53 protein-coding genes and 3 pseudogenes (1 of these 56 cut by a window edge) are annotated in these 87,783 nt (G+C 71.7%); 36 read left to right on the forward strand and 20 right to left on the reverse strand.

Annotated elements, in window-relative coordinates; all coding sequences use genetic code 11:
• The 3 genes from AB0A94_RS23750 to AB0A94_RS23760 form a co-directional block, all read left to right on the forward strand.
• A protein-coding gene (locus AB0A94_RS23750; protein ID WP_361747314.1) for an amino acid adenylation domain-containing protein crosses the window boundary here: on the forward strand, positions 1–2,172 show its end. The gene continues 14,820 nt to the left of window position 1, outside the view; only the last 2,172 of its 16,992 coding nucleotides appear in the window; its start codon lies off the left edge, out of view; it ends in the stop codon at positions 2,170–2,172.
• The gene (locus AB0A94_RS23755; protein ID WP_361747316.1) at positions 2,169–24,590 is read left to right on the forward strand and encodes a non-ribosomal peptide synthase/polyketide synthase; all 22,422 of its coding nucleotides are present in this window, start codon (positions 2,169–2,171) and stop codon (positions 24,588–24,590) included. The genes AB0A94_RS23750 and AB0A94_RS23755 overlap by 4 nt, the downstream gene beginning before the upstream one ends.
• Before the next feature lie 156 nt (positions 24,591–24,746).
• Positions 24,747–26,012, forward strand: coding sequence for a cytochrome P450 (locus AB0A94_RS23760; protein ID WP_361747318.1), 1,266 nt, complete (start codon positions 24,747–24,749; stop codon positions 26,010–26,012).
• Positions 26,013–26,082: 70 nt separating this feature from the next.
• Here AB0A94_RS23760 and AB0A94_RS23765 read toward each other — a convergent pair whose 3' ends face one another.
• Entirely contained in the window at positions 26,083–27,120 is a 1,038-nt protein-coding gene (locus AB0A94_RS23765) for a hypothetical protein (protein WP_361747320.1), read from the reverse strand.
• 221 nt (positions 27,121–27,341) lie between these two features.
• On the opposite strand from AB0A94_RS23765, the gene AB0A94_RS23770 reads away from it, so the two are divergent.
• The 4 genes from AB0A94_RS23770 (at position 27,342) to AB0A94_RS23785 (ending at position 31,663) form a co-directional block, all read left to right on the forward strand.
• Complete coding sequence (locus tag AB0A94_RS23770; RefSeq protein WP_361747322.1) at positions 27,342–28,574, forward strand: cytochrome P450; 1,233 nt, start codon at positions 27,342–27,344, stop codon at positions 28,572–28,574.
• Positions 28,575–28,696: 122 nt separating this feature from the next.
• Positions 28,697–29,638, forward strand: a complete 942-nt coding sequence (locus AB0A94_RS23775) for a TauD/TfdA family dioxygenase (RefSeq protein ID WP_361747324.1) — start codon at positions 28,697–28,699, stop codon at positions 29,636–29,638.
• Positions 29,639–29,964: 326 nt separating this feature from the next.
• Positions 29,965–30,990 carry a hypothetical protein gene (locus AB0A94_RS23780; RefSeq protein ID WP_361747326.1) on the forward strand — a complete coding sequence of 342 codons (1,026 nt, stop codon included), beginning with the start codon at positions 29,965–29,967 and terminating at the stop codon, positions 30,988–30,990.
• 319 nt (positions 30,991–31,309) lie between these two features.
• Positions 31,310–31,663: an acyl-CoA carboxylase epsilon subunit gene (locus AB0A94_RS23785; RefSeq protein ID WP_361747328.1), complete on the forward strand. Its 354-nt coding sequence runs from the start codon at positions 31,310–31,312 to the stop codon at positions 31,661–31,663.
• Between the two features lie 123 nt (positions 31,664–31,786).
• Here AB0A94_RS23785 and AB0A94_RS23790 read toward each other — a convergent pair whose 3' ends face one another.
• The 5 genes from AB0A94_RS23790 to AB0A94_RS23810 form a co-directional block, all read right to left on the reverse strand.
• The gene (locus tag AB0A94_RS23790; protein WP_361747330.1) at positions 31,787–32,491 is read right to left on the reverse strand and encodes a hypothetical protein; all 705 of its coding nucleotides are present in this window, start codon (positions 32,489–32,491) and stop codon (positions 31,787–31,789) included.
• A gap of 496 nt (positions 32,492–32,987) precedes the next feature.
• On the reverse strand, positions 32,988–34,037 hold the full coding sequence (locus tag AB0A94_RS23795; protein ID WP_361747332.1) for a polyprenyl synthetase family protein: 1,050 nt from the start codon (positions 34,035–34,037) through the stop codon (positions 32,988–32,990).
• A 331-nt stretch (positions 34,038–34,368) separates the two neighbouring features.
• Positions 34,369–35,094 (reverse strand): LuxR family transcriptional regulator, encoded by a 726-nt coding sequence (locus AB0A94_RS23800; RefSeq protein WP_361747335.1) that lies wholly within the window; start codon positions 35,092–35,094, stop codon positions 34,369–34,371.
• A gap of 120 nt (positions 35,095–35,214) precedes the next feature.
• Positions 35,215–36,054 carry a DNA-binding response regulator gene (locus AB0A94_RS23805; protein WP_361747337.1) on the reverse strand — a complete coding sequence of 280 codons (840 nt, stop codon included), beginning with the start codon at positions 36,052–36,054 and terminating at the stop codon, positions 35,215–35,217.
• Positions 36,055–37,275: 1,221 nt separating this feature from the next.
• Complete coding sequence (locus AB0A94_RS23810; protein ID WP_361747339.1) at positions 37,276–37,662, reverse strand: 4'-phosphopantetheinyl transferase superfamily protein; 387 nt, start codon at positions 37,660–37,662, stop codon at positions 37,276–37,278.
• Between the two features lie 1,233 nt (positions 37,663–38,895).
• Here AB0A94_RS23810 and AB0A94_RS23815 point away from each other — a divergent pair.
• Entirely contained in the window at positions 38,896–39,630 is a 735-nt protein-coding gene (locus tag AB0A94_RS23815) for an IclR family transcriptional regulator C-terminal domain-containing protein (RefSeq protein ID WP_361747341.1), read from the forward strand.
• Positions 39,631–40,543: 913 nt separating this feature from the next.
• Positions 40,544–41,470 carry a HipA family kinase gene (locus tag AB0A94_RS23820; RefSeq protein WP_361747343.1) on the forward strand — a complete coding sequence of 309 codons (927 nt, stop codon included), beginning with the start codon at positions 40,544–40,546 and terminating at the stop codon, positions 41,468–41,470.
• Positions 41,471–41,474: 4 nt separating this feature from the next.
• Here the strand turns inward: AB0A94_RS23820 and aceB are convergent, their stop codons facing one another.
• Together aceB and AB0A94_RS23830 are read right to left on the reverse strand one after the other, a co-directional pair.
• Positions 41,475–43,100, reverse strand: coding sequence for a malate synthase A (gene aceB / locus AB0A94_RS23825; protein ID WP_361747345.1), 1,626 nt, complete (start codon positions 43,098–43,100; stop codon positions 41,475–41,477).
• Positions 43,101–43,311: 211 nt separating this feature from the next.
• Positions 43,312–43,929 carry a nucleotidyltransferase family protein gene (locus AB0A94_RS23830; protein WP_361747347.1) on the reverse strand — a complete coding sequence of 206 codons (618 nt, stop codon included), beginning with the start codon at positions 43,927–43,929 and terminating at the stop codon, positions 43,312–43,314.
• A 228-nt stretch (positions 43,930–44,157) separates the two neighbouring features.
• Here AB0A94_RS23830 and AB0A94_RS23835 point away from each other — a divergent pair, with 228 nt between their 5' ends.
• The gene (locus AB0A94_RS23835; protein ID WP_361747349.1) at positions 44,158–44,445 is read left to right on the forward strand and encodes a DUF5955 family protein; all 288 of its coding nucleotides are present in this window, start codon (positions 44,158–44,160) and stop codon (positions 44,443–44,445) included.
• Between the two features lie 12 nt (positions 44,446–44,457).
• Here AB0A94_RS23835 and allR read toward each other — a convergent pair whose 3' ends face one another.
• Positions 44,458–45,264: an allantoin degradation transcriptional regulator AllR gene (allR, locus tag AB0A94_RS23840; RefSeq protein WP_361747351.1), complete on the reverse strand. Its 807-nt coding sequence runs from the start codon at positions 45,262–45,264 to the stop codon at positions 44,458–44,460.
• A gap of 248 nt (positions 45,265–45,512) precedes the next feature.
• Here allR and allB point away from each other — a divergent pair, with 248 nt between their 5' ends.
• On the forward strand, positions 45,513–46,853 hold the full coding sequence (allB, locus tag AB0A94_RS23845; RefSeq protein ID WP_361747353.1) for an allantoinase AllB: 1,341 nt from the start codon (positions 45,513–45,515) through the stop codon (positions 46,851–46,853).
• A gap of 32 nt (positions 46,854–46,885) precedes the next feature.
• Positions 46,886–47,962, forward strand: coding sequence for an allantoicase (alc, locus tag AB0A94_RS23850; RefSeq protein ID WP_361747355.1), 1,077 nt, complete (start codon positions 46,886–46,888; stop codon positions 47,960–47,962).
• 225 nt (positions 47,963–48,187) lie between these two features.
• Here the strand turns inward: alc and AB0A94_RS23855 are convergent, their stop codons facing one another.
• Positions 48,188–48,952, reverse strand: a complete 765-nt coding sequence (locus tag AB0A94_RS23855; RefSeq protein WP_361747357.1) for an SDR family oxidoreductase — start codon at positions 48,950–48,952, stop codon at positions 48,188–48,190.
• A gap of 145 nt (positions 48,953–49,097) precedes the next feature.
• Here AB0A94_RS23855 and AB0A94_RS23860 point away from each other — a divergent pair, with 145 nt between their 5' ends.
• Positions 49,098–49,724, forward strand: a complete 627-nt coding sequence (locus tag AB0A94_RS23860) for a dihydrofolate reductase family protein (RefSeq protein WP_361747359.1) — start codon at positions 49,098–49,100, stop codon at positions 49,722–49,724.
• 41 nt (positions 49,725–49,765) lie between these two features.
• Here AB0A94_RS23860 and AB0A94_RS23865 read toward each other — a convergent pair whose 3' ends face one another.
• Positions 49,766–49,966 carry a hypothetical protein gene (locus AB0A94_RS23865; RefSeq protein WP_344566122.1) on the reverse strand — a complete coding sequence of 67 codons (201 nt, stop codon included), beginning with the start codon at positions 49,964–49,966 and terminating at the stop codon, positions 49,766–49,768.
• Positions 49,967–50,145: 179 nt separating this feature from the next.
• Between AB0A94_RS23865 and AB0A94_RS23870 the strand changes: the two genes are divergently transcribed.
• On the forward strand, positions 50,146–51,396 hold the full coding sequence (locus AB0A94_RS23870) for a histidine kinase (protein ID WP_361747361.1): 1,251 nt from the start codon (positions 50,146–50,148) through the stop codon (positions 51,394–51,396).
• Between the two features lie 58 nt (positions 51,397–51,454).
• Positions 51,455–52,129 (forward strand): response regulator transcription factor, encoded by a 675-nt coding sequence (locus AB0A94_RS23875; RefSeq protein ID WP_361747363.1) that lies wholly within the window; start codon positions 51,455–51,457, stop codon positions 52,127–52,129.
• Positions 52,130–52,140: 11 nt separating this feature from the next.
• On the opposite strand, the gene AB0A94_RS23880 is transcribed toward AB0A94_RS23875, so the two are convergent.
• Positions 52,141–53,163 (reverse strand): Gfo/Idh/MocA family oxidoreductase, encoded by a 1,023-nt coding sequence (locus tag AB0A94_RS23880; protein WP_361747365.1) that lies wholly within the window; start codon positions 53,161–53,163, stop codon positions 52,141–52,143.
• A 116-nt stretch (positions 53,164–53,279) separates the two neighbouring features.
• On the opposite strand from AB0A94_RS23880, the gene AB0A94_RS23885 reads away from it, so the two are divergent.
• From AB0A94_RS23885 to AB0A94_RS23930, 10 genes are all read left to right on the forward strand, one after another.
• Positions 53,280–54,029, forward strand: a complete 750-nt coding sequence (locus AB0A94_RS23885) for a GntR family transcriptional regulator (RefSeq protein ID WP_361747416.1) — start codon at positions 53,280–53,282, stop codon at positions 54,027–54,029.
• A gap of 171 nt (positions 54,030–54,200) precedes the next feature.
• On the forward strand, positions 54,201–55,205 hold the full coding sequence (locus AB0A94_RS23890; RefSeq protein ID WP_361747367.1) for a sugar ABC transporter substrate-binding protein: 1,005 nt from the start codon (positions 54,201–54,203) through the stop codon (positions 55,203–55,205).
• Positions 55,202–56,269, forward strand: coding sequence for an ABC transporter permease (locus AB0A94_RS23895; RefSeq protein WP_361747370.1), 1,068 nt, complete (start codon positions 55,202–55,204; stop codon positions 56,267–56,269). Before AB0A94_RS23890 ends, AB0A94_RS23895 begins: the two co-directional genes overlap by 4 nt.
• Positions 56,266–57,057, forward strand: a complete 792-nt coding sequence (locus tag AB0A94_RS23900; protein ID WP_361747372.1) for an ATP-binding cassette domain-containing protein — start codon at positions 56,266–56,268, stop codon at positions 57,055–57,057. Before AB0A94_RS23895 ends, AB0A94_RS23900 begins: the two co-directional genes overlap by 4 nt.
• Positions 57,058–57,196: 139 nt before the next feature.
• Positions 57,197–58,345, forward strand: coding sequence for an ROK family glucokinase (locus tag AB0A94_RS23905; protein WP_361747374.1), 1,149 nt, complete (start codon positions 57,197–57,199; stop codon positions 58,343–58,345).
• Entirely contained in the window at positions 58,342–58,920 is a 579-nt protein-coding gene (locus AB0A94_RS23910; protein ID WP_361747376.1) for a sugar kinase, read from the forward strand. The genes AB0A94_RS23905 and AB0A94_RS23910 overlap by 4 nt, the downstream gene beginning before the upstream one ends.
• A 155-nt stretch (positions 58,921–59,075) precedes the next feature.
• Positions 59,076–61,979, forward strand: coding sequence for a DEAD/DEAH box helicase (locus AB0A94_RS23915; RefSeq protein ID WP_361747378.1), 2,904 nt, complete (start codon positions 59,076–59,078; stop codon positions 61,977–61,979).
• The gene (locus AB0A94_RS23920) at positions 61,976–64,105 is read left to right on the forward strand and encodes an SWIM zinc finger family protein (protein WP_361747380.1); all 2,130 of its coding nucleotides are present in this window, start codon (positions 61,976–61,978) and stop codon (positions 64,103–64,105) included. The genes AB0A94_RS23915 and AB0A94_RS23920 overlap by 4 nt, the downstream gene beginning before the upstream one ends.
• A 231-nt stretch (positions 64,106–64,336) precedes the next feature.
• Positions 64,337–64,708 (forward strand): hypothetical protein, encoded by a 372-nt coding sequence (locus AB0A94_RS23925; protein WP_361747382.1) that lies wholly within the window; start codon positions 64,337–64,339, stop codon positions 64,706–64,708.
• 1 nt (position 64,709) lies between these two features.
• Positions 64,710–65,159 carry a hypothetical protein gene (locus AB0A94_RS23930; RefSeq protein WP_361747384.1) on the forward strand — a complete coding sequence of 150 codons (450 nt, stop codon included), beginning with the start codon at positions 64,710–64,712 and terminating at the stop codon, positions 65,157–65,159.
• Between the two features lie 99 nt (positions 65,160–65,258).
• On the opposite strand, the gene AB0A94_RS23935 is transcribed toward AB0A94_RS23930, so the two are convergent.
• The 3 genes from AB0A94_RS23935 to AB0A94_RS23945 all read right to left on the reverse strand — a co-directional run bounded on the left by AB0A94_RS23935 (position 65,259) and on the right by AB0A94_RS23945 (position 69,485).
• Positions 65,259–67,085: a glycoside hydrolase family 3 protein gene (locus tag AB0A94_RS23935; RefSeq protein WP_361747386.1), complete on the reverse strand. Its 1,827-nt coding sequence runs from the start codon at positions 67,083–67,085 to the stop codon at positions 65,259–65,261.
• 472 nt (positions 67,086–67,557) lie between these two features.
• Positions 67,558–68,220, reverse strand: a complete 663-nt coding sequence (locus AB0A94_RS23940) for a response regulator transcription factor (RefSeq protein WP_361747388.1) — start codon at positions 68,218–68,220, stop codon at positions 67,558–67,560.
• On the reverse strand, positions 68,217–69,485 hold the full coding sequence (locus AB0A94_RS23945) for a histidine kinase (protein WP_361747390.1): 1,269 nt from the start codon (positions 69,483–69,485) through the stop codon (positions 68,217–68,219). The genes AB0A94_RS23940 and AB0A94_RS23945 overlap by 4 nt, the downstream gene beginning before the upstream one ends.
• 359 nt (positions 69,486–69,844) lie before the next feature.
• On the opposite strand from AB0A94_RS23945, the gene AB0A94_RS23950 reads away from it, so the two are divergent.
• Positions 69,845–71,335 carry a hypothetical protein gene (locus tag AB0A94_RS23950; RefSeq protein ID WP_361747392.1) on the forward strand — a complete coding sequence of 497 codons (1,491 nt, stop codon included), beginning with the start codon at positions 69,845–69,847 and terminating at the stop codon, positions 71,333–71,335.
• Positions 71,336–71,494: 159 nt separating this feature from the next.
• On the opposite strand, the gene AB0A94_RS23955 is transcribed toward AB0A94_RS23950, so the two are convergent.
• Positions 71,495–73,042 (reverse strand): hypothetical protein, encoded by a 1,548-nt coding sequence (locus tag AB0A94_RS23955; protein ID WP_361747394.1) that lies wholly within the window; start codon positions 73,040–73,042, stop codon positions 71,495–71,497.
• Between the two features lie 631 nt (positions 73,043–73,673).
• Between AB0A94_RS23955 and AB0A94_RS23960 the strand changes: the two genes are divergently transcribed.
• Both AB0A94_RS23960 and AB0A94_RS23965 read left to right on the forward strand, forming a co-directional pair.
• Entirely contained in the window at positions 73,674–75,122 is a 1,449-nt protein-coding gene (locus tag AB0A94_RS23960) for a hypothetical protein (RefSeq protein ID WP_361747396.1), read from the forward strand.
• 471 nt (positions 75,123–75,593) lie between these two features.
• Positions 75,594–75,719, forward strand: a pseudogene (locus AB0A94_RS23965) (IS5/IS1182 family transposase); the annotation flags it as partial.
• 93 nt (positions 75,720–75,812) lie between these two features.
• Here AB0A94_RS23965 and AB0A94_RS23970 read toward each other — a convergent pair.
• A complete protein-coding gene (locus tag AB0A94_RS23970; protein ID WP_361747398.1) occupies positions 75,813–76,778 on the reverse strand; it encodes a glycoside hydrolase family 6 protein in 966 nt (321 codons plus the stop codon).
• Between the two features lie 208 nt (positions 76,779–76,986).
• Between AB0A94_RS23970 and AB0A94_RS23975 the strand changes: the two genes are divergently transcribed.
• Positions 76,987–78,000: a LacI family DNA-binding transcriptional regulator gene (locus AB0A94_RS23975; protein WP_361747400.1), complete on the forward strand. Its 1,014-nt coding sequence runs from the start codon at positions 76,987–76,989 to the stop codon at positions 77,998–78,000.
• A 113-nt stretch (positions 78,001–78,113) separates the two neighbouring features.
• On the opposite strand, the gene AB0A94_RS23980 is transcribed toward AB0A94_RS23975, so the two are convergent.
• Positions 78,114–79,718, reverse strand: coding sequence for a glycoside hydrolase 43 family protein (locus AB0A94_RS23980; RefSeq protein ID WP_361747418.1), 1,605 nt, complete (start codon positions 79,716–79,718; stop codon positions 78,114–78,116).
• A gap of 345 nt (positions 79,719–80,063) precedes the next feature.
• Here AB0A94_RS23980 and AB0A94_RS23985 point away from each other — a divergent pair, with 345 nt between their 5' ends.
• The 3 genes and pseudogenes from AB0A94_RS23985 to AB0A94_RS23995 form a co-directional block, all read left to right on the forward strand.
• On the forward strand, positions 80,064–81,734 hold the full coding sequence (locus AB0A94_RS23985) for a ricin-type beta-trefoil lectin domain protein (protein ID WP_361747402.1): 1,671 nt from the start codon (positions 80,064–80,066) through the stop codon (positions 81,732–81,734).
• Positions 81,731–81,952: a hypothetical protein gene (locus AB0A94_RS23990; protein ID WP_361747404.1), complete on the forward strand. Its 222-nt coding sequence runs from the start codon at positions 81,731–81,733 to the stop codon at positions 81,950–81,952. Before AB0A94_RS23985 ends, AB0A94_RS23990 begins: the two co-directional genes overlap by 4 nt.
• Positions 81,953–83,109: 1,157 nt before the next feature.
• Positions 83,110–83,238, forward strand: a pseudogene (locus AB0A94_RS23995) (transposase); the annotation flags it as partial.
• Here the strand turns inward: AB0A94_RS23995 and AB0A94_RS24000 are convergent.
• Positions 83,205–83,369: a hypothetical protein gene (locus AB0A94_RS24000; protein WP_159042893.1), complete on the reverse strand. Its 165-nt coding sequence runs from the start codon at positions 83,367–83,369 to the stop codon at positions 83,205–83,207. The pseudogene AB0A94_RS23995 and the gene AB0A94_RS24000 sit on opposite strands and share 34 nt — an antisense overlap.
• Before the next feature lie 531 nt (positions 83,370–83,900).
• Here AB0A94_RS24000 and AB0A94_RS24005 point away from each other — a divergent pair.
• Positions 83,901–84,869 carry a hypothetical protein gene (locus tag AB0A94_RS24005; protein ID WP_361747406.1) on the forward strand — a complete coding sequence of 323 codons (969 nt, stop codon included), beginning with the start codon at positions 83,901–83,903 and terminating at the stop codon, positions 84,867–84,869.
• A gap of 350 nt (positions 84,870–85,219) precedes the next feature.
• On the opposite strand, the gene AB0A94_RS24010 is transcribed toward AB0A94_RS24005, so the two are convergent.
• Positions 85,220–85,663 carry an Rrf2 family transcriptional regulator gene (locus AB0A94_RS24010; RefSeq protein WP_361747408.1) on the reverse strand — a complete coding sequence of 148 codons (444 nt, stop codon included), beginning with the start codon at positions 85,661–85,663 and terminating at the stop codon, positions 85,220–85,222.
• A 161-nt stretch (positions 85,664–85,824) separates the two neighbouring features.
• On the opposite strand from AB0A94_RS24010, the gene AB0A94_RS24015 reads away from it, so the two are divergent.
• The 3 genes and pseudogenes from AB0A94_RS24015 to AB0A94_RS24025 form a co-directional block, all read left to right on the forward strand.
• Positions 85,825–86,295 (forward strand): nuclear transport factor 2 family protein, encoded by a 471-nt coding sequence (locus tag AB0A94_RS24015; protein ID WP_361747410.1) that lies wholly within the window; start codon positions 85,825–85,827, stop codon positions 86,293–86,295.
• Positions 86,296–86,654: 359 nt separating this feature from the next.
• Entirely contained in the window at positions 86,655–87,599 is a 945-nt protein-coding gene (locus tag AB0A94_RS24020) for a recombinase family protein (RefSeq protein WP_361747412.1), read from the forward strand.
• A gap of 92 nt (positions 87,600–87,691) precedes the next feature.
• Positions 87,692–87,783, forward strand: a pseudogene (locus AB0A94_RS24025) (IS5/IS1182 family transposase); the annotation flags it as partial.

Genomic DNA, 87,783 nt, shown 5'->3' on the forward strand with positions numbered 1-87,783 from the left:
CTGCGGCCCGGTGTGGTCACGCTCGGCGGACCGGCGTGGAACACCCGGATGTACGTGCTCGACGCAGCCCTGCAGCCGGTCCCCGTTGGCGTACCTGGCGAGCTCTACATCGCAGGCGGGCTGCTGGCCCGTGGATACCTCAACCGTGCGCCCCTGACGGCGGAGCGTTTCGTCGCCGACCCGTTCGGCGGCCCGGGCGAGCGGATGTACCGCACGGGGGACCTGGTGCGCTGGCTCGCCGACGGCGACCAGGAGTTCGTCGGCCGCGTCGACGACCAGGTCAAGGTGCGCGGCTACCGCATCGAGACCGGCGAGATCGAGGCGGAGCTGCGCCTGCACCCCGACGTGGAGGAAGCCGTGGTGACGGTCCGTGAGGACCGTCCGGGCGATCCGCAGCTGGTGGCCTACGTGGTGCCCAACGCGGACCCCTCCACGCAGGAGACGGACACCGCCGAAGAGCAGATCGACCAGTGGCAGCAGGTCTACGAGCTGATGTACGGCGCTGAGCGCCCGGAGGAATTCGGCGAGGACTTCAGTGGCTGGGCCAGCAGTTACACCGGCGACGACATCCCGATCGACGAGATGCGGGAGTGGCGGGACGCGACCGTCGACCGCATCCGCGGTCTGCGCCCGCGCCGGGTGCTGGAGATCGGCGTCGGCAGTGGTCTGCTGCTGGCCAAGGTGGCGCCGGAGGTCGAGGCCTACTGGGGCGTCGACTTCTCCGCCGAGGCGATCGCCGTCCTGCGCAGACAGGTCGCGAGGCAGCCGGAGCTGGCGGACCGGGTGGAACTCAGGGTCAGTGCCGCGCACGAACTGGATGGCCTGCCCGCGAACTTCTTCGACACCGTGGTCATCAACTCGGTGGCGCAGTACTTCCCGCACGCCTCGTACCTCACGGACCTGCTGGAATCGCTGACGCGGCTGGTGACACCAGGAGGCGCGATCTTCCTCGGCGACCAGAGGAACCTGCGCACCCAGCGGTGGTTCCAGACCGCGATCCGGCTGCACCAGCGGACCCCTCAGCAGGGCGGGGCGGAGCTGTCCCGAGCGGTCGAGCAGGCGATCATGATGGAGAAGGAACTCCTGGTCGACCCCGAGTACTTCGCCGCGGTCGCCCGCCGGATCCCGGCGATCGACACCGTGGACGTACAGATCAAGCGTGGCACGGGCGCCAACGAGTTGGTGCGGCACCGCTACGACGTCGTGCTGCGGACCGCTCCCAGCGGCGTGCGGGACCTCTCCGACGTGCCGCGTCTGCGGTACGGCGTCGAGGTGACGAACCTCGACGACCTCCGGCGCAGGCTGGCCGTGCACGAGGACGGCCCCTTCCGGGTGACCGGCATCCCGGACGCGAGGGTGGCCGGTGAACAGGCGGCGACGCAGGCACTGGCGGAGGGCCGGGAGGTCGAGGAGGCCCTGGCGGCACTGAGCCGTCCGGACGAGCCCGGCATCGACCCCGAGACGCTCTTCGAACTGGCCGAGAGGCACGGACGACAGGTCCGCGTCTCGTACGCCCCGGGTGCGCCGGGAAGGCTGGACGCCGTCTTCGGGGCGGACGAGGAGGAAACGGCCGGGACCTATCTGGCCACCGCGGAGCTCGATCCGCAGGCGTACGTCAACAACCCCTTGGCATCACGCCAGTTGGGAGAGCTGGTCACCGCTCTGCGGACCTTCGCGGAGCAGCGGCTGCCCGAGTACATGGTGCCCGCCGCGTTCGTACCGCTCGACGCGCTGCCGATGACGGTGAACGGCAAGCTCGACCGCCGTGCGTTGCCCGCCCCCGACTTCTCCAGCGCGTCCACCGGCCGGGCGCCCAGGGACGAGCGGGAAGCGACCCTGTGCGCGGTCATGGCCGAGGTCCTGGCCCTGCAGACCGTCGGCATCGACGACAACTTCTTCGACCTGGGCGGAGACAGCATCATCTCCATTCAGCTCGTGAGCCGACTGCGCGCCGCGGGCCTGGTGCTCACGGCCCGCGATGTCTTCCGACACAAGACGGTGGTGGCCATGGCGGCCGTCGCCGAGACGGCCCAGGACGTCACACCGGCAGCCGAAGAGGCTTCCACCGCGTCGCCGGCGTCAGGCAGCGACACGGCGATGGACCTGTCGCTGGTGTCCCTGTCCGATGACGAATTGCACATGTTCGAATCCGAGTGGAGGTTGCCGGAGTGAGTACATCCGCAGTTGAAGCGATCCTGCCCCTGACGCCGTTGCAGGAAGGCCTGCTGTTCCACAGCCTCTACGACGACCGCAGTGTGGACCTGTACACCTCACAGCTGGGCGTGGATCTGGAGGGCCGGCTGGACGCCGAGGTCTTCCAGGCGGCCGCCGCCACCGTCCTGCGCCGCCACGCCAATCTCCGTACGTCCTTCCAGCACCGCACCTCCTCCCAGCCCGTGCAGCTGGTGCTCCGGGAGGTGGCGGTCCCCTGGGAGGAGCACGACCTCAGCGGACTCGACGAAGACCGCCGCGAGGCGGAGCTGGCGCGGCTCACCGAGGAGGACCGCACCCGCCGGTTCGATCTGGAGCGTCCACCGCTCCTGCGGTTCACGCTGATCCGCCTTGCCGACGACAAGTGCCGGCTGCTCTTCACCCACCACCACATCCTGCTGGACGGCTGGTCCATCCCGATCCTGCTGACGGAGCTGTTCACGCTCTACGCACGGGGCGGCGTCGATGACGGTGAGCTGCCTTCCGTACCGCCGTTCAAGGACTTCCTGAAGTGGCTGGCGGGCCGGGACAAGCCGGCCGCGGAAGCCGCTTGGAGCCGGGTGCTCGAGGGCCTCGAGCCGATGATCCTGCGCCCGCTCGAGCCGGGCCGCGCATCGGTGATGCCCGACCGGAGCACGCTCGACCTGAGCCGCTCGCTGACCAAGAGGCTGACGACGCTGGCGCGCCGGCACTCCCTCACACTGAACACGGTCGTCCAGGGCGTGTGGGGTCTGCTGCTGAGCCGGCTGACCGGCCGCAGCGACGTGGTCTTCGGCGCCACCGCCTCCGGCCGCCCGCCGGAGCTCCGCGGTGTCGAGAACATGGTCGGCCTGTTCCTCACCACGCTGCCGGTCCGGGTCCGGATCGACCCCGCCGAGTCCTTCGTGGACCTGCTCGTCCGGATCCAGGCGGAGCAGACGGAGCTGCTTCCGCACCAGCACCTGGGGCTCGGCGCCATCCAGCGGATCGGCGGCGGATCCGATCTGTTCGACACGATGACCGTGTTCGAGAGCTTCCCCGTCGACCACAACGCCGAAAGTCTGCCCGGCACCGGGCTGAAGGTGCTCGACTCCGAGGGGACGGACTTCAGCCACTACCCGATCGCGCTGATCGCGCTGCCCGGGGACCGGCTGCACCTGCGGCTCAGCTATCAGCCCGACCTGTTCGACGCCCGGCAGACGCAGACGCTGCTGGACCAGGCCAGGCGGCTGCTGGAGACACTGGCCGGCGAGCCGGAACGGCTCGTCGGACGGCTGGAGACCCTGGAGCCGGCCGACCGGCACCGGGTCCTGAGCCGGTTCAACGAGACCGACCACCCGGTCGAGCCGGCCACCCTCGCCCAGCTTTTCGAGGCCCAGGCCGCCCGTACCCCGCAGGACGTCGCGGTCGTGTTCGAGTCGACCAAGCTGACGTACGCCGAACTGGACGCGCGGGCGAACAGGCTGGCCCGGCATCTGACGGCACAGGGCGTCGGACCGGAGCAGGTCGTCGCCCTGGCGCTTCCCCGGTCGATCGAGTTCGTACTGTCGGTGCTCGCCGTGGCCAAGTCGGGCGCCGCCTATCTGCCCGTCGACATCCGGTACCCGCACGAGCGCATCGCCTTCCTCCTGGAGGACGCGCGCCCCGCTGCGGTAATCACCACGACCGGCGTCGCGGCGAGCCTGCCGGCCGCCGGGGACGCCGCCCTCCTGCTGCTCGACGACCCGGAGACCGCGGCCCGAGTGGCGGCCCTGCCGGACGGCCCGGTGGCCGACGAGGAGCGCACCGCGCCTGCCCACCTGCTCAATCCCGCCTACGTCATCTACACCTCGGGCTCGACCGGCCGCCCCAAGGGCGTCGTGATCAGCCACCTGGGTCTGGCCAACGCGGTCCACGTCCAGCGCCGCAACCACCGCGTCGGCAGCGGCGACCGGGTGCTGCAGTTCGTGTCCCCGAGCTTCGACGCCTCCTTCTGGGAACTGTCGAAGGCGCTGCTCACCGGTGCCACGCTGATCTGCGCCCCCGAGGAGCGCCTCGCTCCCGGACCCGACCTGGCGGCGCTGCTCGACGAGCATCAGGTGACTCACCTGATGATCCCACCCTCCCCGCTGTCGATGATGCCTCGTGGCAGCCTCCGGACGGTGCGCTCCCTCATGGTGGGCGGCGAAGCCTGCTCCGCCGAACTGGTCTCCTCCTGGGCGCCCGGCCGTCATCTGGTCAACGCGTACGGCCCCACCGAGGCGACCGTCGCTGCCACCATGAACGTGGCGCCCGATCCCGGCGCCACGACCGCACCCTCCATCGGCAAGCCGCTCGACAACGTGCGGGCCTATGTGCTGGACGACGCCCTGCGGCCGGTACAGGTGGGCGTGGTCGGTGAGCTGTACCTCGCCGGTGTCGGACTGGCCCGCGGATACCTGCGCCGTCCCGCGCTGACGGGCGAGCGCTTCGTCGCCGATCCCTTCGGCTCCGCCGGGGAACGCATGTACCGCACCGGTGACCTGGCCGCCTGGACCGAGACCGGCGAGATCACCTTCGCCGGCCGGGCCGATGACCAGGTCAAGATCCGCGGATTCCGCATCGAGACCGGCGAGGTCGAGGCCGCTGTCCGGCGCCACCCCTCCGTCCGGCAGGCAGTTGTGACGGTGCGCGAGGAACGCTCCGGCGACCCGCGTCTGGTGGCCTACGTGGTGACCGACGACGCCGACACGGAGGAGATCCGCGAGCACGTCGCGCGTCTGCTCCCCACCTACATGGTGCCCTCGGCCTTCGTCGTCCTGGACCAGCTGCCGTTGACCGGCAACGGCAAGGTCGACAAGGCAGCGCTGCCCGAGCCCAGCGTCGTCGGCGGCGCCCGGCGCGCTGCCTCGACACCCAGCCAGGAAATCGTCTGCGGTCTGTACTCCGAGGTCCTCGGAGTCCCGGGAATCGGCATCGACGACGACTTCTTCCAGCTCGGCGGGCACTCCCTGCTCGCGGTCCGGCTCGTCGGCCGCATCCGCTCCGCCTTCGACGTCGACGTGCCGATCCGCCTCGTCTTCGAGGCTCCGACCGTCGAGGCGCTGACCGACCGTATAGAGGCGCTGCTCGCCCGGGACGACGCCGTGTCCGCCGCCGGGGCGCGCACGGTGGAGATCTCCCACGCCGCTCGCCGGCTGTGGTTCATCAACCGCTTTGAGGAGCATCGCTCCGCCACCCACAATGTGCCCTTCGCCGTGCGCCTGACCGGCGAGCTCGACGCGGAGGCGCTGACCGGAGCAGTGCACGACGTCCTCGCCCGGCACGACGCGCTCCGGACGGTGTTCCCCGAGCGCGACGGCGAGCCGGGCGGCGCGGTGATGCCGCCCGAGAGCGTGACCGCACCACTGGCGTTCGCCGACTACGACGAGGACGCGGTCACCGCGGAGGCCGCTCGGGGATTCGACCTGAGCGCCCAGCTGCCGGTGCGACTCACCCTGTTCCGGGTCAGCGACGAGGAAGCCGTGCTCGTGACGGTGCTGCACCGGATCGCTGGCGACGACTGGACGACCGGCCGCCTGCTGGGCGATGTGGCCACGGCCTACCGGGCCAGGACCACCGGCGATCCGGTGAGCTGGGACGCGGAGAGGCACCCGGCAGGGGACGAGCAGGCGGCCGCATGGTGGGCCGACCACCTCGTCGGCCTGCCGGAGGAACTGGGGCTCGCCACCGACCGGCCGCGCCCGGAAGTGGAGACGCGGCCTTCGAGGAGCGTGCCGATCCAGCTGCCGACCGCCCAGCGGCAGCAGGTCCTCGCCCTCGCCCAGCAGGCCGACGTGGACGTGGAGACGGTTCTGCGCGCCGCCTTCGCTGTCGTGCTCAGCGGCCTGGGCGCGGGCGCCGACCTGCCGATCGCCGCGCTGGCGCAGCCGGGCATGGACGCCACCGGTCTGCGTGCATTCTCGGCGAGCCCGACCGTCCTGCGCGTCGACGTCTCCGGCGACCCGAGCGTGCACCAGTTGCTGGGCCGCCTGCGGGAGACCGTTGCCGCCGCCCTGGCCCACGACGTGCCGTTCGAGCGCATCCTGCGGGAGGCCGAACCCGAACTGGTCGCGGCGCGTCACCCGCTGACGCAGCACCTGCTGACCGTGCGCCGCTCCGGCACAACCGCTCACGCGTTCTCCCCCGGCCTTCTGGCGCGCCCGGACGACACCGTCCTCGGCGTCGAGAAGTTCGACCTCGCCGTCGTCCTGGCGGAGGAGCCCGGCGACGAGGGACTGACCGGTCGGCTGCACTACCGGAGCTCCATGTTCGAGGCATCGACGGTCGCGCTCGTCTGGGAGCGCACGGTCTCGGTGCTGAGGCAGATGGCCGACGACCCGCACCAGCCGGTCTCGAGGCTGCGACTGCTGACCGGACCTGAGCGCGTCCAGGTGCTGACCACGTGGAACGGCACCGCGGTCGAGGTACCGGCGCTGAGCGGGACCGTGCACCGACGTTTCGCCGAACAAGCCGCGCACGTCCCGGACGCGCCCGCTCTCGTCTGGGAGGACGGGCGTCTCACCTACCGTGAGCTCGAAGCCGCCGCGAACCGGCTCGCACACCTGCTCCTCGACGCGGGAGTGACCGCCGGTTCCCGCGTCGCCGTCCTGCAACGCCGTTCCCCGCACCTGGTCGTCTCGCTGCTCGGTGTCCTCAAGGCAGGCGCGGTGTACGTGCCGCTCGACGCACGCGCACCCCTCGCACGCCAGGACCGCATCGTGGCGGAGACGGGCGCGGCCGCGCTGCTGGTCGACGCCGCTTCGGCGGACTCCGCACTCGCCGACGGCCTTCCGCGGATCGTGGTCGACCAGGATCCGCGGTTGGTACAGCAGCCCGCCACGGACCCGGGCACAGAGGCCCACCCCGCGCAGCTGGCCTACATCATGTACACCTCCGGCTCCACCGGACAGGCCAAGGGCGTGGCGGTCACCCACCGCGACCTGCTGGCGTTCGCGTTGGACCGCTGCTTCGACGGTGAGGCGCACGGCACCGTGCTCATGCACGCCCCGCACGCGTTCGACGCCTCCAACTACGAACTGTGGATGCCGCTCCTGCGTGGCCGCCGGATCGTGCTCGCACCCCCCGAGGACCTGGACGTCGCGTCCCTCGGCCGACTGTTGAGCGCCCACGGGGTGACCGGCCTGCACCTGACCGCCGGCCTGTTCCGGCTGGTGGCCGACGAGGATCTCGACTGCCTGGCGCCGGTGCAGGAACTCCTCACCGGCGGTGACGTGGTGCCCGCCGACTCGGTCCGACGCGTCCTCGAGCGCTTCCCGCACATGGTGGTCAAGGACACCTACGGTCCGACCGAGACCACCAGCTTCGCCACGTTCCACCGCATGGACGCCGCGAACCCGCCGGCGGACATCGTGCCCATCGGCGGTCCGATGGACAACATGCGCGTGTATGTGCTGGACGACGCGCTGCGCCCGGTGCCCGCCGGTGTCGTCGGCGAGCTGTACATCGCGGGCGAGGGACTCGCCGCCGGCTACTGGGCCAGGCCCGGTCTCAGCTCGGCGTCCTTCGTGGCGGACCCCTTCGGCCCGCCCGGGGCCCGGATGTACCGGGTGGGCGACCTGGTGCGCTGGACGCCCGGGGGAAGACTGCTGTTCGTCGGCCGCGCCGACGACCAGATCAAGATCCGCGGCTTCCGCATCGAACTCGGCGAGGTGGAGGCGTCCGTCGCGCGGATGCCCGAGGTGGCGCAGGCCGCGGTGGTGGCCCGCCGGGAGGAGGACGGCCAGCACCGGCTCGTCGCCTATCTGGTTCCCGCGGCCGGCGCGGCGGTGCAGGAGTGGGCGGTGCGCCGTCACCTCGGCGAGGAACTGCCCGACTACATGGTTCCGTCCGCCTTCGTCCTGCTGGACCGACTGCCCCTCACGGCCAACGGGAAGGTGGACCGCAAGGCGCTGCCCGCACCCACCGTGACCGTCACCGGCCGTCCCGCGCGCGACCGGCGCGAAGAGCAGCTGCTGGCCCTGTTCGCGGACATCCTCGCGCAGCCGGACATGGGCATCGACGACAGCTTCTTCGAGCTGGGCGGTGACTCGCTGCTGGCCACCCGCCTGGTGAGCCGGATCCGCTCCGCCTTCGGCGTGGAACTCCCCATTCGGGCGGTCTTCGACGCGCCGACGGTGGAGGCCCTCGGGGCGAAGCTGGAGAACGCCCGCGCGGGACGCAGCGTACTGCGAGCCATGCTCAGGCCGGAACACGTCCCGCTCTCGTTCGCCCAGCGTCGGCTGTGGTTCATCAACCGGTTCGACGGCCAGAGCGCCACGTACAACATGCCCATCTCCATCCGGCTCACCGGGCCGCTGAACCGTGCCGCGCTGACCGCCGCGCTGGGTGACATCGTCGCCCGGCACGAGAGCCTGCGGACGGTCTTCCCCGAGATCGAGGGCGTGCCGTACCAGAAGGTCCTCTCCCCCGACGAGGCGCGCCCGAGCCTGCGGACGGTGGCGGCGGTGCCCGGCGAACTGGACGGCATGCTGGAGGCAGAGGTTCGCCGTGGCATCGACCTCACCTGCGAACTGCCCCTGCGCGTGGCCCTGTTCGCCCTGAACGACGACGACCACGTCCTGCTGTTCGTGCTGCATCACATCGCTGGTGACGGCTGGTCGATGAAGCCGCTGGCGACCGATCTGGCGCGGGCGTACGAGGCGCGCTGCGCCGGACAGGCGCCGGATTGGACACCCCTGCCCGTGCAGAACGCGGACTACGCGCTGTGGCAGCAGGAGGTGATGGGCGAGGAGGACGATCCGGACAGCCTCTTCTCCCGGCAGCTGGCGTACTGGCACCAGAACCTCGCCGGTCTGCCGCTGGAACTCGACCTGCCGGTCGACAGGGCACGCCCGGCTGTCGCCAGCTACCGCGGCATGCCCGTGTATTACCGCCTCGAAGCGGACCTGCATCAGAAGTTGCTGACCCTGGCGCAGGAGACCGGCGCCAGCCTCTACATGGTGCTGCAGGCCGGCCTGGCCACCGTTCTGCGGCGGTTGGGCGCGGGCACGGACATCCCGATCGGCAGTGTGATCGCGGGGCGCACCGACGAGGCGCTCGACGACATGGTCGGCTTCCTCACCAACATGCTGGTGCTGCGGACCGACACCTCGGGACGGCCGACGTTCCGCCAGCTGATCGACCGGGTCCGGGATACCGACCTCAACGCCTACGGCAACCAGGACGTCCCCTTCGAGCGGCTGGTTGAGGCGATCAACCCGACCCGCTCACTGGCGAGGCACCCCCTGTTCCAGGTGTTGCTCAACCTGCAGAACCTGCCCGACTACACGAGTGCGATGAAGGGGCTGGAGGTGAGCCCCTATGTCGTCAACCTCGGCGCGGCCCGGTTCGATCTGGCCTTCGGCTTCGCGGAGGAGCACGACGAGGCCGGCCGGCCCGCCGGTCTGCAAGGCGACATCCAGTACAGCGTGGACCTCTTCGACCAGGACACGGTGGAGCGCTTCGCCTCCTGTCTGCACCGAGTGCTGCGCTCCGCCGTGCAGGACGCCGACCAGCTGATCGACACCATCGACATCCTGTCCGCGGACGAGCGGCAGCGACTTGTGCCCGTCGTCGACGGCCGGACGGGAGGCCATGACGAGCCGGCCGTTCCCCTGCCCGAGCTGTTCCAGAGGCAGGCGGCACGCACCCCCGACGCCCCGGCGGTCACGGGTTCCGGGTCAGCGCTCTCTTACGCCGAGCTCGACGCGGCGTCGAACCGCCTCGCCCGCCTCCTGCTGGCACGGGGAGCCGGCCCCGGCGCCCTGGTGGCCGTCGCACTGCCCAGAACGCCGCAGCTGGTCGTGGCTCTGCTCGCGGTGCTCAAGGCGGGGGCCGCCTACCTGCCCGTAGACCCCGGCAACCCGGCCGACCGCATCTCCTTCATGCTCGACGACTCGGCCCCGGCGGTCGCGCTGGGCGACGCCTCCACCGTCGCCCTCCTGTCGGCCACGGCCGCCCCCGTCGTCGAACTGGACGGGCCGGACGTGGCGGCGGCGCTGGCCGCGGCGTCCGACGAGGCCGTCACCGACGCCGACCGGCCGCGGCCGGTGTCGATGTGCGACGCGGCGTACGTCATCTACACCTCGGGTTCGACCGGCCGGCCCAAGGGAGTCGTGATCGAGCATCGCTCGCTCACCGACTACCTGACCTTCACCAGCCGTGAGTACGCGTCGGCGCGCGGAGTGGCGCTGGTCCATTCGCCCGTCTCCTTCGACCTCACCGTGACCGGCCTCTACACCCCGCTGCTGGTGGGCGGCTGCGTCAACCTCGCCTCGCTGACGGAGCCGACGCCGGACGAGGCCGCCGGACTCGCCGAGACGCCCGCCACCTTCCTCAAGGCGACCCCGAGCCACCTGCCGCTGCTCACCGCGCTGCCGGCCGGTTACTCGCCCACGGGCGACCTGCTGCTCGGCGGCGAGCCGCTGAACGGCGCGGTGCTGCGGGAGTGGCGTGCACAGCACCCCGACGTGACGGTGCGCAACGTGTACGGGCCGACCGAGGCGACGGTGAACTGCGCGGAGTTCCGGATAGCCCCCGGCGCGACAGTGCCGGACGGCCCGGTGCCCATCGGCCGCCCCCAGACCGGTGCCCAGCTCTACGTGCTGGACGAGGGCCTGCAGCCGGTGCCCGAGGGAGTGACCGGTGACCTGTATCTGGCCGGCGAAGGGCTGGCACGGGGATACCTGCACCAGCCCTCGCTGACGGCTGAGCGGTTCGTGGCGAACCCGTTCGGCCGGCCCGGCAGCCGCATGTACCGAAGCGGCGACCTGGCCAAGTGGAACCGGAACGGCGAGCTGGTGTACGTCGGCCGGGACGACGGTCAGGTCAAGCTGCGCGGCTTCCGGATCGAACTGGGCGAGATCGAGGCCGTCCTGACGGCGCACCCGGCCGTCGGAACGGCCACGGTGACCGTGCGGGAGGACCAGCCGGGGGACCAGCGCCTCGTGGCGTACACCGTGCCGGCCGACGCCTCCGCGGCCCCCGCGTCCGCGGACCTGTCGGCACACCTCTCGGCGTCCCTGCCCGAGTACATGATCCCGCAGGCGTTCGTGACCCTCGACGAACTGCCCCTCACGGCTCACGGGAAGGTCGACCACAAGGCGCTGCCCGCACCGGTGCTCCGGGGCGGGAACGGCACCTCGGCAGCTCCGCGCACGCCGCAGGAGGAGATCCTGTGCTACCTGTTCGAGGAGATGCTCGGGGTGCCGGAGGTCGGCGTCCATGACAACTTCTTCGATCTGGGCGGGCACTCTCTGCTCGCCACCCGGCTGATCAGCCGGATCCGGTCGGCCTTCGACCGGGAACTGCCGATCCGCGCGGTGTTCGAAGCGCCGACGGTTTCCCGGCTGAGCGCACAGCTCCTGCTCGCCCAGGACGGGCGCCGCGCCCTCACGCCGATGCCGCGCCCCGAGGCCGTTCCGCTGTCCTACGCGCAGCGTCGGCTGTGGTTCCTGAACCGCTTCGACGAGCAGGCCGTCTCGGCGTACAACCTGCCGTTCGCGCTGCGGCTCACCGGTGATCTCGACCTGGACGCCCTCAGCGCCGCGCTGCGTGACCTGCTGCAGCGGCACGAGGTGTTCCGGACCGTCTTCGCCGAGACCGGCGGCGCGCCGGTCCAGCACGTGCTCGGGCCGGACGAGGCCGAACTGCGGCTGGAGACCACCGACGCGACCGAGGCGTCGCTGCCTGGTCTGCTGGCCGCCGAGGTGAGCCGGGGATTCGATCTCACGACCGATATCCCGGTGCGGGCCCGACTGTTCGCCCTCGCTCCCGACGTCCACGTCCTCGCGGTCACCATGCACCACATCGCCGCCGACGGATGGTCGCTGGCACCCCTGCTGTCGGACCTGGCCACGGCCTACCGGCACAGGGTGGCCGGACACCGGCCGGACTGGCAGCCGCTGCCCGTCCAGTACGCCGACTACGCGCTCTGGCAGCGTGCCGTGCTCGGCGACGAGAACGACGAGAGCAGTGCGGTGTCCCGGCAGCTGCGTTACTGGGAGGAAGCCCTCGCCGGTCTCCCGGAGGAGCTGTCCCTGCCCACGGACCGGCCCCGTCCGGCCGTGACGAGCTTCCGGGGCGGCAAGGTCGCCTTGGAGCTCCCCGCCGAACTGCACCAGCGGGTGGCCGAGATCGCGCGTACCCACCAGGCGAGCGTCTACATGGTCCTCCAGGCCGGTCTGTCCGCCCTGCTGTCGCGCCTGGGCGCCGGCGAGGACATTCCGATAGGCAGCCTCATCGCCGGACGTACCGACGAGGCGCTCGACGATCTGGTCGGCTTCTTCGTCAACACCCTGGTACTGCGTACGGACGTCTCCGGTAACCCCGCCTTCACCGAGCTCCTCGACCGGGTCCGGACCACGGACCTGGCCGCCTACGCCCACCAGGACCTGCCGTTCGAGCGATTGGTGGAGGCGCTCAACCCGAGTCGGTCGATGGCCCGCCATCCGTTGTTCCAGGTGGCCCTGAACCTGCAGAACGCGGCTCAGGCCGACTGGGCCATGGGCTTGCCGGGTCTGGAATCGGTGCCCGAGGAATTCCCGTTGGACACGGAGAAGTTCGACCTCTCCTTCACCTTCGCCGAGCACCGCACCGAGGACGGCGTACCGGCCGGCATCACCGGCACGCTCAGCTACGCGGCCGACCTCTACGACGAGGAGCGGGCGAAAACCCTCGCCACCCGTCTGGTACGCCTGCTCTCCGAGGCCACGGCCGAGCCCGACCGGCCCATCGGCGCGCTGGATCTCATGGACGACGCCGAGCACGCGCGCCTGCGGGCCGCGGGCACGGGACCAGTGCGCGACGTTCCGTCCGACGGCGTCGACCTGCTGCTGGCCCGCCGCGCCCGGGCCACGCCCGGAGCGCCGGCGGCGCAGGATCCGCACACGTCGCTGACCTATTCCGAACTGGACGCGGACGTCACCGCGTTGGCCCGCCTCCTGGTCGAGCGAGGGGCCGCGCCGGGCGGCGTCGTCGCCGTCGTACTGCCCCGCGGCGTCGACATGCTGGTAGCGCTGCTGGCCGTGCTGCGTTCCGGCGCGGCCTATCTGCCGCTGGATCCCGAGTTCCCGGCGGAGCGGCTGGCGTACACCCTGGCTGACGCCCGGCCCACGCTGGCGATCTCGACCACCGACACGGCCCGCAGGCTGCCCGGCGGCACGGCCGTCGTGCTCCTGGACGACGCCGCGGTGCGCGAGACACTGCACCGGCCGTCACAGGAAGCATGGTCCGACAGTGAGCGGAACGCACCGGTCCACCCGGAGCACCCCGCGTACGTGATCTACACATCCGGCTCCACGGGCCGGCCCAAGGGAGTGGTGGTGCCCCGCCGGGCACTTGCCAACTTCCTCGACGACATGGCCGAGCGCGTCCCGCTGCGGGCCGACGACCGGCTGCTCGCCGTCACCACGATCGCCTTCGACATCGCCGCGCTCGAGCTCTACATCCCGCTGCTGTCCGGAGCGGGGGTGGTCATCGCCGACCGGGACACCGTGCGCGATCCCGCCGCACTGCTGCGGCTCACCGCCGACTGCGGCGCGACCGTCCTGCAGGCGACGCCCGCCCTGTGGCAGGCGCTGGTGTCCCACGACCCCGAGGCGGTACGCGGCCTGCGCAAGCTGGTCGGGGGTGAGGCGCTGCCCGGGGAGCTCGCCGACCGGCTTGCCGAGGGTGCCGGGCGTCCCGTGAACCTCTACGGGCCCACGGAGACCACCATCTGGTCCACCGCGGCCGTGCTCGGCGAACGCCCCGGCGCCCCCGCCATCGGCGCGCCGATCGCCAACACCACCGTGTACGTGCTCGACGCCCGGCTGCGTCCGGTGCCGCCGCAGGTTCCCGGCGAGCTGTACATCGCCGGGTCGGGACTGGCCCGCGGGTACTTGGGACGGCCCGGTCTGTCCGCGGAACGCTTCGTCGCCGATCCGTTCGGGCCGGCCGGTGCGCGCATGTACCGGACGGGCGACCTCGCCCGCTGGGGCGCCGACCTGAACCTGGAGTATCTCGGCCGGGTCGACCACCAGGTGAAGCTGCGCGGCTTCCGCATCGAGCTCGGTGAGATCGAGTCGGTGCTGGTCCGTCACGAGGACGTGGCGCAGGCGGCCGTCCTGCTGCGCGAGGACCGTCCGGGGGACAGGAGACTGGTCGGCTATGCGGTGCCGGAGGCCGGCCGGCGGATCGATCCCGTCGTGCTGCGGCACCACGTCACCGGACAACTCCCCGACTACATGGTCCCCTCCGCGATCGTGGAGCTCGACGCCTTGCCGCTGACCCCCAACGGCAAGCTGGACCGGCGGGCCCTGCCCGTGCCGGCGCAGTCCGCTCACCACCGTGAGGCCGCCACTCCGCGTTCGCCGCAGGAGGAGGTCCTGAGCGGCCTGTTCGCCGAAGTACTCGGACGGGAGACCGTCCTCGCCGACGAGAGCTTCTTCGAGCTCGGCGGCCACTCGCTGCTGGCGACACGTCTGATGAGCCGGATCCGCGTGGTGTTCGGCGTCGAGATGCCGATCCGGGCCCTGTTCGAGAGCCCTACCGTGGCCGGGCTCGCCGACCGCCTCGGGCATGCCGACGCCGCGCGTTCCGCGCTGCGTCCGATGCAGCGCCCCGAGGTGCTGCCGCTCTCCTTCGCCCAGCGCAGGATGTGGCTGCTGCACCAGCTGGAGGGCCCCAGCGAGACGTACAACATGCCGTTCGCCGTGCGGCTCACCGGCCGACTGGACCAGGCGGCGCTGCAGGCGGCGCTGTACGACGTCGTCGAGCGGCACGAGAGTCTGCGCACGGTCTTCCCGGACACCGACGGCGTGCCCCGCCAGGTGGTACTCGCGCCCCAGGACGTGCGGATCCCCATCACACGGCACCAGGTCGACCCGGAAGAGCTGGAGGACGCGACGACCAGTGCGGTCCGCGTCCGTCTCGACCTGACCCGTGAGGCACCGGTTGCCGCGACCCTGCTGTCGGTGTCATCGACCGAGCACGTCTTCGTCCTCGTGGTGCACCACATCGCGGGTGACGGTTGGTCGATGGGCCCGCTGGCCGACGACGTGGTGGAGGCCTACGCGGCCAGGTCCGAGGGCCGCGCTCCGCAGTGGGAACCGCTGCCGGTCCAGTACGCCGACTACACCTTGTGGCAACGCCGGCTGCTGGGCGACGAGTCCGACCCGGAAAGCCCCTTCGCCCAGCAGGTCTCCTACTGGAAGCAGGCGCTGGCCGGTCTTCCCGACCAGCTGAACCTGCCGACCGACCGGCCGCGGCCCCCGGTCGCACGCTACCGGGGCGACCGGCTGAAGTTCCGCCTGGCGCCCGGACTGCACACCGCGGTGCGCGCCCTGGCCAGGCAGGAGGGCGCGAGCACCTTCATGGTGATGCAGGCTGCGGTGGCGGCGCTGCTCAGCAAGCTGGGTGCCGGTTCCGACATTCCTCTGGGCATCCCCGTCGCCGGCCGTACCGACGAGGCGCTGGACGATCTGGTCGGCTTCTTCGTCAACACGTTGGTGCTGCGCAACGACACGAGCGGCAATCCGTCCTTCGCCGAACTGCTCGGTCGGGCCAGGGAGACGTCGCTGGCCGCGTTCGCCCATCAGGACGTGCCCTTCGACCACTTGGTGGAGGTGCTCAGTCCGGAGCGCTCGGCGGCCTATCAGCCGCTGTTCCAGGTGATGCTGGCGCTCCAGAACGCCACCGTCGCCGCGGACGTGGAGCTTCCCGGACTGACGATCCAAGCGGTGGACGGATTCACCGGCGCCTCGCGGTTCGACCTGTTCTTCAGTCTCGCCGAGCAGTTCGACGACGAGAACGGCGCACCCGACGGTGTCGACGGGTTCATCGAGTACAACACCGACCTGTTCCACGCCGACACCGTCTCCGGCCTGGTGAAACGGCTGGAACGCCTGCTCACCGCCGCGACGGAGGATCCGCGGCGGCCGATCTCCTCCATCGGACTGCTCGACGACGACGAGCGGCAGCTGGTCCTCGAACGGTGGAACGACACCACGGTCGAGGCCGCTCCGGCGAGCGTTCCCGCGCGGTTCGCCGCCCAAGCGGCCCGCACCCCCGACGCGGTCGCCGTCTCGGACGGTGAGCGGCAGCTCACCTATCGGGAACTCGACGAGGCATCCGACCGGCTCGCACGCCGGCTGGCCGGGTTCGGGGTCCGCTCCGAGGACCGGGTCGCCCTGTTCCAGGAACGCTCCGCCACCTTGGTGGTGTCGGTCCTCGCGGTGCTGAAGACGGGCGCCGCCTACGTGCCGATCGACCCGCGCTACCCGGCTTCGCGCCGCGCCCACATCATGGCGGACAGCCGGGTGTCCGTGCTGCTGACGGACCTCGCCTCACCCGCCCTGGAGTGCGACCACGACGTCAGGATCGTCGTCGTAGACGCCGAACCGGACGCGGAGGAGCAGGACGCGTCCCTGCCGGTGGCCGTGCACGCCGAGCAGCTCGCGTACGTCATGTACACCTCTGGCTCGACCGGTGTGCCGAAGGGAGTGGGAATCCCGCACTCGGCGGTGACGGCGCTCGCCGCGGACCGGGCTTTCCGCTCGGGAGCGCACCAGCGGGTGCTGCTCCATTCGCCGCAGGCGTTCGACGCCTCCACCTACGAACTGTGGGTGCCACTGCTGAACGGCGGCCGGATCGTGGTGTCGCCGCCCGGTGACCTCGACCTCGCGGTCCTGGAACGGGTCGTCCAGGAGCACCGCGTCACCGGGCTGTGGATGACCGCCGGACTGTTCAGGCTCGCCGCCGAGGAGGCTCCCGAGTGCTTCACGGGCGTCGCCGAGGTGTGGACCGGTGGCGACGTGGTGCCCGCTGAAGCGGTGCGACGGGTCATGGAGGCCTGCCCGCGGACAAAGGTAGTGGACGGTTACGGCCCGACCGAGACGACCACCTTCGCCACCAGCTTCCGGGTGGAGAGCGTGGACCGCGTCTCCGCTCGGATCCCGATCGGATTCCCGCTGGACAACATGCGGGTCTACGCTCTGGACGAAGGCCTGTGCCCCGTTCCGCCCGGAGTCCCCGGCGAGCTGTACATCGCCGGTGAGGGTCTGGCCCGCGGTTATGTCGGCCGGGCGGAACTGACCGCCGAACGCTTCGTCGCCGACCCGTACGGTCCGGCCGGCGGCCGGATGTACCGGGCCGGCGACCTGGTCCGCTGGAACGCCGACGGCGCGCTGGAGTTCCTCGGCCGTGCCGACGACCAGGTCAAGATGCGAGGGTTCCGTATCGAACTGGGCGAGATCGAGGCAGCCCTTGCCGAGCACCCGGATGTCGCACAGACCGCCGTGGTGGTGCGCGAGGACCGGCCGGGCGATCACCAGCTGGTCGCCTACCTGGTGCCGAACACCCGTACCGCACACGAGCAGAGCGGCGCGGCCGACGAGCAGATCGACCAGTGGAAGCAGCTGTACGCGCAGATGTACGGCGAGGAGCGGCCGGAGGAGTTCGGTGAGGACTTCAGCGGCTGGGCCAGCAGCTACACCGGTGAGGAGATCCCCCTCGACCAGATGCGGGAGTGGCGGGACGCGACCGTCGACCGCATCCGTGCCCTTCGTCCGCGCCGGGTGCTGGAGATCGGCGTCGGCAGCGGACTGCTGCTGGCGAAACTGGCCGGTGACTGCGAGGCGTACTGGGGTCTGGACTTCTCCGCCGAGGCGATCGCCGTCCTGCGCGAGCAGGTGGCCGCGCAGCCGGACCTGGCGGACCGGGTGGAGCTGAGGCTCGGAGCGGCCCACGAGCTCGAAGGGCTGCCCACGGAGTTCTTCGACACCGTGATCGTCAACTCGGTGGCGCAGTACTTCCCCGATGCCGCGTATCTCACGTCTCTCATCGACTCCCTTGCCCGCCTGGTGGTGCCGGGAGGTGCGATCTTCCTCGGTGACCAGCGCAACCTGCGCACCCAGCGCAGCTTCCAGACCGCGGTCCGGCTGCACCAGTGGACCGGACAGCAGGGGCCGGCCGAACTGTCCCGCGCCGTTGAGCAGACGATCATGATGGAGAAGGAACTCCTCGTCGATCCCGAGTACTTCGCCGCTGTCGCCCGCGGAATCCCGGCGATCGAGGCGGTGGAGGTGCAGGTCAAGCGTGGCCGCAGTGACAACGAGCTGCTCCGCCACCGCTTCGACGTCGTCCTGCGGACCGCCCCCTCCGGGGCGCGAGGGATGTCGGACGCCACGTGTCTGCGGTTCGGAGTGGACGTCACGGACCTGGACGGCCTGGAGCGTCTGCTGCTTGAGGACGGGGCGTCCGGGCCGATCCGGGTGACCGGCATAGCGGACGCCCGGCTGGCGGGCGAACAGGCCGCCGTGCAGGCGCTGGCCGACAGGCGGCAGGTGGAGGAGGCGTTGGCCGTCCTGAACCGTCCGGACGACCCGGGCGTTCATCCCGAGACCCTCTACGAACTGGCCGAACGGTGCGGTGTGGACCTGCGTCTCACCTACGCCCCCGGCGCGCCGGGGAGGCTGGACGCCGTGTTCGGCGCGGGAGAGGGGGCGCTCCGCGACGTCTACCTGCCCGTCACGCGGTTGGACCCCGAGGCGCACGTCAACAACCCCGTGGGTTCACGGCAGCTCGGAACGCTGGTGACCGACCTGCGCACCTTCGCTGAGCAACGGCTGCCCGAGTACATGGTCCCCGCCGCCTTCATACCGCTCGACACACTGCCGATGACGGCCAACGGCAAGATCGACCGCCGCGCCCTGCCCGCGCCCGACTTCTCCAGCTCGTCCACGGCCCGCCCGCCGCGCAACGAGCGCGAGGCGCTGCTCCGCGACGTCATGGCCGAGGTCCTGGCCCTGCCCACGGTGGGCATCGACGACAGCTTCTTCGACCTGGGCGGCGACAGCATCATGTCGATCCAGCTCGTCAGCCGGGCCCGCCGAGCCGGTCTGGTCTTCACCACCCGAGATGTGTTCCAGTACCGGACCATCGCCGAACTGGCCCTGGTCGCACGGATGGACGAAGGCGCGGCGACCGGTGCGGCCGACGAGCCGGAGACCGGCGACATCCCGCTGCTGCCGATCGTGCACTGGCTGCGCGAGCGGGGCGGCCCGGTCGAGGGCTTCCACCAGTCACGGTTCGTCCCCGCCCCGGACGGTGCCACGAGGGACCTGCTGGAGCAGGCGCTGCAGGCGCTGCTCGACCGGCACGCGGCGCTGCGCATGCTGCTGCACCGCGCTGACGAGCAGTGGCGGCTGAGCGTCCCGGAGACGGGCACACCGCGTGCCGCCGACCTTCTGCACCGCGTCGACGTGGCAGGGCTGGACGACGACGCCCTGGAAACCGCGATCACCGAGCAGCGCAGGGTGGCGACGAGCCGACTGGCGCCGGACGACGGCGTCATGGTGCAGATGGTGTGGTTCGACGCGGGCGCCGGGAAGACCGGACAGCTGTTGCTGATGGTCCACCACCTCGCCGTCGACGGCGTCTCCTGGCGGGTGCTCGTGCCCGACTTCCTGGAGGCGTACGAGGCGGCCCGGCAGGGACGGCCGATCGCGCTGGAGCGGGTCGGTACCTCACTGCGGAGCTGGGCGACCCGGCTGCACGAGCTGGCCGCCGCGCGCCGCGACGAGGCGGGGTTCTGGGAGGAGATGGTCCGCGAGCCCGAAGCCCTGCTCGGCCGCCGGGAGCTGGACCCGCTCCGCGACACCGTTGCGACGACCCGCTTCGTGCAGGTCACGCTGCCCACCGAACTGAGCACCGCCCTGCTGGCGGAGGCGCCGCGCGCCATCCACGCCGGTGTCGACGACATCCTGCTCACCGGGTTGTCCCTGGCCCTGGCCCAGTGGCGCTCGAAGTGGCGCGGGAGCGACCACGACGACGTGCTGGTGGCCGTGGAGAGCCACGGGCGGCACGACGTGATCGACGGCGTCGATCTGACCCGCACCGTCGGCTGGCTGACGGCCATGTATCCGGTACGCATCGACCTCGGCGGTGTCGACCGCCGACAGGCATTGGCCGGCGGTCCGGCCGCCGTCCGGGCCGCGAAGGCCGTGAAGGAGCAGATGCGCCGCATCCCCGACCACGGTCTGGGCTACGGACTGCTGCGCTACCTCGACCCGGAGACCTCCGGGCGCCTGGCGGGTGGTGCCGAACCTCAGGTGGCCTTCAACTACTTCGGCCGGTTCGCGGCCGCCGGCGACGACCGGCCGCCGACCGCCACCGAGGCGACGTACGAGAGCGGGAGGTACGACGGCGGAGCCGACGGTGAGCGTCTCTTCGCCCACGCCCTGGAGATCAACGCCCGGACCGACGACTTCACCGACGGCTCGGCACTGAGCTGCACGTGGAGCTGGCCGGACGGACTGTTCACCGATGAGGAGATCCAGGACCTCTGCGAGGGCTGGGTGGGTGCACTCGAGGTGCTGGCCGGCCAGCTGCGCCTGCCGGGGGCCGGTGGGCGCACCCCGTCCGACCTGCCTCTGGTCCGGCTCACCCAGCGCCAGCTCGACCGGCTGGAGGCGGACCTGCCCGACCTGTCCGACGTGCTGCCGCTGTCGCCGCTCCAGGAGGGGCTGCTCTTCCACGCCCGCTACGACGACGACAACCACGACCCGTACACCGTGCAGTTCCTCTGGTCGCTCAACGGTCAGGTGGACGGCGACACCCTGCAGGCGGCGGCGAGGACTCTGCTGCGCCGCCATCCGAACCTGCGGGTGGCCTTCCGCCAGGACGATCTCGACCGGCCGGTCCAGGTGGTCGTCGAGGACCCGGTCCTGCCCTGGTACGAGTACGACCTCCGCGAGCTCCGCGGCGACGCCCTGGAGCAGGAGGTCCGGCGGATCGTGGAGGAGGACCGCGCCCGTCGCTTCGACCCGTGCCGCCCGCCGCTCATCCGCTTCACGCTGATCAGGGTGGCCGAGGACGCGTACCGCTTCCTCTTCACCAACCACCACATCCTGCTCGACGGATGGTCCATGCCGGTGGTCCTGGGCGAGCTCGCCGCGCTGTACAGCAGCGGGGGAGACGACAGCGCGTTGCCCGCGCCGGTCCCCTACCGCGGGTATCTCACCTGGCTCGCCCAGCAGGACCTCGACGAGGCCGAGGCCGCCTGGAGCGAGGCGCTGAGAGGGCTGCAGGAGCCCCTCGTGCTGGCGCCGTCGACGGGTCGCCAGACGCCCGTCGTGCCGCGGCGCACGGTCATCGAGATCGACGAGGCGCTCAGCACCGAACTGGCCGAGCTGGCCCGCAGCCACGGTCTGACCCTCAACACGGTCGTCCAGGGCGCCTGGGCGACCCTGCTCAGTCGCTTGACGGGACGCGACGACGTCGTGTTCGGCTCCACCGTCTCCGGCAGGCCCGCCGAGGTCCAGGGCGTCGAGAGGATGGTCGGGCTGTTCATCAACACCCTGCCGGTCAGGGTCCGTCTGGAGCCGCACGAACCGGTGCGCGAACTGCTCGGGCGCATCCAGGAGCAGCAGTCCGCGCTGATGGCCTATCCGCATCTGCGGCTGTCCGACGTCCAGCGGCTCACCGGTCTCGGTGAACTGTTCGACACGGCCACGGTGTTCGAGAACTACCCGGCCCCTCCGGCCGGGCTCGGCGCTGAACCCGGTGAGGTGGAGGTCGGCGACGACCAGACCAGCGACGCCACCCATTACCCGCTCGCCCTGTGCGCCTCGATGCGGGGAGCCTCGCTGCGGCTGCGCATCGACCACCGGCTCGATGTGTTCGACGCGCGCAGCGTGGACGGGCTGGTCGATCAGCTGGTGCGCTGGCTGAGGGCGCTGGTGACGGATCCGGACCAGCCGGTCGGCGCCATCGACCTGCTTGGCGAGGAACAACGGGACCAGGTGGTGAGGCAGTTCAATGACACCGCGCAGCCGGTGTCCCCGCTCCGGTGGCCGGAACTCGTCGCCGAGCACGCGCGCAGCGAACCGGACCGGACCGCGGTGGTCTGCGGGGGGACGCGACTGAGTTACGGGGAGCTCGATCAGCGGGCCGACCAGCTGGCGCAGTTGCTGGTCCGGCGCGGTGTCGGGCGGCAATCGCTGGTCGGGCTGGTGCTGGAGCGCACGCCCGACACGGTGGTCGCCGTGCTTGCCGTCGCCCGCGCCCACGCCGCCTACCTGCCGGTGGACTCGCGTTACCCGGCCGAGCGGTGCGCCTTCATCCTGGCCGACGCCCAGCCCACCTTGATGGTGGCGACATCCGACACGGCACACCTGCTGGAAGAGGCCGGCACCGAGGTCCCGACCGTCGTTCTGGACGATCCGCAGCTGCGGGCCGAGTGGGCGGCACAACCTGCCACCCTTCCGGAGCCGGCCGGGCCGACGTCACCGGACGACGCCGCCTATGTGATCTACACCTCGGGCACCACCGGCCGTCCCAAGGGCGTGGTGGTCACCCACCGCGGCATCGGCAACCTCGCCGCGGCGCAGATCGACCGGTTCGCGATCGACACGGAGAGCAGGGTGCTGCAGTTCGCCTCGCCCAGCTTCGACGCCGCGGTCTCCGAGATCGTCACCAGCCTGGTGGCCGGCGCGGTCCTGGTGCTGGCGCCGGTGGCCGAGCTGCTGCCCGGCCCGTCACTGACCGGCGTGCTCAGCAGGCACGGCGTGACCCACGCGACCATTCCGCCCACCGCGCTCACCGCGGTGCCGCCGGAGGGGCTGCCGGGTATGCGCACCCTGGTGGTCGCGGGTGAGGCGTGCCCGCAGCACCTGGTCGACCAGTGGGCGCCGCGGCTACGGATGATCAACGCCTACGGCCCCACCGAGCTGACCGTGTGCGCCACGATGAGCGAGCCGCTGTCCACGACGGTTCCGATCGGCCGGCCCATCGCCAACACGTCGTGCTACGTGCTCGACGCACGGCTGCGGCCCGTACCGCCCGGCGTCGCCGGTGAGCTGTACGTCAGCGGGCCCGGTCTGGCCCGCGGCTACCTCAACCGGCCCGGTCTCACCGCGGAGCGGTTCGTGCCGGATCCCTTCGGTGCGCCCGGCAGCCGGATGTACCGCACCGGTGACCTCGTCCGCTGGGACCACGACGGGCAGCTCGCCTTCGTGGGGCGGTCCGACGAGCAGCTCAAGGTCCGGGGCTTCCGGATCGAGCCCGGTGAGATCGAGTCGGTGCTGCTCGGGCACCCGGACGTGGCCCGGGCGGCCGTCGTCGTACGGGAGACGAGTCAGGGCGGCCGCCGACTGGTCGCCTACGTGGTGCCGCACGGCGGCGCCGAGATCGACCCCATGGTGCTGCGCAAGCATCTGGGCGGCCAGCTCCCGGACTACATGGTCCCGGCGGCCTTCGTACCGCTGGCGGTCCTGCCCGTCACACCGCACGGGAAGCTCGACCGGGCAGCCCTGCCCGCGCCGGGCAGGACGGGCACCACGGGCAGCGGAGCGCCCCGTAACCCGCGCGAGGAGGTCATGTGCGGCCTTTTCGCCGAGGCGCTCGAGGTCGGCCGCGTCGGGATCGAAGACAATTTCTTCGATCTGGGCGGTGACTCCTTGGTGGCGGCCGGGATGGTCAGTCGGATAAACCTGACGTTCGGAAGCACGCTCAGCATCGCGGCGCTGTTCGAGAGTCCCACGGTCGAGGGCCTGGTGCAGCGGCTGGCGACGGGGCAGGAGGCGGACCCGCTGGAGGTACTCCTTCCGCTGCGGGGCACCGGTACGGGCGAGGCGGTCTTCTGCCTGCCGCCCGCCGGTGGACTCAGCTGGAGCTATGCGGGTCTGCTGCGTCACATCGACCCGCACCATCCGGTGTACGCGCTTCAGGCACAGGGCCTGACCGGAGACGAGCCGCTGCCGGACTCGGTGGCGGCGATGGCGGAGGACTACGTGGAACGGATCAGGGCGGTCCAGCCGCACGGCCCCTACCACCTGCTCGGCTGGTCGCTCGGCGGGGTGCTGGCACACCTGATGGCCACGCGGCTCCAGGCGGCCGGGGAGAAGGTGGCGACACTCGCCATCCTCGACGCCTATCCGGTGGTCAATGAGCAGGAGATCGTCGAGGAGAGCCCGGAGGACGTCCTACGGCAGCTCCTGGCCTACCTGGGGCACGACCCCGCCGAGCTGGGCGACGGCCCGCTGGACTACGACCGGGCCCGCAGCCTGCTCGACGAAGGCGACAGCGCCATCGCCGGCCTCGAGGAGCGGCACATCAAAGCCCTGGCACGGGTGGGCAACAACATCGCGCGCATCACGGCCGACTTCAGCCTGGGCCGCTTCCGCGGCGAGGCACTGGTCTTCGTCGCGACAGAGGGGAAAGAGGGGTCGCAGTACACGCCGGACCTGTGGGATCCGTACGTCGAGGGCCGTGTCGTCAGGCATGACATCGACTGCTCCCACAACGACATGACGAAGTCCGGCGCGTGGTCGAAGATCGGCCCGATCCTCGACCAGTCCCTGCGCGACGCCCGTGACGTCCCGGCAGACTCCGATCGGGCTTCCACCACCGCGACGGCCTGAGCACCGTCCCACGACCGCTGGTGGGCGCACACCACGCCGGGACAGCGCCCCGCTGTCCCGGCAGGGGGAACAACCTCGGTGTCCGCCGCCCGCCTCCCGGACGGCCGTCCGCACGGCGGCCGTCCGGGGCCACCCAGACAAAGGAGCGCAGAGCAGATGCAGCAGACAACCGACGCGGAACGCCGACCGCAGGCACCGCCCGATGACGACGGCGATGTTCCCGTTTTTCAGCTCACCGACCCCGAACTCGTGCGGGACCAGCACGGATTCTTCGCCAGGCTGCGCGAGCAGGCGCCCATATGGTGGGCCGAACTCCCGGACGGGTCACGCTGGTTGGTCCCGACTCGGTACGAGGACATCCGCAAGGCACACCTCGACCCGCTGCTCCGGCAGAAGCCGGACGCGGAGGACGACCCGGTCTCGGACGAGGAGGGCGGCATCTGGCGCATCTACAACGAGCACCCGGTGGTGTCCGACCCGCCCAAGCACACCCGTCTGCGCAAGCTCCTGAGCGGCGCGTTCACCGTCCGCCAGACGGAACGTATGCGGCCGCTGGTGGAGCAGACGGTGTCGGAACTTCTGGACCGCATCGCTGAGCAGGGTGCGGACGGCACGCCGGTGGACCTCATGGAGGAGTACGCCTGGCAGCTGCCACTGGTCATGATCTGCGAACTGCTCGGCGTCCCCGAGGACCGCCGCGAAGTGTTCCACGACTGGTCCCGCAACGCGCGGGACTTCACCGGAGGCAGCACGCACGAGGGCCGGGAGGAGATCGCCTACCGGCTGATCGACGTCATCAAGGAACTCGTGGAGGAGAGGCGCGCGCAGCCGACCGAGGATCTGCTCGGCCAGATGGTGCACGTGCGGGACCACGAGGAGGGCCGTCTCAGCGAGATGGAGCTGCTCTCGACCGCCTTCATCGTGCTGCTGGCGGGCTTCGAGACCAGTGTCGGACTGATCGGCAACGGAGTCTACGCGCTGCTGCGCACCCCGGATCAGCGGGCTCTGGTGGAAGGCGATCCGGCACTGCTGAGCGGGGCGGTCGAGGAGTTCCTGCGGTTCGACCCCTCGCTCTACCTCACCAATGTCCGCATCGCCGGCGGGCCGACGTCCCTCGCAGGCGTCGAGATCCGCAAGGGCCAGCCGGTCCTGCTGTCCCTGGGCGCGGCCAACCGGGACCCGGAACGGTTCCCGGACCCGGACACCCTCGACGTGACCCGGTCGGCCGCGGGGCACCTCGCCTTCGGGTACGGCATCCACCACTGCATGGGCGCGCCGCTGGCCCGGATGGAAGGGGCGATCGCCATCGGGCGCCTGCTGGAGCGCTTCCCCCGGCTGCGTCTGGCCGAGGAAGGGGACCTGCCCCTCATCCCCAGTCCCATCTCCCGCACGCTGATCAAGCTGCCGGTCCTGGTGGACTGACAGCGCAATCCTCCCGGTCGCCACGCCTGATGAGGGGCGGCCGGGAGGACCGCGCACGGGGGTGCCGTTCTCAGGGGACGGAGGGCGGCTGCTCCGCCGATCCGGCCGCCGACTCCGCGCAAGCGGGGCAGCCGGCGCTCCTGCGGTGGTACTCCAGCGCCGCGCCGGCCAGGGCGATGCCCCACAGCAGCCAGGACGTGTAGAAGCCGAGCGGAACCCAGGGACGCAGGCCGATCTCCTCCACCGAGGGCCGCAGCGGATCGCGCGCGTGCCGCAGGGCCGCCAGTACCGCGGCCGGCGCGACCTGGACCAGCACGGCCACGCCGAACACGGCCGGCCCCAGCACCGCCCAGCGGGGTACCGGCTCATCTCCCGCCACCGGAATCCAGGTCGGCAGGACCCTGCCCCAGGGGCGTACCAGGGCCAGTGAGAGGACCGACCCGGTCAGGGCGGGCAGGACGGGAACCCAGCCGCCCCGGATGCCGTGGATGACGTCGGGCCGGGTGATCCCGATGTCACTGCCGCACTCCCAGGCCAACTTGATCACCGGATACGGCAAGGACAGCGCGCACGCCGCGTACCCGCTCCACGCGGGTGCTCTCAAGGCGTGTCGGGGGAGGGGGCGCCGGCACTCCGGACAGGCCGGGGCCGAGGCAGCGGAGTGGCCGCGCGCGGCGAGTACGGCCAAGGAGGCCGAGCCGACGGCGAGAGAACGGACCACCACTTGTCCAGGGACGACGGGCGCGGTGTCGGCCGCTCCCGGCCCGGCCGTCCGGCGAAGGACCACGCCCATCGCGTCGAACAGCAGGTGGCTGCCGCCTTGGACGAGGGCCGCGGCCGCGCCCTGGGCGCCGATGGAGGCGGCACGGCGCACACCCGGTCGGGACGCACTCCCGGTGACAAGGGCGGAGAGAGCCAGCCCGCCCACGAGGGAAGCCCCCTTGATCAGCCGTTCACCAGGGAACGGGCCGCTCGTGCCGCCGCGTCGACGGACGAGGACACCGACGGCGTACGTGGCGGCGCAGCCGGCGATGGCGGCTCCCGCCTGGATCCGCCACCGCGCCGATCGGGCGGGCGCGTTGCGTCCGTCTCTCGTGTCCGAGGTCATGTGTGCTCCCAACGTCGCGTCTGCTTCCCCACGCACCCTAGGAAGTTCGGCGCCGGATCCACCAAGCGACATCGAATACTCGCGATCGTCACCGCTCCCGCGATCTCAAATCTTCGATGCACGCGCGGAGTCCGAAGCCCGCCGGGCCAGGATGGGGTTCTCCCGCCTCGTTGCCGCACTCCCTCCGGGAATCCCACACGCTCGCACGAAACGGCGCATACATGTACCAGATCACCGACGCACCACTCAGCGGAGCGGTCCCCGATCTCTCCGACCCCCGCCACTACGCCGCAGAGGGGATCGAGGAGGTCTGGCGCCGGCTCCGCGAGGCCCGTCCCCTGTTCCTCACCCGACGTACCGCCGGCGCTGATTTCTGGTCGGTGCTGAGCCACGACCTCGCCGGCCAGGTCCTCAGGAACAGCGCCGTGTTCTCGTCCACGGGCGGTATGCGCCTGGACGCGGATCCGGTGGCCAACGAGGCGGCCGCCGGAAAGATGCTCATCGTCACCGATCCGCCCCGGCACGGTGGCGTCCGACGCATCATCAACTCCGGCTTCACACCCCGCATGGTGCAACGGCTGACGGACAACATCCGGGTGACGGCGGCCGAGGTGATCGAGGACGCGCTGGAGCAGGGCGAGGTCGACTTGACCCGGGTCGCCGCGCGGCTACCGGTCTCGGTCATCTCCGACATGCTCGGCGTCCCGCGGTCGGACTGGGACTTCATGCTCGAACTGACCATGATCGCGTTCGGAGCCGACGAGTCGGCGGGGACCGACCCGAAACGGATCGCCGAGGCACACACCGAACTCCTCGTCTACTACGACGAGCTGCTGCGGTTGCGCCGCCGTGAGCCGCAGGACGACATCGTCAGCGCCCTGGCGCACGGTGCCGTCGACGGGGTCCCGCTGACCGACGAGGAGATCCTGCTCAACTGCAACGGGCTGATCTCCGGCGGCAACGAGACCACCCGGCACGCGACGGTGGGCGGGCTGCTGGCCCTCATGCAGCAACCGTCGGAGTGGGCCAAGCTGCGTGCCGAGGCGGAACTCCTTCCCTCCGCGGTGCAGGAGATCCTGCGCTTCACCAGCCCCGCCCTGCACGTGCTGCGCACGGCACGGCAGGACGTGTCCCTCGGCGACCAGCTGATCCGCGCGGGCGAACAGGTCGCGGTGTGGTTGCCCGCCGCGAACCGTGACGGAGCGGTGTTCGCCGACCCCGACCGCTTCGATGTCGCGCGCACCCCGAACCGGCACCTGGCGTTCGCCCAGGGCACCCACTTCTGCCTGGGATCGGCCCTGGCGACCAGCGAACTGACCATCTTCTTCGAGGAATTCCTCGCCCGCGTGGCCGACGTGACTCCACGTGAAGCACCCCAGCGGATGCAGTCCAATCTGATCTGGGGCTTCACCTCGGTGCCCGTCACCTTGGCCCGCCGCGAGGGCCGCCACTGACCCAAGCCTCCGCCTGACCGGTTCGCGCCGCCGAGCGGGGACCGGTCACCGGCCAAACCGTGGGAGAGACGTTGACCTTGCTGACATCACCCCGACAGGCGCCTGACGCCGAATCGCTCCTGGTGACCCTGTCCGAATCGGAACACCGTGAAACCGCCGCACTCGCCCGAGAGCTGGCGGCGACACCCCCTGGCCTCGTCGACGACCCGCAGTGGCTGGCGGCGGCGCGCAGGATGTCGTGCAGGCTTCCCGTGCGGGTTCGGGAGGCGGCACGTCTCTACAAGCACGACCCCGGCCGGGACGGCATCCTGATCGTGGCCAACCTGCCGGTGGAGGAGGAGCGCCTTCCGCTGACGCCCTCCATGGCCGAGTCCGTGGAGCGAACGGCCACGGTCCCTGCGGCCGTCGCCGTGCTGATGTCGATGCAGATCGGCGAGATCGCGGCCTACCGCGCGGAGAAGTCCGGCGCGCTCGTGCAGAACGTGGTTCCGGTACCGGGCCAGGAGGAGTCGCAGAGCAACGCCGGCTCCATCCCGCTGGAACTGCACGTCGAGAACGCGTTCCACCTCCGACGGCCGGACTACGTGGGTCTGCTGTGCCTGCGCGGCGACAGGAACACGAACGCCGGCACGCTGGTTTCGTCGATCCGCCGGGCCCTGGAACTCCTTCCGGCGGACGTCGTGGGCGTGCTGCAGGCGGAGCGCTTCTCCACGGCTCCGCCGCCGTCGTTCCACGGAGGCGCCTCGGCCCCGGCGCACGCGGTCCTCACCGGCAGTGCCGCCGACCCCGACGTCGTCGTGGACTTCCACGCGACCACCGCCAACGACGACGAGGCCAAAGTGGCCCTGGAGCACTTGCGGACCGCGTTCCTCGAGGCCGCCAGGACACTTGTCCTCAGGCCGGGCGAGATGGCGTTCGTGGACAACCGTCTGGCCGTCCACGGGCGCACGGCCTACACGCCGCGGTACGACGGTCACGACCGATGGCTGCACCGCACCTTCGTGCACCTGGACCACCGGCGGACGCGAGGACACCGGACCGGCGACGGCGACGTGCTGGACTGAGCCCCTCCCGGCCGGACCTGCCGCACCCGGAGGGCCCCGCGACCTGTCCGCCGCACGAGCGGCTCGCCGATGCCCGAGGACTGTCCGCCTCCCTCCTGTGCGGCGGAGACGGATAGTCCTCTCGGCTGATGCGGATGGTCCGCTGGGTTGATGCGGGCGGTGTCGGGGGCGGGGGAGGCTTGGGTGTCAGCCATGCAGAACCGGAGGTCACGGTGCCCATTCCCCTCAACACATCGACGGACAGCGGCACTTCACCGCCCCCAGGGGATGCGGGGTGGCTGGTGTGGGCGCGTCGGTGGCCTCGGTGGGCGCCGTACGCCGCCGCGGTGTGGGGCGGGGCGTACGCGGTGGTCCAGGCCGTGTGGGCGGTGACGGGCACCACGGTTCCTTCGACGCCGGACGAGTCGTACACGTCGGCGACACAGGGCGTCCTCGCGGGCATGGGCGTGGTGGCCGCGGGCGCGGGTCTGGCCGCCACGCGGACGTGGGTGGGTTGGCGCCACGCGGCCACGACGGTCTCGCTGTGCGCGGCGGTCCTGGTGTACCTGTTAGGCGCGGCCAGCCTGCCCGCGCACTTCGTGACGCTGGCGTCGGGTTCGGGGGTGGAGAGCGCGACCGGACTGGCCAACGTCCTGCTGCACGCGGCGGGGGCGGGCCTTCTGGTCCCCGCGACGCTGTCGTTCTGGCGTCGGCACCGTAACCAGTGCCCGCGGTGCGGACGATTCCACGAGGGCCGGAGCAGCGGGGCGCTGGTTCATCCGGCCCCTTCGGTCGCCTCGAAGCGTACCCGCGTCGCCGTCTTCCTGCTGATGGGCGGGCTCCTGCCGTGGGCGGGGGTCAAGACGATCTGGACACTGGGCGGTGACGCGATCGGCGTCACGGCGGAGGGCTGGCGGGACAGCAACGCCGACGCGTCGGGGATCGCCAAGGCGCTGGCGTCGGTCGGCATCGACGTGACGGTGCTGGCGGCCGCGGCCGCGATCTTCCTGCTGCTCGGACTGATGTATCCGTGGGGGCAGGTGTTCCCCCGCTGGACGCTGCTGCTGTCGGGACGGCGGGTTCCCAGGCTGCTGCCCCTGCTGCCGGCCTGGGCGACGGCCTTCGGCCTGTCGCTGTACGGAGTCTTCCTCCTCGTGGTCTTCGTTCCGCTCACCGCCCTCGGGGTGCTCCCGGAGATGAAGCCGACGGGGGCGTTCACCACCAGCTCGGGACTCCTGTGGATGGCCGCCTTCGGCGGCATGGCCTTCACGGGCCTCGGCTTCGGCCTCGTCCTCGCCGCCCGTTCCTACGCGATGCGCACGAGACCCGTCTGCGCCGGTGCCGGCACTCCGGTGCTCGCGCCGGCCGGCTGAGGGGCCGGTCGGCCGAGCTCGCCGCTCCCGTCAGCTTGTTGACATCACCCGGCGCGCGGCCCGTCCCCGCCGACGTGGATGACCTGTTGCGGACACGCTCCGCAGGTTCGCTGTACCCGTACGGCAGGTCTTTCCTACGGTCGTCATGCAAGCCCCTTGACCGATGGAGCCGCGAGGTCGAGGCGGGGGCGAATCCCCCTGCGGACGTGACGACGCGAGGGCGCTCGGCCGTTTCACGGGCCACTCGGACGGCGACCGGTGAAGGCCGGGCCGTGGAACGCGAGCGGGCGGGCCACGGCCTCAAGCGAAGGGAATGCTCATGGGAGTGACCGGCGAAACCCTGCGGGACGACGGCGGACTGCCTCTCGCCGAGGGCCCGGACGAAGCCGAGCCGGTGCGGCGGCGCCGGTTCTCAGCCGGGACGTCGGCACCGGAGCGGGCCGCTGTGACGGACACCGGAGAGACGCCCCTGGACGGCCCGCTGGGGCCCACGCTGCTGAAGGTCATCCGCGGCAACCCGACGGGGGAGGAGCTCGCCGCGGTGGTGGCGCTGCTGCTGGCCCGCAGTCCCAGGACCGGTGGCCGGGGCCCCGTCGTCCCCGTGCGCGCGGCCAACTGGTCTCTGCCGCGGCCGGAAAGCCGGTCACCACGCTCCTGGATGTCCGAGCGCTGAGCCGCCCGGCCTTCCGGCGACGTGGACGGCGGACACCGGTTCGCACCGGCGCCTGCGAACCGTTCCTGAGCATCGGTCGGCGGCCGGTCCTGACCGGCCGCCGACCGCCCCTGCGTCGCCCGATCACTCGCAGCCGTGCCGCCAGTTCCATCCTATGAAGGTCTGCTTCAGCTCCACGTCGAAGTGGCAGGAGGCGCCGGAGTCCGCGCTGATCCGCACGTAGGAGTGGTGCGTGTTGGCGTACACGGTGCCGGAGGGGTCGAAGATGCCGGCGTAGGTGAAGGAGGCGTGCGCCTCGGCGTTCACGACGGCGCAGTCGGTCGCGCAGTCGTCCTGCCCGGACGACGACAGCAGCGACCACCCCGCGTCCCAGGGCTCCCGGTTCCACTCCTGGCGGGCCTCGGTGGCGGCATTGATGACCCGGCCCGACGCCGTGTCCCAGGTGGACGTGGTGTAGAGGCCGGTCATGCGGATGTTGCAACAGTCGAACATCTCGTTCCACGTGCGCAGTTGACGAGTGCCGGAAGCGGCGGCGCCGGTACGCGCGCCCTCGACCGCCTTCGCGGCCCGAGGGGAGGCCGCACCGGCGGGCACGTGACGCACCGGACCCAGCTCCGGCTTGCAGTCGTCACCGATGGTGACCTGCTGCTGAACCGCCATCCCCGCGGGTGGCGCGGGCAGCGAGCCGGACAGCTTCACGCTTCCACAGGACGTGGCAGTCTGCGCGTCACCGGCGCCCTGTCCCGCCTCGGCGGCCACCGCCGAACCGCCCAACACGCCGGCCAGGGTGATCGTGGCCGCGAGAACACACGCAATCCGCTTGGACAATTTTCTTCTCCCGCCTACGGGTTTCCGGTGCTGCACCGGTCCGCATGTGGATCATCGGTCCTTCGCGGCCAACGTACCGACGGTTCGGGCCGGTGGGGCCGGGAGCGGGTCAGGTTGGCAGGAACATGGCGCGAGGGCCCGGCGTGGTCCGCGGCACGGCTGCCGAGGGTCGCGGAGACCGGAGCCTGCGCACCGCCCTCCAGCGGCCTGGTCCTCCGCCCGCATCCGCACCGACTCCCGGCGCCTCCGTCCCACGGCGGTCAGTCCGCCCCCGGTCCGTGTACCTCACACATCACCGGCTGCAGCCACAATCCCGAGTCCTCCGGGGACTCCGCGAAGGTGCACTTCGACGGGCCGGGGTCAGCAACGGCGTCTCGACGCCGTGAACCGAAGCCGAACGTTCCGGCGGGGCTGTGTCATCTTCCTGCCAGGCGGCCCGGTGGCCGCATGCGCCGGCCGGCGGCGAGACCGCTGCGGAGCGCCCTTCGGCACCAGGTCAGGCGGTCTGGGTGATCACGAATTCGCACAACGCGTCCAGAGCCGCTCGCGCGGGTGTACGGGGGAGCGAGGCCAGCGCGGTGCGGGCACTCCTGACGCGGTCACGCATCATCGCCTGGGCCTGGTCGACAGCGGCGGAGCCGCGGAAGAGGGTCAGCGCTCGCCGGTGCGCTCCCGGATCGGTGAGCGGTCCCCCCTCCAACAGGGCACGCAGTTCGGCTCCCTGCGGACTGCGGTCGGCGCGAGCGAGCAGTACCGGAAGGCTCGGCACCCCGGCGCGGAGGTCCGTGCCCTGCTCCTTGCCGCTGGCTTCGGAAGGCGACAGCAGGTCGATCAGGTCATCGGCGATCTGGAACGCGATGCCGAGACTGGTGCCGTACTCCGTCAGCGCTTCGGCCTGTTCCACGGGTGCGTCCGCCTGGGACGCCCCGAGGCTCAGCGAAGTGGCCAGCAGCTCCACGGTCTTGCCCGTGATGACCTCGAAGTAGTGCGTCACCGGATCCTCGTCGGGGCCCGGGCCCATGAGTTCGCGCAACTGGCCCTCGACGAGCCGGGCCGCGGCCCTGGCGTTGTGATGGACGGCGTGCAGGCCGACGCCGGCGGCGAGCTGCGCGGCACGGGCCAGCAGCCAGTCCCCGCCGCGCACGGCCATCCGGTTGCCCCAGCGGGCGTTGGCGCTGGCCGTACCGCGTCGGGTGAGCGCCGCATCCATGACGTCGTCGTGGTAGAGGGAGGCGATGTGGACGAGCTCCATGACGACCGCGATCTCGGTCACGCCTTCACGTCGCGGTCTCCCGAACTCGGCGGCCAGCAGCACCAGGAGCGGCCGGAGCCGTTTGCCCCCCGCGGCGGCGACATGACCGGTGAGTTCGGCGATCCGGGGGTCGGTCGAGACGGTGCGCTGGAGTTCTCGTTCCACGGTCTCCAGGCCGGTGCGCAGCCGCTCCTCCATTTTCCGGTCGGCGATGTCGAACCGGAGGCCCCGGCCGGCGTGCACCTTCCGCAGTGCCGCTTTGGCACGCAGACGATCGCCCCGTGCAGCGATCATGTCGAACGTCACCGGCTTGCACCGGACCTTGTGCGCGTGGGCATGAGCGGCCTCCCCACCGGGATAGAGTATGCGGCGGTCCGACGGACCGGGCCGGCCCCCCTCCGAGGCTGACCAACCCCGGAGGCGGTGGACAACGGCACTGTCCGGTTGCTGCCACCGTCCGCGGCGGTGGCAGGACACGCGGACCGGCCGACAGGGGGCGCAGGCGCCGTATCCGCCGACCGGGATCCGTTCCGCGGCCCTTCGCGCCCTGAGAAGGGCTTCACCGCCGGGGCGCCGACCGGGTGCGGGTTCCGGCCGGCGCGGGCAGGGGGCGACGACGGCAGGTTCAGCCCTGCGGTGGAGGCAAGAGTCCCAGTCCCGCCGCGTACACACCGGCCTGGAAGCGGGATTCGGCGCCCAGCAGCGTCATGATCTCCGCGACGTACCGCCGGTATGTGCGGACGGACATACCCAGCTCACGTGCCGCGACCTCGTCGGTCACCCCGTCGCGCAGCCTCTCCAGCACCTGCCGCACGGTGTCGGCCCTGGGCCGGTCGCCGAAGTGAAAGCGCTCGGTCAGGACGGTGGCGTTGCTCCACACGTTCGCGTAAAGACGGCGGACCGCCTGCAGTACGGTCGCAGCACGTATGACGGAGGCACGCGACGCTCCCGACGGCCCGACGTTCACGAGGGTCGCCGAACCGTCGACGATGACCGTGCTCAGCGACGGCATCTGGGTCGTCCGTATCTCCCACGCCTGGCCGGCGGCAGTGAGCTCCCGCACGAAGTCCGCGTCCACCGAAACCGGGTGACACAGCAACCGTGCCCGGATGGACCCGCCGCGTGACTGGAGCGTCTTGCGCAGCGCGGCGTACGTGCCCCGGGCGACCTCCGCGTCGTTGCTGAGCGCCACTTCGATGATGTCCGAGGCATCCTCGATCAGAGACTCGATGGCGGGCACCACCTCTTCCCGTCCCAGTTCCTGGACGAGCGCGCTGCGGGACAGGCGTCTACGGTGCCTGACCACCGCCGACTCGATGAGCGCTCGCAGTTCCAGTAGTTCCTGCTCCACCTCGTCGTGGGTGGGGCCGCGATGGCTCCCTCCCGAGCCGGATGGTCGTCGTGGACCCTTCGAGCCGGAGTCCTTCCGTCTCTGCACAGTGCAATCTCCCCGTTATTGATGCTGTGCGTTTCAGCGTTCGCGTGGCAGCAACCCCAGTTCAACGCTGCGGACCCCGGCCTGGAACCTGGACTCCGCGCCGACATCGCGCATGAGCTTCGCCACGTGCCGGCGGTACGTGCGCAGTGAGACCGACATCTCGCTCGCCGCCGTGGCGTCGGTGTGGCCTTCCCTCAGGTACATCAGAACCCGCCGCATCACGTCGGTCCCGAGCCGTTCTCCCTGCAGGTGCTCCGGGACGTGACGCCCGGCCCTCCACACGTTGGCGTAGAGCAGGTCGAGTGCCTTGGCCGTGGCCAAGTCCGTGACGAGCGTGGCCGACTCGTCGTTGCCGGACTGCCTCGACCAGGTGAGGGCGGAACTGCCGTCGACGATCAGAGCCTCCTGTAAGTCGCCCTCGGACACCCGCACCTCGGCCCCTTCGACGTGCTGCACCAGTTCCCTCACGGACGTCGTGTGCAACACCTCGGGGGTGCAGAGGAGGCGTACGGCGACCGACGCCGACCGTCCCTCGTTCCTCTTGCTCCACTGACGGAGGGCCGCCAGGACCGAGTCGTTCCTCCGACCGTCGTGCAGCAGAGCGATGCTGATGCCGTACCTGGCGCTGCCGATCAGGCGCGCCGCGACTTCCGCGAACCGGCGCCCGTCGTCTCCCAGCATGACCAGGGGCCGTTGCTGTTCCATAGAGCGGTGAGTCGTCACGGTCGAGTCGAGCAGCGCACACGCTTCGAGCAGAGCCTTCTCGACGGTGTCCGCGGAGGCGGTCGTTCTGACGCCTTGCGCGGCTAGTGGCGCATATGTGGCCGGGTTCTCCTTTTGGGAGTTTCCTCGTACTGCGAGCACATAAGCCACGTTTCCCCCATTGGCTACCTAACTGCGAGAATCCGATAGCGGTGCCGCTTGGGCAGTCCGCGGGATTCTCTAATCAGTGATCACATCGAATTGACGCTAACCTTGGGGGAGGTGATCAGTCAAGCGTTCACCATGTTCTCCCATCTTCCGAGAGGTCCCTTCGCTGTTTCGGATTGTTCGTCACTCGTTGGCGCAGTCTGCGATTGATTGAAAGATGTACGTACTCTGGGCCGAGCCGGCGAACCGGGTCAACGGGAGAGGGTCGGATGTCAGCAAGTTGCCATGGGGCGTCTCGAGGGAATAAATCCCTCGCGCCCTGGAAGTAGGGAAGTGAAGGGGGCCAGGCGTGCCCTGCTTCGGCCGTAATGCGTCGGAAGGCGGACGGGGCGCTCGGGGCGACAGAAAGCGGAATTAAATGTTCCGGAACGGGCGCGATATATTCGGTTGCTGGGAATTCGGTGGGCCCGTATGATCATGTCCGGCGTCCGGTGGCGCCTTGCCTCCTGCTCGGATGTGTAATGGTCACTGGCCGCCCTCGTGATTTCGTCGACTTCACGTCGTGGGTCGGTGTGAGTGTTCTGGGTGACAAGGTCCCGGCTCGTGGAAAAACCGAACCGCCCTTATGTTGCATCAAGGTGAGGTGCGGTGAGACGTCCGGTGATGCGTGCGTGGCGGTTGCAGTGATGCAGCGGGGTGTCATTCCTTCGCGGGGCTCGGGGGGCAATGAACAGTCCGCTTTACGCCGCTCCAGACGTTCGTCCCTTTACTTGGTGTACGGTCGCCCCTTTCCGGGACGGCCGGGTGTCGAGCCGCGGGACGGAACGGCTGGAATCCCTGCAGGCACAACGGGACGGGACGACCGGCGGATCGGGATCACCATTGCCTGAGCATGGTGAGAGTGTCGTCTCCGTGGCGACATTCCTCTCGCCGGAGCCGAACGGACGGCGGTCCGCGCCGCATTGCGGTTCCGTGGAAATTTTCAAGCAATTCCAGATGAACGTCGAGCTGGACGGGCGTCGCGGGGATCCGTTCCGGCGGTTGTCCCGTGTGTCGTCGGTCCGGTGCCGGATGTCGCCTTGGGGCCGGCGCGGTCGATTCCATTCGACGGAAGTTCCTTCGGGATTTCGCGAAGGAATTCCCGGCGCGCCCGGCAGCGGAAATCCGAATGAGGGTGACCGAGGTGAGGATCCGCAGGGCGTCAGGCGGTCCGGCGGGCGAGGGCTACCACTTCTGGACGTCGATGATTTCGTCGGCCCCGGCGGGCAGCGCGAGTGAGGCGACCCAGCCCGGGGGGACCGGGACGTCGGTGACGCGCCATGTCACGGGGCCCGACGGGACGATGTCCGCGGTCACCTCGACCGGGCCCGGCCGGTCCGCCCCGGTCTCCAGAGCGGAGAGCGACGTGGCGAGGCCGACGCCGACCGCTTTGAGTACGGCCTCCTTCCGGGTCCAGCAGCGCAGGAAAGCTCGGGTGCGCCAGGGCTCTTCCAGGCCCAGCACGACTTCTCGCTCCACCGCGGTGAGGGCCACGTCGGCCAGTTCCGCCACATGGACGTCACGGAGGGCCTCGACGTCCATTCCGACGGGACAACCGGAAACCGCCAGCATTCCGAGTCCTCCAGAATGAGAGAGGCTGAACATCGGCCCGTCCTTTGGGGCCAGTACCGCGGGCGGACCGTGTTCCGGGCTGCCGCACCCCGGACAAGGACGTCTCCCGAGCGGCACGTCGGCGGGTTCACCGCCCAGAACGCCGGCCAGGACGCGGCGCACGACCGCCCTGCAGCTGACGTATTCGGCGGCGGTGTCCATATCGCGCATGCGCCCCGCCCGGGCGCGCTCGGCTTCACTGAGTACCGCCCAGTCGCAGGGCTGCGGACGTGTCGCCGTAATGCGCCATTGCCACACACCGGTGATGTCCGGCCTTCTGCCGAAAGGATGGGTGTGTTCGTTCTGCGTAGGCTCTGCGGTACCTGTGGACACCTTGCAAACCTACGCATGGTCCGACGCGCCGCGACCGCGGTGTGGCAGTGAACGGCCAGCGTCACAACGCTTGAGAACGCGCCGGGTTCGGTGCGTAGCGAAAGTGGAAGGAAGGCCTCTCACTTTCCCTCGGCCGAATGCAGCTTCCTGACAGCAGGCAACCCGCACACCCGGGACGCGTGACGGCGCCTCGTGACACGCGTGACCGTGCCTGCCCGCCCGGGGTCGCCGAGCGACGGCAGGCCCACCGGCGCAGGGGTCCCCCGACGTCCCTCGGACCGGCACGGGAGCGAGGCTCCGGGGACAGCCTGCGGCAGGTGCCGGGCGGGTTCCTCCGCCGAGCCCGCGTGTCATGGTCCGCCGTCCGGCACCGGAGTGCGAAGCCGACGGGCATTGGCACTTTCCTGCACCGCGCGTTGCCAACCGTCAGCCCACCTCGTTCGATGGAAGCCCGGTTCCGTGCACTCCCCGAGAGCGCAGTTCGGAAGGCGACGTCTCCATGAACCACACGCCGTTCGGCTCCGTGTTTCCCGGTCGGGGAACGCGAAGCCGGGAAACAGGTGAGCCTCGGCCGCACGCTCTCGCCGCGGGATCCGAAGCCGTCGCCTGTGCCGAACGCGATGCGGGTCTCTGGCCGGCGCGCGTCTGCGCCGGATCGCCGGCCCCCGAGGACGCCGCCGTGCTCCTCGTGGACCACGGCCGGCGCCCGACGGCCCCGCCCTGCACGGGCGAGGCCGGGCGTGCGGAGCCCGGCACCCGGCGACCGACGCCTCCCGTGGCCGGCAAGCACCGCGCGCGGCCCCCCGCGCGGCTTCCGGTGCATGGCGCTGCCGCCCTGGACGCTCTGCCCGGTGTGCGGCGGTGAACACCACCACCCGGACGTCCCCGGTCAGCGGCGTCGGTGTCCTGGACAAGGCCTCCATCATCCTCAGCCTGATCGAGCAACAACCCACGCGGCTGTCGGAGCTGGTCAGGCGCAGCGGACTGTCTCGGCCCACCGTGTACCGCCTGGCCGTCGCCATGGAACGCCTGGACCTGCTCGCCCGGGACGGCCGGGGGTGGTTCGCCCCCGGTCCCCGGTTTGAGCGACTGTCGGTCGAGGGGCAGTTCGACCGGATGGTGCACATGGCTGCCGGGCTGCTCACGGAGCTTCGGGAACGTACGTCGTTCGGTGCTCGCCTGCACCGACTCCACAAGGGTGTCCATGTGTGCGTGGCCTCCTCGACGGACCCGGCAACCGGGGAAGAGGCCCTGCCGCTGGCCACCGCCCGGCCGGCCAATGCCGGCCCCATCGGCCAGGTGCTGCTCGCCTGGGGGAACGCCGAGGAGATCTACGAGAGGCTGCGCGGGGCACGCTTCACCGCACAGCAGCTGGCGCTGGTGCGCAGAAGGGGGTGGGCGTACGGCCCCGACGACGCCGCCCCGGGCCACGTGGCGTTGGCCGTGCCGGTGTGGAACCGCAACGGCCGGGTGGTCGCCGCACTGGTGCTCTCGGGCAGGCGGAGCCGGCTGTCCGGCGCGCCCGACCGTCTGCTGAGGGCGCAGCTGATCGATGCTGCGGCGCAGCTGGGCATGGAGTCACTGGAGCGGCCGTGACTCCCTGGGACGAGGCCGCCGACGGATGAAGGACGATCCTCGGTGGCCTGGTGCGCACAGCCCCGCTCGACGATGCCCCGGGCCGCGCCATCACGGTCGACGAGGCTGCTTCCAGCCATGGCCGGCGCCTTCCTGCAGTGCTCGTTGTCCCCGTTCACCCGTGTGGATGGAAATGGATCGAACCGCGGAGGATACCGGCCATCGGTGACCATCCCTGTTGCTCCACGGGCACGGAGGAAGACTCCGGGCCGAGAAGCGGCGGTCCGTGGCCCAGCCCGACGGCGGGCCACCCCCGTCCCGCCGTCGGCGCCTCCCCGGACACCTGTCCCCTCATGCGAGCGGCGGGCGACCGGGAAACCCGCAACGCTCCCCGAGGACAGGTCGTCGCGAAGGCCGGCTCCGGCGCGGAGCCGGCCGGGCTGCGTCCGATGCCGCGCGAGGCCGGCGAACGCGACATCACCGTCGTGAAGACCCTGCCGGAACCGGCCCGCTCCGGACGAATCCCGTTCGCGAGACCACGCACACGGCGATCTGCCGACGGGACTGCCCTCCGGTGGCTCCGGAGCGACACGGGACCGGGCCGCACGCACCGCGAGGGCGCCGACGGACGGACAACTGGGAACTGCGTGCGGCACACCTACGCCTCGGTCATGCCGGAGGCGGGCGAGGCCGTGTGACGCTGGTGCGACGGCTCGGCACTCCTCTCCGACTGTCACGCTCGGCTACAATGTTCACTCCATGCCGGAGGCCGGAAGCAAGGACCGCACCGCCTTCGGCGGGCCGCCGGGGAGGAGCGTGCCGGTCGAGGGTCCCCGAATTCCCCCCCAGGGGTGATCGCGGGCGTTTCCTTGGATTGCAGCACCTCGGAGGTAGTCGTGGAATGCAGGTCCGACAGGCGACGGGACCTTCGAAAATGTTGAGAGAGGTCGCCGCAACCCGCTACATCACGCCCCTGCACTCCGGCGGGTCCGTCCCCGGCGTCTTCGAGGCCGACGACCTCGGCACGTACGTCGTCAAGTTCACCGGCTCCGCGCAGGGGCGCAAGGCGCTGGTCGCCGAGGTGATCGTGGGGGAGCTGGCCCGCGCCCTCGGGCTGCGGTTCCCGGAGCTGGTGCTGGTGCGCTTCGATCCGGCGGTGGCGGCCGACGAGCCGCACCAGGAGGTGCGGGAGCTGCACGCCTCCAGCGCCGGCGTCAATCTCGGCATGGACTACCTGTCGGGCGCGCGGGACCTCACCCCCGAGGTCGCCCGGGACTTCCCCGTCGATCCGCTGGAGGCCGGCCGGATCGTCTGGCTCGACGCCCTCACCGTGAACGTGGACCGCACCGTCCACAGTTCCAACCTGGTGGTGTGGCCGACACGGGGCGTCGCCCCGCCGCGGCTGTGGCTCATCGACCACGGGGCCGCGCTCGTCTTCCACCACCGCTGGGAGGGCTCCGACCCCGGCAAGGCGTACGACTTCCGCCACCACGCCCTCGGTCACTACGGCCCCGACGTACCGGCGGCGGACGCCGAACTCGCGCCGAAGGTGACCGAGGAGCTGCTGCGGTCCATCGCCGCGGAGGTCCCCGACGACTGGCTGGCCGACGACGCCCACTTCACCACGCCCGACGAGGTCCGCGAGGCGTACGTGGCGTACCTCCACGCGCGCGTGCGGGCGTCGGGGGAGTGGCTGCCCACCGACTTCCCCAGCCCGGACGAGCTCGCCGAGGAGAACGCCCGGCGGGCGGCGAGGACCCGGCGGGGGCGCCCCGACTGGCTGAAGCAGGTCCCCGACCTGCACGGCAAACCGGCGGCGGCCCAGGACTGGTCGGTGCACCTGGGCCGCTCGGAGACGTAGCGGCTCAGCCCTTGAGCTGCTCGTACGCCGGCAGGGTGAGGAAGTCGGCGTAGTCCTCGTCGAGGGAGACCTTCAGCAGCAGGTCGTGCGCCTGCTGCCAGTTGCCCGCCGTGAACGCCTCCTCGCCGAGTTCCGCGCGGATGTCCGCCAGTTCCTCGGCCGCGACCTTGCGGGCCAGCTCGGCGGTGACCCGCTCGCCGTTGTCGAGGACGACCCCCGCGTTGATCCACTGCCAGATCTGGGAGCGGGAGATCTCGGCGGTGGCGGCGTCCTCCATCAGGTTGAAGATGGCCACCGCGCCGAGCCCGCGCAGCCACGCCTCGATGTAGCGGATGCCGACCTGCACGGCGTTGACCAGGCCCGCGTACGTCGGCTTGGCGTCCAGGGAGTCGACGGCGATGAGGTCCTCCGCCTTCACGTCCACGTCCTCGCGGAGGCGGTCCTTCTGGTTCGGCCGGTCGCCGAGCACCCGGTCGAAGGACTCCATGGCGATCGGGACCAGGTCGGGGTGGGCGACCCAGGAGCCGTCGAAACCGTCGTTCGCCTCACGGTCCTTGTCGGCGCGCACCTTCTCGAAGGCCACCTTGTTGACCTCCGCGTCCCGGCGGGACGGGATGAAGGCCGCCATGCCGCCGATCGCGTGCGCGCCGCGCTTGTGGCAGGTGCGGACGAGGAGTTCGGTGTACGCGCGCATGAACGGGGCGGTCATCGTCACCGCGTTGCGGTCCGGGAGCACGAACCTCGCCCCGCCGTCACGGAAGTTCTTGACGATGGAGAAGAGGTAGTCCCAGCGCCCTGCGTTCAGACCGGAGGCGTGGTCGCGCAGTTCGTAGAGGATCTCCTCCATCTCGTACGCGGCCGTGATCGTCTCGATCAGGACGGTGGCGCGGACCGTGCCCTGCGCCACGCCCAGGTAGTCCTGCGCGAAGACGAACACCTCGTTCCACAGCCGGGCCTCCAGGTGGGACTCCGTCTTGGGGAGGTAGAAGTACGGGCCCTTGCCCAGCTCGACCAGCCGCTTGGCGTTGTGGAAGAAGTACAGGCCGAAGTCGACCAGCGCGCCGGGCACCGGGGTGCCGCCGGCGTCGGTGAGGTGACGCTCGTCCAGGTGCCACCCGCGCGGGCGCATGACGACCGTCGCCAGCTCCGCGTCCGGGCGCAGGGCGTACGACTTGCCGGACACCGGATCGGTGAAGTCGATGTTCCGCGTGTAGGCGTCGATCAGGTTGAGCTGGCCGGTGACCACGTTCTCCCAGGTGGGCGCCGAGGCGTCCTCGAAGTCCGCGAGCCAGACCTTCGCGCCGGAGTTGAGGGCGTTGACGGTCATCTTGCGGTCGGTGGGGCCGGTGATCTCGACGCGGCGGTCCTCGAGGGCCGCGGGTGCCGGTGCCACCTTCCAGGAGTCGTCCGCGCGGACGGCGGCCGTCTCCGGCAGGAAGCCGAGGGTGGAGGTGCGGGCGATCTCGGCGCGGCGCTCCGCGCGGCGGGCGAGGAGCTCGTCACGCCGGGGCGTGAACCGCCGGTGCAGCTCGGCCACGAAGGCGAGCGCCGCCTCGGTGAGGACCTCCTCCTGCCGGTGCAGGGGCTCGGCGTCGACGATGGCCAGCGGGGACGGCGCTGGTGCGGACATCGGCTGTCACTTCCTTCGGCGTGCGGGGCACCGGGTGCCGGTCGGCCCGGGTACGGCGGTGGACGCCCGTGCGGAGACCGGGCGCTTCTGAGCAGTGGATAGTAGTTTCCTCATGGTGGAAGTTCAATGTTTTGTTGATGTCGAGATTCTCCGGGTCGAGGGAAGGTGGCGCCCGGCGCCTTCTCCACCGCTCGCCCACCGCCGCCCCGGCTCATTCAAGGTGCGCCAGATCCGCCTCGGTGTCGATGTCGTACGCCTCGGCCACGTCGCCGCACTCGACGAGCGTGAGCTCCTCCGCGTGTTCCTCCAGATAGGCGCGCGCCCCTCGGTCGCCGGTCGCGGTCGCGGCGATCCCGGCCCAGTGCGCGGCGCCGAACAGCACCGGGTGGCCGCGCGCGCCGGCGTAGGCGGCCGAGACGAGCGACTCGGGGGAGTCGTGGGCGCCGAGCACCCGGGCGACCGCCTCCGGGCCGATCCCGGGCTGGTCGACCAGTGAGACCAGCGCGGCCCGCGCGCCCGTCCCGGCCAGTGAGTCGAGACCGGCCCGCAGGGAGGTGCCCATGCCCTGCTCCCACCGCGGGTTGTCGACGAGGACGCAGTCCGGCAGGAGGGCGCGGGCGCGCACCTCGTCCGCCCGCGCGCCGAGCACCACGTGCACCCGCGCGCAGCCGCCCGCGCGGAGCACCCCCACCGCGTGCTCCACCAGCGGCCGCCCCCGGTGCGTGAGCAGCGCCTTGGGCCGCCCGCCGAGCCGCCGACCGCCGCCCGCGGCCAGCAGCAGTCCCACGACCTCCGCGGTGGTGTCCCCGCCCCTGTGATGTGTCGTCATGCGTCCTGCATACCGCACCCGTCGCGGGGTATCGGGACGGCGCGAGGTGGGTGCCCGGGGCCACCATGTCACGCTGCGGAGCAACTCGATGACGCAGCGGACTGGCGCGAGGGGGCCGGGGTGGCGTTTACTGGCGCGACCGGCCGGTGGGGTACCGGGGCCGGTCGGGGAGGCGCACTACGAGGTGCCAGGGGGAGGACTGCGTTGCCCAGTGTGGAGCAGAGGCGTGTGCCCGGCAGTCAGGCGGACCCGCGGGTGAGGGAGCTGCGCTCCGCCGTGTCCCGGTTACGCCGTCAACTCGCCGCCCATCCCGGGGACTTCCGGGACCGGAGCATCGCGGAGGAGGAGCTCGCCGCGCTGGCCGGCATGGCCGCCGCCGGCGACCCCGAGATTCCCCGGCTGCGCCGCTCCCTGCTGCTGATCGCGGGCGCGATCGGCTCGGTGAGCGCGTTGGGGCAGGGCGTGCGCGAACTGCGCGAGGCGGTGGACCTGTTCGGCCCGTCACCGCGCGGCTGACGCGCGCCCCGATCAGGTGGTGGGGGCGGTGCCCGGCGTGGTGAGCGCCTCGGAGAGTTCCGCCGCGACCTGCTGGAGCACCGGCACGATCCGCTCCGTCGCCGACTCCGTGACCCGCCCCGCCGGGCCCGAGATGGAGATCGCCGCCGCCGTGGGGGAGTCCGGCACCGGTACGGCGAGGCAGCGGACGCCGATCTCCTGCTCGTTGTCGTCCATCGCGTAGCCGAGGCGCCGTACGTCCTCCAGGGCCGCCAGGAAGCCCTCCGGCGTGGTGATGGTCCTGTCCGTCGCGGCGGGCATGCCGGTGCGGCCGAGCAGGGCCCGCACCTCCTCCGGCGGGAAACCGGCCAGCAGGGCCTTGCCCACGCCCGTGGAGTGCGGCAGGACGCGCCGGCCGACCTCGGTGAACATCCGCATGGAGTGCTTCGACGGCACCTGCGCCACGTACACGATCTCGTCCCCGTCGAGCAGCGCCATGTTCGCCGTCTCGCCCGTCTCCTCCACCAGGCGGGCCAGGTACGGGCGCGCCCAGGTGCCCAGCAGGCGGGAGGCGGACTCGCCGAGCCGGATCAGCCGCGGGCCCAGCGCGTAGCGGCGGTTGGGTTGCTGGCGCACGTAGCCGCAGGCGACCAGCGTGCGCATCAGGCGGTGGATGGTCGGCAGGGGCAGTCCGCTGCTCGCGGACAGCTCGCTCAGGCCGACCTCGCCGCCCGCGTCCGCCATCCGTTCGAGCAGGTCGAAGGCGCGCTCGAGGGACTGTACGCCGCCACTGGCGGCGGACCGGGCGGAGTCGGTGGTGCTGGCGCTGGACGTCGGCACGGCGCGTTCCTTTCGGGGCCTGGCAGGAAGGGCAGAAGCCTACCCGGCGGCCGGTCGGCCGCCCGCTTGTGCGTAGCCACGTTCTGCTGAGTGAAAGTCTAGTTCCACTTTGTGGAATCGTCCAGAGGTGGCCGCCGGGTCGGACCGGGCGGGACGAGGGCCCTTGACGGGCCGGGGGTGCGGGTGAAGACTCCTTCAACAGAACGTTGAATTTCATCCCGGCGGAAGATCAGACCAGGAGGATCCGGGTGCCCGACGCCGAACAAGTGCTGCGCTCCACGCGCGTCATCACTCCCGAGGGGACGCGCGCCGCGTCCGTCACGGTCGCCGACGGCACGATCACGGCCGTCCTGCCGTACGACGCGCCCGTCCCGGAGGGCGCCCGCCTGGAGGACCTCGGCGACGACGTCCTGCTGCCCGGCCTGGTCGACACCCACGTGCACGTCAACGACCCCGGCCGCACCGAGTGGGAGGGCTTCTGGACCGCCACCCGCGCGGCGGCGGCCGGCGGCGTCACCACCCTGATCGACATGCCGCTCAACTCCCTCCCGCCCACCACCACCGTCGACCACCTGCGCACCAAACGGCGCGTCGCCGCCGACAAGGCCCACGTCGACGTCGGCTTCTGGGGCGGCGCCCTGCCCGACAACGTCAAGGACCTGCGCCCGCTGCACGAGGCCGGCGTCTTCGGCTTCAAGGCCTTCCTGTCACCGTCCGGCGTGGACGAGTTCCCGCACCTCGACCAGGACCGGCTCGCCCGCTCCCTGGCGGAGATCGCCGCCTTCGACGGGCTGCTGATCGTGCACGCCGAGGACCCGCACCACCTCGCCGCCGCCCCCCGGCACGGCGGCCCGAAGTACGCCGACTTCCTCGCCTCCCGCCCGCGCGACGCCGAGGACGCCGCCATCGCGCACCTCGTCGACGTGGCGAAACGCCTGGGCGCGCGGGTGCACGTGCTCCACCTCTCCTCCGGCGACGCGCTGCCCCTGATCGCCGCGGCCAAGGCGGACGGCGTACGCGTCACCGTCGAGACCTGCCCCCACTACCTCACCCTCACCGCGGAGGAGGTCCCGGACGGCGCCAGCGAGTTCAAGTGCTGCCCGCCCATCCGCGAGGCCGCCAACCAGGACCTGCTCTGGCAGGCCCTGGCGGACGGCACCATCGACTGCGTCGTCACCGACCACTCGCCGTCCACCGCCGACCTCAAGACGGACGACTTCTCGACCGCCTGGGGCGGCATCTCCGGCCTCCAGCTCAGCCTGCCGGCCGTCTGGACCGAGGCCCGCGGACGCGGCCACGGCCTGGAGGACGTCGTGCGGTGGATGGCGGCGCGCACGGCCCGGCTGGCCGGCCTCGACGCGCGCAAGGGCGCCATCGCGCCCGGCCGCGACGCCGACTTCGCCGTCCTCGCCCCCGACGAGACCTTCACCGTCGACCCGGCGGCGCTCCAGCACCGCAACCGCGTGACGGCCTACGCGGGCAGGACCCTGCACGGCGTCGTGAAGTCCACCTGGCTGCGCGGCGAACGCGTCTTCGCCGACGGCGAGTTCACCGAACCGAAGGGCCGACTGCTCACCCGTTCCCACTGACCCCGACACCCGAGAGGCAGGACCAGATCACCGTGACGGCGATCGAGAGCTTCACCGGCGACGCGCACCCCTACAGCGGCGGTGACCCGTACGCGGACTACCGCACCGCCGACTTCCCCTTCACCCACCACGCCGACCTCGCCGACCGCCGGCTCGGCGCCGGTGTCATCGCCGCCAACGACGAGTTCTTCGCCCAGCGCGAGAACCTGCTGCTGCCCGGGCGCGCCGAGTTCGACCCCGGGCACTTCGGGCACAAGGGCAAGATCATGGACGGCTGGGAGACCCGGCGCCGCCGCGGCACCTCCGCCGAGCATCCGTGGCCGGCGGACGAGGACCACGACTGGGCGCTGATCCGGCTCGGCGCGCCCGGCGTCGTCCGCGGGATCGTCGTGGACACCGCCCACTTCCGCGGCAATCACCCGCAGGCCGTGTCCCTCGAGGGCACCTCGGTGGCGGGCTCACCGTCCCCGGAGGAGCTGCTCTCGGACGAGGTGAAGTGGACGACGCTGGTCCCGCGCACCCCGGTCGGCGGCCACGCGGCCAACGGTTTCGCCGTCACCTCCGAAGAGCGCTTCACCCACCTGCGCCTCAAGCAGCACCCCGACGGGGGCATCGCCCGGCTGCGCGTGTACGGCGAGGTCGTCCCGGACCCGGCGTGGCTGGCCGCGCTCGGCACCTTCGACGTCGTCGCCCTGGAGAACGGCGGCCGGGTCGAGGACGCCTCGGACCGCTTCTACTCACCGGCCACCAACACCATCCGGCCCGGCCGCTCCCACAAGATGGACGACGGCTGGGAGACCCGCCGCCGCCGCGACCGGGGCCACGACTGGATCCGCTACCGCCTGGTCGCCCGGTCGGAGATCCGCGCCCTGGAGATCGACACGGCGTACCTGAAGGGCAACAGCGCCGGCTGGGCGTCGGTGTCGGTGCGGGACGGGGACGACGGCGACTGGCGGGAGATCCTGCCCCGCACCCGCCTCCAGCCCGACACCGACCACCGCTTCGTCCTCCCGGCCCCGGCGACCGGCACGCACGCGCGCGTGGACGTCTTCCCTGACGGCGGCATCTCCCGGCTGAGGCTCTTCGGCTCGCTGACCGAACAGGGCTGACGCAACTGCGGGCAGTCGTCCCGCGCAACTGCGCCCACCCGTGCCGCGCGACTGCGGGCAGTCGTGCCGCTGGGGCGGTGGGGGTCCCCCGCTCGAGCGAAGCCGAGAGTGGGGGAGGGCGGGCGCAGCGGCACCGGGCAAACGCCGGCGGAGCAACCCCCGTACGGCGGCCGTCACACCGGCCGCCGTACGCGAGAGCTCACCCGGACCACCCCGCGGCAGCAGTCACGCCGCATGCCCCCCGTCCACCGCGAACTCCGCCCCGGTGACGTACGCCGCCCCCGCCAGGTGAGCGATCGTCTCCGCGACCTCCTCCGCCGTACCGAACCGCCCCACGGCCGTCATCGCCGCCTGCCCGTCCGCGTACGGCCCGTCCGCCGGATTCATGTCCGTGTCGATCGGCCCCGGATGGACGATGTTCGCCGTGATCCCCCGCTCACCCAGCTCCCGCGCCAGCGCCTTCGTCAGCCCCACCAGCGCCGACTTGCTCATCGCGTACAGCGTCCCGCCCGGCCCGGGCACCCGCTGCGTCATGCACGTACCGACGGTGATGATCCGCCCCCCGCGCGGCATGAGAGCGACCGCCGCGCGGGAGGCGAGGAAGACCCCGCGCACGTTCACCGCGAGCACCCGGTCGACATCGGCGGAGGTCAGCGTCTCCACCGGCCCGAGCACGCCGACGCCCGCGTTGTTCACCAGGACGTCGAGCCGGCCCAGCTCCCGCGCGGCGGCGTTCACCGCACCCGCCGCCTCCTCCGGGTCACCGGCGTCCGCGCGCAGGGCCACCGCGCGGCGCCCCAGCGCCTCCACGGCCCGCACGACCTCCTCGGCCGCCTCCTTGCCGTTCACGTAGGTCACCGCCACGTCCGCGCCCTCCCGCGCGAGCCGCAGCGCCGTCGCCGCGCCGATCCCGCGGCTGCCGCCGGTCACCAGCGCCACCTTGCCGAGCAGGGCCTTCTCAAGGGTCTTCACAGAGGTGTCTGTCGTCATGCGTCCATCCCAGCGCCCCCGCCGCCCGGTCGCTGGCGGCGAACGGACGTCGACCTGGCGCCCCACCGACGAGTTGCGGACCCCACCGGGGACTGAGCTGATGACGACATGTCCCACCCGTGCACCAGGAAGGCAGGAACCCGTCATGGGCAAGCTCGTAGTCACCGCCTTCGTCACCCTCGACGGCGTCCACCAGGCCCCCGGCGGCCCCCAGGAGGACACCAGGGACGGCTTCGAACAGGGCGGCTGGAGCGTCCCCTACGGCGACGAGGACTTCGGCCGGTTCGTCAACGGGGTCTTCTCCCGCGTGGGCGCCTTCCTCCTCGGCCGCCGTACGTACGACATCTTCGCCTCGTACTGGCCGAAGATGACCGACCCCGCCGACCCGGTCGCCGGCAAACTGAACGCGCTGCCGAAGTACGTCGCCTCCACCACCCTCACCGACCCCGGGTGGGCCGGCACCACCGTGCTCCGCGGCGACCTCGCCAAGGAGGTCACCGCCCTCAAGGAGCGCACCGACGGCGAGCTCCAGCTGCACGGCAGCGGAGCCCTCGCCCGGTCCCTGTTCGCGCTCGACCTCGTGGACACCCTGCACCTGCTGACCTTCCCGGTCGTCCTCGGCGCCGGGCGCCGCCTGTTCCCTGAGGGCTCGATGCCGAGCGCCTTCCGGCACACCGGCGGAGAGATCACCGCCGCGGGCGTGTCCATTCAGACCTACGACTTCTCCGGCCGCCCCGAGTACGGCTCGTACGAGCTCCCGGAGGGCGCCTGACACCGGCCGCACCGGTGGACGCCGCCGCCCGGGCGGCGATGTCAGCCGGGCTTCCGGCTCTCCGCGGCGGCGAACAGGGCGCCGCTCAGCACCAGCAGGGCGATGCTCGCGAAGAGTTCGTAACCGTCGAGGAACGAGAACCGGTGGACGAGCCCCCAGTCCCAGCCGGCGAGCTCGCTCACCAGGCCCGCCACCCCCTGCACCAGGGCGAGGAAACCCAGAACCTCAAGCAATTGCTTCATGCCACCGACTCTCGCCCCGCGGACCCCCCGCCCGTATCGGCCGCGGGGCGAATCCTTCCCGACGGAAGACGGCGCTTCGCGCCGGCCGGAGCGCCGAAAGTCTGCGGTGCCGCGACTTCGGTCGGTGATCCCGCCCGCACGGCGGTGCCGGAGGCGTTCTCTGCATAGATTTGTCGATTGTGACTGGTGACAAGGCGGCGCAGACCGCCCCGGTGTTCACGGGGCGCCGATGGTTCTTCCCGTCCGCCCTCCTCCACGAACTCGACCCCGACGCGGCCCGTTCCGGGCGCCGGCCCCGGCGCACCGCGCGGGACTGGGTCGTCGACTTCTCCTGCTTCGCGCTGGCCGTCCTGGTGGGTCTCCTGGGCGCCGAGTCGCTCGACGACAACCACGCCGTCCCGCACGCGCTGGCCGTCGCCGACCAGGTGCTCGGCGCGCTGTCGTGCGCCGCGGTCTGGCTGCGCCGGCGGTGGCCGCTCGCCCTGGCCGCCGTGCTGGCCCCGGTCAGCTTCGTCTCGGAGACCTCCGGGGGCGCGGCCATGATCGCCCTGTTCACGCTCGCCGTGCACCGGCCCTTCCGGTACGTGCTGTGGGTGGGCGGAGCCCACGCGGTGTCCGTCCCGCTGTACTTCTGGTGGCGGCCCGATCCCGACCTGCCGTACCTCGCCTCGCTGCTCCTCTTCGTGGTGCTGGTGGTCGCGATCGTCGGCTGGGGCATGTTCGTACGGTCCAAGCGGCAGCTCATGCTGAGCCTGCGGGACCGGGCGCGGCGGGCCGAGACCGAGGCGCGGCTGCGGGCCGAACAGGCGCAGCGGCTTGCGCGCGAGGCCATCGCGCGGGAGATGCACGACGTGCTCGCGCACCGGCTGACGCTGCTGAGCGTGCACGCGGGCGCCCTGGAGTTCCGGCCCGACGCCCCGCGCGCGGAGGTCGCGCGGGCGGCCGGCGTCATCCGGGAGAGCGCGCACGAGGCGCTGCAGGACCTGCGGGAGATCATCGGGGTGCTGCGGGCCGGCGACTCCGACGACACGGGCCGGCCGCAGCCGACGCTCGCGGCGCTCGACACCCTGGCCGCCGAGTCCCGGCAGGCCGGCATGAAGGTCACCCTGGACCAGCGGGTCACCGGCCCGGCCGGCGTCCCCGCCTCCGTCGGCCGCACCGCCTACCGGATCGCCCAGGAGGGCCTGACCAACGCCCGCAAGCACGCCCCCGGCACGGAGGTCACCGTGTCGGTCACCGGCGGCCCGGGGGAGGGCCTCACGGTGACCGTGCGCAACCCGGCGCCGGAGGGGGACGTACCGCGCGTGCCCGGCGCCGGGCAGGGCCTGATCGGCCTCGCCGAACGGGCGGCCCTGGCGGGCGGCACCCTGGAGCACGGGCCCACGTCCGACGGCGGGTTCGCGGTACGGGCGCGGCTGCCGTGGGCGTGAACGGGGACCGGCCGGTGGGTGTGTCCCCGCCCCGCCCGGCCGTGATTACGTACGGGGCATGACTGCGATCAGGGTGCTCCTCGTCGACGACGACCCGCTGGTGCGGACCGGGCTGTCCTTCATGCTGGGCGGCGCGGACGACATCGAGATCGTCGGTGAGGCCGCGGACGGCGGCGAGGTCGAGGCGCTCGTCGACCGCACCCGCCCGGACGTCGTCCTCATGGACATCCGGATGCCGGCGGTGGACGGTCTCACCGCCACCGAGTCGCTGCGCCGGCGCGAGAACGCCCCGCAGGTCGTGGTGCTCACCACCTTCCACGCCGACGAGCAGGTGCTGCGCGCGCTCCGCGCGGGCGCCGCCGGGTTCGTCCTCAAGGACACCCCGCCCGCCGAGATCGTCGCCGCGGTGCGCCGGGTCGCGGCCGGTGACCCGGTGCTGTCGCCCACGGTCACCCGGCAGTTGATGGCACACGCGGCCGGCACCGCCGCCGACACGCGGCGCACGCGCGCACGCGAGCGCGTCGCGGACCTCAACGACCGTGAACGCGAGGTCGCCGTCGCGGTCGGCCGGGGCCTGGCCAACGCCGACATCGCCGCGGAGCTGTACATGAGCGTGGCCACCGTCAAGACCCACGTCTCCCGCATCCTGGCCAAGCTCGGCCTCAACAACCGCGTACAGATCGCCCTGCTCGCCCACGACGCCGGCCTCCTGGAGGAGACCGACGGCCGCTGAGCCCGCGCGGGTCAGGCGTACGCCGTCGTCGCCCCGCGCACCAGCTCCGCCGGCCGGACCGGTCTGCGCTCCCGCCGGGACAGCTCGCACGCCTCCGCGACCAGCAGTGCCTGAAGGGCCTCCCGCCCGTCGCACGGGTTGGCCCGCTCGCCCCGCACCACCTCGACGAACGCGATCAGCTCGGCCTCGTACGCGGGTCCGAACCGCTCCAGGAACCCGGTCCACGGCTTGTCCGCGGCCGGCGGCCCGGTCGGCTCGGTGGACGCGATCGGCGTACGGTCGTCCAGGCCGACGGCGATCTGGTCCCGCTCCCCGGCGAGCTCCATGCGCACGTCGTAGCCGGCGCCGTTCAGCCGGGTCGCCGTGACCGTGGCGAGCGTGCCGTCGTCGAGGGTGAGGAGCGCCGCGCCGGTGTCGACGTCGCCCGCCTCGCGGAACATCGCGGGCCCGGCGTCGGACCCGGCCGCGTAGACCTCCGTGACCTCCCGGCCGGTCACCCAGCGCAGGATGTCGAAGTCGTGGATCAGGGCGTCCCGGTACAGCCCGCCGGACTGCGGCAGGTATCCGGCCGGCGGTGGCTCCGCGTCGCCGCTCATCGCCCGTACCGTGTGCAGCCGCCCGAGCCTGCCCGAGCGCACCGCCTCCCGCGCGCCCGTGTAACCGGCGTCGAAGCGGCGCTGGAACCCCATCTGCAGGACGGTCCCGGCGGTCTCGACCTCCGTGATCGCCTGTAATGTGCCCGTCAGGTCCAGGGCGACGGGCTTCTCGCAGAACACCGGCAGCCCCGCGCGGGCCGCCCGGCCGATCAGATCGGCGTGGGCGGACGTGGCCGCCGTGATCACCACGGCGTCCACTCCCCAGGTGTAGATCTCGTCCACCCCGGGTGCCGCCGTCTCGCCGAGCCGGTGGGCGAGGGCCTGGGCCCGCGCCGGATCGACGTCCGTGAGGATCAGGGAGCCGACGTCGCGGTGCCTGCTGAGTGTGTGGGCGTGAATGGTGCCGATGCGGCCCGTACCGATGACCCCTATGCGCATGGAAACAAAGTGGGGCCCGTGCCGCTCCCTGTCAATGCGTATGTCCGGACAACCGAACTACACGACTTCCCGTCAACAGCGCACGGGGCTACGCTCGGCCCGTGCCGAAACCAGAAGTGGACCCGACCGTACAGCTGGAGCTGAGCGTGGACCGCGGCTCCCCCGTGCCGTTGTACTTCCAGCTGTCCCGGCAGCTGGAGTCCGCCATCGAGCGCGGCGCGCTGACCCCCGGCACCCTGCTGGGCAACGAGATCGAGCTCGCCGCGCGGCTGGGCCTGTCCCGGCCGACCGTCCGCCAGGCCATCCAGTCCCTCGTCGACAAGGGACTGCTGGTGCGCCGCCGCGGGGTCGGGACCCAGGTGGTGCACAGCCAGGTCAAGCGTCCCCTGGAGCTCAGCAGCCTCTACGACGACCTGGAGGCGGCCGGCCAGCGTCCCGGGACGAAGGTGCTGGTCAACACCGTCGTGGCGGCGTCCGCCGAGGTCGCGGCCGCGCTCGGCGTGGCCGAGGACGGCGAGGTGCACCGGATCGAACGGCTGCGGTTCACCCACGGGGAGCCGATGGCGTACCTGTGCAACTACCTGCCGCCGGGACTGCTCGACCTGGACACCGGCCGGCTGGAGGCCACCGGCCTGTACCGGCTGATGCGGGCCGCCGGGATCACCCTGCACAGCGCCCGCCAGACCATCGGCGCCCGTGCCGCCACAGCCGACGAGGCCGAGCGGCTGGGCGAGGCGACCGGCGCCCCGCTGCTCACCATGGAGCGCGTGACCTTCGACGACACCGGCCGCGCGGTGGAGTTCGGCACCCACACCTACCGGCCCTCCCGCTACTCGTTCGAGTTCCAGCTGCTTGTGCGGTCCTGACAATCCGGCGCGACGCGCGCACTGTGCCGTCGTCATGTCAGGACAATGTGACCGAGTTCCGGTCCCCGCGCGGGGACGCCCGATGCCCGTGTTCGACAATGGGGCGTTTGGGGCCGGTGTGGTCATCGGCCCCTTGCACACGCAAGAGCACAGCAAGAAGGGCAAGTCCTCGTGTCACGGTTTTCGACCTGGGTGGGCATCGCGGTGGCGGGGGCGCTGAGTCTCTCGCTCGCCGGATGCAGCAGTACCGGCGGCAAACGGGCGGAGGACGCCCGCGCGGCCGCGGCGGCCCAGGGCAGGGCGGCGGTGGACACCCCCCGCTGGACCTTCGCGATGATCACCCACGCGGGAGACGGCGACACCTTCTGGGACATCGTCCGGAGCGGTGCGGAGCAGGCCGCGGTGAAGGACAACGTCCGCTTCCTCTACTCGCACGACGACGAGGCCCAGCAGCAGGCGCAGCTCGTGGACGCGGCCGTCGACAAGAAGGTGGACGGCATCATCGTCACCCTGGCCAAGCCGGACGCGATGAAGGCGTCCCTCGCGCGCGCCCGCGCGGCCGGCATCCCGGTCGTCACCGTGAACAGCGGCTCGGCCGAGTCGAAGGAGTTCGGCGCGCTCACCCACATCGGCCAGGACGAGACGATCGCCGGTGAGGCGGTCGGCGAGGAGCTGAACGAGCGCGGCCGCGAGAAGGCGCTCTGCGTCCTGCACGAGCAGGGCAACGTCGGTCACGAGCAGCGCTGCGACGGTGTGGAGAAGACCTTCGACGGCACGGTGGTCCGCCTCCACGTCAACGGCACGAGCATGCCCGACGTGCAGTCGGCGATCGAGGCCCGGCTGCAGTCCGACACCGCCGTGGACGCCGTCGTCACCCTGGGCGCCCCCTACGCCGACACCGCCGTCAAGGCGCGTGAGGGGGCGGGCAGCGACGCCGAGATCGACACCTTCGACCTCAACGCCAAGGTCGCCGCCGGCCTGAAGGACGGCAGCCTCGGCTTCGCCGTCGACCAGCAGCCCTACCTCCAGGGCTACGAGGCGGTCGACCTGCTGTGGCTGTACCGGTACAACGCCGACGTCCTCGGCGGCGGCCGGCCCGTGTTCACCGGACCGCAGATCATCACCGAGGACGACGCCGACGCGCTCGAGGACTACACGCAGCGGGGCACCCGATGAGCGCGCCGGCCCCCGACGTATCTCCCGACCTGTCTGCCGACACGGTTGATGAAAGGTTTCTGCGCACCTCTTCGCCGCTCCAACGGATGCTGACCAGACCCGAGCTCGGCTCCCTCGTCGGCGCGATCGCCGTCTTCTGCTGCTTCGCCCTCACCGCCGACGGCTTCCTGCGCGCCTCCAGCCTCGGCACCGTGCTCTACGCGTCCTCCACCATCGGCATCATGGCCGTCCCGGTCGCGCTGCTGATGATCGGCGGCGAGTTCGACCTGTCGGCCGGTGTCCTGGTCACGTCGTCGGCCCTGGTGTCGTCGATGTTCAGCTACCAGATGACCGCCAACGTCTGGGTCGGCGTCGGCGTGTCCCTGCTGGTCACGCTCGCCGTCGGCGCCTTCAACGGGATCATGCTGGCCCGCACGAAGCTGCCGAGCTTCATCATCACGCTCGGCACCTTCCTGATGCTGACCGGCATGAACCTCGGCTTCACCAAGCTGATCAGCGGCACCGTCTCCACCAGGAACATCGCCGACATGGAGGGCTTCACCACCGCGCGGGCGCTCTTCGCGTCGACCCTCACCGTCGGCGGCGCGCACATCAAGGTCACCGTCCTGTGGTGGTTCGCCCTGGTCGCCCTCGGCAGCTGGATCCTGCTGCGCACCCGCGCCGGCAACTGGATCTTCGCGGTCGGCGGCAACGAACAGGCCGCCCGCGCGGTGGGCGTCCCCGTGACCCGCACCAAGACCGCCCTCTACATGGGCGTCGCCCTCGGCGCCTGGATCTGCGGCCAGCACCTGCTCTTCAGCTACGACGTCGTCCAGTCCGGCGAGGGCGTCGGCAACGAGCTGATCTACATCATCGCGGCCGTCATCGGCGGCTGCCTGATCACCGGCGGCCACGGCAGCGCCGTCGGCTCGGCGGTCGGCGCGCTGCTCTTCGGCATGACCGGCAAGGGCATCGTCTTCGCCGAGTGGAACCCCGACTGGTTCAAGTTCTTCCTCGGGGCGATGCTGCTCCTCGCCACCCTGCTCAACACCTGGGTGCGCCGTCGCGCGGAGGCCTCGAAATGACCCGGACCGACTCCCGTACGGCCCTCGTGGAGCTGTCCGGCGTCAGCAAGCACTACGGCAACGTCCGCGCCCTGGAGGGCGTGTCGCTGGAGGTGCACGCGGGTGAGATCACCTGTGTGCTGGGTGACAACGGCGCCGGCAAGTCCACCCTGATCAAGATCATCGCAGGGCTGCACCAGCACGACGGCGGCACGCTCGCCCTCGACGGCGAGGAGACCCGCCTGGCCTCCCCGCGCGAGGCCCTGGACCGGGGCATCGCCACCGTCCACCAGGACCTGGCCGTCGTCCCGCTGATGCCGGTGTGGCGGAACTTCTTCCTCGGCTCCGAGCCGCGCAAGGGCACCGGCCCCTTCAAGCGCATGGACGTCGACCACATGCGCCGCACCACCCGCGCGGAACTCCTCCGCATGGGCATCGACCTCCGCGACGTCGACCAGCCCATCGGCACCCTCTCCGGCGGCGAACGCCAGTGCGTGGCCATCGCCCGCGCGGTGCACTTCGGCGCGAAGGTCCTCGTCCTGGACGAGCCGACGGCGGCGCTGGGTGTGAAGCAGTCGGGTGTGGTCCTGAAGTATGTGACCGCAGCACGCGACGAGGGCCTGGGCGTCGTCTTCATCACCCACAACCCGCACCACGCGTATCTGGTGGGGGACCGGTTCGTCCTGCTGAAGCGCGGCACGATGGCGGGAAGCCACACATGCGACTCCATCACGCTGGACGAGCTGACGAGGCAAATGGCCGGCGGTACGGAGCTGGACGACCTACGCCACGAACTGCAACGCCCCTAGGGACGCGGGGCTGTACGGATCCTCGGCTCCGCCGCGTGGGCGCGATCAACCACAACGCACCCGCACCTGACAATGATCCACACCACGCACCCGGGATCCATTCGGCACCCGGCGGAGCCGTGCGGCACAATCGCACACGATGAGCACCTACCGCGACTTCACCGCCCCCATCGGCTCCCGCCGCGCCCCGGTCCTGAGAACCGTCGGCACCCGGGAGCGCCGCTCCCACCTGACGGCGCCCCGTGTCCCGACGGTGGGCATCGACATCGGCGGCACCAAGGTCATGGCGGGCGTCGTCGACGCCGACGGCAACATCCTGGAGCGGCTGCGCACGGAGACCCCGGACAAGTCCAAGAGCCCCAAGGTCGTCGAGGACACCATCGTCGAACTGGTGCTGGACCTGTCCGACCGGCACGACGTGCACGCCGTCGGCATCGGCGCGGCCGGCTGGGTCGACGCCGACCGCAACCGCGTGCTGTTCGCCCCCCACCTGTCCTGGCGCAACGAACCGCTGCGCGACCGCATCGCCGGCCGCCTCGCCGTCCCCGTCCTGGTGGACAACGACGCCAACACCGCGGCCTGGGCCGAGTGGCGCTTCGGCGCCGGCCGCGGCGAGGACCACCTCGTCATGATCACGCTCGGCACCGGCATCGGCGGCGCGATCCTGGAGGGCGGGCAGGTCAAGCGCGGCAAGTACGGGGTGGCCGGCGAGTTCGGCCACATGCAGGTCGTCCCCGGCGGTCACCGCTGCCCCTGCGGCAACCGAGGCTGCTGGGAGCAGTACAGCTCCGGCAACGCGCTGGTCCGCGAGGCCCGCGAGCTGGCCGCCGCCGACTCGCCGGTCGCCTACGGGATCATCGAGCACGTCAAGGGCAACGTCGCCGACATCAGCGGCCCGATGATCACCGAGCTGGCCCGCGAGGGCGACGCCATGTGCATCGAACTGCTCCAGGACATCGGGCAGTGGCTCGGCGTCGGCATCGCCAACCTCGCCGCCGCCCTCGACCCCTCCTGCTTCGTCATCGGCGGTGGCGTCTCCGCCGCCGACGACCTGCTGATCGGCCCCGCGCGGGACGCCTTCAAGCGGCAGCTGACCGGTCGCGGCTACCGCCCCGAGGCCCACATCGTCCGCGCCCAGCTCGGCCCCGAGGCCGGCATGGTCGGCGCCGCCGACCTCGCCCGGCTGGTCGCCCGCCGCTTCCGCCGCGCCAAGCGTCGCCGCGTCGAGCGGTACGAACGCTACGAGCGGTACGCGGAGGCCCGCCGCACCACCCAGGAGTCGCTGTGAGCGACGAGTTCCCCCAGCGGACGGCTCTCCCGGGCGCGCCCCGCCCGGCCGAGGACCGGTGGCACATGATCCGCCGCAGGACGCTCACCCTGCTGATCATCGTGCTGCTCATCGGCATCCCGGCCGGGTACCTGGTGATCTCCGCGAACCAGAGCCGGGCCAGCGGCAAGGACAAGGAGGCGAAGTACTCCGCGACCGGCCTCACCGAGGGCTGGCCGTCGAAGGTGCAGCGCCGCCTCTACCAGGTGCCCGTACCGCACCCCGCCTGGTGGGTGGCCTCCTACGAGACCAACAACTGGAAGACCAGCCGCCTCTACGTCGAGTTCGAGACCACCGACGCGGGCCTGAGCGCCTTCCTCACCAGCATGGGCGTGCAGCGGCACGACCTGAAGCAGGACGACATCACCATCGGCGAGCGCGACCGGGACGTCACCGGCTGGACGTTCGACGGACCCGGCACCTGGTCCGGCCTCGTCCACGAGCAGAAGGACCCGGCGCCCACTCACGACGTCGTCGTCAACCACAACAAACCGGGCTACCCGAGGGTGTACGTCGTCTCCCGCACCGTGCCCTGACCCCGCCCGCCCCACCGGCCGCCGGGACCGGTTGTCAGACCCCGCACCGTGCCCTGACCCCGCCCGCCCCACCGGCCGCCGGGACCGGTTGTCAGACCCCGCCCGTAGAGTCGGGGACGACTGATCCGAAGGACGGGCGGGAGGTGACAGGACGTATGGGCGAGCGGACCGTGACGGCCGGGCGGGACACCGCCGTGCCCGGCGGCGCGGACGGGGCGGACGTCCCCGTCCGGCTCGCGGCCGTCTTCCTCCCGGCACCCCTCCCGCGCGAGGGGCGCGTCGCCTTCTACGACCCCGAGGGCGGCCCCGCCGGCGAAGAGCCGCCCGGACCACCCGCCGCCTCCGTGTCCGCGCCGCGCACCGACCTCACCGTCGTCCGCCCGCACGGCACGGGGGTACGGCGGCGGACGGCCCCGGCGCTCCTCCTCCCCGTCGACGAGGCACTGCCGCTGCTGGTCCGCGCCCGGCACGATCCCGCGGCCCATCCCGCCACCGCCTGCTGGGGCGCCGCCGCCCTGCACGCCCTGCGGCTCACGGCCCGCGGACGGCTGCTGCCCGGACTGACCGCCACCGGCCACGACGCCTGGCGTGCCGGTCCGCTCGACCCCGACGACGTGGCGCACCTGCGCGCGGTGGCCGCCGCCCTGCCCCACGAGGGCCACGCCGTTCCGCTGCCCGGCCCCGGCCCCCTCCGGCTGCCCCGGCCGGAGGCGCTGGTGCGCGCCTTCCTGGACGCGGTCGCCGACACCCTGCCCCGCACCCCGGCCGCGCCGTACGCCTCGGGGCTCCCGTTCGCCGCGCGGAAGGCGCAGCGGCTGCCCGGCGCCCACGACTGGGCCGCCGAGGTCGCGGCCGGCATGGACGCCGGCGTACGGATCTCGCTCCGCCTGGACCTGTCCGCGTACGACCTCTTCGACACCGGTGAGGGAGCAGCCGGGGACGGGAGCGCCGGGCGGAGCGCGGGCGCCGCGATCGTGCAGGTGCACAGCCTCGCCGACCCGACCCTGATGGCCGACGCGGCGGCCCTGTGGGCGGGCGCGGCGGACAGCGCCTTCGGTCCCCGCGCACGGGTGGACGCCGCCCTCGCGGTGCGCCGCGCGGCCCGGGTCTGGCCGCCGCTGGACCGGCTCTCCGACCAGGACGCGCCGGACGTACTGGCCCTTTCCGAGGAGGAGCTGAACGACCTGCTGGGCGTGGCGGCCACCCGGCTCGCCGCGGCCGGGGTCGCCGTGCACTGGCCCCGGGACCTCGCCCAGGACCTGACCGTCACGGCGGTGGTCCGCCCCGCCCCCGGCTCGGCGAAGGACGGCACCGGCTTCTTCGAGAGCGGGGACCTGCTGCGGTTCGGCTGGCAGCTCGCCCTCGGCGGCGACCCGCTCACCGAGGCCGAGATGGACGACCTGGCCGAGGCCCACCGTCCCGTCGTACGGCTGCGCGACCAGTGGGTGCTGGTCGACCCCGCCCTCGTCCGCAAGGCCCGCAAACGGGACCTGGGGCTGCTCGACCCGGTCGACGCGCTGGCCGTCGCCCTCACCGGCCGCGCGGAGGTCGACGGGGAGACGGTCGAGGCGGTCCCGGCCGGCGCCCTCGCCACCCTCCGCGACCGCCTGACCGCCGGGGTACGGCCCGCCGAGCCGCCGCCCGGCCTCGACGCCACCCTGCGCGACTACCAGCTGCGGGGCCTGGCCTGGCTGGACCTCATGACCTCCCTCGGCCTCGGCGGCTGCCTCGCCGACGACATGGGCCTGGGCAAGACCGTCACCCTCATCGCGCTGCATCTGAAGCGGGCCCGAACCGAGCCGACCCTGGTGGTCTGCCCGGCCTCGCTGCTCGGCAACTGGCAGCGGGAGATCACCCGGTTCGCGCCCGGCGTCCCCGTGCGCCGCTTCCACGGCCCCGACCGCACCCTGGACGGCCTCGACGGCGGCTTCGTCCTCACCACCTACGGCACCATGCGCTCCACCGCCCCGGACCTGGCCGGGCGGACGTGGGGCATGGTCGTCGCCGACGAGGCACAGCACGTCAAGAACCCCCACTCCGCGACCGCGAAGGCACTGCGCACGATCCCGGCGCCCGCCCGGGTGGCGCTCACCGGCACCCCCGTGGAGAACAACCTCTCCGAGCTGTGGGCCCTCCTCGACTGGACGACCCCCGGACTCCTCGGCCCGCTGAAGTCCTTCCGCGCCCGGCACGCGCGCGCCGTGGAGACCGGCGAGGACGAGGAGGCCGCCGAGCGCCTCGCCCGCCTGGTCCGCCCCTTCCTCCTGCGGCGCAAGAAGTCCGACCCCGGCATCGTCCCCGAACTGCCGCCCAAGACCGAGACGGACCACCCCGTACCGCTCACCCGCGAACAGGCCGCGCTGTACGAGGCCGTGGTGCGCGAGTCGATGCACGCCATCGAGAGCGCGCAGGGCATGGGCCGGCGCGGACTGGTGCTGAAACTGCTGACCTCGCTCAAGCAGATCTGCGACCACCCGGCGCTCTACCTGAAGGAGGAGCACGCGCGCACCGGAGACGACCGGCTCGCGGCCCGTTCCGGCAAACTGGCCCTGCTGGACGAGCTGCTGGACACCCTGCTCGCCGAGGACGGCTCCGCCCTGGTCTTCACGCAGTACGTCGGGATGGCCCGGCTGATCACCGCGCACCTCGCCGGGCGCGCGGTCCCCGTCGACCTCCTCCACGGCGGTACGCCGGTGGCGGAGCGGGAGCGCATGGTGGACCGCTTCCAGAGCGGCGCGACCCCGGTCCTGGTGCTCTCCCTCAAGGCCGCCGGCACCGGCCTGAACCTCACCCGCGCGGGCCACGTCGTCCACTTCGACCGCTGGTGGAACCCCGCGGTGGAGGAACAGGCCACCGACCGCGCGTACCGCATCGGGCAGACCCAGCCCGTCCAGGTCCACCGCCTCGTCACCGAGGGCACGGTCGAGGACCGCATCGCCGAGATGCTGGAGTCCAAGCGCGCCCTCGCCGACGCGATCCTCGGTTCCGGCGAGGCGGCCCTCACGGAGCTGTCCGACCGTGACCTGTCCGACCTGGTGTCCCTGCGGAGGCCGGCATGACCTCCCGCCCCTCCGACCAGGCCCGCGAGGCCCTGCGCGCGGCCCGCGCACGGGCGACCCGCGAGCCGGCGGCCCCGGCGGCCACGGACACGCCGGAGCACCGGCCCCCTCAGGAGCAGTCGGCCGCCCCGGCCGTCCCGGCCCCCGGACAGCCCGACGGCCCCGGTCGCCCCGGCCGTGAGACCCGCCCGGGCGACGTGGCCCGCGAGGCGCTGCGACAGGCGGTACGGGCCCGGCGCGGCACGGCGGGGCCCGCCGACGCCACGGCCCCGGACCGCGAGGACACCGGCACACCCGCGGCGGAGGGCGAGGCACGTTCCGGAGAGGGGCCCCACGGCGACGGGCCGCCCCGTGGCGACGGGCCGCCCCCCGCGGACCCGTCGTCCGGGGACACGGAGGCCGCTGCCGACGGTGGTGCCGGACACCGCGCACCCCCACGCCCCGGGGACATCGCGCGGGAGGCGCTGCGCTCCGCGCGCGAGGAGGCGCAGCGGGCGCGTCCGGCACCCGGCGACCGCGCGGCGGACGCCGAGCCCCGTGAAGGACGCGCCCCGTCACCCCGCGTCCCGCGCACGACCCGCGGCGACCGGACCGCCGACGCCCGGGCCCGTGAGGTACGGGAGTCGCTCACGGACGCCTTCCGCATGCCCGAACCGGTGACCGAGCCGGTGACCGAACCGGAGGATCCTGACACCGACGTCACCCCCGGCCCGAGCGGCGCCCCCGCGGCCTCCGGCAACTCGCGCCCGCACGGCGGTCCTTCGGCCGTGGGCGCCCGGGACGGAGCCTCCGGAAGCGCCGAGCCGCCCGGTGTCCCGCGGGACACCGCACCGCCCGCACCCGCCGCACCCCGCTCCATGGCCGACCCCGCCCGCGACGGTGAGCTGCGCCGCACCTTCCCGGCGTTCCCGCCCCGAGCCGCGGACCGCGAGGGCTTCGCCGAGACCTGGTGGGGCGACGCATGGGTCACCGCACTGGAGGAGGGGGCGCTGGACGCGGCCCGGCTCGCCCGCGGGCGCGGGTACGCCGGGCAGGGGCACGTCGACGCCATCACCGTCACGCCGGGGCTCGTCCTCGCGTACGTGCGGGGCAGCCGCCCGCGCCCGTACCGCGTGCAGGTGCGGCTGCGGACGTTCACGGACGCCGACTGGGAGCGGTTCCTGGACGCCGCCGCCGACCGCCCCGGCCACATCGCGGCGCTGCTGGACAAGGAGATGCCCCAGTCCCTCGCCGACTGCGGGGTCCCGCTGCTGCCCGGCCCCGGTGACCTCGCCCCGCGGTGCAGCTGCCCCGACTCCGGCCACCCCTGCAAACACGCCGCCGCCCTCTGCTACCAGACGGCCCGGCTGCTCGACGCCGACCCGTTCGTGCTGCTCCTGCTGCGCGGACGCGGCGAGCGCGAGGTGATCGACGCGCTGTCCCGGCTCAGCGCCACCCGCGCGGCCCGCGCCGCCCAGGAGAGGGAACCCGAACCCCTGCCCGGCATACGGGCGGCCGACGTCCTCGCCCGACGCGACCGCGCCCTCCCCCCGCTCCCGGCCCCGTTGCCCCCGCCGCCGCACCCCGGGCAACCGCCCGTGTACCCCGCGTCCCCGAGCGGACCGGACCCGTTCGCGCTGGACCAGCTGGCCACCGACGCCGCCGCCCGCGCGCACGCCCTGCTCACCACCGGCCGCGACCCGGTCGGCCGGCTCACCCTCTGGCAGGACGCGGTGCGGCTCGCCGCCGCCCGTCCCGGTTCCGGCCTGACCGCGGCGACGCGCGCGCTGTACTCCTCCCTCGCCGGAGCCGCCGGCCGCACCCCCGCCGAGCTGGCGCGCGCGGTCGCCGCCTGGCGCCAGGGCGGCCCGACGGGCCTCGCCGTCCTCGAGGAACCCTGGGACCCGCCGGCCGGCCGCTTCGACCGCGCCCGCCCGCTCCTCCTCGCCGCCGACCTCCCCGCCTTCCGCCCCTGGCGCAACCACCTCACCCACCCACGGGGCCATGTCCAGCTCCGCCTCGGCCGCGACCACCTCTGGTACGCCTACGAGTCCGAACCGGGCTACGACGACTGGTGGCCCCGCGGCACCCCCGACCCGGACCCGGTGGGCGCCCTGACCGGTCTGGACGCACCGGGGGACCTGTGACGGCCCCAGGGGTCCTCAGCCCCGCCCGCTCCTGGGCGCCGACGACAAGGGCGTGTCGGTCTGCCTCGGTCGGTCGGCGTCAACTTCCCGTCGTACGCGGTGCCTTGTAAGTAAAGCCTGCCCGGGTGCCCCGTCCGCTCGACCGGAGCGGCATGGCCTTTTTGTGGACATGCCATGCGTGGGCATTAAGATCATCCAACCTTTGACCGAGGTGGATGGGAAGGTCCCTCTGTGCACGACCGCACGCCGATCGTCCCGGTTCCCGGCCGACGAGGATCCCGCATCAGACGACGAGCCCTGGCGGCAGGCCTGTTGGCCGCTCCCGTGTGCGCCCCGCTGCCCCTGCTCACCGAGGCCGCGGGGGCGTCGACCGAGGCGGCGGCGACGGCACGGCGGACGTCCGGCTCCCGCGCCGTCAAGGGTGACTCCGGCGGCCCGGTGCACACCGTCGACGGCAGCGGGCGCGCCTTCGCCAAGGGGATCATCTCCGGCGGCGGGGGTGGCGGCGACCACAGCGGCGGCCTCTTCGGCCCGTGCCGGCTGTACTTCACCGACATCGGGCCGGCCAACAGCACCTTCCCCGGCACCGTAGCGAGGTATTGACATGCGCCGAGCCTTGTTCGTCCCGCTGCTGGCGGTGGCCCTGACCGGATGCTCGGTCCTCGGCCGGGACACGCCGTGCACCGAGGCCGCCGCGGACTCGCAGGTGTCCGTCGTGTGGCGGCCCGCCGACTTCGGCGGGCCGGACGCGGCGAGACTCCGGCTGTGCGTGGACGGCACCTGCGAGGAGCAGGCGTCGGGCGGTTCCGACGACCCGTTCATGTCGCTGGAGGTCCGTCTGCCCGACGACGTCGGCGCGAAGACCGTGCCGGTGCGGCTCATCGTGACGTCCGCGAAGAGCGGTGACACGGTCGTCGAGGACAGCACCGGAGCCAAGCTGACGGAACAGCACCCCAACGGCACGTCCTGTCCGCCCACCGTCTGGACGGCGACGTTCCGGGCCCACCCCGCCGAGGGCCTCACCTCACCCAAGGGCATGAAGCTCCAGGGCTGAACCCCTGCGCGAGGCGTCTGTTCCCCGGTGCCACCGGGGAACAGACGCCTCGCTCCGCCAGAGGGCACCGGGGCCGAAAGCCGTGCGGGGACGAGGACGTCAGCGGTCGTACGACAGACCGTGCCCGGAGCGGAAGAGGACCTCGGCCGGGTCGTCGGCCCGCTGGACGGGCACGGGCAGCTTGCCGCGCGGTTCGACCCGGCCGGCGATCACCCGGGCGGCGGCGCGCAGTTCGACCTCGGTCCAGCAGTAGGAGACCAGTGAGGCCGGGACGCCGCCGAGGTGGGCGATGTCGTAGGGGTTGCGCACCGCGAGGTGGACGACGGGGACGCCCGTCGCGAGCAGCCGGGACACCAGGGTGCGCTGGGCGCTGGTGGCGCCGACGTTGTCGGTGGTGACCACCACCGCGTCCCGTCCCCGTGCGGCGGCCACGGCCTCGTCGATCTTCGCCGCGTCGGGCGCCCGGCCGGTGGCGAGGTGGGTGGTGCTGTAGCCCAGTTCGTCGAACGCCTTGGCCAGCTCGGGCACCGTGGTGCGGGTGTCGTCGGTCGGGAAGGCCGGGCTGGCGCCGACCACGAGCAGCTTCCTCTGCCCGCGGCGCAGCGGGAGCGCCCCGTCCTCGTTGACCAGCAGGGTGGTGGTGCGCTCGGCGATCCGGGCGGCGGCGAGCCGGTGCCCGCGGGCGCCGACGACCCGGTCGACCTCCTTCGGGGAGACGTAGGGGCTGCCGTCGAGCAGGCCGACCTTCTGCTTGAGCCGCAGGATGCGCAGGACCGACTCGTCGAGCCGGTCCTCGGTGATCTCTCCGCTGCGGACGGCGGCCAGGACGCCGTGGTAGGCGACGTCGATGTCCGGCGGGAACAGCAGCTGGTCGGCGCCGGCCTTGAGGGCGAGGACGGGCACGCGGTCGTCGCCGTACTTGGTGCGTACGCCCTGCATGTTGAGGGCGTCGGTGACGATCACGCCGTCGAAGCCGAGTTCGTCGCGCAGCACGCCCTGGAGGATCGCGGGCGACAGGGTGGCCGGTTCGTTGCTGGGGTCGAGCGCGGGGACCTGGAGGTGCGCGGTCATGATCGAATCGACGCCGGCGGCGATCGCGGCCTTGAAGGGCGGGGCGTCGATGCGGTCCCACTCCTCGCGGGTGTGGGTGATCACGGGCAGTCCGGTGTGGCTGTCCTCCCCGGTGTCCCCGTGGCCCGGGAAGTGCTTGGCGCAGGCCGCGACACCGGCCCGCTGGTAACCCGTCACCTGGGCCGCGACCATGCGACCGACCTCGCGGGCGTCGGCGCCGAAGGAGCGGACGTTGATGATGGGGTTGGCCGGATTGACGTTGACGTCGGCGACCGGGGCGAAGTTCTGATGGATGCCCAGGGCGGCGAGCTCGGTGCCCGATATCCGTCCGGCGGTGCGCGCGTCGGAGAGCGAGCGGCCCGCGCCGAGCGCCATCGCGCCCGGCAGTTGGGTGGCGCCGCTGCCGATGCGGACGTTGACCCCGTGTTCCTGGTCGATGGAGATCAGGGACGGGACGGGGGTGGGCAGGGCGAGCGAGGCCCGCTGCACACCGTTCGTCAAGTCCGCGACCTGACGGGGGTCCTGGATGTTGTTCGCCCAGCCGGAGAAATAGATGACACCGCCGATGTGGTACTTCGCGATGAGCTCGGCCACGGTGCGGACGCCGAGTTCCCTGAGGTTGCGGTCCTGGTCGAACTGACTGGGAGAAGTCGCCGACGTACCGTAGAAGTACGGCACGAACAGCTGGCCGACCTTCGCCTCGATGCTCATCCGGGAGATGATCTTCTTGAGGCGGTGGTCGCGCCCGTGCGCGGCCGCGGGGGTGGCCGTCACGCCCACGACACCCGTCGCGGCCCCGGCGGCCACGGTCGCGGAGGCGAGAACGGTTCGTCTGGACAGACTCCGGTCCTGCATGCGGACATGCTCCTTCCAGCCTTGCCGTGAAGGGAGTTGAAGGAAACGCGAAGACTCCGAGCAGGGGGAAACGTAGCCCTCGGATCACGGGCAGGACAAGAGGTCTAGACAAAATGAGGGCTGCCCCGCCCCGCGTGTGGGTGCACCGAGCCGGGCTGATACGTGAAAGAGGACAGCCGGGCACGACCGGGCACCGGGCAGGTGCCCAGGGTCGGTGTGCGGGTCGGGGTCCCGCGAGCGGTGAGGAACAGCGGGCCCTGGGCGCGGCCGGCGGTGAGCCGGGGCAGGAGCTGGGCGGTGCCTTCGTGCGGTCCGGTGGTGCCGGGCGGCGCTCGCCCCCGATCGCCGGGTCGCCGATGCCCCGGCCCTGGCGTCGTCGCCGGCCGATCGCCTTGTGCGCGATGGGCAGTTCACGGTTGACGGTGTCGGCGCCCGGGGCTGCGGACATCGCCGTCGGCTCCGGGCGACGGCGTCATGGCAGGTGGATGAGACGGCTTTCGTAGGCGAAGATCACGGCCTGGATCCGGTCGCGGAGTTCGAGCTTCTGCAGGATTCGCCCCAGATGGGACTTCACGGTCGCCTCCGCGAGGCACAGGGCGGCCGCGATCTCGCTGTTGGACAGGCCGCGGCCCACCTGGACGAGCACCTCGCGCTCACGGGCGCTGAGCCGACTCAGCCGCTCGTCGCGGCCGGCGCTGCGGCCGTCGGGGATGTGCGGGCGGAGCTTCTCCAGCAGGCGGCGGGTGATCCGTGGGGAGATCACGGCGTCGCCTGCGGCCACGCTGCGTACCGCGGTGAGCAATTCCTCGGGCCTGGTGTTCTTCAGCAGGAAGCCCGAGGCTCCGGCGTCGAGTCCGGCGAAGGCGTATTCATCGAGGTCGAAGGTGGTGAGGATCAGCACTCTGCTCTGCGGGGAGATCCGGATGACCTGCTGGGTCGCCTCGATCCCGTCGCTCCCGGGCATCCGGACGTCCATGAGGACGACATCGGGGCGCAGCTCCCGGGCGAGGCGGACGGCCTGGATGCCGTCCGCGGCTTCGCCGACCGGTGCCATGTCGGGCTGGGCCTCCAGGACCGTGCTGAAGGCCATCCGGAGCAGCGCTTCGTCGTCGGCGATCAGGATGCGGATCGTCATGTGGTCGCCGCCCCGCTGCTGTCGAGGAAGAGACGGGTATGGACTCTCCAGCCGCCGCCCGGAAGCGGTCCGGCCTGCAACTTCCCCCCGTAGGCGGCCGAGCGCTCGCGCATGCCGGGGATGCCGTGGCCGGATGGTGCGGCGCGGGGAAGCGGCGGGCAGGGGCCGCTGTCGATGACGTCCACCGCGACGGTCTCGGCTGAGCACAGCACCCGGACCTTCGCGTGTGTGCCGGTGGGCGTGTGCTTGAGGGTGTTGGTCAGGGCTTCCTGCACCAGGCGGTAGACGGTCAGTTGTGCGGTGGCGGGAATGTGCGCATGGCCGCCCTGGACCTCGAGGCGGGTCGGCAGCCCGGCGGCGCACATCTGGTCGGCGAGGGACTCCAGTTGTGCGATGCCGGGCATCGGATGGCGCTCCGCGTCCGGTTCGTCGGTCCGCAGGATGCCCAACGAGCGCCGCATGTCGGTCAGGGCCTGCCGGCCCGTCTCGGAGATCTGGAGCATCGCGGTGGTGGCCTTGTCGGGCGACCGGTGCTGCGCGTAGACGGCGGCGTCGGTGAGCGCGACCATGACGGACAGGTTGTGGGTGACGATGTCGTGCATCTCCCGGGTGATACGTGTCCTCTCCTCGGCGACGGCCAGCCGCGCCTGCTGGTCCTGTTGCTGCTCCAGGCGTGCGGCCCGTTCCTCCACGGCCGCGAGATAGGCGCGCGTGGTCCGCACGTTCACCCCCAGGACGGCGGCGGCGACGACCATCGCGGTCATCGCGACGAAGAGGGTCGGAAACGCGCCTTCCGCCGCCCAGCGCAGACAGGCCAGCAGAACGCCCGCCTCCACGGTGACACCGGCGACAAGCGTGCCGCGCCGACCCGAGTTCGCGGCCACCGTGTAGAGCGCCACCAGCAGGGCGATGTCCGCCGGCAGCTGGACGTCCATCAGCCACTGGACGAAGGCCGCGGACGCCACGGCGCCGAACACCATCAGCGGGGCCCGGCGCCGCCACACCAGGGGCAGCGCAAGGGCGGCGGTGAGGGCCACGGCCACCGGCAGCTCCCGCGGGGCGCGCATGGTCATGACGTTGACGAGGAGCAGCGTCGGCAGCAGCGAGTCCCACACCATGGGCGGCAGCCGGGAGCCCCAGCGCCGGGCGGCACTCACCAGGCGCACCGCACGTGCGGAGGCAAGGTCGGCGTACCTCGTCGGCCGCACCCGGCCCTGGTGACGCACCGGGTGGGCACGGCCGGACTCCGCGGCTGCCTCGGTCATCGCACTTTCCTGTCGATCCAGCATCATGGTGGCCCCCGGCAGGGGTCACCACCGCGTACAGCCGGGGCCGGGCCGGGTACGAGGAGGGCACGCCCCGCGTTCCCCGGCGTGAACCGCGGCCCTGTCACGGTAGGCCGCGGGCTCGCGAAACGCATGAGTCCACCGTCTGACGGCACCGCGCCGGGGTACGACCGCAGGAGGAGTCCCGCTTCCTTCCGCGGTCGCAAGGCGGCCGTTCACCCGGCGTGCTCGATTGCGACTCCGGTCGCACGGGCGGGATGCCCGGATGCCACTCCGGTCGCACCGGCGACATGCCTCGGACTGCGACTCCCGCTGCATGTGACGGCGACCCGGGAGCGATGTGGCATCGCGTGCCCCGCCCCGAGGATGGCCGGGTGACCGAGATCATCGCGGGGCTGTACATGTCCCCTCTGGAACTTCTTGTCCTGCCAGGTGCCGTCGCGCTGGTGGTGGCGCGCTGGCTTCCCCCCGCTGCCCGCCCACGCGCCACGATCGCGGCGGGAGCGCTTCTCGTGCTGTCCGCGACCGTGCTGAGCGTGGCGGGGATCCGCTGGCAGATGCTGCCGGTACTGGCAGGCGCTGCCGTCGCGTTGCCGTCCGCCCTCTCTCCCCTGCTGCGGCGCCGTACCGGCCGGACGGCGCGGCGGGCCCGATGGTGGCTGGCGTTGCCGGGGTCGGTGGCCTGCGTCGGCCTGATCGCCACGGGCCCGGTGGCCGCCTGGGCCTTTCCCGTACCCGTGTTCCCCGAACCGTCAGGCCGCTTCGCGGTCGGCACCCGCGTGGTGCAGTGGACCGATCCGCACCGCCCCGAGACCGCCACCGCCGACCCGCACGACCGGCGCACGGTCGTGGTCCAGCTCTGGTATCCCGCGCGGAAGAGCCCCGCGAGCGCGCCGCGGGCCCGGTATCTCGGACGCACGGAGCACGAGGCGCGCACCGTCTCCGACGCCCTCGCCCGCCATGTCGGCCTGCCCGGCTTCCTGGTCGACGGCGTCCCGCGTGCCCGCACCCGTTCCGTCTTCAACGCTCCGGTGGCCGGCGGGAGCGGACGGTTCCCGGTCGTGCTGTTCTCTCCCGGGCTGGGCGGAGTGCGCACCCAGAACACCGCCTGGGCGGAGGAACTGGCCAGCCACGGCTATGTGGTCGCCGCCCTCGACCACCCGTACGACTCCGCCGCCGTCGTCCTCGCCGACGGCCGAACGATCAACGCCCGGGTCGCCTCCACCGGCGACCCGGACAAGGACGAGAAGCTGGGGGCCGGCTGGGCGACGGTTCGAGCCGCCGACCTCAGCTTCGTCCTCACCCAACTGGGCCGTCTGGACCGGGGGGAGATCGCGGGCCCGCTGACCGGGCGTCTGGACACCGGCCGGGCCGCGGTGACCGGCCACTCCATAGGCGGCGGTTCCGCTCTGCAGGCAGCCCGCCGGGACCGCCGGTTCGACGCCGTCATCGATCTGGACGGTTATCCCTACGACCCCACCTCACGCTCCCTCCACCAGCCGGCGCTCGCGCTCACCCAGGCGATCACCCCGGACACCGACCCGCACTACCTGCCCCGCCTCACCAAGGTCCTCGAGCTCAACACCGTGACGAGCTATCGGCTCACCATCCCCGGCGCCGCACACCTCACCTTCATGGACGGCCCCCTGTACCTGCCGCCGGTGCCCTCCGTGGTCGGCTCCCTGGGCCGCACCGAGAGCCCGCACGTCGTCGCCGCGACCACGCTCGCCTTCCTGGACAGCACCCTGCGGCACAAACCCGGTGACCTGGCCACCGTTCTGTCGGCCTACGGCGACCTCAGCGTCCACCCCCCGGGCAGTAGCCGCTGACCAGTTGTGCCGCGGACGGAGACGACACCCCGCCGGACAGCTCCGCCGCGAACGCCTCCACGTCCTCCCGGACCCCGGCCGGCTCCTCAGGCGGCACACCGGCACGACGACACCGACGAGCGAGCAGGCACACTGCTCACGCGTGAGGACGACCAAGCCCTACGGGACGAGGGGGCAGGTGAGGGGGAGGACGCGTTCGGTCAGTCGGCCGGTGAGGTGGGTGCCGGTGAGGGTGGTGTCGGTGAGCCAGTCCGCTGCGGTCAGCCGGTCGATCAGGTCCCGCAGTTCGCCGGAGCCGACCGGGACCCGGGCGGTGAGGGCGTCCAGGGGGATGCCCTCACCGCCGGGGCCGAGGTGTCCCGAGGCGTCGGTCCGGGTGGCCAGCGTCAGGGCGAGCAGCCGGGTGCCGGCGGTGGCCTTGGCCTTGCGGAGCTTCTTGTCCGAGACGGCTCTCTGGGCCCAGCCGGAGAGCTTGGGCCGCGTCTTCCTGCCGAACGTGAACGGGCCCGTGCCGTCCTCGGGGGGCACCAGGGAGGGGACGGTGACCGGGGTGGGGTTCTCCGGCCGGGAGGCGAGCAGGTCGCCGACGGTGCCGGGAAGGGACAGCCAGCCGCAGCCGGTCAGCTGCTCGACCAGGTCCTGCGGATCGGTCAGGCCCAGCCCGTTGACGTCCTGGCCGACGAGGTTGCCGGTGCCGGTGTGCGCGGTGCGCAGGGTCAGCATCAGCACCAGCAGCCGTGCTTCCGGTCCGGGCAGCGGGGCGTGGTCGGCCACGTGCGCGAGGACGGAGCGCGCGTGCTCCCACTGCGTCGGTACGGTCAGCAGCCGCGTCACGGCCGGCCCGTCGCCGCCCGTGATGCCACCGGTGCGCTGCTGGTGCTGGAGACGGATGGCGGCAGCGGCCTGCTCGGCACGCCGGGCCTCCCACCGCAGAGCGCCGTCGCAGGTGACATCGGCCCAGGTGGTGAAGGCGCGGGCCTTGCGTTCCTGGAGGTCGGCGAGGAGCGCCAGGTCGGGCTGCTCGCGCCGCTGGTAGGCGCGGAAGAGGTCGCCGAGTTCGGTGAGTTCGTCCCGCAGGGCGACGGGCCGCAGGTCGTGCGGAATGACCCGCTGGGCGATCCTCGCCTGCCGTGGGCGGCGCCGCGCGGGTACGGAGCGGGGAGCCGGAGCCCTCGTCCCGGCGGAGGCCTGGTGGTCGGAGAACTGCGGCACGCCCACACCCACGCCCGCGCCGGTGCGCGTGGTTGCGGGGGTCGGGCGTACGGTGGCCTGCGGGCCGGACGCCGGGGAGGTGCCCACGGCCTTCGCTCCGGGGGTGGCGGCCGCGCACCGCGAGCAGCACTCCATGGCCTGCCACCGGCGTCCTTCCCGGTCGGTGACGACGGCGAGGACGACCGGGCCGCCGCATCGCCAGGGTTCGGCACGCGCGGGGCGGCCGGTGTCGGGCAGATGGGTGCGGCAGCCCTCGGCCCGGCACGCGCAGTACGCCTCGGCCCTGGGGCCGGGGACGGCGCGCAGATGGGCCTTGAGGTGGGCGGCCGCGGCCGCACGGCCGGCGGCCGCGGACGGCAGACGCTGTTCGGCGCAGGCGGGGCGGCTGCACGTGACGCGCACGGCCGTACTGCCCCGGCCGACGGCGTCCAGCCGCACCGTCCACCGGCGCCCCGGCACCCGCTCGCCCAGCTCGTCCACCGCGGTCCGCGTCATCCGGCTCTCCCTCCCGATGTGTCTCCGATACCCGCCGCCCGCCCTCCCGCAGCGCTGCGCGGCGCACGGTGAACCCGCCGTACGCGGCACGGGGGCCGGGACCGGCGAACTCGCCCTGCCCGCCGGCCCGCGACGACGGAGCGGCGTCACCCGGTCAACGATCCGGGAGCGGAGGTGGTTTTCCTGCGGGGGGTGTCAGTTCGGATCGGTACAGCCGCCGGCGGCGTCCGGACCACGGCGTCCGGGGCGGCGGGTGAACCGCGAGCGCACCGCCCGCGTGATGCGTGAGCACGACATCCGCGGCGTCCCCCGGCGCGCACCGCGTCGAACTCGTCGTGGACGCACCGGACCGTGCTTCCGTGACGCCGCCGCGACCGGTTCTCCCCCAACGTGCTCCGCGGCATCCCCGAAGAGTTCTCCCGCAGCACCTCTTCTGTTGGCCGTGCCTGGCTACCTTCGCCTCGCCCGGCCCGCCAGCAGGAGAGGTACGTCCATGAGCACCCCGGTCCACCGCACCTCGACACGGCAGTCCCGGCAGTCCGCAGCCGTCCTGACGTCGGCCCGGCAGCGTCAGGAAGGGAGCCGGACCGGGAGCCCGTCCGGAAACCCGGTGGGGCACCCCCTTCTCCGGATGCAGTCCAGCGCCGGCAACCGGGCCACGGCCGAGGCGGTGCAGCGTGCCAGGAGCGCGGACAAGGGGAAGGCGCCGGAGGACGGCGGCGCGTCCGCCGGAGCGAAGAAGAACTACCGCGACCGGATCGCCGGGCTCCTGGACAGGTTCAAGAAGAATCTCGAGCCCATCGACACCTTCATCAAGGGAGTCCAGACCCCCACCAACGCGGGCTTCACCCAGCAAGCCGCCGCCACGGCCAACGACGGCCTCAAGCACTCCGCCGCCGCCTCGGGGACCTCCGCCGCGTCGGGGAACCTCCTCACGGAGGCCGCCGGCACCGTGGTCAGTGGCATGGACGCGTACAAGAACATGAAGGACGCCAAGACGCACGAGACCGGGGCCAAGCACCACACGGCGAAGAAGAAGGCCAAGACCAAGGGGACCGACGCGGTCATCGGCGCCGCCAGTTCGGGAAGCTACAGCGCTGCCATCGCCAAGGAGGTGACCAAGATCCAGAAGGCGGCGGACGCCGCGGTGGCGTCCGAGGCGAGTGGTATCGCCAGCGCCTCCGTCGGCGCGATCAAGGGCATGCGGGCGGCCTTCCGCGTCGGGGGAGCGGCCCGCAAGTACAAGAGGGTGAAGGAGCTCGGAGACCCCCACCTCGTCCAGGAGGCTGCGCTGGCCCGGCTGAACGAGTCGTACGAGCAGGCCGGCTGGGCCGCGGCGGAGGCGTACGTCGCGCTGGACGCCTACTGGGACCACGAGGGCGAGGAACGGCTGGAACTCGTTTCCGAGGCCATCGACGCCGCCTGGGAGGCGATGGGGGAAGTCCGTGACACCGCCGAGAGCCTCCAGCAGGCGGAGAGGGACGTGGAAAGGCTGACCAAGGCGCAGGAGTACGCGAAGAAGAAGCAGCTCACCAAGATCGGCAAGGAGGCGATCGGCGGCGCGGTGGGCGAATCCACCAAGGCCGCGGCCGGCGTCGTGACGGCGGTCGCGGCGGGAACGGCCGGGCTGGCGAGCAACCCGGTCGGGTGGGGACTCGCCGGGGCGGGGGCCGGCCTCGTCCTCGGCGTCACCCTGTACAAGGCGCTCCGCGCCGCCACGAAGCGCTACGAAGAGGTCCGCCACCCCGAACGCTGGGCGCCGGAGGGCGCGACCCCGGAGGAGGCCGCGTCCCGAGGTGAATCGCTGAAGCACGCCCTGACGTTCTGGAAGAAGGTGTCGAAGGGCGAACGCCAGGCCATGGCGCGCGAGATCTACGCCCTGGCGGCGGGTCCCGGCATCCCCGGCAGCGGCCACACGACGGCCGAGATGAGGGAATCCGCGAGGGCCCTCCTCATCGCTCTCAAAGCAGGTCCCACCGACCACAAGCTGGATCCTGAAGTATGGGCGGAGACCCTCGACGACCCGGCGAAGACCGCCGGCTGGATCAGTGAGATAGCGGAACAGCTGGCCTCGGGGTGACCGGGAGGCAGGGAACGGGACGGCGCACCGCGCGGCGCGGCTGCCGTGTGTCTCCCGCGTGGACGAGCACGCCGTCCACGCGGGTCCGGGCCCGGGTTCTGACGGCCCGCATCAGGTGGTGCGAGGAGAGGCCGGGGCCGGCCGGCCCGTAGGTGACCGTGACGGGCACGGTGAGGGTCACCGTACAGGTGACGACGCCGCCGCGTGCGGGGGAACGCGGCGTCCGCGGACCGTCATCACGACATTGCCGGACACGGCGGCCGCCGGCCTGCCACGCGGTACCACGGGGTGCCGCGGAGGAGCCTGCCCGGTTCGCCGCGGCAGGTACGGATCGACCAGCTCCCGTGCAGCACGGGTCAGTTCGCTATGAGTCGACGCGGCCGGTCTGCCGGACTCGACCGGCCGCCGGGGCCACGTCGACTCATCCGCGATCCGGACTCAGGACGGAATCCGGCTCTTCGCGCCGTCGGGTGGACCGCGGCCGGAGTCCGCCCGCGCCTGCGTTCAGCCCTGCTGACCGAGATGCGTCGCGCCGACCTGCTGGAACTGGGCGACTGCTCTACGGACGGATCGCGCGTCCAGGCCCTCAAAGGGGGGATCACGTCGACCCCTCTCCGGTGAGATGGTCGGGGGAGTGCCCGCCGCCCCGGCGGACTGCCGGTCGCCTGTGCGGGCGGCGGGAGTCCTGGATCAGTAGCCGTAGATCATCTTGTAGGCGACCTCGGGGAGGAACTGGCCGGCCGTGGAACCGGTTCCGACACCGCAGTTGCCGTCGGACTCGCCCGGGGTTTTGATCCACAGGAGCATCTCGGCGCCTCCGCCCGTCCGGGTGGGCGTGCCGATGCGGCGGCCGGAGGGGTTGCACCACTGGCCGTTGGAGCCGTTGCCGTTGCGGCTGGTGTCCACGACGAACGGCTTGGTGTAGCCGTAGCGGGCGGCCAGTTCGTTGTTGACGGCGTTGCCGTAGGCGGTGTTCTCGGCGGTGGTGATGTAGTTGGAGACGTTGAGCGAGAAGCCGTGGGCCTGTCGGAGGCCGGCTTCGTGGAGGCGCCGGGCCATGGTCGCCGCGTCGGCCCAGCGCGGGTTGCCGGCGTCCATGTAGACCCAGGTGTTGGGGGCTTGGCGGTTGAACTCGGCGAGGGCACCGGTGAGCATGGCCTCGCGTTCGTCGATCTGGGCCTGGTTCATGCAGCCGTAGTCCCCGAGGGAGTCCGGTTCGAGGATGACGACGGCCGGGCGGGCCGCGATGCCTCCGGCGAACTGAGCGATCCAGTTGGCGTAGGCGGACGGCGAGGCGGCTCCGCCGACGGAGTGCCCGCCGCAGTAGTCACGGTGGTAGATGTTGTAGGCGACGAGGATGGGCAGCTTGTCCCGGGAGTCCGCCGCTCCGGCGTAGGCACCTGTCGCGGTGCCGATGGTGCCGCTCCAGGAGCCGAACCAGCGGGCCATCGGCGTGTTGGCGATGGAGGCGTTGATCGCGGCGGCCCGCCCGTCGCCGGGGTTGGCGGCCGCCCACCGCCTCGCGCTCGAGTCGGGGTCCACGTAGAACCCGTTGGTCATGGTGGTGGGGTCGGCCGCGTGGGCGGAGGGTGCGGCGGCGAACGCCAGAGGCAGAGCACAGAGCGCTGCCGTCAGGGTGCGGAGTCTGCGGCTCAAGACAGTACCTCGGTTTCAGAGGAGTTGCGCTTTGGGAGCGCTCCCACTGGAAGCGGTCCCAATCGTCTGGGTGGGTGGTTGAGGTGTCAATAGGCGGTACAGCATTCGACTTTCACAGGGAGGCGTAGGTCCTGTGGGTCATTGGACTGGAAGCGGTCCCATATCCTGCCTCCCTGAGCGCTCCCCGCCTGTGAAAGACTCACGAGCCATGGCAGAAGCAGTGCCGCGTCGGCATCCGACGCTCGACGAGGTGGCCGAACGCGCCGGTGTTTCCCGCTCCGTGGCCTCCCGCGCCCTCAACAACGCCCCGCACGTCAGCCGCGCCAAGCGCGAGGCTGTCGAACGGGCCGTGCGGCAACTCGGTTACGTACCCAATCCGACCGCCCGCGCGCTGGCCACCCGTCAGACGGGAGCGGCCGCCCTGGTCGTCTCGGGAGAGGACCCGTCGATCTTCGCCGATCCGTTCTTCGCCCGGGTGATCGTGGGGGCGTCGGCCGCCCTGGACGAGGCGGACCTGCATCTGATGCTGTGCCTGGCCGCTTCCGACCGGGGCCGCAAGCGGGTCGAGGAACTCCTGCGGTCCAGGGGCGCGGACGGTGTGATGCTGATGGCGCTGCGCGAGGACGATCCGCTGACCAGGATGGCCGACGAGGCGCAGATGCCCGTCGTGTTCGGCGGGCGCCCGGTCGGTCCGGCTCCCCGGTGGTACGTGGACGTGGACAACGTCGGCGGAGCGCGCGAGGCGACCGAGCATCTGCTCTCACTCGGCCGGAGGCGCGTGGCCGTGATCTGCGGGCGTCTGGACACCGAGGCCGGGCGCGCCCGGTACCGCGGCTACCGGGACGCCATGCTGGGCGCCGGTCTCGCTCCGTTCCCGCCGCTGGAGGGGGACTTCACCGAGCGCAGCGGAGCCGCCGCCATGGCCGCGCTGCTGGCGGAACACCCCGACGTGGACGGAGTGTTCGCCGCCAACGACAACATGGCGGCGGGAGCGCTGCGCACCGTGCGGGAGGCCGGCCGGCGGGTCCCCGCCGACGTCGCCCTGGTCGGCTTCGACGACCTGACGGTCGCCCGGATCGCCGATCCTCCGCTCACCACCGTCCATCAGCCCATAGAGGCTCTCGGACGGGAGATGGCGCGCATGCTCGTCGCGCTCGTCAACGGGCAGGACCCCACCCCGCTGGTCCTTCCCACCCGCCTGGCCGTCCGGGCCAGCGCCTGACTCCCCAGGATTGAGGTCCGGCGAGGACCGAGCCGTTCCAGCGGGTTCACGGTTCTCCGGGCCGGGCCGGGCCGGGGCGGGGCGGGGCCGGGCGGTGCGGTCGATGGACCGGTTCAGGGTGTGGACAGCTCGAACCGCGTGACGCGGACCGCGCCGCCGAGGGCCTGAGTGGCGTGGTTGAAGAGGGCGAACCGGTAGCCCATGAAGAACCGCCAGTCGTTGCCCATGGAGAAGGCGGGGCCGAGACGGGTGAACGTGATGCCGTCGGTGCTGTAGGAGAAGGTCCCGGGGCGCGGTGCGCCGGGGCGGATGTCCGCGTTGGCGCGCAGCCAGACGCGGCCGCCGGAGACGGGCGCGCTCGCGATCTCGGTGCCGGTGCCGGTGGTGTTCCAGTTGCCGTCCATGGTTAGCCCGGTGACCATCACCACCCGTGTCGCACCGCCGTCGCGCTTGAGGCCGATCCAGGCGGAGGAGTCACGCAGCAGTGCGAGCCCGGCCCGGTCGCCGTCCCGCATCGCGGAGTGGTCGAGCTGGACCGTGGCGGTGGAGGTGGGACCCTGGATGCGGTGCGTGAGGGTGTTGCGGGCCCAGTAGAGGTCGTGGGTGAGGGTCGCGGTCCGCAGCGTCAGGCCGTCGCCGACCGACCACTTGGTGTCGTCGGGGTTGTGGTTCCACTCCCACCTCGGTTTCAGGGTCGTACCGTCGAAGGTGTCGACGCCGGTCATCGGGGTGACCTGGCGGGGTGGAGCGGGTACGGCCGGACTGGGATACGCGGTGCCCCACGCGCCGTCGACGAGCTGTACGACGGGCCAGCCGTCCGCGGTCCAGGTGACCGGTGCCAGGGCGGGCACGCGGCCGCCGGGGTAGGCGTCGACGAAGGCCATGTAGTACCAGGCGCCGCTCTGCGTCCGCACCAGCCCGCCCTGGTGGGGGACGCCGCCGCCGGGGATCGGTCCGCGCAGGTCGAGGAGGACCTGCCGCATCGTGTACGGGCCGAAGGGGCCGCTCGAGGACTTGAGGATGTACTGGCCGTTCGCGGGGCGGGTCAGGAAGATGTAGTACTGCCCGTTGATCCTGTAGAACCGGGCGCCCTCCAGGGTGCCGACGCTGGACGGTGTCCTGAACACCTCCTGCGTACGGACCTGGTTGCGGCCGTCGGGCGAGAGCTGGGCCACGCTGATGGTGGTGTTGCCGTACGCCACGTAGAGGGTGTCGTCGGTGTCGACGAGCAGCCCGGCGTCGTAGTAGGGGGTGCTGATCGTCGTCAGCCTGTTCCACGGCCCCTCCACCGCGGTGGCGGTGTAGAGGTACGTCCGGGCGAAGTCGATCTGGCCGAGCCAGTAGAAGGTCCTGTTGCTGGGCCGGTAGGCCAGTGACGAGGCCCAGATTCCTCTGACGTAGCCGCGGGCGCCGTTCAGGTCGTACTTGGCGCCGAAGTCGAGGACGGGTACCGCATGGCCGGCGATCTCCCAGTTCACCAGGTCGTACGACCGCAGAACGGGCGCGCCCGGCGAGTAGTGCATCGTCGAGGCCGAGGCGTAGTAGGTGTCGCCGACGCGAAGGATGTCGATGTCCGCGAAGTCCTGCCAGATCACCGGGTTCGTGTACTGCGCCGCGGCCGCGAGGGCGGGCCCAGGGGGAAGGAGGGCGCCGGCGGCCAGGCCGGTGGCGGCCGCGAGCGTGCGGCGACGAGTGAAAGGTTGATGCGACCATGACATATCCATGGAGGTGTTCACCTCGAGTTCATCGGTCGGAGTGGCTCCGTCGCGTTCGATATTTCGAACATGGTGCGACCTGTCGAGCATTCTGGATGATAGGAGGCTGGCGTACCCCGTCAACCCTTCTCGCACGAGTCGTGCGCCGCTTCGAAATGTTCGAAGCGTCTCGTGCGGAGTCGGTGCGCCTCACCCTTGCTCCCTTGCTGATCATGCATCAAGTCCCGCTGTCCAAAGAGGTGTTGACATGACCGGCCGTCTCTCTAGTATCCGTGGGGCACCCGAAGTTTCCGAACGTCGATCGAAATTTCGAACCCCTCTCCTCTCTTCCCTGTCGAAGGAGTCCCGGTGCCCAGACGATCAGGCGGACGACTGTTCCGCCTCCTCACGGCCGCCGTCCTGACGGTGACCGCGTCCGTGACGGCCTCGGCGCAGGCGTCCGCGACGGCCTCAGCGCAGTCCACCGCCACGGCCGCGCCGGGCAGTCCGGCGCTCACCCCACCGCTGGGGTGGAACAGCTGGAACAGCTTCGGGTGCGGGATCACCGAGGCCCAGGTCCGCCAGGCCGCCGACGCGATGGTGTCCTCGGGCATGCGGGACGCCGGCTACCGGTACGTGGTGGTCGACGACTGCTGGTTCGACCCGCAGCGTGACGCGCAGGGCAACCTGCGGGCCAACCCCACGAAGTTCCCGAGCGGGATGAAGGCCCTCGGGGACTACATCCACGGCAAGGGCCTGAAGTTCGGCATCTACCAGGTGCCGGGCGAGCGCACCTGCGCGCAGACCGTGGGCACGTACCCGGGCTCCACGGGCAGCAGGGGCCACGAGGTCCAGGACGCCGCCACGTTCGCCTCGTGGGGGGTCGACTACCTCAAGTACGACTGGTGTTCCTCGAGCGGCACGCGTGACGAGCAGGTCGCGCGGTTCAAGCTGATGCGCGATGCCCTGCGCGCCACCGGCCGACCGATCGTCTACAGCATCAACCCCAACAGCTTCCACGCCATCACGGGGTCCACGTACGACTGGGGCGAGGTCGCCGACCTGTGGCGGACGACCGAGGACCTGCTCGACATCTGGCAGAACGGCAACACCAACAGCTACCCGATGGGCGTCGGCAACGTCCTGGACGTCAATGCGCCGCTGGCCGCACAGTCCGGCCCGGGGCACTGGAACGACCCCGACATGCTGGTCGTCGGCCGCCCCGGCCTGTCGCTGACCGAGTCCCGCTCCCACTTCGCCCTGTGGGCGTTGATGAGCGCCCCGCTGATGGCCGGCAACGACATCCGCACGATGTCCGCCGACGTCAGCGCGATCCTGCGCAACCCGCGCCTGCTGGCGGTGAACCAGGACTCCCTGGGTGCGGGCGGACGCAGGGTGCGCGACGACGGCAACACCGAGGTGTTCGCCAAGCCCCTGGCGGACGGTTCGGTCGCGGTGGGGCTGTTCAACCGGGGCGGGAGCACGGCGACGGTCACCGCGACGGCCGCCCAGATCGGCCTGGGCGGAGGGCCGTTCACCCTCACCGACCTGTGGACCGGCGGCACGTCGAGCACGTCCGGGCAGATCTCGGCGAGCGTCCCCGCGCACGGTGTCGCCGCGTACCGGGTGAGCGGCGGCAGCCCGCTGGCCGCCGCCACCTCACGCCTGCGGGGCAACGCCTCCGGCCGCTGCGTGGACGTGGACAACGCCTCCACGGCCGCCGGCGCCGCGACTCTGCTGTGGGACTGCCACACGGCCGCCAACCAGCTGTGGACCACATGGGCGGGCGGCGAGATCCGCGTCTACGGCGACAAGTGCCTGGACGCCTACAACCAGGGCACCACCAACGGCACCCGTGTCATCACCTGGCCCTGCAACGGCCAGGACAACCAGAAGTGGACCGTCGGCTCCGACGGCTCGATCCGCAACGCCCGCTCCGGACTGTGCCTCGACGCCAACGGGGCCGGCACCGGCAACGGGACCCCGCTGGTGCTGTGGACCTGCAACGGCCAGGCCAACCAGAAGTGGACCCGCGCGTGAGCGACACGGCACCGGGTCGTGGCCGGAGCGACACCACCCCGGCCACGGCCTCCCGCACGGCTGCCGCGTCCGCCGGCACGGCCGCCCCCGGCCCCGCCCGCGGCGGCACCCGCGGCGGGACCCCGGGCGTCGGTACAGCGGCTTCCAGGCCGGCCACCCACACCGGCAACACCCTCCCGCCGAGCACCCACGCCCTGCACGGCACCGCCTGCGGCTGAGCGCCGTGCCCGCCCGGGAGATCTCCCGGGCGGGCACGGTCCCGGCTCAGGACGTCGTGCCCGTCACCGTGGTTCCCGACGCGGTGAGGCAATGCGTCGTCGAGCAGCCCGCGACCGTCGGCGCAGCGCTCCCACCGCACTCTTGACGCAAGGTGCCGGAACGGCGGTCGCGGCAGCCGGGGGCGGGGAGGGCGACCGTGCCGGCCAGCCGATCGGGAGGACCTTCGGCGGACGAACATCGTGAGCCCGGCGCCGGGCCCGGGCCGGGTGACTGCCGCGTACACCGCCGAGTCCGCGGGCGTCTCCGCTCCGACCGTGTCGAAGGTACTCAACGGCAGGTCCGGGTCTCGGACGAGACCCGGACCGGGGTGAAGGCGGTTGTCCACGCCTGGCGGCGGGCGAGGGGCACGAGGGCGGCGGGTATGTGCTCGTGGATGAACTCGGGGCGCGCTGAACGGTCGGCGGCTCCGAACGCGGGTCTACGAAGCAATGGACGCGAACGGCCTTCGCAGGTCCGTCTGTACGATGCTCGGGCGTCTCGCCTCACGTACCTGGCCCACAACGGGGTGCCGGATCGCCTGCTCGCCAGGTGGGCCGGGCACACCAACGTGAAGACGACGAAGAAGTGGTGCGTGAAGCCGGACGTGGCGGACCTGCTTCCAGCGGCGGAGGCATGGGGAGGTCTCGCAGGGGGCGTGTGACAGATCGTGACAGATGAAGGTGTGAACCCGTGATCGAAGCCAAGATCGAAACGCTGCAATACCGCTTTGACGGGCCGGAACACCTCCCCGTGCTGATCTTGGGACCGTCCCTCGGTACTACATGGCACAGGTTGTAGAGACCGTCCATGGGTGTCCACGCCAGTCCATGGTGTGTGCGTTGTAGCAGGTCAGGGCTTTGCGGTCCGGTGGCGTCGGCGTAGTTGGCGACAGGCGCGTGACAGGGCTGGTGATAGATCGAGGCCCTGCCGGGGAGCATCCTTGGCGGGCCTCTGCCTGGAGCCATGAGATGAAGCCCCCCGGAGCGCTCCGGTGGGGGCATCACCGTGAAGTTGACTGTGCGTGCACGCGTGACGCGTTCGGCTCGTCATGCAGTTTGTCTTCCAGCGCTGTTCTCAGGGACGCTGAATTCGCGATCGCAGCCATGACGGGCGACGTCCCGAGCGGCTGAACACCGAGGCATCCTTTGCTGCCCTTTGCGGAGTCAGCCCCATCGAGTACTCCTCCGGCCGACGGCGCACGCGCCGGCTCAACTACGGCGGCGACCGACAGGCGAACGCCGCCTTGTTCTCAGAGGAGCTGGTGGGGCCGCCCGCCGACAGCCGCGACTTTCCATGCAGCCAGTTCCACACGGTCTTGGAGTCGGTGCCCAGCCGTGCGGCTAGCGACACGGTGGACGGCCGCTGCTTCGTGGGCATGCTCCAGGACGCCCCTATAACGCGAGGGTGCTGGACACTGGTCTGACCAGGTTGAAGACCTCGCGGGCCGCATACCGCTTGAGGCATCGGATGATCTTACGTCGGGTCTTGCCCTCCTGGGTGCGGCTTTCGTAGTACGCCAGGGTGCGTGGGTCGTGACGTAGCCGGGTGAAGACGATGCGGTGCAGCGGGCAGCAATCCGGGAAAGAGCCCTTACCCGATCGGCAGTCGTGACGAGCTGTACCGGTGTCAACGGGATCCCTCAGGTTCGATCACCGCCGTTCGGCTCGGAACAGTCAATGGGTTGGTAGTAAATCGTCGGCCAATCACTCACCAGCCGGTCACTGGCCTGCGAAAGCCCACGCGCGGGCGGGTCGGGGCAGGCATGTCTCCGAGCAGCGGCTGACGGCAGGCGCAATCCGAGCGCGGCGCGGGCAGGTAAGCGAACCAACAACCGTCGTACGGCGCCGAAACCCTCTGGCCTACCTCAAATCAGCACGGCCGACCGGTGCGGTCTCGCACAGTGGGCCCATGACAACGGTCCGCACCGTGCGCACCTACGGGCAACTCGCTCTGCTTCCCCTCGGGTTCGCGAGCATCATGTACGGCGACCTGCTCTTCCGGGACGGCCAGCGGGGGCTGGGTAAGTTCCTCTTCATCAGCGGATGGGTGGTGGCACTTTCCGGTATGCCAGCCCTGAACCGCTACCTGAAGGCGAACCATCTCCGTGAGGGCATCCTCAAAATCTTCGTGATCCTGTTCATCGTCGGGAGCTTCGCGGTCCCCGGCCCGATCGTCAGTCTGGTCAAGGTCTTCGACGGCACGGCGCAGCCGGTCAACTACCGGCAGGCCGCGCTCTCGCTGGCACTGATCTACATCGCGCTGACGATCCTGTCTCGGATCGCCGAGCCGAAGGACCACGTCCTGGAGCGGCTCGCGAGCCGTATCCAGCGAGCGGCTGTCTTCCGGGCGCTGGCGAACGTGACCGGCATCTTCGCCGTGGTGGCCTTCCTGGGGGCACGGTTCGTCGCCACGCACCCGGTGCCTCTGATTTCCACTGGCCTGACGCTCGTGGTGGCCGCCGCGGTGGTCACCCACAAGACATTCGCCCGGGCGCGGAAGCTGTGCACGCAGATCCACGCCGACACGCAGACCCTGCTGAGAGACCTCGACGAGCTCGACCAGGCACGCAGCCGCAGCACGACGAGCACGGCGAAGCCCTGGATCCGGCGGCTGCGCGGCGGGCGGCAGGCGGGCGGCGGCCACACCGACGAGCAGAAAGCGGCGCTGCGGGCTTGGGACGCCGTCAAGCTCGGCCTGTCCACGCCCGTGGACACCGGCTACCGCCGCATCGGCTTGCCGTTTCTCACCGACGAGGTGGTGGCTGAGATCGAGGCGAAGGTGCGGACAGCTGTCCACGGCGGAAGAGCCGGCCCTGCGCGGGCGGACCTGCAGGTCATTCAGCGGGCGTGCTCGGGGCGCGTCGACGTCCTGGCCTAAGGGTCTGCCGATCATTGCGGCAGCTGATGGTCTGTCCGGCTGGGTGGGCGGTCGCAGCCTTCTGGGCCTGGCGGGGGACGGTCTGGGCTTGTCGAGGCGCCCGTGCACCGTGAAACGGGGCACGCCGGATCTGTCGGGGATCTGCTGGACGGTCTTCTCCCGCTCGTCGGCGTAGAGCCGCTGGACGAGTACGGCCTGGTTCGCGGTGAGCTCGGCCTGCGCCCGCCGTCTGTTCCGGCGGTGGATCCAACGCGTTCGGCGCGGGATTCCGTCTCCACGCTCACGTCACTCCGCCCCGGTGGGCAGAACCCACGCCGAACCCTACGGTTCGCACGGGGTCGCCCAGCTGATCAGAGAGGCTGGCGAGGTGCCGCGAGTACGTCCCTGAGTACCTTCTCGAGCGTGACGCGGGCCAGTTCGTGTCTCAGGGTCTCCTCGATGTCCTGGTAGATGCCCCGCATTGCCGGCTGGATGCCGTGACCCACCACGCATCCCTGGTCCGGGGTGGTGCGGTGCATCGCGAACAGCGGGCCGGGTTCCACTGCCTCGTACACGTCGAGCAGGGTCATCGACTCCAGCTCGCGCGCCAGCGACCAGCCCGCGCCCACGCCCCGCCGGGACTCCACGAGCCCGGCCCTGCGCAGCTCGCCGAGCAGCCGCCTGATCACCACGGGGTTGGTGTTCGCGCTGGCTGCGATCTGCTCGGAGGTGGCGACCTCGTGGCCCTGGCGCTGGTAGAGACCGATCCAGGCCAGCGCATGGGCGGCAATGGTCAGCCTGCTGTTGGCGCTCATGATCCCTCCTCCGGTCGCAACGCTCCATGTTACGACAGCGCAGTCGCAACAGTGAAGGTTGCGACAATCTGTCGTAATGATTATCGTTACGACAGCCGGGGAGGGTCGATCGAAGACAAGCGCGGATCGTGAGCGTGTTGCGAACTCAAAGGAGAACAGGAATGGAAAGTAACGAAAAGATTATTCGCGAGGCCTACCGGCTCGCGGAAGGGGACGTTCTCGACGGCGACGGTTTCCTGGCCTTGTTCACCGAAGACGGGTCGTTCAACGACATGTCGACCTCGCAGAGTTTCCGCGGAGAGCAGATTCCTCAGGTGATCGCGGGCCTCGCCCGCTCGTTCCCCGATGTACACCGTGAGCTGCTCGAGGTGCATGCGTTCGGTGATGTCGTCGCCGTCGAGTTGCGAATCCAGGGAACGCATCTCGGAGGGTTTCCGACTCCGGTCGGCGAGATCCCACCGACCGGGAACCGGATCGACGTGCCGGCGGCGGACCTCTGGTACCTCCGTGACGGAAAGATCGAAAGGTTCAATTGCTACAACTCGATGAGCGTGTGGCTTGATCAAATCGGGGTCCACCCTGACTTCAAGTCCGCAGTCGAAGCCACCGAGACAGCAGCCACGACGGCGTAACTCTGCCGGTCAGCGCCGGGTATGCGACAAGACACTCCCTTCTTCGGGCCGCATACCCGGCGCTGCTTCTTGAACAAAGTTGTTGTTCGCACCCAACCGCCGACACGACCCGGCAGGCCGACTCATCGAGTATCAGCAGCCCTGGCCGGCAGGTAGGGCAACGACCCACATCGAGTGACGTTCTCCGGGCCCGCCTCCACGAGACACACGGCTGCGACGAGATCCCACCCCAAAGATCATCGAGGTACGCGGGGCCGGACTGCCCTTCCCCATGCCGCCAAGCCCTGCGCATCCGACGCTGACCGTGGACGAGTTCCACGCGTGCGCGGACCGTGGAGGGCTCGGCCTGCCATGAGTCCGTGACGATCACGAGAACCGGCGCGAAGGCCGGCGTAAGAGACGGCACCACCCGCGTCCCTTGCTCCGCCCTTGGGCAGGACGACCACTCCCAGCTCGACGCCTTGCGGGCCACGGCATCCCGAGGGACAAGATCTTCAGCGAGAAGATCAGCACCCGCGTCCGCGGAGGGCCCAGTTCGAGGAGGCGCTCGTACGGCGCGGGAGGTCAAGGCCCACGCCCCGCACTGCCGCGTCATCTTCACCGTGTACGAGATGAAGCGGCTCGGCCGCGACGCCGCCGAACTCACCGCGCTCGCCGCCCACCTCACCGCCCACGGCCTGGTCCCGGAGATGCTCGCCGGGCCCCTGCCCGGCATCTACGGCCCCACCGGCCCCGGCAAGCTGCCGTTCACGTTCTTCGCGGCGATGGCGGAGACCGAGCGGGAGAACATCCGGGAGTCGACGCTGGAGGGGCTCGACACCGCGGCCCGCAAGGGCAAGCACGGCGGCCGACCCCCGGTCATCACCGCCGACATGCTCCACACCGTGCTCCGCCGCCGCGCGGGCGGCGAGTCCGTCGAGCAGATCCAGCCCGACCTGATCATCCCCACCGGCAGGCGCAAGGGACAGAACCCCTCCGTCGCCGGCATCTACCGGGCGCTCGCCGAACACGCCAAGCGCGAGGCGTACCCCGAAGCCGTCGAGGCCGCGCACGCCGACTTCGCCGCCCTGAAGGCCAGGGACGCTCCCGCCCCGCGTACGGCGGACCAGCCGGAGTCCACCCGGTACCTCGCGGTCCTCCAGTTCGAAGAGGGCGGCCCGGCCGTCACCGGCGAATGGACCGACGGCGCTCCCGCCCTGTGCACGTACCGCGGCTGGGTCGGGCTGTACGGCAGCCAGGACGGCGTGGTCATCCGCCTCATCGAAGTCAGCGACGGCCGCGAACACGTACTCAGAGGGCGTTAAGGCCCGTTCCTGATGATGTGGTATCGCCCGTTCGTGGGTGATGGGACGGTTCCGTCCTCGTGCCATGGCGTGTGCATGATGGGGTCGCGGGCATGGAACGGATGCCGTACGCAACCGACTTGTCCGACGAGCAGTGGGCGCTGATCGAGCCGCTGGTCACCGCGTGGAAGCAGGAGCGGGTGGC

This window comes from Streptomyces sp. NPDC044984 (assembly GCF_040646935.1).
Taxonomy (GTDB): domain Bacteria; phylum Actinomycetota; class Actinomycetes; order Streptomycetales; family Streptomycetaceae; genus Streptomyces.

What these genes read in the sequence shown, in the direction of transcription:
- AB0A94_RS23760 (WP_361747318.1), top strand. Translation starts at nt 24,747, where the DNA reads ATGCAGCAGACAACCGACGCGGAACGCCGACCGCAGGCACCGCCCGAT.
- AB0A94_RS23765 (WP_361747320.1), bottom strand. Translation starts at nt 27,120, where the DNA reads ATGACCTCGGACACGAGAGACGGACGCAACGCGCCCGCCCGATCGGCG.
- AB0A94_RS23770 (WP_361747322.1), top strand. Translation starts at nt 27,342, where the DNA reads ATGTACCAGATCACCGACGCACCACTCAGCGGAGCGGTCCCCGATCTC.
- AB0A94_RS23785 (WP_361747328.1), top strand. Translation starts at nt 31,310, where the DNA reads ATGGGAGTGACCGGCGAAACCCTGCGGGACGACGGCGGACTGCCTCTC.
- AB0A94_RS23795 (WP_361747332.1), bottom strand. Translation starts at nt 34,037, where the DNA reads ATGATCGCTGCACGGGGCGATCGTCTGCGTGCCAAAGCGGCACTGCGG.
- AB0A94_RS23810 (WP_361747339.1), bottom strand. Translation starts at nt 37,662, where the DNA reads ATGCTGGCGGTTTCCGGTTGTCCCGTCGGAATGGACGTCGAGGCCCTC.
- AB0A94_RS23820 (WP_361747343.1), top strand. Translation starts at nt 40,544, where the DNA reads ATGTTGAGAGAGGTCGCCGCAACCCGCTACATCACGCCCCTGCACTCC.
- aceB (WP_361747345.1), bottom strand. Translation starts at nt 43,100, where the DNA reads ATGTCCGCACCAGCGCCGTCCCCGCTGGCCATCGTCGACGCCGAGCCC.
- AB0A94_RS23830 (WP_361747347.1), bottom strand. Translation starts at nt 43,929, where the DNA reads ATGACGACACATCACAGGGGCGGGGACACCACCGCGGAGGTCGTGGGA.
- AB0A94_RS23855 (WP_361747357.1), bottom strand. Translation starts at nt 48,952, where the DNA reads ATGACGACAGACACCTCTGTGAAGACCCTTGAGAAGGCCCTGCTCGGC.
- AB0A94_RS23860 (WP_361747359.1), top strand. Translation starts at nt 49,098, where the DNA reads ATGGGCAAGCTCGTAGTCACCGCCTTCGTCACCCTCGACGGCGTCCAC.
- AB0A94_RS23865 (WP_344566122.1), bottom strand. Translation starts at nt 49,966, where the DNA reads ATGAAGCAATTGCTTGAGGTTCTGGGTTTCCTCGCCCTGGTGCAGGGG.
- AB0A94_RS23875 (WP_361747363.1), top strand. Translation starts at nt 51,455, where the DNA reads ATGACTGCGATCAGGGTGCTCCTCGTCGACGACGACCCGCTGGTGCGG.
- AB0A94_RS23880 (WP_361747365.1), bottom strand. Translation starts at nt 53,163, where the DNA reads ATGCGCATAGGGGTCATCGGTACGGGCCGCATCGGCACCATTCACGCC.
- AB0A94_RS23895 (WP_361747370.1), top strand. Translation starts at nt 55,202, where the DNA reads ATGAGCGCGCCGGCCCCCGACGTATCTCCCGACCTGTCTGCCGACACG.
- AB0A94_RS23900 (WP_361747372.1), top strand. Translation starts at nt 56,266, where the DNA reads ATGACCCGGACCGACTCCCGTACGGCCCTCGTGGAGCTGTCCGGCGTC.
- AB0A94_RS23905 (WP_361747374.1), top strand. Translation starts at nt 57,197, where the DNA reads ATGAGCACCTACCGCGACTTCACCGCCCCCATCGGCTCCCGCCGCGCC.
- AB0A94_RS23915 (WP_361747378.1), top strand. Translation starts at nt 59,076, where the DNA reads ATGGGCGAGCGGACCGTGACGGCCGGGCGGGACACCGCCGTGCCCGGC.
- AB0A94_RS23920 (WP_361747380.1), top strand. Translation starts at nt 61,976, where the DNA reads ATGACCTCCCGCCCCTCCGACCAGGCCCGCGAGGCCCTGCGCGCGGCC.
- AB0A94_RS23930 (WP_361747384.1), top strand. Translation starts at nt 64,710, where the DNA reads ATGCGCCGAGCCTTGTTCGTCCCGCTGCTGGCGGTGGCCCTGACCGGA.
- AB0A94_RS23935 (WP_361747386.1), bottom strand. Translation starts at nt 67,085, where the DNA reads ATGCAGGACCGGAGTCTGTCCAGACGAACCGTTCTCGCCTCCGCGACC.
- AB0A94_RS23940 (WP_361747388.1), bottom strand. Translation starts at nt 68,220, where the DNA reads ATGACGATCCGCATCCTGATCGCCGACGACGAAGCGCTGCTCCGGATG.
- AB0A94_RS23945 (WP_361747390.1), bottom strand. Translation starts at nt 69,485, where the DNA reads ATGACCGAGGCAGCCGCGGAGTCCGGCCGTGCCCACCCGGTGCGTCAC.
- AB0A94_RS23950 (WP_361747392.1), top strand. Translation starts at nt 69,845, where the DNA reads ATGTGGCATCGCGTGCCCCGCCCCGAGGATGGCCGGGTGACCGAGATC.
- AB0A94_RS23955 (WP_361747394.1), bottom strand. Translation starts at nt 73,042, where the DNA reads ATGACGCGGACCGCGGTGGACGAGCTGGGCGAGCGGGTGCCGGGGCGC.
- AB0A94_RS23960 (WP_361747396.1), top strand. Translation starts at nt 73,674, where the DNA reads ATGCAGTCCAGCGCCGGCAACCGGGCCACGGCCGAGGCGGTGCAGCGT.
- AB0A94_RS23975 (WP_361747400.1), top strand. Translation starts at nt 76,987, where the DNA reads ATGGCAGAAGCAGTGCCGCGTCGGCATCCGACGCTCGACGAGGTGGCC.
- AB0A94_RS23980 (WP_361747418.1), bottom strand. Translation starts at nt 79,718, where the DNA reads ATGTCATGGTCGCATCAACCTTTCACTCGTCGCCGCACGCTCGCGGCC.
- AB0A94_RS24000 (WP_159042893.1), bottom strand. Translation starts at nt 83,369, where the DNA reads ATGCCCACGAAGCAGCGGCCGTCCACCGTGTCGCTAGCCGCACGGCTG.
- AB0A94_RS24005 (WP_361747406.1), top strand. Translation starts at nt 83,901, where the DNA reads ATGACAACGGTCCGCACCGTGCGCACCTACGGGCAACTCGCTCTGCTT.
- AB0A94_RS24010 (WP_361747408.1), bottom strand. Translation starts at nt 85,663, where the DNA reads ATGAGCGCCAACAGCAGGCTGACCATTGCCGCCCATGCGCTGGCCTGG.
- AB0A94_RS24015 (WP_361747410.1), top strand. Translation starts at nt 85,825, where the DNA reads ATGGAAAGTAACGAAAAGATTATTCGCGAGGCCTACCGGCTCGCGGAA.